At 44.4% G+C, this 115,343-nt stretch carries 106 protein-coding genes and 1 pseudogene (1 of these 107 running past the window's edge); 59 read left to right on the top strand and 48 right to left on the bottom strand.

All coding sequences use genetic code 11. The annotated features are described in order from the left end of the window. The 5 genes in view from dgt to C0J08_RS00515 are tightly spaced (at most 28 nt apart) and all read left to right on the top strand, a layout consistent with a single transcriptional unit that may run on beyond the window. Positions 1-902, top strand: partial view of a dGTPase gene (gene dgt, locus C0J08_RS00535; RefSeq protein WP_212654199.1) — the 3' portion only. 598 nt of this gene lie to the left of the window's left edge; the window shows 902 of its 1,500 coding nt (coding positions 599-1,500); its start codon lies beyond the left edge, outside the window; its stop codon occupies positions 900-902. 13 nt (positions 903-915) lie between these two features. Further along, positions 916-1,554, top strand: a complete 639-nt coding sequence (locus C0J08_RS00530) for a Vat family streptogramin A O-acetyltransferase (RefSeq protein WP_212654198.1) — start codon at positions 916-918, stop codon at positions 1,552-1,554. 28 nt (positions 1,555-1,582) lie between these two features. After that, positions 1,583-2,038 (top strand): GNAT family N-acetyltransferase, encoded by a 456-nt coding sequence (locus C0J08_RS00525; RefSeq protein ID WP_212654197.1) that lies wholly within the window; start codon positions 1,583-1,585, stop codon positions 2,036-2,038. Between the two features lie 4 nt (positions 2,039-2,042). After that, positions 2,043-2,441, top strand: a complete 399-nt coding sequence (locus C0J08_RS00520) for a GFA family protein (protein ID WP_249344453.1) — start codon at positions 2,043-2,045, stop codon at positions 2,439-2,441. A gap of 3 nt (positions 2,442-2,444) precedes the next feature. After that, positions 2,445-3,047, top strand: coding sequence for a DNA-3-methyladenine glycosylase I (locus C0J08_RS00515; RefSeq protein WP_212654195.1), 603 nt, complete (start codon positions 2,445-2,447; stop codon positions 3,045-3,047). Between the two features lie 20 nt (positions 3,048-3,067). On the opposite strand, the gene C0J08_RS00510 is transcribed toward C0J08_RS00515, so the two are convergent. Both C0J08_RS00510 and C0J08_RS00505 read right to left on the bottom strand, forming a co-directional pair. Continuing rightward, on the bottom strand, positions 3,068-3,367 hold the full coding sequence (locus tag C0J08_RS00510; RefSeq protein WP_212654194.1) for an addiction module antidote protein: 300 nt from the start codon (positions 3,365-3,367) through the stop codon (positions 3,068-3,070). Continuing rightward, complete coding sequence (locus C0J08_RS00505; RefSeq protein ID WP_212654193.1) at positions 3,364-3,666, bottom strand: type II toxin-antitoxin system RelE/ParE family toxin; 303 nt, start codon at positions 3,664-3,666, stop codon at positions 3,364-3,366. Before C0J08_RS00505 ends, C0J08_RS00510 begins: the two co-directional genes overlap by 4 nt. A gap of 335 nt (positions 3,667-4,001) precedes the next feature. Here C0J08_RS00505 and C0J08_RS22700 point away from each other — a divergent pair, with 335 nt between their 5' ends. The 6 genes from C0J08_RS22700 to C0J08_RS00475 all read left to right on the top strand — a co-directional run bounded on the left by C0J08_RS22700 (position 4,002) and on the right by C0J08_RS00475 (position 11,231). Next, positions 4,002-5,300: a methyl-accepting chemotaxis protein gene (locus C0J08_RS22700; protein WP_212654192.1), complete on the top strand. Its 1,299-nt coding sequence runs from the start codon at positions 4,002-4,004 to the stop codon at positions 5,298-5,300. A 241-nt stretch (positions 5,301-5,541) separates the two neighbouring features. Continuing rightward, complete coding sequence (locus tag C0J08_RS00495) at positions 5,542-6,564, top strand: LacI family DNA-binding transcriptional regulator (protein WP_249344452.1); 1,023 nt, start codon at positions 5,542-5,544, stop codon at positions 6,562-6,564. Between the two features lie 48 nt (positions 6,565-6,612). After that, positions 6,613-7,968: an ABC transporter substrate-binding protein gene (locus tag C0J08_RS00490; RefSeq protein WP_212654191.1), complete on the top strand. Its 1,356-nt coding sequence runs from the start codon at positions 6,613-6,615 to the stop codon at positions 7,966-7,968. A gap of 122 nt (positions 7,969-8,090) precedes the next feature. Next, positions 8,091-8,957 (top strand): carbohydrate ABC transporter permease, encoded by an 867-nt coding sequence (locus C0J08_RS00485; protein ID WP_212654190.1) that lies wholly within the window; start codon positions 8,091-8,093, stop codon positions 8,955-8,957. A 12-nt stretch (positions 8,958-8,969) separates the two neighbouring features. Then, positions 8,970-9,929 carry a carbohydrate ABC transporter permease gene (locus tag C0J08_RS00480; RefSeq protein ID WP_212654189.1) on the top strand — a complete coding sequence of 320 codons (960 nt, stop codon included), beginning with the start codon at positions 8,970-8,972 and terminating at the stop codon, positions 9,927-9,929. A gap of 183 nt (positions 9,930-10,112) precedes the next feature. Continuing rightward, entirely contained in the window at positions 10,113-11,231 is a 1,119-nt protein-coding gene (locus tag C0J08_RS00475) for an ABC transporter ATP-binding protein (RefSeq protein WP_212654188.1), read from the top strand. 13 nt (positions 11,232-11,244) lie between these two features. On the opposite strand, the gene C0J08_RS00470 is transcribed toward C0J08_RS00475, so the two are convergent. After that, the gene (locus C0J08_RS00470) at positions 11,245-12,150 is read right to left on the bottom strand and encodes a LysR family transcriptional regulator (RefSeq protein ID WP_212654187.1); all 906 of its coding nucleotides are present in this window, start codon (positions 12,148-12,150) and stop codon (positions 11,245-11,247) included. 100 nt (positions 12,151-12,250) lie between these two features. Between C0J08_RS00470 and C0J08_RS00465 the strand changes: the two genes are divergently transcribed. Continuing rightward, positions 12,251-13,426, top strand: coding sequence for an MFS transporter (locus C0J08_RS00465; RefSeq protein ID WP_212654186.1), 1,176 nt, complete (start codon positions 12,251-12,253; stop codon positions 13,424-13,426). Positions 13,427-13,456: 30 nt separating this feature from the next. Here C0J08_RS00465 and C0J08_RS00460 read toward each other — a convergent pair whose 3' ends face one another. Together C0J08_RS00460 and C0J08_RS00455 are read right to left on the bottom strand one after the other, a co-directional pair. Then, a complete protein-coding gene (locus C0J08_RS00460; protein ID WP_212654185.1) occupies positions 13,457-13,810 on the bottom strand; it encodes a GFA family protein in 354 nt (117 codons plus the stop codon). 63 nt (positions 13,811-13,873) lie between these two features. Then, positions 13,874-14,494, bottom strand: a complete 621-nt coding sequence (locus C0J08_RS00455) for an FMN-binding negative transcriptional regulator (RefSeq protein ID WP_212654184.1) — start codon at positions 14,492-14,494, stop codon at positions 13,874-13,876. A gap of 204 nt (positions 14,495-14,698) precedes the next feature. On the opposite strand from C0J08_RS00455, the gene C0J08_RS00450 reads away from it, so the two are divergent. Genes C0J08_RS00450 through C0J08_RS00430 form a run of 5 tightly spaced genes read left to right on the top strand, consistent with a single transcriptional unit; the run spans position 14,699 to position 18,889 of the window. Next, complete coding sequence (locus C0J08_RS00450) at positions 14,699-15,472, top strand: transporter substrate-binding domain-containing protein (RefSeq protein WP_212654183.1); 774 nt, start codon at positions 14,699-14,701, stop codon at positions 15,470-15,472. 33 nt (positions 15,473-15,505) lie between these two features. Next, positions 15,506-16,225, top strand: coding sequence for an ABC transporter permease (locus tag C0J08_RS00445; protein ID WP_249344450.1), 720 nt, complete (start codon positions 15,506-15,508; stop codon positions 16,223-16,225). After that, the gene (gene hisM / locus C0J08_RS00440; protein ID WP_212654182.1) at positions 16,225-16,995 is read left to right on the top strand and encodes a histidine ABC transporter permease HisM; all 771 of its coding nucleotides are present in this window, start codon (positions 16,225-16,227) and stop codon (positions 16,993-16,995) included. Before C0J08_RS00445 ends, hisM begins: the two co-directional genes overlap by 1 nt. Next, the gene (locus tag C0J08_RS00435) at positions 16,992-18,107 is read left to right on the top strand and encodes a succinylglutamate desuccinylase/aspartoacylase family protein (protein WP_212654181.1); all 1,116 of its coding nucleotides are present in this window, start codon (positions 16,992-16,994) and stop codon (positions 18,105-18,107) included. The genes hisM and C0J08_RS00435 overlap by 4 nt, the downstream gene beginning before the upstream one ends. Positions 18,108-18,121: 14 nt before the next feature. After that, positions 18,122-18,889 carry an ABC transporter ATP-binding protein gene (locus C0J08_RS00430; RefSeq protein ID WP_212654180.1) on the top strand — a complete coding sequence of 256 codons (768 nt, stop codon included), beginning with the start codon at positions 18,122-18,124 and terminating at the stop codon, positions 18,887-18,889. A 35-nt stretch (positions 18,890-18,924) separates the two neighbouring features. Here the strand turns inward: C0J08_RS00430 and C0J08_RS00425 are convergent, their stop codons facing one another. The 4 genes and pseudogenes from C0J08_RS00425 to C0J08_RS00410 all read right to left on the bottom strand — a co-directional run bounded on the left by C0J08_RS00425 (position 18,925) and on the right by C0J08_RS00410 (position 21,745). Then, positions 18,925-19,773 carry a helix-turn-helix domain-containing protein gene (locus C0J08_RS00425; RefSeq protein WP_212654179.1) on the bottom strand — a complete coding sequence of 283 codons (849 nt, stop codon included), beginning with the start codon at positions 19,771-19,773 and terminating at the stop codon, positions 18,925-18,927. A gap of 89 nt (positions 19,774-19,862) precedes the next feature. Continuing rightward, positions 19,863-20,036, bottom strand: a pseudogene (locus tag C0J08_RS00420) (diguanylate cyclase domain-containing protein); the annotation flags it as partial. A gap of 17 nt (positions 20,037-20,053) precedes the next feature. Further along, a complete protein-coding gene (locus C0J08_RS00415) occupies positions 20,054-20,815 on the bottom strand; it encodes a sulfite exporter TauE/SafE family protein (protein ID WP_212654177.1) in 762 nt (253 codons plus the stop codon). 162 nt (positions 20,816-20,977) lie between these two features. Next, positions 20,978-21,745: a transporter substrate-binding domain-containing protein gene (locus tag C0J08_RS00410; RefSeq protein WP_212654176.1), complete on the bottom strand. Its 768-nt coding sequence runs from the start codon at positions 21,743-21,745 to the stop codon at positions 20,978-20,980. Positions 21,746-22,011: 266 nt separating this feature from the next. On the opposite strand from C0J08_RS00410, the gene C0J08_RS00405 reads away from it, so the two are divergent. Next, positions 22,012-23,967, top strand: a complete 1,956-nt coding sequence (locus tag C0J08_RS00405) for a methyl-accepting chemotaxis protein (RefSeq protein WP_212654175.1) — start codon at positions 22,012-22,014, stop codon at positions 23,965-23,967. A 68-nt stretch (positions 23,968-24,035) separates the two neighbouring features. On the opposite strand, the gene ypfH is transcribed toward C0J08_RS00405, so the two are convergent. Beyond that, on the bottom strand, positions 24,036-24,650 hold the full coding sequence (gene ypfH / locus C0J08_RS00400) for an esterase (protein ID WP_212654174.1): 615 nt from the start codon (positions 24,648-24,650) through the stop codon (positions 24,036-24,038). Between the two features lie 206 nt (positions 24,651-24,856). Between ypfH and C0J08_RS00395 the strand changes: the two genes are divergently transcribed. Together C0J08_RS00395 and C0J08_RS00390 are read left to right on the top strand one after the other, a co-directional pair. Next, positions 24,857-25,927 carry a bifunctional transcriptional activator/DNA repair enzyme AdaA gene (locus C0J08_RS00395; protein ID WP_212654173.1) on the top strand — a complete coding sequence of 357 codons (1,071 nt, stop codon included), beginning with the start codon at positions 24,857-24,859 and terminating at the stop codon, positions 25,925-25,927. A gap of 139 nt (positions 25,928-26,066) precedes the next feature. Continuing rightward, on the top strand, positions 26,067-26,477 hold the full coding sequence (locus C0J08_RS00390; RefSeq protein ID WP_249344448.1) for a gamma-glutamylcyclotransferase family protein: 411 nt from the start codon (positions 26,067-26,069) through the stop codon (positions 26,475-26,477). On the opposite strand, the gene C0J08_RS00385 is transcribed toward C0J08_RS00390, so the two are convergent. From C0J08_RS00385 to C0J08_RS00355, 7 genes are all read right to left on the bottom strand, one after another. Beyond that, on the bottom strand, positions 26,446-27,606 hold the full coding sequence (locus C0J08_RS00385) for an aldose 1-epimerase family protein (RefSeq protein ID WP_212654171.1): 1,161 nt from the start codon (positions 27,604-27,606) through the stop codon (positions 26,446-26,448). The genes C0J08_RS00390 and C0J08_RS00385 overlap by 32 nt on opposite strands. Positions 27,607-27,952: 346 nt before the next feature. Beyond that, positions 27,953-28,405, bottom strand: coding sequence for a phosphatase domain-containing protein (locus C0J08_RS00380; RefSeq protein ID WP_212654170.1), 453 nt, complete (start codon positions 28,403-28,405; stop codon positions 27,953-27,955). Further along, the gene (locus tag C0J08_RS00375; protein WP_212654169.1) at positions 28,402-28,956 is read right to left on the bottom strand and encodes a histidine phosphatase family protein; all 555 of its coding nucleotides are present in this window, start codon (positions 28,954-28,956) and stop codon (positions 28,402-28,404) included. The genes C0J08_RS00380 and C0J08_RS00375 overlap by 4 nt, the downstream gene beginning before the upstream one ends. Beyond that, the gene (locus C0J08_RS00370) at positions 28,940-30,040 is read right to left on the bottom strand and encodes an MBL fold metallo-hydrolase (RefSeq protein ID WP_212654168.1); all 1,101 of its coding nucleotides are present in this window, start codon (positions 30,038-30,040) and stop codon (positions 28,940-28,942) included. Before C0J08_RS00370 ends, C0J08_RS00375 begins: the two co-directional genes overlap by 17 nt. Beyond that, complete coding sequence (locus tag C0J08_RS00365; protein ID WP_212654167.1) at positions 30,037-31,080, bottom strand: ABC transporter ATP-binding protein; 1,044 nt, start codon at positions 31,078-31,080, stop codon at positions 30,037-30,039. The genes C0J08_RS00370 and C0J08_RS00365 overlap by 4 nt, the downstream gene beginning before the upstream one ends. Next, positions 31,068-32,795, bottom strand: coding sequence for an ABC transporter permease (locus tag C0J08_RS00360; protein WP_249344447.1), 1,728 nt, complete (start codon positions 32,793-32,795; stop codon positions 31,068-31,070). Before C0J08_RS00360 ends, C0J08_RS00365 begins: the two co-directional genes overlap by 13 nt. A 5-nt stretch (positions 32,796-32,800) precedes the next feature. Next, positions 32,801-33,778, bottom strand: a complete 978-nt coding sequence (locus C0J08_RS00355) for an ABC transporter substrate-binding protein (protein WP_212654166.1) — start codon at positions 33,776-33,778, stop codon at positions 32,801-32,803. 144 nt (positions 33,779-33,922) lie between these two features. Between C0J08_RS00355 and C0J08_RS00350 the strand changes: the two genes are divergently transcribed. The 10 genes from C0J08_RS00350 (at position 33,923) to C0J08_RS00305 (ending at position 46,422) form a co-directional block, all read left to right on the top strand. Then, positions 33,923-34,672: a DeoR/GlpR family DNA-binding transcription regulator gene (locus tag C0J08_RS00350; protein WP_212654165.1), complete on the top strand. Its 750-nt coding sequence runs from the start codon at positions 33,923-33,925 to the stop codon at positions 34,670-34,672. Positions 34,673-34,831: 159 nt separating this feature from the next. Continuing rightward, positions 34,832-36,817, top strand: coding sequence for a methyl-accepting chemotaxis protein (locus C0J08_RS00345; RefSeq protein ID WP_212654164.1), 1,986 nt, complete (start codon positions 34,832-34,834; stop codon positions 36,815-36,817). Positions 36,818-36,980: 163 nt separating this feature from the next. Continuing rightward, on the top strand, positions 36,981-37,601 hold the full coding sequence (locus C0J08_RS00340) for an SGNH/GDSL hydrolase family protein (RefSeq protein WP_212654163.1): 621 nt from the start codon (positions 36,981-36,983) through the stop codon (positions 37,599-37,601). 445 nt (positions 37,602-38,046) lie between these two features. Next, positions 38,047-38,916, top strand: coding sequence for an NAD(P)-dependent oxidoreductase (locus tag C0J08_RS00335; protein WP_212654162.1), 870 nt, complete (start codon positions 38,047-38,049; stop codon positions 38,914-38,916). A gap of 522 nt (positions 38,917-39,438) precedes the next feature. Continuing rightward, on the top strand, positions 39,439-41,031 hold the full coding sequence (locus tag C0J08_RS00330) for an ABC transporter substrate-binding protein (protein ID WP_212654161.1): 1,593 nt from the start codon (positions 39,439-39,441) through the stop codon (positions 41,029-41,031). Positions 41,032-41,295: 264 nt separating this feature from the next. Next, entirely contained in the window at positions 41,296-42,306 is a 1,011-nt protein-coding gene (locus tag C0J08_RS00325; protein ID WP_212654160.1) for an ABC transporter permease subunit, read from the top strand. An 11-nt stretch (positions 42,307-42,317) separates the two neighbouring features. Then, complete coding sequence (gene dppC, locus C0J08_RS00320) at positions 42,318-43,232, top strand: dipeptide ABC transporter permease DppC (protein ID WP_212654159.1); 915 nt, start codon at positions 42,318-42,320, stop codon at positions 43,230-43,232. 11 nt (positions 43,233-43,243) lie between these two features. After that, complete coding sequence (gene dppD, locus C0J08_RS00315; protein ID WP_212654158.1) at positions 43,244-44,212, top strand: dipeptide ABC transporter ATP-binding protein; 969 nt, start codon at positions 43,244-43,246, stop codon at positions 44,210-44,212. Continuing rightward, on the top strand, positions 44,209-45,237 hold the full coding sequence (locus C0J08_RS00310; RefSeq protein WP_212654157.1) for a peptide ABC transporter ATP-binding protein: 1,029 nt from the start codon (positions 44,209-44,211) through the stop codon (positions 45,235-45,237). The genes dppD and C0J08_RS00310 overlap by 4 nt, the downstream gene beginning before the upstream one ends. Before the next feature lie 399 nt (positions 45,238-45,636). Beyond that, the gene (locus C0J08_RS00305) at positions 45,637-46,422 is read left to right on the top strand and encodes an IclR family transcriptional regulator (RefSeq protein ID WP_212654156.1); all 786 of its coding nucleotides are present in this window, start codon (positions 45,637-45,639) and stop codon (positions 46,420-46,422) included. Positions 46,423-46,477: 55 nt separating this feature from the next. Here the strand turns inward: C0J08_RS00305 and C0J08_RS00300 are convergent, their stop codons facing one another. From C0J08_RS00300 to C0J08_RS00290, 3 genes are read right to left on the bottom strand one after another with little or no spacing between them, the layout of a single operon-like run. After that, positions 46,478-47,788, bottom strand: coding sequence for a TRAP transporter large permease (locus C0J08_RS00300; RefSeq protein ID WP_212654155.1), 1,311 nt, complete (start codon positions 47,786-47,788; stop codon positions 46,478-46,480). Next, complete coding sequence (locus C0J08_RS00295; RefSeq protein WP_212654154.1) at positions 47,781-48,272, bottom strand: TRAP transporter small permease; 492 nt, start codon at positions 48,270-48,272, stop codon at positions 47,781-47,783. The genes C0J08_RS00300 and C0J08_RS00295 overlap by 8 nt, the downstream gene beginning before the upstream one ends. A gap of 54 nt (positions 48,273-48,326) precedes the next feature. Beyond that, positions 48,327-49,337: a TRAP transporter substrate-binding protein gene (locus C0J08_RS00290; RefSeq protein WP_212654153.1), complete on the bottom strand. Its 1,011-nt coding sequence runs from the start codon at positions 49,335-49,337 to the stop codon at positions 48,327-48,329. 402 nt (positions 49,338-49,739) lie between these two features. On the opposite strand from C0J08_RS00290, the gene hmgA reads away from it, so the two are divergent. From hmgA to pbpC, 5 genes are all read left to right on the top strand, one after another. After that, entirely contained in the window at positions 49,740-51,041 is a 1,302-nt protein-coding gene (hmgA, locus tag C0J08_RS00285) for a homogentisate 1,2-dioxygenase (RefSeq protein ID WP_249344445.1), read from the top strand. Positions 51,042-51,082: 41 nt separating this feature from the next. Then, entirely contained in the window at positions 51,083-52,096 is a 1,014-nt protein-coding gene (locus tag C0J08_RS00280) for a fumarylacetoacetate hydrolase family protein (protein WP_212654151.1), read from the top strand. Next, a complete protein-coding gene (gene maiA, locus C0J08_RS00275; protein ID WP_212654150.1) occupies positions 52,089-52,727 on the top strand; it encodes a maleylacetoacetate isomerase in 639 nt (212 codons plus the stop codon). The genes C0J08_RS00280 and maiA overlap by 8 nt, the downstream gene beginning before the upstream one ends. 173 nt (positions 52,728-52,900) lie before the next feature. Further along, positions 52,901-57,811 carry an alpha-2-macroglobulin family protein gene (locus C0J08_RS00270; RefSeq protein WP_212654149.1) on the top strand — a complete coding sequence of 1,637 codons (4,911 nt, stop codon included), beginning with the start codon at positions 52,901-52,903 and terminating at the stop codon, positions 57,809-57,811. Continuing rightward, a complete protein-coding gene (gene pbpC / locus C0J08_RS00265) occupies positions 57,811-60,099 on the top strand; it encodes a penicillin-binding protein 1C (protein WP_212654148.1) in 2,289 nt (762 codons plus the stop codon). Before C0J08_RS00270 ends, pbpC begins: the two co-directional genes overlap by 1 nt. A 35-nt stretch (positions 60,100-60,134) precedes the next feature. Here the strand turns inward: pbpC and C0J08_RS00260 are convergent, their stop codons facing one another. Then, positions 60,135-60,449 (bottom strand): antibiotic biosynthesis monooxygenase, encoded by a 315-nt coding sequence (locus C0J08_RS00260; RefSeq protein WP_212654147.1) that lies wholly within the window; start codon positions 60,447-60,449, stop codon positions 60,135-60,137. 226 nt (positions 60,450-60,675) lie between these two features. Between C0J08_RS00260 and C0J08_RS00255 the strand changes: the two genes are divergently transcribed. Continuing rightward, positions 60,676-61,635 (top strand): AraC family transcriptional regulator, encoded by a 960-nt coding sequence (locus tag C0J08_RS00255; RefSeq protein ID WP_212654146.1) that lies wholly within the window; start codon positions 60,676-60,678, stop codon positions 61,633-61,635. A 71-nt stretch (positions 61,636-61,706) separates the two neighbouring features. Here C0J08_RS00255 and C0J08_RS00250 read toward each other — a convergent pair whose 3' ends face one another. Further along, positions 61,707-62,795: a hypothetical protein gene (locus C0J08_RS00250; RefSeq protein WP_212654145.1), complete on the bottom strand. Its 1,089-nt coding sequence runs from the start codon at positions 62,793-62,795 to the stop codon at positions 61,707-61,709. Between the two features lie 182 nt (positions 62,796-62,977). Next, positions 62,978-63,436, bottom strand: coding sequence for a YehS family protein (locus C0J08_RS00245; RefSeq protein WP_212654144.1), 459 nt, complete (start codon positions 63,434-63,436; stop codon positions 62,978-62,980). A 219-nt stretch (positions 63,437-63,655) separates the two neighbouring features. On the opposite strand from C0J08_RS00245, the gene C0J08_RS00240 reads away from it, so the two are divergent. Further along, positions 63,656-64,783 (top strand): acyltransferase family protein, encoded by a 1,128-nt coding sequence (locus C0J08_RS00240; protein ID WP_212654143.1) that lies wholly within the window; start codon positions 63,656-63,658, stop codon positions 64,781-64,783. 95 nt (positions 64,784-64,878) lie between these two features. After that, on the top strand, positions 64,879-65,496 hold the full coding sequence (locus tag C0J08_RS00235) for a LysE family translocator (protein ID WP_212654142.1): 618 nt from the start codon (positions 64,879-64,881) through the stop codon (positions 65,494-65,496). A 138-nt stretch (positions 65,497-65,634) separates the two neighbouring features. Here the strand turns inward: C0J08_RS00235 and C0J08_RS00230 are convergent, their stop codons facing one another. From C0J08_RS00230 to C0J08_RS00210, 5 genes are all read right to left on the bottom strand, one after another. After that, positions 65,635-66,696 carry a class I SAM-dependent methyltransferase gene (locus C0J08_RS00230; protein WP_212654141.1) on the bottom strand — a complete coding sequence of 354 codons (1,062 nt, stop codon included), beginning with the start codon at positions 66,694-66,696 and terminating at the stop codon, positions 65,635-65,637. After that, positions 66,686-67,294, bottom strand: a complete 609-nt coding sequence (locus C0J08_RS00225; RefSeq protein WP_212654140.1) for a gamma-glutamylcyclotransferase family protein — start codon at positions 67,292-67,294, stop codon at positions 66,686-66,688. The genes C0J08_RS00230 and C0J08_RS00225 overlap by 11 nt, the downstream gene beginning before the upstream one ends. Positions 67,295-67,484: 190 nt before the next feature. After that, complete coding sequence (locus tag C0J08_RS00220) at positions 67,485-69,011, bottom strand: DHA2 family efflux MFS transporter permease subunit (protein ID WP_212654139.1); 1,527 nt, start codon at positions 69,009-69,011, stop codon at positions 67,485-67,487. A 10-nt stretch (positions 69,012-69,021) separates the two neighbouring features. Then, entirely contained in the window at positions 69,022-70,086 is a 1,065-nt protein-coding gene (locus tag C0J08_RS00215) for an HlyD family secretion protein (protein ID WP_212654138.1), read from the bottom strand. Positions 70,087-70,119: 33 nt separating this feature from the next. Beyond that, positions 70,120-70,536, bottom strand: coding sequence for a MarR family winged helix-turn-helix transcriptional regulator (locus tag C0J08_RS00210; protein WP_212654137.1), 417 nt, complete (start codon positions 70,534-70,536; stop codon positions 70,120-70,122). A 202-nt stretch (positions 70,537-70,738) separates the two neighbouring features. Here C0J08_RS00210 and C0J08_RS00205 point away from each other — a divergent pair, with 202 nt between their 5' ends. Continuing rightward, complete coding sequence (locus C0J08_RS00205) at positions 70,739-71,488, top strand: SDR family oxidoreductase (RefSeq protein ID WP_212654136.1); 750 nt, start codon at positions 70,739-70,741, stop codon at positions 71,486-71,488. Between the two features lie 3 nt (positions 71,489-71,491). Here C0J08_RS00205 and C0J08_RS00200 read toward each other — a convergent pair whose 3' ends face one another. The 7 genes from C0J08_RS00200 to pdxR all read right to left on the bottom strand — a co-directional run bounded on the left by C0J08_RS00200 (position 71,492) and on the right by pdxR (position 80,501). After that, the gene (locus C0J08_RS00200; protein WP_212654135.1) at positions 71,492-73,156 is read right to left on the bottom strand and encodes a tannase/feruloyl esterase family alpha/beta hydrolase; all 1,665 of its coding nucleotides are present in this window, start codon (positions 73,154-73,156) and stop codon (positions 71,492-71,494) included. Between the two features lie 156 nt (positions 73,157-73,312). After that, entirely contained in the window at positions 73,313-74,203 is an 891-nt protein-coding gene (gene cyoE, locus C0J08_RS00195; RefSeq protein WP_212654134.1) for a heme o synthase, read from the bottom strand. Between the two features lie 71 nt (positions 74,204-74,274). Beyond that, entirely contained in the window at positions 74,275-74,595 is a 321-nt protein-coding gene (cyoD, locus tag C0J08_RS00190) for a cytochrome o ubiquinol oxidase subunit IV (protein ID WP_212654133.1), read from the bottom strand. Beyond that, the gene (cyoC, locus tag C0J08_RS00185) at positions 74,595-75,206 is read right to left on the bottom strand and encodes a cytochrome o ubiquinol oxidase subunit III (RefSeq protein WP_212654132.1); all 612 of its coding nucleotides are present in this window, start codon (positions 75,204-75,206) and stop codon (positions 74,595-74,597) included. Before cyoC ends, cyoD begins: the two co-directional genes overlap by 1 nt. 2 nt (positions 75,207-75,208) lie before the next feature. Then, on the bottom strand, positions 75,209-77,188 hold the full coding sequence (gene cyoB / locus C0J08_RS00180) for a cytochrome o ubiquinol oxidase subunit I (RefSeq protein WP_212654131.1): 1,980 nt from the start codon (positions 77,186-77,188) through the stop codon (positions 75,209-75,211). Then, a complete protein-coding gene (cyoA, locus tag C0J08_RS00175) occupies positions 77,188-78,252 on the bottom strand; it encodes a ubiquinol oxidase subunit II (RefSeq protein WP_212654130.1) in 1,065 nt (354 codons plus the stop codon). Before cyoA ends, cyoB begins: the two co-directional genes overlap by 1 nt. A 782-nt stretch (positions 78,253-79,034) precedes the next feature. Beyond that, on the bottom strand, positions 79,035-80,501 hold the full coding sequence (gene pdxR, locus C0J08_RS00170; protein ID WP_249344443.1) for a MocR-like pyridoxine biosynthesis transcription factor PdxR: 1,467 nt from the start codon (positions 80,499-80,501) through the stop codon (positions 79,035-79,037). A 106-nt stretch (positions 80,502-80,607) separates the two neighbouring features. On the opposite strand from pdxR, the gene C0J08_RS00165 reads away from it, so the two are divergent. The 3 genes from C0J08_RS00165 to C0J08_RS00155 all read left to right on the top strand — a co-directional run bounded on the left by C0J08_RS00165 (position 80,608) and on the right by C0J08_RS00155 (position 84,274). Next, the gene (locus tag C0J08_RS00165) at positions 80,608-81,258 is read left to right on the top strand and encodes a pyridoxamine 5'-phosphate oxidase family protein (RefSeq protein ID WP_212654128.1); all 651 of its coding nucleotides are present in this window, start codon (positions 80,608-80,610) and stop codon (positions 81,256-81,258) included. Positions 81,259-81,519: 261 nt separating this feature from the next. Beyond that, positions 81,520-82,644: a PheS-related mystery ligase SrmL gene (gene srmL / locus C0J08_RS00160; protein ID WP_212654127.1), complete on the top strand. Its 1,125-nt coding sequence runs from the start codon at positions 81,520-81,522 to the stop codon at positions 82,642-82,644. A 223-nt stretch (positions 82,645-82,867) separates the two neighbouring features. Then, positions 82,868-84,274 (top strand): alanine/glycine:cation symporter family protein, encoded by a 1,407-nt coding sequence (locus C0J08_RS00155; protein WP_212654126.1) that lies wholly within the window; start codon positions 82,868-82,870, stop codon positions 84,272-84,274. A gap of 124 nt (positions 84,275-84,398) precedes the next feature. Here C0J08_RS00155 and C0J08_RS00150 read toward each other — a convergent pair whose 3' ends face one another. Continuing rightward, a complete protein-coding gene (locus tag C0J08_RS00150) occupies positions 84,399-84,614 on the bottom strand; it encodes a DUF2798 domain-containing protein (protein WP_212654125.1) in 216 nt (71 codons plus the stop codon). Between the two features lie 150 nt (positions 84,615-84,764). On the opposite strand from C0J08_RS00150, the gene C0J08_RS00145 reads away from it, so the two are divergent. After that, positions 84,765-85,655 carry a LysR family transcriptional regulator gene (locus C0J08_RS00145; protein ID WP_212654124.1) on the top strand — a complete coding sequence of 297 codons (891 nt, stop codon included), beginning with the start codon at positions 84,765-84,767 and terminating at the stop codon, positions 85,653-85,655. 72 nt (positions 85,656-85,727) lie between these two features. Continuing rightward, positions 85,728-86,534 (top strand): TSUP family transporter, encoded by an 807-nt coding sequence (locus tag C0J08_RS00140; protein ID WP_212654123.1) that lies wholly within the window; start codon positions 85,728-85,730, stop codon positions 86,532-86,534. A 206-nt stretch (positions 86,535-86,740) separates the two neighbouring features. On the opposite strand, the gene C0J08_RS00135 is transcribed toward C0J08_RS00140, so the two are convergent. Beyond that, the gene (locus tag C0J08_RS00135) at positions 86,741-89,629 is read right to left on the bottom strand and encodes an FAD-binding and (Fe-S)-binding domain-containing protein (RefSeq protein WP_212654122.1); all 2,889 of its coding nucleotides are present in this window, start codon (positions 89,627-89,629) and stop codon (positions 86,741-86,743) included. A gap of 240 nt (positions 89,630-89,869) precedes the next feature. Between C0J08_RS00135 and C0J08_RS00130 the strand changes: the two genes are divergently transcribed. Beyond that, positions 89,870-90,646, top strand: a complete 777-nt coding sequence (locus tag C0J08_RS00130) for an FCD domain-containing protein (protein WP_212654121.1) — start codon at positions 89,870-89,872, stop codon at positions 90,644-90,646. Between the two features lie 7 nt (positions 90,647-90,653). Here the strand turns inward: C0J08_RS00130 and C0J08_RS00125 are convergent, their stop codons facing one another. After that, positions 90,654-91,943, bottom strand: a complete 1,290-nt coding sequence (locus C0J08_RS00125) for an MATE family efflux transporter (protein ID WP_212656205.1) — start codon at positions 91,941-91,943, stop codon at positions 90,654-90,656. Between the two features lie 406 nt (positions 91,944-92,349). Between C0J08_RS00125 and C0J08_RS00120 the strand changes: the two genes are divergently transcribed. Beyond that, positions 92,350-92,553, top strand: coding sequence for a hypothetical protein (locus C0J08_RS00120; RefSeq protein WP_212654120.1), 204 nt, complete (start codon positions 92,350-92,352; stop codon positions 92,551-92,553). After that, entirely contained in the window at positions 92,554-92,979 is a 426-nt protein-coding gene (locus tag C0J08_RS00115) for a group II truncated hemoglobin (protein ID WP_212654119.1), read from the top strand. A 101-nt stretch (positions 92,980-93,080) separates the two neighbouring features. Here the strand turns inward: C0J08_RS00115 and norR are convergent, their stop codons facing one another. Continuing rightward, the gene (norR, locus tag C0J08_RS00110) at positions 93,081-94,694 is read right to left on the bottom strand and encodes a nitric oxide reductase transcriptional regulator NorR (protein WP_349304779.1); all 1,614 of its coding nucleotides are present in this window, start codon (positions 94,692-94,694) and stop codon (positions 93,081-93,083) included. A gap of 204 nt (positions 94,695-94,898) precedes the next feature. Here norR and hmpA point away from each other — a divergent pair, with 204 nt between their 5' ends. Then, entirely contained in the window at positions 94,899-96,089 is a 1,191-nt protein-coding gene (gene hmpA, locus C0J08_RS00105; RefSeq protein ID WP_212654117.1) for an NO-inducible flavohemoprotein, read from the top strand. 83 nt (positions 96,090-96,172) lie between these two features. Here hmpA and C0J08_RS00100 read toward each other — a convergent pair whose 3' ends face one another. After that, positions 96,173-96,814: a glutathione S-transferase family protein gene (locus tag C0J08_RS00100; protein WP_212654116.1), complete on the bottom strand. Its 642-nt coding sequence runs from the start codon at positions 96,812-96,814 to the stop codon at positions 96,173-96,175. A 179-nt stretch (positions 96,815-96,993) separates the two neighbouring features. Between C0J08_RS00100 and C0J08_RS00095 the strand changes: the two genes are divergently transcribed. Beyond that, positions 96,994-97,953 carry a helix-turn-helix transcriptional regulator gene (locus C0J08_RS00095; RefSeq protein ID WP_212654115.1) on the top strand — a complete coding sequence of 320 codons (960 nt, stop codon included), beginning with the start codon at positions 96,994-96,996 and terminating at the stop codon, positions 97,951-97,953. Between the two features lie 256 nt (positions 97,954-98,209). Beyond that, the gene (locus tag C0J08_RS00090) at positions 98,210-99,808 is read left to right on the top strand and encodes a carboxylesterase/lipase family protein (RefSeq protein ID WP_212654114.1); all 1,599 of its coding nucleotides are present in this window, start codon (positions 98,210-98,212) and stop codon (positions 99,806-99,808) included. Positions 99,809-99,860: 52 nt separating this feature from the next. Here the strand turns inward: C0J08_RS00090 and C0J08_RS00085 are convergent, their stop codons facing one another. The 5 genes from C0J08_RS00085 to C0J08_RS00065 form a co-directional block, all read right to left on the bottom strand. Next, positions 99,861-101,048, bottom strand: coding sequence for a GNAT family N-acetyltransferase (locus C0J08_RS00085; protein ID WP_212654113.1), 1,188 nt, complete (start codon positions 101,046-101,048; stop codon positions 99,861-99,863). A 39-nt stretch (positions 101,049-101,087) separates the two neighbouring features. Next, a complete protein-coding gene (gene aroE / locus C0J08_RS00080; protein WP_212654112.1) occupies positions 101,088-101,888 on the bottom strand; it encodes a shikimate dehydrogenase in 801 nt (266 codons plus the stop codon). Between the two features lie 26 nt (positions 101,889-101,914). Beyond that, positions 101,915-102,859, bottom strand: a complete 945-nt coding sequence (gene hemF, locus C0J08_RS00075; RefSeq protein ID WP_212654111.1) for an oxygen-dependent coproporphyrinogen oxidase — start codon at positions 102,857-102,859, stop codon at positions 101,915-101,917. 107 nt (positions 102,860-102,966) lie between these two features. Continuing rightward, a complete protein-coding gene (gene lpxM, locus C0J08_RS00070) occupies positions 102,967-103,905 on the bottom strand; it encodes a lauroyl-Kdo(2)-lipid IV(A) myristoyltransferase (protein ID WP_212654110.1) in 939 nt (312 codons plus the stop codon). An 85-nt stretch (positions 103,906-103,990) separates the two neighbouring features. Continuing rightward, a complete protein-coding gene (locus C0J08_RS00065) occupies positions 103,991-104,554 on the bottom strand; it encodes a TetR/AcrR family transcriptional regulator (protein WP_249344441.1) in 564 nt (187 codons plus the stop codon). 140 nt (positions 104,555-104,694) lie between these two features. Between C0J08_RS00065 and lpdA the strand changes: the two genes are divergently transcribed. After that, positions 104,695-106,098 carry a dihydrolipoyl dehydrogenase gene (gene lpdA / locus C0J08_RS00060; RefSeq protein ID WP_212654109.1) on the top strand — a complete coding sequence of 468 codons (1,404 nt, stop codon included), beginning with the start codon at positions 104,695-104,697 and terminating at the stop codon, positions 106,096-106,098. 95 nt (positions 106,099-106,193) lie between these two features. Here lpdA and C0J08_RS00055 read toward each other — a convergent pair whose 3' ends face one another. Continuing rightward, positions 106,194-106,553, bottom strand: a complete 360-nt coding sequence (locus C0J08_RS00055; RefSeq protein ID WP_249344439.1) for a hypothetical protein — start codon at positions 106,551-106,553, stop codon at positions 106,194-106,196. Between the two features lie 211 nt (positions 106,554-106,764). On the opposite strand from C0J08_RS00055, the gene C0J08_RS00050 reads away from it, so the two are divergent. Genes C0J08_RS00050 through C0J08_RS00040 form a run of 3 tightly spaced genes read left to right on the top strand, consistent with a single transcriptional unit; the run spans position 106,765 to position 109,926 of the window. Further along, positions 106,765-107,742 (top strand): dihydrodipicolinate synthase family protein, encoded by a 978-nt coding sequence (locus tag C0J08_RS00050; RefSeq protein ID WP_212654107.1) that lies wholly within the window; start codon positions 106,765-106,767, stop codon positions 107,740-107,742. Continuing rightward, on the top strand, positions 107,730-108,668 hold the full coding sequence (locus tag C0J08_RS00045) for a 4-hydroxyproline epimerase (protein WP_212654106.1): 939 nt from the start codon (positions 107,730-107,732) through the stop codon (positions 108,666-108,668). Before C0J08_RS00050 ends, C0J08_RS00045 begins: the two co-directional genes overlap by 13 nt. A gap of 7 nt (positions 108,669-108,675) precedes the next feature. Continuing rightward, positions 108,676-109,926 carry an NAD(P)/FAD-dependent oxidoreductase gene (locus C0J08_RS00040; protein ID WP_212654105.1) on the top strand — a complete coding sequence of 417 codons (1,251 nt, stop codon included), beginning with the start codon at positions 108,676-108,678 and terminating at the stop codon, positions 109,924-109,926. Between the two features lie 48 nt (positions 109,927-109,974). Here C0J08_RS00040 and C0J08_RS00035 read toward each other — a convergent pair whose 3' ends face one another. Further along, positions 109,975-110,568, bottom strand: a complete 594-nt coding sequence (locus tag C0J08_RS00035; protein ID WP_212654104.1) for a cupin domain-containing protein — start codon at positions 110,566-110,568, stop codon at positions 109,975-109,977. A gap of 180 nt (positions 110,569-110,748) precedes the next feature. On the opposite strand from C0J08_RS00035, the gene C0J08_RS00030 reads away from it, so the two are divergent. Genes C0J08_RS00030 through C0J08_RS00015 form a run of 4 tightly spaced genes read left to right on the top strand, consistent with a single transcriptional unit; the run spans position 110,749 to position 114,195 of the window. Continuing rightward, the gene (locus tag C0J08_RS00030; RefSeq protein WP_212654103.1) at positions 110,749-111,489 is read left to right on the top strand and encodes a substrate-binding periplasmic protein; all 741 of its coding nucleotides are present in this window, start codon (positions 110,749-110,751) and stop codon (positions 111,487-111,489) included. A 49-nt stretch (positions 111,490-111,538) separates the two neighbouring features. Then, entirely contained in the window at positions 111,539-112,195 is a 657-nt protein-coding gene (locus tag C0J08_RS00025; RefSeq protein WP_212654102.1) for an amino acid ABC transporter permease, read from the top strand. Continuing rightward, positions 112,192-112,923 (top strand): amino acid ABC transporter ATP-binding protein, encoded by a 732-nt coding sequence (locus tag C0J08_RS00020; protein WP_212654101.1) that lies wholly within the window; start codon positions 112,192-112,194, stop codon positions 112,921-112,923. The genes C0J08_RS00025 and C0J08_RS00020 overlap by 4 nt, the downstream gene beginning before the upstream one ends. A gap of 9 nt (positions 112,924-112,932) precedes the next feature. Continuing rightward, on the top strand, positions 112,933-114,195 hold the full coding sequence (locus tag C0J08_RS00015) for an NAD(P)/FAD-dependent oxidoreductase (RefSeq protein WP_212654100.1): 1,263 nt from the start codon (positions 112,933-112,935) through the stop codon (positions 114,193-114,195). A 15-nt stretch (positions 114,196-114,210) separates the two neighbouring features. Here the strand turns inward: C0J08_RS00015 and C0J08_RS00010 are convergent, their stop codons facing one another. Next, entirely contained in the window at positions 114,211-114,882 is a 672-nt protein-coding gene (locus C0J08_RS00010; protein WP_212654099.1) for a GntR family transcriptional regulator, read from the bottom strand. 203 nt (positions 114,883-115,085) lie between these two features. Here C0J08_RS00010 and C0J08_RS22580 point away from each other — a divergent pair. Next, positions 115,086-115,343, top strand: a 258-nt coding sequence (locus C0J08_RS22580) for a helix-turn-helix domain-containing protein (RefSeq protein WP_212652675.1), incomplete at its 3' end; no start/stop codon positions are given.

The raw sequence follows: 115,343 nt of genomic DNA, 5'->3' as shown, positions 1-115,343 counted from the left end.
AGCCCAAAGACAAAAACGACCCACAAAGCTACTTAAAGAAAAAGGTTGGTTTTTATCTCAGTGAAGTGCCGCTCATTCATAAAATAAACACCACCTTGAACATTGCAGAAGGCTGCCGCTCACCTTTTGCTTATGTCATGGAAGCGGCTGACGATATTTCTTACTGTATTGCCGATATAGAAGACGCCGTCGAAAAAGGCATCCTGAAATTTGATGAGCTCCTCGACAAGCTAGAAGAAGAGTTTATTGAGCAAAGCAAACGCTACTCAGTAAAAGATAACGAAAAAAGCTTAATGGAAAAGCTAATTCAAAAATCCAAAGAGCGCTACCTAGTATCCAATATCGTAGGCGATTTTTTCGTTTCTTTTCGTGTTGCGATTAACACTCGTGCAGTTGAGCACGCCAGTAATCAGTTTAAAAACAACATTGATACCATATTCAACGGCACATATAACCAAGCCTTAGTCGAGGACAAAAGCACCTGTCATGCTCTACTAGAAACCCTCAAAGCCGTGGCTTTTAAATACGTTTTCAGCGCCAAAGAAGTTCAAAAACAAGAACTGCAGGGCTATCGCATCATCAGCGGTTTATTAGATATCTATAAGCCGCTATTGGCATTGGATCGCGCCACGTTTAACAAGATTCTCGAAAAGGCAGAGAAAACGCCCATTTATCAAACACGCCTGTTCAATAAACTCTCCAGCAAACACCTTGCGGCTTATAAACAAGCACTAAAAAACCTCACAGACTTTAAAAGCCATTTCGCAGGCAGTGCACTGGAATCCGTTAGTGACGAGGCGTGGGAGTTTTATTTTCGCTGTCGTCTCATTCAAGACTACATCAGCGGCATGACAGATCAATTCGCCTACGACGAATACCGCGCCTTACATGTTATTGATTAGAAAAGGAGGCAATATGCAAGGACCTAACCCAGATAACAAAGAGCCGATGAAGGGCTTCCCACAAGTTGGCTACCTGAAAAATTTCATTAGCCGCGACAACATCATCGTTGGTGATTACACCTATTACGATGATCCAGATGGGCCAGAACGTTTTGAAGACAATGTGCTTTATCACTTTGATTTTATTGGCGATAAACTCATTATTGGCAAGTTTTGCGCCATTGCAAAAGACGTAACCTTCATTATGAATGGTGCCAACCACGCTAACAAAGGCTTCTCCACTTATCCCTTTTACATCTTCGGCAATGGTTGGGAGAAAGCCGCACCAGAGGCAGGAGATTTACCCTACAAAGGCGATACGAATATAGGGAATGATGTCTGGATTGGCTACGACGCCACCATCATGCCCGGGGTAAAAATTGCCAACGGCGCTATCATCGCCAGCAAATCCGTCGTCACCTCTGATGTGCCCGCTTACAGCGTGGTCGGTGGTAATCCGGCTAAGATCATCAAGTACCGATTTGACGAAAAAACCATTCAAGCGCTACAAGATATTGCATGGTGGGACTGGAGCGCCGAGAAAATAACCCAACATTTAGACGCCATTGTCGGTGCCGATTTGGCTCAGTTACGAAACGCCAAAAATGACTAACCAAAACAAAAATTACAAGGTTAACCACATGACGATTAAGATCCGTAACATTCAAGCCGGTGATGCCATCGCTTGGTCAGCATTAAGAGTTGAATTTTTACCTGAGATCAAAGACATCAGCCAAGCGGAAGTTCACAACTTCTTCCAAGGTAACTATCCCGATGTAAAAGAAGTGCTGGTGGCGTTTGATGGCAATAAAACCATGGTAGGTTTTATTGAGCTAAACCTTCGCGAAAATGTCCCAGGCAGCAGTCAGCAAACTACGCCCTATATTGAAGCCTGGTATGTCTCACCAGATTACCAAGGACAAGGTATTGGCACAGCGCTACTTGAAGCTGCCGAGCAATGGGCAAAACAACAAGGCTTTGATGAACTTGGTAGCGATGCCCCGATCACGAATGAAAAAAGCATCAAGCTTCATAAACAGCTTGGTTTTAACGAAATAGAACGCGTGGTATGTCTGCTAAAACCTTTGAAAGGATAAAATGATGATCAAGCAAGTCGGCCCAACAAAAATAAAACTCAAACACAAAGCCAGTTGCCATTGTGGTGCCGTAGAATTGGAATTAACCCTGTCGAACGGCATCGAAAAACCAAGACGCTGCGATTGCTCTATTTGCCGTCGTAAAGGCGCCATCGTAGGTTCAGTCAGCCTTGATAATCTTCGCATCGTCAAAGGCCATGATGCACTAAGGCTTTATCAATTCAACACCAACACAGCAAAACACTTCTTCTGTTCAAACTGTGGCATTTACACCCACCATCAACGCCGTTCAAACCCTAATGAGTACGGCTACAACATTGGCTGCTTGGAAGAGGTTAACCCTTATGATCTTGGTGAGATAGAAACGAGCGATGGCGTCAACCATCCGTCTGATAAGGAATAACTTATGGGCAAGAATACCGAGCCGGACAACAAAACCCGTTGTGCATGGGCCAGTTCCGCTCCCGACTTTCCTAACTACCACGATACAGAATGGGGTTTTCCAGTTGATGATGACCAACGTTTATTTGAAAAGCTATGTTTGGAAACCTTTCAAGCGGGCTTAAGTTGGCGAACAATCCTCAGCAAGCGAGAAAATTTTCGTCTCGCTTTTGATAATTTCGATTTTCATAAAGTAGCGCAGTTTGGCGAGCAAGAAATTACCGAGTTGCTTAACAACGAAGGTATCGTGCGAAATAAACGTAAAATCCTCGCCGTCATCAACAACGCCAAACGCGCTCTAGAAATGATCGAACAAGAAGGATCTTTGGCTACGTTTATCTGGCGTTATGAACCCGATGAAAATACCCTTCCTCCACCCGAAACTCAAACCACCTGCGCAGAATCCATTGCCCTTTCCAAAGAACTCAAAAAACGCGGCTGGCAGTTCGTCGGCCCAACGACCATGTACGCCTTCATGCAATCCATGGGACTCATCAACGACCACACCGAGGACTGTTTTATGCGCGAAGAAGTCGATAAGGCGAGAAAGAGGTTTGTGAGGTCATGAAAAACATCCATGCGATGCGGTCATTTTTGCGTATGTACCACAGCTTTTAAATCAAAATTAAGGGATTTAAGTACTTTTACTATGGTGTCAAATTGCGGACGAGAACCAGATCTCAGGGCTTTATAAAGACTTTCGCGTCCTAACCCGCTGTCTTTAGCTATCTGCGTCATACCTCGCGCTTTGGCAATATGACCAAGAGCGTGAATAAGCTCATCGGTATCACCATCCTCAAGCACCACAGATAAATAAGCGGCAATGTCTTCGTCGGTACGAAGCTGCTCAGCCATATCAAAGTTGGTCAGATCTTTTATTGAAGTCATGTCGCCTCATCCAGTTTTATAGCTCGCTGTTTAGCCAATTCTATGTCTCTGTTTTGCGTCGATTTATCGCCACCAGCCAACATTATGATCAAAGTCGTCCCTCGCTGGACGTAATACATTCTCCAGCCTGGTCCATAATGCTCTCTCATTTCATACAAACCATCACCTACAGGCTTAACGTCGCCAAGTAATCCACGCGACGCCTTTTCTAGGCGGCGGGCTAAACGAATCCTAGTTGAGTGATCTTTTAGCCGACACAGCCAAAGGTTGAACTCATCCGTGAGTTTAATATCATACATAAAATAGTCCGTATCCATTTGAATACAGTATGGTTGTTTTCTAACCTAACCTCAATGTTTTTTTTACACCATCATGCAATCCATGGGACTCATCAACGACCACGCCGAGGACTGTTTTATGCACGAAAAAATCGATAAGGCGAGGAAGAATTTTAAGCAACGATCGGACAGAAAAAACTTCTATAAAAAAATTTACTTTTGAAGAAAAAACACATAATTTTATGAAGCCTAACTTAGGAAATAATGTGGAAGATGTGTGTTTTGCTATGAGTCACAGAAGCATGAATGCGCCATTGTTGCTAGTGGGCTAAAGACCGTAATTAAGGACAGCCTAGATGATTTTTAGCAAAAGAAAAGACAAGCCATCGACTTCAACCCCAGAAAATCAAAAACTACAACAGTGTCACGATGAGTTAAATGCCATAAAGCAAAATACTGCCTGCATTAGCTTTGATGTAGACGGCATTATATTAGACGCCAATCCAATTTTTTTAGATGCGGTCGGCTATAAATTAGAAAATATCATTGGCAAACATCACCGCATGTTTTGTGATCCAGAGTACATTAAGTCAGAGGAATACAAGCAATTCTGGCAAGACTTAAAATCAGGCAAATCCTTCAACGGCACTTTTTTACGCTTCAAGCAAAACAAGCAACCCCTCTATTTAGAAGCCAGTTATTTTCCTGTCTCCGATGAAAGCGGCAAGGTCACAAAGATTCTTAAAATCGCCAACGACATCACCGAGATGCAGGAGTCACTGAAAAATAAAAATGCCATATTAACCGCTCTCGATCGCTCTCTCGCCGTCATTGAATTTGATCCTCAAGGCAATATCCTTAATGCGAACAGTAATTTTTTAAGGGCGATGAAATACGATTTACAAGACATTGTCGGCAAGCACCATAAAATGTTTTGTGATGACAAATTTTATAGGGAAAATCCTAACTTTTGGTCAGAGTTGGCGTATGGAAAACACTCTTCTGGACGTTTTCAGCGTTTTGATGGTGAAGGCAAAACCATTTGGGTAGAAGCCACCTACAACCCAATTTTTGACGAAAAAGGTCATGTTTATAAGGTCATTAAATTCGCCTCAGACATAACAGAGCGAGTGAATAATGCCATGAACGCCATTGAACTTGCGGCCTCCACTTCCGAAGAAACAAACCAAGTCTCGTCAAACGCTGTAGACATTCTTAATGCTTCCGTGCAAACCTCCAATGACATTGTAGACAAAGTGAAAAGTGCCGCAGACATTGGCGATTTACTGAAAACCCAATCAGAAAGCATTTCCGACATTGTCGTTACTATCCGCTCTATTGCTGAGCAAACAAACTTGCTCGCACTTAATGCCGCGATAGAAGCCGCGCGAGCTGGAGAGGCTGGGCGTGGTTTCTCCGTGGTAGCCGATGAAGTTCGTAAGCTGGCCAATAATACCGCCACAGCAACAGCAGAAATTGCCGAAGTAGTAGAAAAGAACCACAACCTCATCAATGAAATGGATGGCATGTTGAGCTCAGTAACCGGTACAGCGTTGCATGGCAAAGAAAGCATTAACGATGTGTCACGTGGCCTGACGGAAATCTCCGCAGGTGTCGCTAGATTCGTTGAAATGGTCGACAAAATGAAGGATTAACTAAGATTTTCTTACTAAGAGAGCAAGTAGTGTATGCATAAACCTTGCTCTCTCTTTTTCATTTCCCTCTTACTTTTACATCATAACACTTACTAAAAGCGCACCCATTTTGTGCAAAAATAAAGTGTTGCATCGAAACATTTTCGGTCTTAACGTCAATTGCTGCTGGTCACAAAATGCACGATTAAGTCTATTAAATACGACTTAAATGATGGACAGTGGTAAGAATAAGAATGGTGCAGTGAATGAACTTATGTCTATTAAAGAGATAGCAACCCAGTTGGAATTGTCGGTATCCACAGTGTCACGAGCACTGAATGATTATCCTGACATTAGCCCAAGTACCAAAAAGCGAGTGCTGAAAGAAGCGGCACGACAGGGCTACCAATTAAAAGGACCAGAAGTGGCCCACTGGGTGCAGGCAAAACGTGTGATTACGGCGATTATTCCATGCCAAGATGCACAATATCTCGACCCCATTCTTTCGAAGGTGTTGGCTGGAACACAACACGCGCTGCAAGCAGAAGGGTATTTGCTGCAAGTGGTTGCGATTGATACTGGCAAACAAGAATTAAGCGAGTTTGAACGCCTTGTGAAAGCAGGTGATCAAGACGGTTTTCTCCTTCTTCGTACCCGGGTTAACGACCCGAAAGTCCATCGTTTACTGAAACTGAACGTGCCTTTTGTGTGTTACGGACGCACCGAACGGGCAAGGCAATTTGCCTGGCTGGACTTGGACAATTACCAAGTCGGTCATTTAAGCCTTAGCCGATTGCACGAACAAGGTCACCACAAAATTGGCGTGATCTCGGTAAGTGAACGATACTTTTTCGCCCAAGAAAGGCAACGCGGCATCCATGATGCGGCTAAGCAAGTTGGGCTTTCTCTTGCGTCTGAACAATGGTTAGAAGTGGGTTTTGATGAAGAAAACACCTACCTCAGTTGCGCCGAATTTCTACTCCAGCACCCTGATATCACCGCGTTGATTTGCCTAACCAGCACCAGCGCGCGAGCCGCTGCATTAGCGGCCATGCGATTACACAACACACAGCTACAGGAAAGAGAAAAACCAGTGTGTGTGATTGGTTGTGATACACCTGCTGATGAGCTGACGACCAGTATGGGAATTACCAGTATTCAGCAAGCGCCACCCGCACAAATCGGTGAGCAACTTGCCAGAATGATGGTGTCGCGCATCAAAGGAACACCGGTGAAGGATCTACAGGTCGTTTTAGCACCGGGCGTTGTAACAAACGGTTTTTAAAAAACCAAAGGTTCAGATCAATACCAATAAAAACAAGAGGAAGCCATTATGCAAGATCGTAAATCTCGGCTCGTTACCAGCGCTGTTTTGGTAAACGGACTCCTAATCAGCTCGCTCGCCAATGCCGCTACGGTAGAATTTTGGACAGCCCAGACCCAAACTGACCGCTTACAGAATATTGAATTACTGGCCAGCACGTTTGAAGCCTTAAACGATGGCGTGACGGTCAAAGTGGTTGCGGTGGATGAAAACGAAATGGCCACGCAAATGGCCGCCGCTGTAGCAGCAGGCACCACGCCTCAACTTATTGAAGTCAACTCCGAAATCATCATGGCACTAGGGGAAGAAGGCATTGTCGATACCAAGACTCACCAAGGAGTGATCAAAGACATTGGCAAGAATCGCTTCCATAAAGGCGCATTGACCACCCTAACCTCGCCTACCGGGGAATATTATGGTTTGCCCTACCATGGATGGATTCAAGGAATCTGGTACCGCAAAGACTGGTTTGATGAAAAAGGACTCGCCGCGCCCAATACGTGGGAAAACATCGAAACTGCCGCCAAAGCACTGACAGATAAAGCCAACAACCAGTACGGCATTTTGGTCGGCACCAAACAAGACAGCTACACAGAACAAGTCTTTACTCAGTTAGCCTTGTCGAATAACGCCGCGGAATTTGATGCCAAGGGTAACTTGGTCTTCAACAGTCCAGCAACTCTCGAAACCATCAAGTATTACAAAGAGCTAGCCAAGTACAACCCACCAGGGCCGCAAAACTGGCGCGCTCGAGATTATTACTTACAAGGCAAAATGGGCATGTTCTTCTATTCGACCTACATCATGGATGATCTTGCCTTGGCCGAAGTCGCCAAAGGCTCTTTGTCTTCCGAGAACTTCAAAGAACTCAGCGGTGGGACGTTCGACCCAGAGTTGGTGAAAAATACCGCGTTCGCTCCGATTATCACCCATAAAAGCGCCGCATCTTACGGCACACTATCAGGTTTGGTTGCCCTTAAAAGTCAAAAAGCTGAAGACACTAAAGCCACCAAAGACTTCATTGAGTTTATGTACGATCCAGCCAGTTACATCACCTTTTTACACATGGCGCCAGGTGGTATGAACCCCATGCTAAAAGGTATCGCGGAAGATCCTGCTTATTTGGAGGACCCAAATGGTGTGTTCAAACTGTACGGTGCAGACAAGATGAAACAGATCGTTTCTGGCTTTGACGACATTCGCTCTTTCTCTGTAGTGAATGGCAAAACCTTCCCTGCTTCTGGCGCCATCTTTGCGAAATCCGTGATCCCTCGAATGATCTATGACGTGACCATTGAAGGAAAAGATCCACAAGCCGCGCTAGACAAAGCAACAGATGAAATGAAAGCCATCATGGGACAATAAGTCTAACCCCCTCCCAGCCTCCCCCTTCTAAAAAGGGGGAGGAGTAAACCTTGGAGCTTTTAGTTTCCTCCTTGTTAAGGGGAAGAAACTCGAGTGGGGTCAAACGTAAAAAGGAAGAAAACATGTCTTCTGTACTCATAAAAAACGAATCTCGTCTGGGTTTAAAACTGGTCGCTCCCGCCGTCGGTATCATTGGCTTGCTGGTGATTTACCCCATTTTGTTCAACATCTATCTGAGCTTCTTTGATGTTCAACTGAATGGTACCAAGACGTTTGTCGGCATGGAAAACTACACGGATTTGCTAGGCAATCCGCGTTATTACCATTCCATCGGGGTATCGGTTATTTACCTAATCGGAACCGTCGTTGGAACCACTGTGTTGGGCTTGGCGGCCGCGATTTTGATGAACCAAGAGTTTCGCTTTCGTAACCTTGCTCGTGGTTTGATTCTGCTGCCCTATTTCGCCCCCGTCATCAGTGTGGTGTTTGGCTGGCAGTTTATTTTCGATCCAGTAAATGGCATTTATAACCATGTCGTGGTGGATGTATTACACCTGACCGACACTCGGGAAAACCTGATTGGAAACCCCGATTCGGCCTTATTTGTGGTGATCCTATTCGATATCTGGAAGCATTTCCCCATCGCTTATTTACTGTTTCTCGCCAAGCTGCAAAGCGTGCCGAAGGATTTGTATGAAGCGGCGGCGATCGATGGACAAAATGCGTGGGGGCGCTTCTGGCACGTGACTTTGCCAGAACTAAGGTTCGTCATTGCTACCGTGGTACTGCTTCGTGTCATCTGGAATTTGAATCGCTTTGAAGATGTCTACTTACTCGCCCCCAATGTCGAAACCTTGCCCATTTTCACCTATTACCAAGCGTTCGCAGGCATTGTCGATCAAGGCGCAGCGGCCGCGATTTCGGTGATTCAATTACTCGTGCTGGTCGGCTTGATCTGGCTGTACGTTCGTAAAGTCCTTAAGTGGTAGGGAGAAATTAAGATGAATAAACGCTCAACCACCCAATCTGTCATCTTGTATACCTTGGTGCTTGCTTTAGTGATTTTCTGCGTGTTTCCGTTTTTGCAGATTCTTTCAACCTCGTTAAAACACCCGATAGATTGGGGCAATCCATCACTCATTCCTCGTGTTTTACACTTGGATGCTTACAAAGAGCTACTGGGCTTAATGCCAGCAAAAGAAGTGGATGTGCCCGCCAGTGTGCAGCGCTTGCTCGACAACCCCGCCTTGTCAGCCGAGAAAAAACAAATGCTATTGGATAAATTTAGCGCCGGTGGTGATGTTTTCCCATTCGGGCGCTACATGCTCAACACCTTTGCGATTTCCTTCGTGACCGGGATTTGCTCGACCTTCTTAGCGTCTCTTGCGGCGTACGCCATTGCTCGCTTACGCTTTCCAGCACAATCCTTGATGGCAAACGGTGTATTGTTCGTCTACATGGTCGGTGGCGTCTTACTCATGGTTCCGCTCTATCAAATGAGCGTTAACGTCGGCTTGGCCTCCAGTGCCGCAGGGACGATTTTCAGTCTGTTTTTAATCTATCTGATTCAGACTCTGCCCGTTGCCATGTACATGCTAGGCAATTATTTCCGCACCATTCCATTCTCGCTAGAAGAAGCGGCGATGATGGACGGTTGCTCAAGGGTAGAAGCCTTCTGGCGCATCATCATGCCTTTGTCGAAGCCCATGCTGTTTACCGTGTTTATCTATTGTTTTGTCATCGCTTGGAACGAGTATTTGTTTGCTTCCGTGTTTCTCAAACAATACCAAGATTTCCAAACCTTGCCGCTGGCATTGCAAACCCTATTTACCTCGAAAAACGCCATTTGGGATCGCATCATGGCCGCATCCATGCTGACGCTACTGCCCGTAGTGATTTGTTTCATGTTGGCAAATAAACATTTGTCAGGTGGCCTCACAGACGGCGGCGTTAAAGGTTAGCTATGAATATTGCGATGGATATTTTTTGAAAGGTTAACGACTAACAAAATGACAAAACGTCACGAGCGAAGATCAGACAAGGAAAAAGTGAGCGAAAAAGCGGAGTTTATAGTTATAAATGAGCATTTTGAGCGATCTTTTGACGCAGTATCATCGAGCGCAGTAGTTTTGTAGGAGTAGAATATGAGTTCAGTGATCTTACGTAACGTCAACAAATCCTACGGCAACTTGCCGATCGTAAAGAACCTTAATTTAGAAGTAAAAGACGGCGAGTTTGTCGTGCTGGTTGGCCCAAGTGGTTGCGGTAAAAGTACCACGCTGCGCATGGTCGCTGGATTAGAAGACATCACCCAAGGAGACATCCAGATTGGCAGCCGCGCCATTAATGATTTACCGCCACACAAGCGCAACATCGCCATGGTGTTCCAAAACTACGCCTTGTATCCGCATATGTCGGTGCGAGAAAACATCGTCTTTGGTTTGAAAAAATCCGGCGCCGATGCAGAGACGATTAAACTGAAACTGGCCGACGTATCGGAAATGCTCAAACTGGACGACTACTTAGACCGCAAACCGGCTGATTTATCTGGCGGCCAGCGCCAACGGGTTGCTATGGGACGAGCATTGGCTCGCGATGCAGATGTGTATTTGTTTGATGAACCGCTATCGAATTTGGACGCTAAATTGCGCCATCACATGCGGACAGAAATCGCCCGCATTCAGCATCAATACAATATGACCGCTATCTACGTCACCCACGATCAAATCGAAGCCATGACCTTAGGCGACCGGGTTGTGGTCATGCGTGACGGCATCGTCGAGCAAGTGGGCACACCAATGGAAATTTACCTGCAACCCACCAACACCTTTGTCGCCACCTTTATTGGCTCCCCTGCGATGAACTTGATTGAAGCCAAGATCGAAGGCGAAGATCTGGTGTTCGACAATTACCGACTGCCCGCGGCGAAAATCGCCAATGTCGATTTACACGACCTCAAATCCCACGACACCGTTTTGGTCGGCATTCGCCCGGACTTCTTTGAAGACAGCGCCTTGTCTTTAAAGAGATCCCCAAGCGACAATCTATTTGAATTCAATGACATACAAGTAGAGCTGGTAGAAAACCTCGGCTTCGACAAAGAGATCATGTTCAAACTCGGCGGCGAAGACGCCAAAGCCCGACTCGACCTACGCTCCCACGTTAAACGCCAAGAGAATATTTCGTTATCGGTGGATCTAAATCGCGTCTTGTTATTCGACACCAGCCCGCAAGGCATGCTGTTAAATGCGGGGGAGGTTTAAAGAGTAAGGCGATCTAAAAATGTCGACTCACTTTTTCAACCAAATAATCAACAAAGACTCTGACTCGCGCAGGCATGTGTTGTCCGCCAATAAATACGGCATGGATTGCCTCCTTGTCCTGCGGGTTAAAGTCTTCTAATAAAGGGACGAGTTGACCCGATGCAAGAGCTTTTTCAACATGAAAGTTCCCAACTCGAGTGATACCAATATCCTCCATCACTAGCTCCACCAGCGTTTCCCCGTTGTTGGAGGTCATATTACCTTGAATCGGTAAAATATAGTCTTCACCGTTTTCACGAAATGGCCAGCCAGGTTCTATCCGCTGAAAACTAAAATCCAGACAGTTAAAATGCTGTAAATCCGCAGGCGTTTTGGGAGATCCGGCTTGTGCTAGATAGTTAGGTGTAGCGACAATCGTTCTGCCTGTTTCACCAAGGCGTCTTGCCGTTAAATTGCTGTTAGGTAGCGGTCCAAACCGGATCGCAACGTCAATATGACCATCCGCTACATTGCTAATCTTATCGCTTACTTCGACTTCAATTCTAATATTGGGATAACGCTGCAAAAACTCTTTATATAGGGGAATCATAGTTAAACGGCTATAAGCTGTTGGAGTACTGACTTTGATTAATCCACTTGGGCTTGCCCTATCTGCGATCGTGCGCTCAGTTTCATCTAGATCTTTCAAAATACGCCGAGCAGCAAGAGCATAAGATTCGCCCTCACTGGTTAAGTACAGTTTACGAGTAGAGCGTACAAGCAAACGAACCCTTAAACGCTTTTCTATTCTTGTCATCATTCGACTTACAGCCGATGGGGTTAGACCGAGTTCTCTCGCAGCAGCACTTAAGCTTCCTGTCGTAGCCACGGCTAAGAAGGTTTCCATCTCGGTGGTTTTATCAACTTTCACTTGCTTCATTTGTGAATCCAATGCAAAACAGAATCGCTTTTATACCCACTATTCGGGCATTTATTATCTCGTTATATTCTTTTACATCATAAATAAACGAGAGATAAACATGAAGATTAACTTTCCATTAATGGCGTTAGCCATGGGAGCTTTTGGAATCGGTGTGACGGAATTTTCTCCCATGGGGATGTTGCCAGTGATTGCCGGTGATTTAGGTGTTTCTATTCCGACAGCTGGTATGCTCATCAGTGCTTACGCCTTCGGCGTACTGATTGGTGCGCCGATCATGACCTTACTGTTTGCCAATATGCCACGACGTCGTTTGCTGGTACTGTCCATGGGGATTTTTACGATAGGGAATTTAATCAGTGCGATGGCTGACAGCTACAGTATGCTGATGATTGGACGCATCATTACTTCGTTTAATCACGGTGTATTTTTTGGCGTTGGTGCTGTGGTGGCAACCAAATTAGTGCAGCCAAATCAACGTGCTGGGGCTGTCGCGGCGATGTTTTCAGGCCTCACCATAGCAACAATTGGTGGCGTGCCATTAGCCAGTTTTGTCGGGACGACATTTGGTTGGCGAAATGCTTTCTTTGGCATTGCTGTTATTGGTCTAGTGGCAATGCTGGCGTTACAAGTCAGTTTACCTCCGTTGCTCAATCAAGAGAAAGCGAACATTCGTAATGAATTGGCCGTGTTAAGCAGAAGCTCGGTTTTGGCTGCCTTACTATTAACTGTGGTGGGGGCCAGTTCGATGTTTACGGTGTTTACTTACATAGTGCCAATCTTGCAACAAGAAACCCATGCTTCAATCACATTCGTGACAGCCATGTTGATACTCTACGGCGTAGGGCTTGCCGTTGGTAATCTTCTCGGTGGACGGTATGCAGACCGATCTCTTTACGGCACTTTGATTGTGTCGTTAATCGCGGTAATTCTGCTGTTGGTCATTTTTTCTGTCACTATGACTTCTTCAATTATCGTTGTGCCTCTGATTTTCCTCTGGGGTATTGCCAGCTTTGCCGTGGTTCCGCCCTTGCAGTCTTTAGTGGTACATGAGGCCAGCGAAGCACCAAACTTAGCATCGGCTATGAATATTGGTGCATTTAATCTTGGCAATGCAGTTGGAGCGGCTTTAGGTGGAGGAGTAATAAGTGCAGGGCTTGGATTGCCTTCGGTAGCCTTAGCAGGTGCGGGAACCGCAGTGCTAGGTTTGCTCATGGTATTGCTATTAAAACGTAGCCCTTCAAAACAAAACAATGAACAAGTGGCCTCTTCCTAATCAACATGCGGGGAATGCTTTACGCTTTAATCAAGGCATCCCCGCGCCAATGGTTGCTCGCACGGGGATTCCCTCAGTACTGAAGCCCTCTAAGCAAAAAATGTTAATACCAAAGAAGTCTGGCGAGACGCGTTTACGATGAAAAGGATATATACCACAAACTTTGCAAAAGAAGTGCCGCGCAGTTTTAGTATGAAATTGATATTCCGTTAGGCTGTCTTTCCCCTTAATAAGCTGGAAGTTACTTTCATGGACTTTCACCATTACAGCATTTTTTTTGACGCAAATGGAGCAGTCACAGGTGGTGAGTTCTGGCGCATCAGTAACAATTTTGAATTGGACATTCCCGCAATGACAACTGCCTAAATATTCCTTTTCTCGCATTTGGTTACTCCTTTTTTGAGGTTCCTGCAGTGCATATCAAATAAAGCCTTTCTTCTCTTTCTATCAATTTTCTGATTTTATCAGGTCAGCCATTGGATGCTGAGCTTCAGATAAGCCCTCATAAATTCCGTTTTTATTATCGGCACTTTGGTTTTGGCTAAGTTTGTATTTGCCCTGAATGTCCGTCACGGTGATTTCAATGCCAACCACCGCTTCTTGTAGACGGTCGATGAATTCCTGTGGCGCATCAGACATCGCCCAAGGAAAAGGCTGTGTTTGCTCGTGAACGTGGGTTAATCCTTCTAACAGAGACAGCTTCCATTGCGCATCATGGATAAACCGTATCGATCCCTTAATGTGAACCGCGCGATAGTTCCATGTTGGTACGGCTTTGCCATCGACTTTTTTGGAAGGGTACCAATTGGGCGTGATATAGGCGTTTTCGCCTTGGAAAATCACTAAGACATGCGTTTGATCCGCGACCTTCTGCCAAAGAGCATTGGCCTTGGCAATATGAGCCTGCAAGAAAACCCTATTATCTGCATCTACCTGAACCAGCATCGGAATATGCTCGGCGTTTAAACCGTCTTCACCATGAGACACTAACGTTGCGAAAGGAAAGGTTTTAACAAAGTCGAGCAGTTCTTCTTGATCCGTTATTGCAAAGTGTTTTGGCAAATACATGGCGTTCCCTTGTCGTTTTTTGAGGATGTGTATTTATTGATAAAAGCATGTGACGCTATTAGACGCCAGTTAACAGCTAGGTGCGCTATTAGATGCTACCCACTTCCGTAGACTTATTTTTCATTTTTACTGTAGAGTAAAAATACCGTCATATTACAACGATAAATCGACAATAAAACACACATATTCAAAGGAATCCAATTGATGAAAAAAGTAGCTTATTCTCTTCTCGCCTTAGCAGGCTTTGCAATGCAAGCCCCTACATTCGCCTCTGGCGACACTATACGTTTTGGCGTTGATCCTACTTATCCTCCTTATGAATACAAGCAAGCCGATGGAAAACTAGCTGGTTTTGAAATTGACTTGGGTAATGCGATTTGTGAAAAGTTACAGAAAAAGTGTGAATGGGTTCCAACCAATTTTGATGGTCTCATTCCTAGTCTTCGTGTAGGCAAAATTGATGCTATTTTTTCTTCTCTTGGGGTTTCCGAAAAGCGTAAGAAAGTGATCGACTTCTCTGATCGTACTTGGACTGGTTTTTCGTCCATGGTAAGCAAAACCAGTAAGCAGCTAGAGCCAACCGTTGAATCGTTAAAAGGAAAGACCCTGGGTGTTCAGCAAGGCACGATACAAGAAAATTTTGCGAAAACAAAGTTAGCACCTCAAGGGGTTCGAGTTCAGTCTTATCAGACTCAAGACCAAGTCTATGCAGACCTATTGAATGGTCGTATTGATGCCTCTATGCAGGACATGATCCAAGCTCAAAACGGTTTTATTCGTGATGGCAAGCATAGCGATTTCTCTAATCAAAAAGTTGTCGATAAGCTTCTGCCTTCAGACACCGCCATTGCTATTCGCAAAGGCAATACTGAAATGACGGATCTTATCAATAAAGGCATCAAAGCCATTCATTCCGATGACACCTATGTGACCATTCAACGTAAATACTTTGGCAAGCTAGATCTATACAACAAATAAACCAAAGACCTAAATGATGAACGTAGGTTAATCATGCAAGATATTATCTCTACCCTTCACTCCTTCATGAATCTAGAAGGGTATGGTGATTTGTTATGGCAAGGCACATGGATGACAGTGAAGCTTTCTTTACTGTCATTCTGCCTCTCGATGGTGATTGGTGTATTCATTGCTTTGGTCAAATCTGCCAAGCACGTCTTACCTCGCCTTTTAGCGACTTTTTATACCACTTTGATCCGAGGTATTCCCGATTTGGTGTTAATGCTGTTGATCTTCTACGGCGTACAAAATTGGGTCGGTGAGTTAACGGTTCTACTGGGTTGGAAATATATTTACATAGACCCCTTTACTGCGGGTGTGATTACCCTTGGGTTCATCTATGGGGCGTATTTTTCGGAAACCTTTCGAGGAGCCTTACAGTCTATTCCAGAAGGGCAAAAAGAAGCTGCCGTGGCTTATGGCTTATCAAAATGGCAAAGTTTTCGTTATATAGTTTTTCCTCAAATGATGCGTCTGTCTCTTCCAGGGTTATCCAATGTATGGCAAGTGATTATTAAGTCGACTGCGCTGATTTCTATTATTGGCTTGAACGATGTGATTAGTGCCGCTGTACAAGCAGGTAAATCTAGCAATAAGGTATTTTTCTTCTTGATGGTGTCTGCGGTGATTTTTCTTGCCTATTCCATTTTGAGTAATGTCTTTTTTGCATTTCTTAAGCGGCATTTTCATGTTGGTATTAAGGAGGCAAACTGATGCTCGACTTACTTAGTATGTATTGGCAGCCTTTTTTGTACTCCGATGGCTACAGCTATTCAGGTGTCGTCGTTACCTTATGGTTGGTGATTTTTTCGGTGGTGGCAGGTTTTTTATTGTCGATCCCTTTTGCCGTGGCAAGAAATTCACAATACAAAGCACTAAGCTGGAGTGTGGCGGCTTTTACGACCGTGTTTCGTGGCACACCTCTGTATTTGCAGTTATTGATTTGCTACACCGGTATTTACAGTTTGTCATTTGTACAAAATGACACTTTTTTAAATGACTTCTTCCGTAACGGACTAAATTGTACTTTGCTGGCTTTTACTATTAATACCTGTGCCTACATGTGTGAAATGTTAGCTGGTGCGTTGAAAAACGTTAATTCAGGTGAAATTGAAGCGGCAAAAGCATTTGGTATGAATCGCTGGAAAATCTATCGGTATATTATTTTTCCAGCGGCGTTCAAACAGTCACTTCCGCAATACAGTAATGAAGTGATCTTGGTACTGCACTCCACAACGATTGCTTTTACTGCGACGGTTCCGGATATTCTTAAGGTCGCCAGAGACGCGAACTCAGCCACCTATATGACATTCCAATCGTTCGGCATTGCCGCTATTTTGTATCTTATATTGTCGTTTATTATTTTCTATTTATTCAGACGATTTGAGCGTTATTACACGGCACACCTACCTCAAACGCAGCGCAGTAAAAGCCTGTTTGCTGAGCTTTTCCCTGCAAAGAAAAAAGAAGCGAATACCAAATGAAACACAATCAACATCCATTAATCTCTCCGGCTATTGGCACCCAGCGAGCTATTGATAGCTTTCATTTCGGCAAGCCTGAGACAGGTAAAAAAATCTATATTCAAGCCTCACTGCATGCGGATGAACTCCCTGGCATGCTGGCCGCATGGAAGCTCAAAAAACAGCTTGTTATGTTAGAAGAGCAAGGTCATGTTAATGGGGAAATTATTTTAGTTCCTGTGGCGAACCCAATAGGTCAAAACCAGCATTTGATGGACATTCCATTAGGGCGTTATCAGCTAGAAACGGGGCAGAACTTTAATCGTGGTTATTACGATACATTTGAGCAAGTGGCGAGCCAAGTTGAAGACCAGTTAACAGAGGATGTGGAAGCTAATAAAAAGCGGATTCGTTTAGCATTACGACAAGCTATTCAATCTTGGCCAGTAAAAACGGAACTTCAATCCCAGCAGAAAGCACTGCAAACATTGTGTTGTGATGCGGATATTATTCTGGACCTGCACTGTGACTTTGAAGCGGTTCAGCATGTATATAGCACGTATTACTCGTGGCAAGGCATCGCACCATTGGCTCAATATTTGGGCTCAAGAGCAAATATGCTCGCGGATGAAACGGGCGGACAGCCGTTTGATTCGGCTTTCGATATGGTATGGCAGCGTTTACAAGCGCGCTTTGGCGAGCTGGTACCTACGGCCTGTCAAGCGGCAACCCTAGAGCTTTGCGGGCAGGCAGACGTATACCATGAAAAGAGTGACCAAGACGCTAATGCTTTGATTAATTACTTGCGTCATTTAGGCGTGATTACGGATCGAACGGCCGACCCTCTACCTGATTATAAAGCACCAGCCACAGACCTAACGGCGGTCGAGCCACTGAAAAGCCCAATAGCAGGGGTGTTAGTTCACTGTGCAAAGCCCGGTGACATGGTCGAAGCGCAGCAACTTATTGCGGAGATTATTAATCCGATTACCGACGACGTTGAACAAATACGAGCCACTCAAGCAGGGGTCTTGTTTTCCCGTTCTCTTAGACGCACAGCAACAGCTGGCATGTTAGTTGCCCATGTTGCTGGCGAACATCCTATCCGTAGCGGCTATTTATTAGCGCCTTAAGCATTGGAATTATTATGAACACAGAATACAAACTTTGCATCGAAGGATTGCGTAAAAGCTACGGGGATAATGAAGTATTAAAAGGCGTCGATCTTAAGGCCAAAACCGGTGATGTAATTACCTTAATTGGCTCGTCTGGTTCTGGTAAAAGTACGTTATTACGTTGCATTAACTTTTTGGAACAGCCTAACGATGGTGTCTTTAGTATTAATGGACAGACAATTAAAACTTCGTCAGACAAAGAGGGCATGACCTTCGCCAATCCTAAAGAACTGCAAATTCTGCGCACTAAGTTGGCGATGGTTTTTCAGCACTTTAATCTATGGAGTCATATGACGGTGTTGGAAAATATCATGCTAGCCCCGACGAAAGTGTTGGGTGTGGACAAACACACGGCAAAAGCTAAGGCGCTTGAGTATTTAGATAAAGTCGGGCTTAGCCAAGCGGTTGCTAGTCGATATCCAGCCTTTCTATCCGGTGGTCAGCAACAGCGTGTTGCTATTGCTCGTGCTTTGGCGATGGAACCTGATATTTTGTTATTCGATGAGCCGACATCCGCTCTTGATCCAGAGTTGGTCAACGAAGTGCTGAAAGTGATCCGCAATCTTGCCGAGGAAGGGCGCACCATGATTATGGTGACCCACGAAATGGCCTTCGCCAAAGAAGTATCAGACCAAGTGGTTTTTTTAGCGAATGGTTTAATCGAAGAGTCAGGATCGCCTGAGGCGATATTCAATCACCCTAAAAGCGAGCGATTACAGCGCTTTTTAAGTCACACTTAAAAAGTCTCTTTTAGTATAGAAGCCGCTTAGACACACTAATAATTTTCCGATGCTGTGAAAATATGGGGGCTGTCTAAGCTGCTTGGTGTTTCTAATCTTGCTTTGATACTGGCAGATATTTCATTGCTATCCATCTTAAATAAGCCAACGCCTTTGATCCTTTGGCGAACTGACAGTTTTTCGCTGATCCGTTCAAAGACGATGCGCGAAGAAAAAGGAATCCTAGCGCTGCTACCTTGTATGCCAAGTGTTATGCCAGATAACATACTAAAGTTGCCTCGTGTTGCACCATATAAAATAGTTTGCGAAATAGCCCGTTGGCAATGCACCCCATAGTCAATGATCTGCAGCCTTTCACCTAGTAAAAAGACAATGCCAACAAACTTTCCTATTTCATAGCCATCTAACATGGCTTGACTAGGTTCTGTTCTTTCGTAAAAGTGGGAATAGCCAATACCCTCTTTCAATGATAAACGAGCAAAGCCTTTGCTGATGTGACCCTTATAAGAGGGTGTCATGTAGTAATAGTAATAATCCCCTAAGTACTGGTTTAGATCTTTCGATGAGGTCAGCATCATATTTTCTAATAGGCGCGTGTGCCGTTCACCTTGAGGACTATTATCTAAAATGCTGTTTGGCTTTTTCGTTCGTTCACGAGCGGAAATCAGGGATTTAAACTGATCAGGAGGCAAGGTAACTTCTTCACTTTCCACCCCAAAAAAATCGCAAATCTTTCTCAAGCTTTGCATTGAAGGCATGCTAGAACCTTTGAGGTATTTGGAGAATTGTTGACGGTTTATCCCCATTTTTCGACAAGTTTCAGCAATGCTACCGTTATAACTGCATAAGAGCTTAAGATTAACAGCCAAATTATTTTCCAACATTTAGTCTCTTGCCTCTACTATTTGACATCCCTCTAACTATATCATTTTACTTAATCACTAATGGCAAATGTCGCTTATAGTTACTCAGTTTATCTCGCCAATCCTATGCTAATGGTAATGTGACGCTCAATTCCAAAACTCGTATTTTCAACACTATGATTTAGTTGCGTTAACGTCTCTTCTAATAACGCAAGGTTTGGTTCGGCAAGAACAATAATAAACTCTTCACTGTCCCAACGACCAACCATATCTTTGAGAGTGGCATTATTTTTAAAAGCAGTTAATCACTCAACAGCGCCGCGGCGCTGCCACAAACGGTCATAACGAAAAGGAACCATTTTAGGTGTTGTGGGTTGGCTTTTATCGCCATTTTCACCGCCAAATAAGAGCCCAACATAGTACCAGAAGCAAGCATCAACCCAGGAATCCAAAGGATCTGGTCATTCCAGATGAACACACCCAAGGCCAAAGCGGTAAAACCCAGCGTACAAACCATTTTCAGTGCGTTGGTTCGCACTAGGTCATAACGTAATGTCCCCGCTAGAGCCGCGATCAGAATAAACCCCACGCCTGCTTGAACAAAGCCCCCATACACACCGGCGATAAACAAGGCAACCCAAGCACTCGGTTTTTCGGACACTTTAAATGGTACTGTGCCTTCTGGAGGAGCAATCATGGTAGGGCGGACAATCATGATTAAGGTCATCCCAATCATGGCGCTTAACAGCAGGGGTTTAAGCCAAGCTTCTGGCGCATAACTGGCGGCAAAAGCACCAACGACACCGCCCAATAAAGAGGGAATCATGACTGGCAAAATATCGGCATTGTCGAGCTTCTTCGCTTTACGAAAACCAAAAGTGGCAGCGACATTCTGCAAGAACACCCCTACGCGGTTGGTTGCATTGGCAATGTCTGCTGGCATTCCCATCACCATCAAGGCTGGCAATGTCAGATTCGAGCCTCCGCCTGCTAAGGTATTAATAATACCGGCAATAAAACCTGTGCCGATCAAAAGCGAAACAGTGAATAGACTGTAATCCATAACATTGTCCTTAAATAGCTCATGGCGAGCAGAAGGGAAAATAAAAAGAGGGACGAATAATAAAGATTATTCGATAGGCTGACAAAAGGTTATGAAAGCACAGAAGGTAAAAGTTAGCTCAACGTCTTCATTTAGGAAAAAGTTGAGCTAATAAAGAGAAATTTATTTGAGAGAGTTATTCGCCATTAAGGTTTCATCAATACCTTTTAACTTCATCTCATCCATCATGAAGTTCACTGTATTCAGTAAACGCTGTTCCCCTTCTGGAATTAAATAGCCGAATTGGCTTTTGGTGAATGGGTTGTCTTCACGAACAGCCTCTAATTTTTTGTTAATAACTTGATAATACAAAGCTTCAGGTGTTTCGGTCACCATCACATCCACACGACCAGCTTCCACTGCTTTGGGTACATCTAGGTTATTGTCAAAACGCACAATCGTTGCTTTAGTGAGGTATTTATCTGCAAATTTTTCATTGGTGCCGCCAATATTTACGCCGACTTTTACGTCCGGACGATTCACTTTCTCAAGGGTATCAAATAAAGACTCACGACCTTGAGCGACGAGGAAACACTTACCAAATGTCATGTAGCCTTGGCTTTGTTCGGCCGCCATTTGACGAGAAATTCGACGCGTAATTCCGCCCATGGCGATGTCATACTTATCCTCTTCTAACCCTTTTAATAAGCCTTTCCATGTCGTTTTTACAAACTTCACATCCACACCCATTTCTGTAGCAAAATACTTCGCCACATCAATATCATAACCAGAAAATGTACTGCCATCATAATGCGAAAAGGGTTTGTAATCCCCAGTCGTACCCACTGTTATATAGCCTTGCTCTTTAATATCCTCTAAACGATCTGCTTGCACCAATGCGCTATAAGTAAGGGTAGAAACTAACAATAAAAACGACGTCATAAACTTCATAAGTATGTACCTTAGTTGGAAATAAAAAAATATATAGGCATTTTTTATGCCATACCTTCAGGGTTTATATTCAGAAAAATCAGCAAAGCGATATGGGTTTTCTGTTATCTACCAAATTTATACAAATCACTACAGACTTATTCAAAAAAATGGCCTAAGTTAAATAACATTGGCAATGAAAAATTATATTAAGAAACTGCAACCCAGCACTTTTCTTTCATTCGTCACAGTCCTTACACTCCATTCTGCTCTCACATGAGGTATTCATGACAGTTAAATCTAAAATAATTGCACTAATGGCGGCAGGCGTAATTCTCCCTGTTTTCATTGTCTCTGCTGTTATTATTAGCGAAGTGCGCTCCGATGCTCTCAAAAACTTCGAGACACAAAGTCATGCAGAAATTGAACACGTCGACACTATTTTCTCTATGTATCTAAATAATCTCGCCGAGAATGTGTCGTTTTTCGCAAGATCTGGAGCACTAAACGAGCTCACTCCTAATAGCATCACCAGTTACGCAAACAAAACCACCCAAGAGATGATGACACCAGACCAAAACTCTCCTCAAGAGCAAAAAGCATTCACGCTCATGGATGATTTTGGTAAAGCTCACCCAGATCTAGCGTATATTTGGTTGGGGACCAACGACTCAGGCTATCTACAATGGCCAAAAGATAAAAATGTTATCAACTACGACCCTAGAAAACGCAGTTGGTACAAACTATCGATTGATAGTACAAAGCCCGTTCGTATTCCATCCTATAAAGACTCTTTCACTGGCGCACCTTTAGTCGATTACGTTCAACGCTTTGAAGGAAAAAATGGCCTTTATGGATCCGTTGGTGTTGATGTAACCTTAAAAAAACTGACTGAATTATTGGCAGAAGTAAAATTTGGCGGTGAAGGTTATGTGGTGATGGTGGAAGACACCAATACCGTTTTAGCCGATCCTGTTGATCCAGAAAACAACTTTAAGCCCATTAGTGAAGCGTCACGCCCTTATTACAAACTCAACGACAGTAACTCCCTTCAAGAGCTAACCATTGAGGGAGAAACATGGTTCGCTATGGTTTATACGTCACCGGCTCTGGGTTGGAAGTTTATCGGTTTGGTTCCAAGCCAAGTGATTTACGCACAAGCAAACGGTCTGATCACCACGACTATCATTATTTCTCTTATAATGATCGCCATCTTTATGACAATTGGCGCCATTTTGTCCAGCATTGTTATTCGCCCTGTTAAAGTGATGGCTGATCGCTTGACCGACATTAGCCAAGGTGAGGGAGATTTAACACAACGTTTGGAAATAAAAGGCAAAGACGAGTCAGCCCAAATGGCCGCGGCATTCAATCAGTTTGTCACATCCATAGACAGTATCGTTGGACACTCTAAATCATCCTGTGGACAAATCAGTCAAGTCGCTCATAAATCAGAAGGGCTATCTTCTGAGTTAAGCAATATTGCGTCTCACCAAGTGAATTCTGTCGATCACGTATCTACCGCGTTTAATGAAATGGTAGCAACCGCTAATGAAGTGGCTTCAAACTGCAGTAGTGCCGCGGCGGCAGCCGAAAACAGTGAGTCACAAGTTCAAGAAGGCAATAAACTTATTCAACAAACAATGAATTCGTTGAACAGCCTAGAAACAGAGCTCAACAGCTCTAATGAAAGTATGATTGAGCTCACCAAAGACTCAGAAAGTATCGTGGGGATTTTGGATACTATTAAAGCCATCGCAGAACAAACCAACTTGTTGGCTTTAAACGCAGCAATCGAAGCCGCTAGAGCAGGCGAACAAGGACGTGGATTCGCGGTTGTGGCTGATGAAGTTCGTACGCTCGCAGGCAGAACCGCAGAGTCAACGACTGAAATCGATAATATGCTAACAAAATTGAAACAACAGACAGAATCCGCTGCAAATAAGATGAGCAACAGTGTGATCGTTGCAAGAGATTCGGTTGAATTGGCCTCTCAAACATATCAAGTCTTTGAAAAAATCCTTCACTCTGTGTTGGAAATTAAGGACATGATGATTCAAATCAGCGCGTCGGCAGAAGAACAACATTTGGTAGCTGAAGAGATCAATACTAATGTCATCGTCATACATGACGGAACAATAAAAACCAACGACCTTTCTCAACAAGTGTCACAAACAGCAACGGCACTCAACCAGCTATCTTCCGAACTGCAAAACATGGTAGCGCGCTTTAAGTCCAGTTAACGATAATAGAAAACAACAAGCCTAACCTCAGCATACTGAGGTTAGGCTTTTTTTATGGCCAAAGTACCTTACAAGCGCTCTAACAAAATGTCTAAAACAGCCTGATTTATACTGTGGGTAAGGTTAGGAATAAGGTCATAAGTTGTCTCTGCACCACAGCCAACTAACGCATCATAAGCCGCTTGGGAAAGTTGATGATCAATCACATTGTCTTGATTGCCATGAATAAAGTGTATTTGTGTATCTCTTGGTGCTCTGGTTGGTAATACCGCAAATCGCCCAGATAAAGACACGATTTTTTCGGCCAGCTTTTCCTCGACCACCTGAGTGGAAGACAAAGACATAATGGCCCCTTGGGAAAAACCAATTAACGTTGTTTGCTCCGCGCTAAGCGCACTTTTTTGCTGCCACTCTTTCACCGTTTTGATAAACGTTGGCATCGCAACATTAATGCGTTCAACTCGATTTTCTTCTGTTACGCCTTGCACGGAAAACCATTGATAGCCTTGGCCAAAATCCGACGCATCAGGCGCTTGTATCGATACAACAACCGCCGTAGGGAAGGATTTAGCGAGTACTTCCCCCACAGGAACTAAACTCTGTGGTGTGGCACCAACACCATGAAATAATAAAAACAAACGCGTTGGCGAGCTCGGCTGTTGAATCACAACGGTAGTAGACATGAGGTATCCTTATAAATCATTACTTAATTGCATGGCGGATACTCTATTCTTCTGCACAAATAAGATATATAGGTTATTTCTTAAGGTTCTGTTTCGTATTTGGAAATAATAAAAAATACTCGTCCAGTTTTCGGTTGTTACTTAATTTAGAATCAAGCTAACCTAGTTTAATAAACACAACATTGACCAAAATAACGGACTACCACATGTTAATAACCGATGAAAAACTCGCCGATGATTATTATCAAGCTTTACTCCATCGAGAACCGAGCTATGTTGGTGTGTTTTTTGTCGGCGTGAAAACCACCTCTATTTTCTGTATTGCCACCTGTCGAGCCCGTAAGCCAAAGCGTGAAAACGTTGAGTTTTATACGCATTTCAAGGACGCGATGGACGCTGGTTTTCGGCCTTGCAAAGTCTGTCGTCCCACTGAAAATGCCAACGAAGCGCCTTATGAAGTGCAAGCCGCAATGAACCTTGTACGCGATTGCACTAAGGCAAAAATCACCGACCAGCAACTGAGAGAATCCGGTATACGGCCCATTTTCGTTCGTCGTTGGTTTAATCAACATTACGGCATGACCTTTCAAACCTTCCAGCGCATGTATCGCATCAATTATGCCTTTCAGGAACTCAAGACCGGCAAAACGGCTACCCATACCGCATTAGATTCCGGCTACGATTCTTTAAGTGGTTTCGGCTACACTTTTAAAAAGTTACTCGGTCACGCACCGACCTTACATTTGGAGAATACTGTGATTTTAATCGATCGACTCACCACTCCCATTGGGCCTATGTTTGTCTGCGCCACTGACGAGGGAATTTGCTTATTGGAGTTTGTCGACCGACGCATGCTTGAAACCGAGTTTGAAGATTTGCAACGCCGTTTAAAAGCCCCCATTGTGGCGGGGGAAAACGCCCACATGAAGCAGCTAAAAATAGAATTAGCAGAATACTTTGCTGGCAAGCGGAGCGAATTCAGCGTACCGCTTCATACGCCTGGAACGGATTTTCAAAATGCCGTGTGGAAAATGCTTGGCTCAATTCCGTACGGCACCACCGCCAGTTACCAAGAGCAAGCCACTCGACTGAACAACCCGAAAGCCGTTCGTGCCGTCGCCCGAGCCAACGGCATGAACCGTATCGCCATCGTTATTCCTTGTCATCGAGTCATTGGCAAAGATGGTAGTTTGACCGGATATGCGGGTGGACTAGAGCGTAAACGTTGGCTACTCGATCATGAAAGAAACACAGTAAAAACAGCGAAAGAATCTTAGATACAACATCAGAACGTCAGTAGTTTCATGAATACATCAAGGTTATGTCATGGCAACGTAATTTCCGTCTTCAAGTATTGAAATGACCGTTAAGCCAGTCCATCTTGTGCACTTTGATTGTAATTAGATGGAATTCTACATGCCTAAAAACATTGTTGCTGTATATGGAACGCTTCGCGAGGGGCTGAATAATCATGAACTTCTTGCCGACTGTAAACGCATCGGTCTTGGTTGGTTGACTGGATTTCGTATGCACAATCTAGGAGAGGTTCCTGCCATCACCTCAACGCACGACGAAAGTGGTCGTATTCGAGTGGAATGGTACGACGTATCAGATGAAATACTGGCGTCTTTGGATCAACTAGAAGGGTATGACCCAAAGACGCCAGAAAGCTCTTTATACATTAGGAAACGTGTTTTTTCGCCTTATGGTCGTGGCTGGATTTACGTGTATAACCAACCTCTAGACCACGCCCCTTACATGGAGGCGGGCGATTGGGAACGTTATTCCCGAACGGCTATTCCTCATCAAGGCACACAATCGGTGTAGTTAACACTTGAGCCGCATGGCTACTTTGTAATTGGTCAATAGTGGCCACACTGGCTTTGACTTGTTCTTCATCCGTGAACAAACCAAAACGCACCACAAAATGTTTTGACTCACCAGCCGCAATCGTCGGTACTAAACCTAACCCTCGCTGGTAAGAACGGTTATAGGCAAAGCTGGTGCCTGGCTCGATTCCCACCACGTAACCTTGCTCAACTGTATCGGTATTTTTCCACACGGTCAGCACGGGCAAGGTTTCGGTCTGGTAACTCACTTCTATTCCACAGCTTGCCTCTGCATTATGCAGCAAAGCATGAGAGAAGCCTTTTTCATCACTGATTGGACGAATATTAAACACCATTTCATCAAAGTCTTTGGTTGGCGCAGGCATTTGACTCCAATCATTCAAACCACCAGCAGCGTAGTTATTAAATGGGGATATTTGTGCAACAGGAACATGCAGCTGAGCGCCCTTCTCAAGAATCGGCTGAGCAAAGTTATTGTGATACATTGCTTGGTATTCGCGCGGGTAACTGCCTTTATTGACCAAGGTATCTTCAATCAATAAATATGGCTCATCAGGAGTGAGTGACAAGACGGTATGCAGTTCGAAATTAGTGGACTTAAAACGCTTTTCATCGACTCGGCCACGTAAGGTCACGCGATAGGGCGGCACTTGCTCGACTTCTAAAACCACTTCATCGGCTGGAGTATTTTGAATACGTCCATGCAATGTCAAAAACTCATCGCCGTCTTGACCTGGGTGACCGGCCCATTGATAACCACATCGAACGACCATTTCGTTGAAACCATCTAACCAGCCCGTGCCACCGGAGGCTTCTTGATTTATAAAACTAGGATGAACCACCTCTTTTACTGGCGAATCCCAACCAAAGCGTACATTTTTTCTGACAACATCTAGCACTGTCATGCCTCGTGTTGGCACCACTCTAACCAAGGTGTCACCGACGATTAACGTGATCAAGCGAGATCCAGCTTGTTTACCACCCATCAAACAGGTTTGCTGCACGCTTATTGGCACGTCTTTCGGTAAGCCCATGAGTTCTGCTGAAAGTGACAAATTAGCGACATCAATATGCTGTTGATTACTAAGAAGAACAAGTTGAAACATGAACCAAGCTCCAAAGAAAATTTTCTCATCCTAACGCGAGCCAGATAGCAAGGCTAGTCATAAGAAAAGAATCTAGTATGAATTCAACTGTCCTTGCCGTTTAGCTGTGTAGTCCTCGTAAGAATCACCGTATTGTTCCACACAATCCGCATATTGATTCGACTTTAACCTTTCACAAGAAGAAACATGGGCCTGTTGAAGGTTACTGTATAGGGCTTTTTGACTGCACCCTACTACCGAAACAAGAAGAAAAACCAAAAGGATAAATCTCATCATAAAACGCTAACCTCTTCAGCTTAAAGCTCAGACTAAAGGTTAGCATCTCATGCGCATCCTACTAACATCATTAAAAGTCTCCCGGTGCACACTGTAAACAGGTCAATCCTAGATTACGCCAGCCTTGTACCACAGCATCTCGATCATCCAAGACTAACCAAGGTAAAAAACCATCGTTGTGGATTTTTTCCAATAATGCTTTTTTCACTGCTTCATCAGGTAATTCATCCGCATTATCAGGACGTAGGTAAATGCCGTCACAGGGAATATTGTTTTTTTTAATCCAGTCGAGGGAGTGCTGTTTATGAGATTCAGGACGTCCACTGCAAATCAAAATCTGTTGTCCTTGTTGCTTAAGAATAGTGACCAAGCGCAACACATTTTCGACCACTGGGGCGTTTTTCATATGCTCAAAAAACGGGTCCCAATGTTTTTCTGCGCCAAGTACCCAATGAGCAACTTCGGTGTGATCAAATTCGGCCAATGTGCCATCTAAATCAACAATTACGGCATTTGATGTCATATAAAAATTCCTTTAAAGGGAGTAATGTTCCAGCCGTTTTCTTCTTGGCTAGGTATGAAAGAAATAGGAGTAACATTGCCAATTCTTGGGCAATAAGGTGTGCCATTGATCACATTGTTTAACACTCGATAAACGCCGGAGTGCGCAATGATGAGAGGCCACGAATGTTCACTTAAAATCCTATTCAGCGCACTAAGTACTCGAGTCTCAAAATCTTGCCACGACTCCCCATTTGGTGGCGTCACATCATACGGCAATTGTTGCTCTATCGGACAACCTTCCAAGTCGCCCCAATTGCGTTCTTTGAGTTGTTCATAAGCTTCCGTTCTTTGATTTGGCACCGCGTATAAAGCGGTTTCTTGAGTACGCTGTAATGTGCTGGTGACCACAACACTCCAATCAAAAACGCTTAGTATTGGCGCGGCATCTTTGGCTTGCTGAACGCCAGTTGCGCTTAACGGACTATCGGTAAAACCACCGATACGAAAGGTGGCATTGAACTCACTCTGCGCATGGCGGGCAAAAACAAACGGTTTAAACAGTAAGGTCATAATCTAGCTCTATACACTCTAACTCAATATAAGAATCTGCAGTGACACTTGGGCCAAGGGCCTTTTGCCACTCTTTGAGGTCTTTAATAGTATGGAAAAGTGGGACGCAAATGCGGCACTCAAGATGATCCACCAGCCGTTTTAGATCTTGCTTACGAGGATGCACATTCCAACGCTCAAAATGAGCTCGATCTTCACTCACAGCTTGGCGGGCATGTTCTGGCAAGTGTCCAGTATAAACCGGTAAGTAGCGCTCTGTTTGCTGTAACAAGTAGGCTGCGTCACCACTCATGCCATCTGGATCTCCACACAAAACGACTTTGGCGTCAGGATTAAACGGCTGGCTTTTCATGCGTTTCAAAACGCTTCGAATCTCTGCACAAACGCTGTTTTCAGGCCCGGCTAAAACCGTTTCTGGCGCAATACAATCTTCCCCTAACGTCCAATCATAAAAGCCTTGCGAGGTTAGCCAGCAGGCCATTTCTAACGCTCGGCCCGTTTGTGGAACCGGCATCAGCAAGGGACGATCGTCCTTGAGATAATGCAGCAAAGCGTTTTTACATTGCTCTAATGAGTTGTCATACAGGCCGTAAGAGGCATCGAGTAAAGCGATATTTGCTTGTGGTGGCATGGTAAAAGGGTACAAGCCAGATTCAAGACTGAAATCGCCGCTATAAAAGACGCCATCTCCTATATCAAGGTGTAACCATACACCACCAAACGAATGTCCTGCTGAGCCGGTTGTCACGGTAATGCCAGACACATTTGTCGTGCCACAAATAGGCAAAGAATGCAGATTCAAGTGTGCCGGCAAGTGCTGTTGAACGGGCGCGGTGGCATACACTGGCACCTTGTTATCAATATCAATCAAACCACCCATGTGATCTTGATGATCATGAGAAATAAAAATCGCATCTAAGTGATCTGGCTGCGTCCAACCTTTGTCTTCGCCCACTTCTAACGCACCACCCGCATCCAGTAAAAAGCGAATGGGTCTTGACCCTTTATTAGTCTGGTAAGTCACTAAAATCGCGGCAGCGGTTTTTCTTCCTGCACCGCTCAGAATATCAATACTGAGGTTCATGATTCACTCTCAAGCGACCAAGCTTGTCCAAGACGAACATGGTGTAGGCTGTTGAGTGACATCGGCACATCGCTGTAGGCCAACAAGCGCTGCCCATCGTTTAAGGTCAGTTCGATATCGTAACGCTCACCGCGAAAAATGCAGCTTTGAACATGAACAGCAAGTGCTGACTCTTCTGTGCTAACAAACACAATATCTTGAGGCCGAACCAGCACTGAACGGGCGGGTTTATCTGATGAACGCAGCCCAATCAATTCATGCAAACTTGCACCGCTAACGTATTGCTGAGGGGGAACTTCAGCCACAGACAACACAGAACCTCGACCAATGAAATTCGCCAACCAAGTATTCCTTGGCCTAGCATACAACTCCTGCGGTGTTCCCCATTGCACCAACTGCCCTTTATTTAACACGGCAATTTTGTCAGCTAATGACATGGCTTCCGATTGATCATGAGTCACATAGACAATGGTTGCACCGGTACGCTTATGAAAGGCACGAAAGGTTTCTTCCATTGTCGCCCGCAAATGCCGATCTAAGTTAGCCAAAGGTTCATCAAACAACACCACATCTGGCTCGGTCACCAAGCTACGCGCCAGTGCCACACGTTGACGCTGACCGCCGCTTAATTGTGCAGGTAAGCGGTCAGCGTAGTCTTCTAGCTGAACAATTTCTAAAGCCTCTGTTATACGCTTTGCACGTTCCACTGTTGGCATTTTTTGTACCTTAAGTGGATAACCAATGTTTTCTTTCACTGTCATGTGTGGCCAAAGCGCATAGGACTGAAACACCATGCCGAAGTTTCTCTCTTCCGTTGGCACATGGTGTTTCAGACTAGAAAGACAAGCGTCACCATGAATAATTTGACCATCCGATATTGGCTCAAAGCCAGCCAACATTCGCAAAATCGTCGATTTGCCACAACCACTTGGCCCAAGTAAAGCCACAAATTCGCCGGGTTCAATGGTTAAACTTAAGTCTTTAACAACAAGCGAATCATGAAAGACTTTTTTCACCTTATCTAATATTAATCGTGCCATGGAATCACTCCTCTGGGCAGACGAGGGGCAAACAGACTCAGTAAGCTCATTAGACCTGCCACGAGCAATACCACCAGCACAGCAATCGCCGAAGCCAACACACTGTCACCACTTTCATCAAGATTAAAAATCAACACGCCAAGGGTTTCATTACCCGCACTCCACAGCAAAGCAGATACCGTCAGTTCATTAATGGCGATCAAAAACACTAATAACCCCCCGGCAAAAAAAGCGGGTGCCGTGAGGGGCAAAATGATGTCAATTAATCGCTGTATCGGCCTTGCTCCAGCGAGTTGGGCCGCTTCTTCTAGCGCCGGGTCCAGCTGCGACATAGCACTGAGTACTGGCTTCAAACACACACTCAAAAAGCATGAAAGGTAAGCTAAGAAAATAATCCCCAAAGTGCCGTACAAACTGACTTCTATAAAAGGCAATGGCTTGGCGAATAACAAAATAAACGCGATGGCTAATACAATGCCGGGGATGGCATAAGGCACTTCGATCAAACTGGCGATCACGGCTCTGCTGCGCATTGGCAGACGCATCAATAAATAGCCCAACGGCAAAGACACCAGCATCAAAACTAAGGCACTGAAAAAGGCCAAAAATGCGCTGTTTTCAAACGCTCTGGCCGTCACGCCCTGACGACCGATCATTTCGTAAAACGCCGCAAAGGTGATGGTGTCAGCATTCAATGGCATACCAAGAGCTGGCACCAATGAACTCACAATTAAGGCACAGAGCGGCGCAACTAAGATAAAACACAACACCAAGGCCAAAAGCATTTCCAAAGGTAAACGCCATTGCTTAAGACGAAAGGACAGGGACTGTGCTGTGTGTCCTAATAGAGCATAACGGCTGCGTTGCTGTAACCATTGCTGCAACAACATGCCCGCCAGAACCAATAGCGCAATGATCATTGATAAGCCAGCCACTTGGCTCAGCATCTCATTGCCAAATCCTGCCATTTGCTGATAAATCAAGGTCGGTAAAACAATATAACCAGCCGGAATCCCTAACATCGCCGGAATACCAAAATTCCCCAAAGACGATACAAAGGCTAACGCCGCCCCCGCAATAATCGCACTGCGACACAGAGGCAAAATGATATCGACCCAAACGCGCAGCTGAGAAGCACGGGATAATTGAGCGGCCTCCAATAAATCTTGTGGCAACGCAATAAGTTGAGTGCGCAACGCTAAAAATACCAAGGGGGCACTTTGTATACCTAACAATAGTGCGATGCCTTCTGCCGAATACATAGGTTGAGGGCTACCTAAAGCGGGTTCGATGCCCAAAGTGTTCAAAATAGGACTAGCAGGACCAAACAACTGCAACCAACTTAATGCCGTCACTTGTGGCGGAATCATCATCGGTAGCATAAAGCAAAACACCCAAATAGCCCGTCCACGAATATTGGTTAAGGTCACCACAAAACCAAAACCGCAACCCAACACCACAGCAATGAGAGTCCCCAGTCCTGAGGTATAAAAACTATTGCGTAATGCGGTCCAAGTTCGCTCACTGCGAAGCACTTCAACCATCGGAGAAGAGGCAGAAAACGTCATATGACTCAAAGCTTCCAGCAATAATCGCAGACTAGGTAATACACTTAATATGGCAATCAGAATGAACAATCCAATGGACAGCCAGCGCAGCTGGCCATCCACGGAAGCGCCATCCATAAAACGTCGCTTTAATAACGAAGGAGTCATCTTGCTTAACCTTCAAAGATCTTACTAAAACGTGCTTTATTGGCTTCACTGTCACGCAGTGTTTTGGCTGCATTGAACGGCATTAAGTGAATATTTTCACGCTTAGGGAAACCTTTTGGCACGCCAATATCGCTACGAGCAGGTAAGTAGCCTTGCTTTAACACTAGGCTCTGACCTTCTTTTGATAGAAGAAAATCGACAAAACGCTTCGCCGCGGCTTTATTGTTTGAGTCCTTCATAATAGCAACGGGCTCAGTGACCATAGAGACGCCAGTTTTAGGAAAAATAAACTCGATAGGAGAGCCTTTTTCGGCTTCACGTATCGCCAAGAAGTCAACGATCATGCCGTAAGGTTTGGTGCCGGATGCCACCGCTTTAAGAACACCACCATTGCCGCCTTGTGCCATCGCTTGATTGTCATGCAGTTGCTGATAATAGTTCCAACCTAACGTTTTATCGTCTGTTAATGTCGCAAGGTGAATCAGCGCCGCCCCTGAATATAGAGGGCTTGGCATAGCCACTTGATTTTTATATTCAGGCTTAATCAAATCTGACCAATCCGTTGGATGTTGAGGCGCTTTTTTATGGCGAACAATCCCTGTGGTAATCAATTTTGTGCCGTAATAATACCCCTCTGCACTGTACAAACTGTCTTCGTATTGATCGCGGTTAGGGCTTAGGTAGGGGTATAGGTATCCATCAGACACCATCGACTCCATCGTCACACTGTCTGCGATAAGCAGTACATCGGGCTTAACCACACCAGAAGACAATTCCGCACGTAGCTTCGTCATCAATTTGGTCGTCCCATCACGAACCCATTCCACTTTAATGTCTGGATTAGCCGCCTCAAACGCATCCACCGTCATTTGTGCATCTTTGTTTGGTTGACTTGTGTACAGAGTCAAAACGTCTTGAGCCTGTACGGAAAGAGGAAAAGCAAGTGCCGCAGCGCAAAGCAATAATGTCTTCTTAAGGTTCATGGTGAAACTCTCTTTTGAATAAGTGAGCTGCAACAATACCGACATAGTTTGACACTATAGTGACGAAAAACTTTCGTTTAATACAAAGTAGCTTTCGTTTCGAAAACCACCAACAAAAAAGAGTGACGACAAAGGTGACAGCAAGTGAATAAGCGCCACTATGAAATTGTGCAATGGGTCAATAAACAAGGACGCCAAACACTACAAGCGGTCGCTGACAAATTTTCGGTTTCAGTACAAACCGTTCGTTCGGATATCAGGCTATTAGCCGAAAAAGGCTTAGTATTGCGCAGCCACGGTGAAGTGATCCCATTTCCTCATCGGGAGAATATCAGCTTTGATCAAAGACGAATCCGCCATGCCGCTGGCAAAAAATATATAGCCGACCTGTGTGCGAGTAAGCTGGCTGACTATCAGTCTATTTTCCTTGGTAGCGGCTCTACTGTCGCGGAAGTTGCTAATCGACTGGCCGATTTTCAGGGCTTGCAAGTCATGACCACTAACCTTCATGCGGCACGTAATTTATGCGAGCACCCTGATTGTGAGCTGACTATTTCAGGTGGCAGGGTCAGAATGCGAGACCAAGACGTCATCGGTGGCGACGCCATGCGCTTTTTTCAGCGTTACCGAGCAGATATAGGCATTTTTTCTGTTGCCGCGGCGAACAAACAAGGGCATTTATTTGATTTTACCGACGACGAAGTCATGGCAAGAGAAGCGTTAGTGGAACATTGTCATTACCGAATTTTAGTGATCGACAGCACAAAATTCGATACCGAGTCCCGCTGCTTATGGGGAAAAATGAACGATTACGATTGCGTCATTACCGACCACAAACCGTCTTCGTCCTTATTAAGTTTTTTAAATTATCAAAACGTTGAAATATTGTATTAGTAATATCTAACCAAGAAATTTATGATCAGAATTCCATTATGGACATTAAAAAGGAGAACACCTTTATATGGATTATATAAAAAATATTCTTGCCCTCTCTATTTATATAAGACTATTGTCTTATATTCCCTTACCCGTGTTGTATAGAATGAGGTTAATATGAAATCACCTATTAGAATTCGGCAACAGATTAATATTGGTTTAGTGGCCATTCTCCTACTTGCTCTCGCCAGTATTTATATAGTGATAGAAACCAAAGTAAAACCCGATCTAACAGCCGAACGGCAAAGACAAATCTCAGTAAACCAAAAAGGCTTAACCGAATTACTCAGCGCTAAATTAGAAAAAATTCAACTCCTCACCAGTACTCTCGCCTTAGCAGGCTCTCAACTTCCCAAAGAAGAAGCCCTCTTCAAAAAACTTTTTCCTAGCATTATTAGTAATCACGATGACAAAAGTATTGCCGGTGGCGGGATTTGGCCAGAGCCAAATGCGTTCACACCAGGAACAGAGCGCCGCAGCTTCTTTTGGGGACGCGATGGTTCTAAGATGAACTACCTTGATGACTATAATGATCCGGCGGGATCAGGCTACCACAATGAGCCGTGGTACACCGTTGGCAAAACCTCTTCATCAAAGCTGTGTGCTTGGTCGGAAGCTTACATTGACCCCGTTACCAAGATTCCTATGGTGACGTGTACCATTCCAATGAAAGACAATAATAAATTCATCGGTGTTACTACAGTCGATATGATGCTCGATGGTGTTACCAAGTCTCTCGAACAATACGGTATTGAAAATCAAGGTTATGTTTTCGCTATTGATCAAACAGGGCAAGTATTAAGCTTCCCAAAAGGAAAAGCCAATTTGGTGAATAGCGATGGCAGCATGCTAACGGCAACAGAACTTGGCAACCAGCTTCCATGGTTAAAACCAGCGCTGAAAAATATCAGCAATGCAGAACAAGTTATCTCTCTTGATCACGATGCGATCCTAGATGGTGCAGCGTATGTGGATTTAATCAAACACCCACAAACAGGTTGGACCATTGGCTTAGTCGTACCAAAAGAAAGAATGACGGAAATAGCTCAAAGCATGGGCTTATTCCTGATGATAGTAATTGGTGCCTTGTTAATCATCGTTAGTATTATTGCCATTTCCTACTTCCGTAGCTTACTTGGCAAAATCACTCAAACCACACAGCAAATTCAAGAGCTGGCCGATGGTGGTAGTACCGAGAAATTGGACGTTGGCACGTTGAACGAATTAGGTGATTTGCGTCAAGCAGTGAATGCGTATGGCGATAAACTGAAAAAATTACTCGAACAGATTCATATTGAATCGGCCAATCTAGTAGAAGATGCAGGCCGTCTAAGCACCTTCAGCAACGACTTCTTGGACAAAGCCAACAGTCTAAGTGATGAAAACACCACATTAGCGGCCGCTACAGAAGAGCTAGGCGCCACCTCTCACGACGTAGCCATGTATGCCAACGAAACCCGAGAAACCGTTGAGCGTATACATCAAGATGTCCGTAGTAGTGGTGATGAAATGAATACCGTCATCGAAACCATGCGTTCTCTCACCAATGCCATGACACAAGCACAAACTAATATTCTCAAGTTAGATGAAGATAGTCGTCGTGCCAATGGCATGCTAGGAGTGATTCGTGATATTGCCGAACAAACGAACTTACTTGCACTAAACGCAGCCATAGAAGCCGCCCGAGCAGGTGAAACGGGTCGGGGCTTTGCCGTGGTAGCGGATGAAGTGCGTAACCTTGCCGCGAAGAGTGAGAGCTCTGCCGTAGAAATAGAACAAGTGCTAGGGCGTCTACAGATTGCGTCAAAAGAATCTGTCAGCTCCATGGAGTTGGGCCACAGCGAAACCATACGAGCGGTAGAAACGGCTGAGTCAACCGCTAGTCACTTGCAACAAGTAGTAAGTGCTTTCTCTCAAATCACTGATCAGGCCACACAGATATCCGTGGCCGCTGGTGAACAGCAAAAAGTATCACAGGATTTGAGCCAGTTTGTCTCTCGATTACAAGAACTCACTGGAAGTAATGCCAGCGACTCGAGTCAACTTAGCCGCATGAGCCAAGAAATCGACGCCATCGCCAATCGACTCAATGCTTTGAAATAAAGCACTCTAGCCTAGAGTAACGCTGAAATCCCACACTAACTATCTAGTGTGGGATTTTTTTATGTTTATAGAAATGTCCAAAATTTTGCGTCAAATCGGTGAATAGATTGCCACTTATTAACTACACTATTGAATGACTCATAACGAATGCAAGGAGCACATCATGGCGACTATTTTATGTTACGGGGATTCCCTTACTTGGGGACGCATACCCAATGGTGGACGTTATCCAAAACATCTACGCTGGCCAACCATACTCAATGAATTATTAGGCCAACAACATCAAGTCATTAACTTTGGATTACCTGGCAGAACGACCATCTGGAATGACCCCTTCTTAGAAGGCAGAAATGGCCTTACCTACCTTCAAGCTGCGTTAGAAACATTTGGTCCAGTTGATATTTTAATCTTGATGCTGGGCACCAATGATTTGAAGCGACACTTTCATGTTGGTGCCTATGAAGCAGCAAAAGGTATAGAGAAACTGATCGAGAAGTCAAGAATACCAAATGATAACGATTTTCCCGCGCCAACCCTTGTGATTGTTGCCCCACCAAATATTTTATCCCCAACGGGGTCTATCGCTGAAAGTTTTCACGGAGCCATTGAAAAGTCTCAACATTTTCACCAGTACTACCAAGATGTCGCCACTCATAACCAATGTATTTTTCTTAATGCTGCAGGGGTTTTACAGCCCAGTGAGATAGACGGTGTACATTTAGGAACCCAAGGAAACGAGCAGTTGGCAAAAGCTATTTACTCTTTGATAAAAACCTACGTTTAGATCTAATCTATTGTTTTAAATGGATTTAATATTAAATACCTCCCTATAAAAAGCGTCTTGTTTAAAAACAAATCAATCTTAACGGACGAGATGGTTTAAGACGCTTTTTAGCCACTATTTACTCTTAGGTATTGACAGAAGGTATAACCCCATCAATAACAAAAGGAAAGAATGAAAATCGTATAAATTATGCACGATTATTCGCGGATAAACGCTTTTCAACGAAATAATCGATCGCTGTACTTTTCTTGCACAAAGTTATCCACAGGGTAGGGTGGAAAAATACAATAAAGCAAAAACCGTAAAAAACACCGCAAGTAGGCCGATATTTGGCGAATTTCTCCTATCTGTATGCTCAATTTCCTTCTTTTTTGTATCTCGTAATTCATAGTTAAACGCGTATGATTTAAACCAATTCGAACAAACGCAGTTAAGGAGAAAAGCAATGAAAGTAAGCTTCATTGGATTAGGAACCATGGGCTACCCAATGGCTGGGCATGTTAGTAAAGCAGGCCATACTGTTGTGGTTTTCAATCGATCAACTCAAAAAGCGCAAAACTGGTGTGAGGAATACACAGGAACTTTCGCAACGACTCCAGCGATTGCCGCACAAGATGCCGACATTGTTTTAACTTGCGTAGGTAATGACGACGATTTACGTGCTGTGTATTTAGGACCAGAAGGCGCCTTCCAGCTTGCCAAAGCCGGCACTTTGTTTATTGATCACACCACAGCCTCCGCAGAAGTCGCCAAAGAACTACATCAAGCGGCACAAGAACGTGGCTGTCACTTTATGGATGCTCCTGTTTCAGGCGGCCAAGCTGGCGCGGTAAACGGCGTATTAACGGTCATGATTGGTGGATCACAAAGCGACTTAGAGAGCGCCCAACCGGTATTAGATTGCTACGCGAAAGCCACCAGCTTAATGGGCCCTGTGGGGAGTGGTCAGGTAGCTAAGATGGTCAACCAAATTCTTATTGCTGGTGTCTTATCTGGTTTATCTGAAGGGATTCGTTTTGCCCAGAAAGCCGGTTTAGACATTGCTTCATTGGTTGAAACACTAAAACATGGCGCCGCTGGCTCTTGGCAATTAGAGAACCGTGGAGAAACCATGGCAAAAGACGAATTCGACTTCGGCTTCGCGATTGAATGGATGCACAAAGATTTAGGGTTGTGTCTTGCTCAAGCTGAAAAGATGGGAGTCAAACTTCCATTAACGAAAGCAGTGGATGAAGACTACCAAGTACTTATGGCAGAAGGACGAGGTCGCCAAGACACCTCTGTTTTAATAAAAGCACTCGATAACAAAGCGTAATTTGTCCTTGATAGGTTGTTTAATGTGTCTATATAGGCGCATTAAACAGCCTTCCTAATAGGCCAAAAAGCAGTTTATCTTCCCCCATGAAATGCCTTTTTTAAACTTCTCAATAAAAAAACATCTCTTTTTTTCCATATTGCTTACTTATATTTTTTCCTGCAAAACCTTTGCTCTCAAGGCTTCCGCTTCTTTATAGAAATTCTGTATTCATTACACGTATAGGCCATATCGTTATTTCGATTGGTTATTTAAATTGGCTTGAGTAATCTTCAAAGACGCTGTTTTTGATGTTTCTGATTATTTAGAGACATGATTTATAGCTAAAGGGGGCTCAGGGACGAGGCAGAGCAACCCCATTCGAACTAGGAGTTTGGATGGGGTTTGTTTTTAGAACTGTAAAAGACTCGAACTAAAAAGAAGGCTCTTAACCTACCCAAGATAATCACAAAAGTAACGAATACCTTGATTCGACTTCCCACGTGTTCAACACGAATATAATTATGCCAATGGAGAGTTACAATGAAAAAAGGGTTAGCAAAACTGACGCTTGCACTTATGGCTGCTGGAGCAATCAGCACCACTGCTCACGCCGCAACAACACTGGTTTATTGTTCAGAAGGTAGTCCAGAGGGCTTTAACCCAGCATTTTATACCTCTGGTACGACATTCGACGCGACCTCTAAAAACATGTTTAACCGTCTAGTTGAATTCAAACTGGGGACCACAGAAACGGAACCAGGTTTGGCAACCAGCTATGACGTATCTAGCGATGGCCTTGAATACACTTTCCATTTGCGCAAAGGGGTGAAATTTCACTCTTCTAAAGATTTCAAACCAACACGTGATTTTAATGCCGATGATGTGATCTTCACATTCGATCGCCAAGGTAATAAAGACAACCCTTACCACAATGTTTCTGGCGGCTCTTATGAGTACTTCACTGGCATGGGCATGGACACACTCATCAAGAAAATCGAGAAGATTGACGATTACACTGTGAAGTTTGTGTTGACCAAACCAGAAGCGCCATTCATTGCTAACCTTGCCATGGACTTCGCCTCTATCTTTTCTAAAGAACAAGCCGATTTCTACATGAAAAAAGGCACACCTGAAAAGCTAGATCTTGACCCTGTCGCAACAGGTCCTTTCCAAAAAGTTCAGTATCAAAAAGACTCTTTGATCCGCTACACAGCGTTTAAAGACTACTGGAAAGGTAAAGCAGAAATCGATCGTCTTGTTTTCTCAATCACGCCAGATGCTTCCGTTCGTTATGCGAAACTAAAAGCGGGCGAGTGTGATGTTATGCCATATCCAAACCCAGCTGACCTTAAGCAAATGGAAGCGGATCCAAACATCAATTTGATGAGCCAAGAAGGCCTAAACGTGGGTTACTTAGCGTTTAACACTCAGAAAAAACCATTCACTGACCCTCGTGTTCGCCAGGCTCTAAGCTTAGCAACGGATAAAAGTGCGATCATTGATGCGGTCTTCCAAGGCGCAGGTAAAGTTGCTAAGAACCCGATTCCACCGACTATGTGGTCTTACAACAAAAACGTTGTGGATTACCCATACGACCCTGTAAAAGCGAAGAAATTACTTGCTGAAGCGGGTTACCCTGATGGTTTCTCAACCAACATCTGGGCCATGCCAGTACAACGTCCATACAACCCAAATGCGCGTCGTATGGCTGAAATCATGCAAGAAGACTGGTCTAAAGTTGGCGTAAAAGCCGACATCGTTTCTTACGAATGGGGCGAATACCTAAACCGCTCTAAAAAAGGTGAGCACGATACCGTATTGCTAGGCTGGACTGGTGATAATGGTGACCCAGATAACTTCCTATACGTATTGCTTGGCTGTGACGGCGTTGGCGGTTCTAACCGTGCACAATGGTGTAACGAAGAGTTCAACGACTTACTACTAAAAGCAAAACAAACCTCTGATAAAGCCGAGCGTACTAAGCTTTACGAAGAATCTCAGGTAGTTTTCAAACGCGAAGCGCCTTGGATCACGATCGCTCACTCAGTGGTATATGAACCAATTCGTAAAGAAGTGAAAGGCTACAAAATTGACCCACTTGGCGGTCACTACTTCTACAACGTTAGTAAATAATTGATGTAGAAGTAAGTCCTTCGGACTAAACAAAATGAGGCCTTTTCACGACGTCACGAGCGAAGCCAAGACGAGAAAAAAGAGACAAGAAAGCAGAGTTTATGGGTTATAAATGAGCATTTCGAGTCTATTTTTAACAAAGTATTGGTAAGCACAGTAGTCGTGCGAAGGACTCAAAGCACTTACTCGCTGGGACGTGAGTAAGTGCTTTGCTGACCGAGCTCAACGCTCGATCATCTAATATCTCAAGAGAGCTCGTCCTTTATGTTCCAATTTATCTTTCGTCGTTTAAGCCTTGTCATTCCGACCTTTATCGGGATTACCTTGCTGACTTTTACCCTTATTCGCTTAATTCCTGGTGACCCAATCGAAGTCATGGCCGGTGAGCGTGGCGTGAGCGCAGAACGCCATGCCGAGTTGAGCGCCCAGCTGGGGTTTGACAAGCCGCTATACGTTCAATATTTCCACTATGTCACTGGCGTATTGCAAGGTGACTTAGGCAACTCCCTCATTACCAGAGAACCGGTAATGAAAGAATTTCTAACTCTGTTTCCAGCCACAATTGAATTGGCCGTTTGTGCCGCCATTTTCGCCATTCTTGTTGGCTTACCAGCTGGAATTTTTGCCGCAGTAAAACGCGGCACCGTGATAGACCATTCGGTGATGACTTTTTCCCTGACTGGGTATTCCATGCCTATATTCTGGTGGGCATTGTTATTGATGTTGGTGTTTTCCGTTAATTTGGGGTGGACGCCCGTGTCCGGCCGGATCGACGTGGTGTATTGGATCGACGACGTCACCGGCTTCATGTTAATTGATTCATTATTATCAGGTGAAGAAGGCGCGTTTTCTTCTGCCGTTTCGCATCTGATCTTGCCCAGTATTGTTCTCGGCACCATTCCTATGGCGGTTATCGCCCGTATGACACGTTCTTCCATGTTGGAAGTCTTAAGCGAAGATTACATTCGTACCGCTCGCGCCAAAGGCATTGCTCCTTGGCGAGTCATCGTGATTCACGCACTGCGTAACGCCTTGATTCCCGTAATTACCGTTATCGGTCTGCAAGTGGGTATTTTGTTATCCGGTGCGATTTTGACGGAAACCGTGTTTGCTTGGCCAGGCATTGGTAAATGGTTGATCGAGTCCATTGGACGCCGAGATTACCCTGTTGTTCAAGGCGGTATTCTGATTGTCGCTTGTATCATCATTGTCGTGAATCTTTTGGTAGATATCACTTACGGCATTGTTAACCCACGAATTCGACACAGCCGATAAGGAGGCGTTTTATGACAACATCTACAGAAACGTCCACGACAGACATTAAATTGACCGCACCAGTACCAATGACGCCACTGCAAGAGTTTTGGTATTATTTCAGCAGCAACAAAGGTGCGGTAGCTGGCTTGGTGGTCATTGCCATTATTTGCTTCATGGCGGTGTTTGCTAATTTTGTGGCACCACATTCACCGTCTGACCAGTACCGTGATGCACTGTTATTGCCACCAGCTTGGTTAGAAGGCGGTAACTGGTCTTTTGTTTTAGGCACTGATGATGTGGGCCGAGATATTTTTTCTCGCTTGATTTATGGCTCGCGCCTTTCGATTGCCGTTGGCATTGTGGCGGTTACCGCCTCTTTGGTGATGGGTATTTTGCTCGGTCTGATTGCCGGTTATTTCAAAGGCATCATCGACACCGCCATCATGCGTATCGTCGATATCATGTTGGCGATGCCAAGCTTGTTATTGGCTATTGCCATCGTTGCCATCTTAGGGCCAAGCATTGTGAATGCGGCGTTGGCGATTTCCATTGTCTCACTTCCGCATTATGTACGTTTAACTCGTGCGGCCACCATGGCAGAAATGTCTCGGGACTATGTCACCTCTTCCCGTGTGATTGGTGCAAGTCCATTACGTTTGATGTTTATCTGCATCTTACCTAACTGTTTAGCGCCTTTGATCGTGCAAGCGACACTTGGTTTCTCGTCCGCCATTCTGGATATGGCCGCGCTTGGCTTCCTTGGTCTTGGTGCACAACCCCCCACCCCTGAATGGGGTTCTATGTTGGCCGATGCCTTGCAGTTTGTTCAGCGTGCTTGGTGGGTCGTTACTTTCCCCGGTTTGATGATTTTGATCACAGTACTGGCGTTTAACCTCATGGGTGATGGCTTACGTGATGCCCTTGATCCCAAGTTGAAACAGTAAGAGAGGTTGTTATGTCACTGTTACAATTGGAAAATTTAAGCGTTACCTTCGGCAATTTTCGCGCCGTAGATAACATCAGTTACAAGGTCGAAGAAGGGGAAGTTCTCGGCATCGTTGGGGAATCTGGCTCAGGTAAGAGTGTAAGTTCATTGTCCATCATGGGCTTGATCGATTTCCCTGGCAAAGTCAGCGCCGAGCAACTGACCTTTGATGGTCAAGATTTGCTGTCCATGCCTGAAAAGCAACGTCGTAAGCTAACAGGCTCTGACATCGCGATGATCTTCCAAGATCCGATGACCAGTCTTAACCCATGCTTCACCGTGGGTTATCAGATCATGGAAGCACTAAAAACACACCAAGGCGGCAGCAAGAAAGAACTAAAAACACGCGCCATCGAGCTATTAACGCAAGTCGGCATTCCTGCCCCCGAATCGCGTTTGGACAATTACCCTCATCAGCTGTCAGGCGGCATGAGCCAGCGTGTGATGATTGCCATGTCCATTGCCTGTGATCCACGCTTATTGATCGCAGATGAGCCGACAACCGCCTTAGATGTGACCATTCAGGCACAGATCATTGATCTATTGATCGAATTACAACGCAAGAAGCAAATGGGCTTGGTGTTGATTACTCACGATTTAGCCCTTGTGGCGGAAGTCGCCCATCGTGTCATCGTGATGTATGCGGGTCAGATTGTCGAATCAGGTCCAGCATCGGAAGTATTCAGCACGCCTAAGCATCCATACACTCAAGCCTTGCTGGCGTCTTTGCCAGAATCGGCTTCTGGCAAAGCGCGTCTTGAAGCCTTGCCTGGCGTCGTTCCGGGTCAATATGATCGCCCAGCGGGCTGTTTGCTTAGCCCACGCTGTCCTTATGCCACCGACCATTGTCGTAAAGTGGAACCGGCAAACCAAGGTGATCTTGATCGCCAAGTAAAATGTCATACGCCATTGGACCGCGAAGGGAGACCAGCCGCATGAACCAATCCGATAGCCAGTTAATTTTGAAAGCTGAAGGTTTAAAACAGCATTATCACGTCAAGCAAGGTTTGTTTAAACCGGACGCCGTCGTAAAAGCCGTTGATGGTATTAGCTTCGATCTTGAAAAAGGTAAGACCCTTGCTGTCGTTGGTGAGTCTGGTTGTGGTAAGTCGACGCTTGGTCGCATGCTGACCATGATTGAAACCCCAACAGGCGGAAGCTTGTCTCATCGCGGTGAAGACTTACTAACCTTAACAGCTGATGCTCAAGCAAAGCTACGTCAGAAGATCCAGATTATCTTCCAAAACCCGTACGGATCTTTAAATCCACGTAAGAAGATTGGTGCGATATTGGAAGAACCATTGGTGATCAACACCAAGATCTCCAAGGCAGAACGCAAAGAAAAAGCCCTCGCTATCATGGCAAAAGTCGGCTTGAAAGCCGAACATTACGACCGTTATCCACACATGTTTTCCGGTGGCCAACGTCAGCGTATCGCCATCGCTCGTGGCTTGATGCTTGATCCAAATGTCATCGTAGCGGATGAACCTGTGTCTGCGTTAGACGTGTCGGTTCAGGCGCAAGTATTGAACTTGATGATGGATTTACAACAAGAATTTGGCTTGAGCTATGTTTTCATCTCTCATGACTTGTCTGTGGTAGAGCACATCGCTGACGACGTCATGGTGATGTACTTAGGTAAAGTAGTGGAACAAGGAACTCGCGAGCAACTGTTCGAGAACCCTAAACACCCTTACACCTTGGCTCTATTGTCGAGTACGCCGCAGCTGTCACCAGACAAGCGCCGTAAGCGCATTAAGCTACAAGGCGAACTGCCTTCACCGCTCAATCCGCCATCTGGTTGTGCTTTCCACGGACGTTGCAGCTATGCCAACGAGCGCTGCAAAACCGAAACACCATTACTGCGATTAGACGATCAAGCGGAGCAAGAAAAAGGCCACATGATCGCTTGTCACGCGGTTGAGGAAAAACGTATTGAAACCATTGAGGTGGGAGCCGCATAAACGGTTTTAAAAAAACGCCTTTAAATCATTAAGTACATTATCGACGGAATGCAATTTAATCCCGTCGATAATGTACTTAATGCTTATCTTTTTAAAAATCCTATTTACACAAAAAAGTAGCACTTTTCCGCTGCGATTCTCCATGACTTGAATCGATAACTCTTGAATAACATATGAATATTACTTTCATTCAAACAATAAATTCATACTTTAAAGAGTAATATCCCAAGATTTAAACCATACCCTAACGTTCTCTTTTTCCATGCAAAATAACGATAATTCTTTTTAAACTTTCATCTCAAATAGTATTATACCGTTTCAAAACGATGTTATTGAGCGAGCTTGCTGGGTATCCAGTAGACGCCTTATGAATTAGCCTAAAGTGAGTAATAATTAACAATGGAAAATACTAAAGTCGTTGAAACTTCGGACTCTGTTACAGATGTTCGAAAAGGAGTTCAGTCAGTCGATAGAGCGTTTGATATTCTCCAAGTATTTCAGCACTCTGAACGCCCATTAAGCGTTAAAGACATTGCTCATGTGACAGGTATGGCTTCGCCTCAGGTACACCACTATTTGGTATCACTCACTCGAAGCGGAGTGATTCAACAAAGGTCTGGAGGCAATTACGAACTGGGCGAATTTGCACTGCATCTAGGCTTATGTGCACTTCGTCGTTTAGAGCCCGTCGAATTGGCCGTAGAAGCAGGTCGAGAGTTTCGAGATAACACTGGCGAGTCCACATTCATTTCACTATGGGGCTCTCATGGAGCAACAATCATCAGATATTTTGACGGCTTCAATCCTGTTTCGGTTGAAGTACGAACCGGTTTCACGATGCCTCTCATCGAATCCGCAACAGGACATGTCTTTTTGACATGGCTCGATGACAAATTAACAAAAGATCTGATCACTCCAAACAGCGACTTTGACCTTGAAGAAGTTAAATTAGCGACGAAGCAAGCGGGACTAGGTCATGTGCATGGGGATTTGTTACCACGTATTTCAGCCTTAAGCGCCCCCGTCTTTGACCGCGATGGACAACTCGCATTTTCAATTACAACCTTAGGCTGGATTGACACCTTCGATGACTCACTAGATGGCTCTTTAGCCAACAAATTACGCGACACGAGCAAGAAACTATCCAACGCTTTAGGTTTCCAAGAACAACGTCCTAGTTCATAAATTGACAGAATGGCACTTAAGATTGGAGACAGCTTTAAGTGCCATTATTCGTCTATTAGTGAACATCCATTGTCAAATACAGCGTTAAAATTGGAAACGCAAACAACACGGCTATGCGCACAATATCAGCCACTATAAAAGGCGTAACCCCCTTCCAAATAACCCTAATATTAATGTCTTTAGTTAGGCCCTTAATAATAAATAGATTCATTCCAACTGGTGGTGTTATTAGTCCAATTTCCGTCGCGCATACTAATAAGATACCAAACCAAACTGGATCAATCCCCAAAGACTGAATTAATGGAAAGACAATCGGAATAGTAACAAAAATGACCGATAAGCCATCCATCACACAGCCAAGAATAAGGTACATCAACATCAATAAGATCAGTACCAGCATGGATGAAAGCCCCATGTCAGCAACAAAGCCAACAATGAGGTTGGGCAGATGCGTTCTCTCAATAAAAGCATTAAAAGCAGCCGTACCAACGATAATAAGAAAAATCATTGCTGTTGTTTTTGCCGCTTCCTCTAGCGCACTAGGGAGAAAAGACAAAGACCGATGGCGTATAATGGCAGCGAATAGACCACCAAATGCCCCAACTGAAGCTGCTTCAATTGTCGAAAACCATCCCGTATAAATCCCGCCAAGCACGGCACCAAACAACAAAATAACTTGCCAAACGGCTCCCAATTGACGCATTCGAACGGCTATTGGAGCTTTTGCTTCAATAGGTGCAGATTTAGGATTACGCCATACGGTATAACGAACAGCGCCAAGATATAACAGCATGCCAATAAACCCAGGAATCAATCCGGCAATAAATAGCTTACCGATCGAAGTGCCAGTTAAAATGCCGTAAATCAATAAGATAATTGAAGGCGGAATGAGAATCCCAAGCGTTCCACCGGCAGCAATTGCTCCCGAGGCCAAACCATCGTCATAACCTCTCGCACGCATTTGTGGCATGGCAACACGTGTCATCGTTGCAGCCGTCGCCAATGATGAACCGCAAATAGCCCCAAACATGGCACAAGCCCCAATAGTCGCCTGGGCCATTCCACCACGCCAATGCCCAACTAAAGCATACATGCCGTCATACAGTTTTTTGGACAAGTCGGCGTAGGTTACAAATACCCCCATTAAGATAAAAAGAGGGATGACCGAAAAACTATACGGAAATACACTGTCAAATGCTGACGCAGCAAAAGTCAAACCAACAGGTTTTAGACCGGTCAGTAAAATACCGCCGATCAAACCAACCGTCGACATTGCTATGGCAATAGGAACACGAAGAAAAACAAGCAAAAGAAGACAGGCAAAGCCAACACCTCCCCATGCTTCAATAGCGACTGTCTCAAACATCAGAAGGCCCACCTTTAATACATCTAAAAAAACTAAGCCCCAGTTGTAAAACGCACACTAACCAACTCAGCGCCATGCCTCCCAACAATAAAGCCCAATAATAGATCATCGGAATGGAGACATTTTGCGAAACATCACCATAACGTTGCACTCGGGAAGCTTGAATCCAGCCATACCATAAAAGGATACTGATAACGAAAATACTCAGCAGCAATGCAAACATCTTCAAAATAAGATCTGCTCGGCGAGATAATCGATCATCATATAGCTCAACCGCAACATGAGCTCCCTGCAAAAAGGCTCTAGGCATAGCAAGATAGGCGAAACCAATGACAGCTAATTGAGTCACATCCACTAGGCCAAAATATCCGGTATTAAAAAATTTTCGAGCAATAACATCTATTACCGTTAATAAAATAACACCTATTATCAAAATCCCACCAAACCAGATAGGAAGCCGGGTCAAAATATTCAATAACTTCATAAACTTACCTCTTAAAAGCTATATGGGCTCTTATCGAGCCCATATAATCGCTTTTTACTCACCAGCACTTAACCGACGAGCCTCTGCAATAAGTTCTTTTCCATTAGGGCACTGCTGGCTTAAATCTGATTCAAGCTGTTTTACTGTAGCCGCCGTGGCATCAATCCAAACTTTACGTAAAGCAGCATCAGGTTTAATCACTTCACCGCCGGCCTGAGTAATCTGAGCAGGTCCGCCCTTGCCCCATTTCGCCCACCAAGCAGGAAACTTCGCTACAAGCTTGTCTCCAGAGATAGAGTCAATGGTTTTTTGCACGCTTTTCGGCAAACTATCAAATTTGTCTTTATTCATAACGAAATAAAAAGGCGTGGTATAAGCACCTATTTCAATCGCATTGGTCGCCACTTCAGTTATCCGAAACTCTCTTAAACCCGCCCAAGGTAAAACCACACCATCCAAGGACCCGGTTTGCATGCTTTCGTACACTTGTCCTGGCGGCATACCAACGGGAATACCACCAAGATCTTTAATCATGGCGGCAACATAAGGAGAAGGTACACGGATACGCAGACCTTTTATGTCTTCCGGTTTTTCAACTCTTTTACCACCCGTTGTGGCTAGCACACCTGGATCATGAGTCATTAAAGCTAATACTTTTACATCTTCATATTCTGACTTCAGTGATTCTTTATAAAGTTTCCAAAAGATCGTATTTGCTTGTTCGCCACTGTCTGTCAGGAATGGTAACTCCATAACTTGTGAACAAGGGAAACGTCCTCGAGGGATGCCCTGCAAGCCAAAAGAGATGTCAACAACACCATCCAATACTTGATCCCATTGCTTATTAATACTACCAAGCGCCGAACCTCCAGACTGAATATCGACTTTTACCTTGCCTTCTGTTTTCGCTTCCAGTTCACGCGCCCAAGGCTCTAAAAAGTCAGTATGTAACCCCTGCACCGGAGGTAAATAGTGGGACATTGTTAAGTTGATATCTGCAGCCTGAACAGGCTGGATCATAGTAAAAGCTAATGTTGTAGCACATAGAAAAGATTGGAATTTCACTGCAAAACCCTCTTTGATTTATTATTGGTAAATGCGTTTATTTTATGTATAGTATTAATTAAAGCTTGCCTCGTTGGCAACAAAAAGATGATTTAGATCAAAAAAAACATCTCTTTTTACACGATTTACCGACTTGGTTTTGACTAAATTTGTTGGCTATGATCTGCCAATTTTTAGCTCAAGATGATGAAAAGAAGTCACTCAAGGCCTATCAAAAGCACAGCCTTGAGAAAGGAAATAGGTATAAAGCGGGTTGACTGGTCTGGATCCATCAACAACAAAAATAAACATTTATTAAGCGTTTAAACGATCTTCCATGAAGGATGAGCCATACGAGTCTTTGATGACTTCTTTAAAGCCATCTCTTTTAGTGAATCGTTCAATATGACAGAGACACATACTATGAAATATATGCCCGGATTTGGTAATGATTTCGAAACGGAAGCACTTCCTAATGCTTTACCGCAAGGAATGAACAGCCCACAGAAATGTGAATATGGACTATATGCAGAGCAGTTATCAGGCACCGCGTTTACAGCACCACGAGGACAAAATGAACGTACATGGTGCTATAGAATACGGCCATCCGTAAAACACACAGCGAAATTCAAGAAGGTTGAAATGGCCTATTGGAAATCGGCTCCTTGCATCGATGAAAATATTATTAGTCTTGGGCAATATCGATGGGACCCTATCCCTTATTCTGAACAGGAAACCAACTTTATTTCCGGCATGAAAACGATCACAACCGCAGGGGATGTTAATACTCAGGTTGGGATGGCGACTCATATATACATCGCCACCAAAAGCATGGAGGACGAATACTTCTATTCAGCCGACAGTGAGCTTCTTGTCATTCCTCAAGAGGGCCGTTTACGTTTTGCCACTGAGCTTGGAATAATAGACATAGAACCTAAAGAGTTTGCCATTTTACCTCGCGGGCTGGTTTACCGAGTAGACGTTCTTGATGGTCCCGCTCGAGGTTTTGTTTGTGAAAACTATGGACAGAAATTTGATTTACCTAATCGTGGTCCAATTGGGGCAAATTGTTTAGCGAACCCACGCGATTTTAAAACCCCAGTAGCGGCTTTTGAAGATAAAGAAGTTGTCTCTAAAGTAACGGTAAAATGGTGTGGTCAGTTTCATGAAACCACGATTAACCACTCTCCTCTAGATGTTGTGGCATGGCATGGTAACTATGCTCCATGTAAATACGACCTAAGAGCGTTCAGTCCAGTTGGCGCTATTCTGTTTGATCATCCTGATCCATCTATATTCACCGTGCTTACTGCACCATCAGGAGTAGAAGGCACTGCCAATATAGATTTCGTACTATTTCGTGAACGCTGGATGGTTGCCGAAAATACATTCCGACCACCTTGGTACCACAAGAATATTATGTCTGAGCTTATGGGCAATATTTACGGCATCTATGACGCGAAGCCAGATGGTTTTGTCCCTGGAGGCATCAGCCTTCACAACATGATGCTTCCTCACGGACCGGACGCACCGGCTTTTGAAAGTGCTTCAAATGACAAATTAACAGCGGAGAAGCTAGATAACACCATGTCCTTTATGTTTGAAACGCGGTTCCCTCAACATTTAACCCCTTTCTCAGCACTAGAAGCTCCCTTGCAGGATAACTATCAAAGCTGCTGGGATGCTATTGAGAAAAAATTCGATGGCACTCCAGGAACAAAATAATAAATAGGCCTTTTACAAAAGCCAAAGAGGATTCTACTAATATGAAATTAGCTACATTAAAAAACGGCACTCGCGATGGCGCTCTCGTTGTTGTCTCTACAGATCTAACAGTTTGCACCAATGTGGCGAACATCGCTCCAACACTACAATACGCATTAGATAATTGGCAAAGCCTTGCTCCCAAGCTCGAAAGTATTGCTCAACAACTGAATGCTGGAACTAGCCAAGACGCTACCGCATTTATTGAGGCCGACGCAATGTCCCCTTTACCACGAGCTTATCAATGGGCTGATGGATCAGCTTATGTCAATCACGTAGAACTTGTGCGCAAAGCACGAAATGCAGAAATGCCAGCGAGCTTTTGGACAGATCCTTTAATGTACCAAGGTGGCTCAGATGCGTTTTTATCTCCTCGTGACCCAATCTACGTGGCTGATGAAGCTTACGGGATAGATATGGAAGGTGAAGTTGCCGTCATTGTTGACGATGTTGCAATGGGAGCCTCACCAGAAGAAGCTTCTAAGGCGATTCGCCTTATTATGCTAGTAAACGACGTCTCATTACGCGGCTTGATTCCTCAGGAGTTGGGTAAAGGCTTCGGCTTTTTCCAATCAAAACCCTCTTCAACTTTCTCTCCCGTCGCCGTGACACCAGACGAGCTTGGCGATGCCTGGAAAGACGGCAAAGTACACCTACCGTTATGCATCGACTATAACAATGAGGCATTCGGGCGCGCTAATGCAGGGATTGATATGACATTTGATTTTGGCACCTTAGTCTCTCATGCTGCGAAAACTCGACCTTTAGGAGCCGGCGCTATCATTGGTTCAGGTACAGTCTCAAACAAGCTCAACGATGGCCCTGGCACCCCCATTAAAGACGGTGGTGTTGGATATTCCTGTATAGCTGAAATCCGTATGATCGAAACCATTCACTCCGGCCAACCACATACAAGCTTTATGAAATTTGGCGATACTGTGCGGATTGAAATGAAAGACCAAAACAATCAGTCTATCTTTGGTGCCATTGAACAAGTTGTAAAGAAATATGAGTGACATCATTCTCTATGATTATTGGCGTTCGTCCTCAAGTTATCGATTAAGAGTCGCACTTAACCTATTGGCATTGGACTATAAAACGGTTCCGGTGAACCTACTGGATCAAGAACAAAAGTCTGTTGAGCATCTAACTCGAAACCCCCAGGGATTCGTCCCTGTACTCGAAATAGATGGTCAGCTATTTACCCAATCGTTAGCCATATTAGATTATTTGCAAGTCACTCGAGGCCTGTTCCTTTATCCAGACGAGCCAATAGAACGGGCTAAAATAACCGCTCTTGCGCATGTTCTTGCTGTGGATGTACATCCTATTTGTAACTTGGGTGTTCTGACTCAGTTAACGAACATTGTTCCAGGTAGAGAAAATGTACGAGAAGACTGGATGAGACATTTTATTTCCAAAGGTCTACAGGCCTTTGAAGCTCTCTTAGTCGGTATAGAGCCCGCTCCCTTCATTGGAGGCAGCAACCCAGGGCTGGCTGAAATCTGTCTTATACCACAACTTTATAATGCAGACAGATGGAATGTCGATTATTCCAACTGCCATAAAATAGTTGCTATTTCAGACGCCTGTAAAGCTCTAGATGCATTTGCCAAAGCCTCGCCAGACAATGTTCATATAGGTTAACGAAAGTACTTAATAAGCAGAATCTACAAGGATGTAGATAGTATGCGCCCATCCCAACCCCACCTAAAGCTGTTTCGGTTTTAGGTGGGGTTGGGATCGGGCTGAATAAATTGAAACAGGTAAGTTCTTCTTATAGTATCCAGCCACATATCAACGCAAAAGGAATGCTTGTCATGCGGTCAGTTCTATCAGGTCTCCACCTTATTTGGATCAGTTTGTTGCTGCTGTCTAGTTCACTTTATGCGGCAGACTTCTATATTTCCGATATCAGTGAGACAACCCAGGACGATGCTCCGGCGTTAGTCATTCGTTTTACCGAAGCCATTGATCCACAAAGCTATTTAAACCAATTCATTGCGGTGACTCCAAACCCTACGACAGGCAATATATGGATACCCCAAAACAATGGCCGCCAGTGGGTATTACCCTTTGTTGAGCCCAGCACAGAATACACCATAAAAGTAGACGACAAACTGACCTCTATTCATGGAAAAACGCTCTCCGAAAAAGACAATGAAGGCAAAATCCATCACTTTAAACGCACCGTTAACACGCGAAAAATCACTCCCGGTGCCAATTTTTCAGGCAAAGGCAGCTTCTTAGTTGGCAACATTCAAAATGGTATTCCCGTCACCGTCATCAATCAAAAATCGGTGGACTTAGATGTTTTTCGAGTTCGCGATAATGCATTAGATCGCTTTCTTGACGAGACCTCTTTTCAAGGAATGAATGATTACTACAGTCTCAAACGCTTAAAGCAATATGCCGACTTAGTTCATTCCGCACGGTATGAAAATGATGCTAAAGCCAATCAACGTCAGACCTACAATCTTAATTTAGATCCTGTTTTAGAAAAAAATGCCCCTGGTATTTATGTCGCGATTATCCGCAAGCCTGGAGACTATGACTACGCCTATGACACGGCCATTTTCAGCATCACAGATATAGGTCTACAGGTCAGAAAGTACAAAGACTCTTTAGTGGTTTACAGTCACTCCATTACGACAGCGAAACCAATGGCCAACATCAATCTACGATTTTTATGGCCAAAGACAGATAAGCAAGCCGCTCACGAACAAATCGTCAACAGTGGACAAGATGGCAGTTATCAATTATCAAGCAATGACTTGCCACAATCCGTGGTGGCTCGCCATGGTGATAGCATTACCTTCCTCAAATTAGATCAAGACGAGCTGGACTTATCCGCCTATCCAAATGTCCCCAGCCTACACCGTGATTTGCAGATGTTTATGTATGGACCGCGCGACTTATATCGTCCGGGGGAAAGCGTATCAGTCAATTTATTGCTGCGTAATTACGACGGACAAAAAGTGGCCAATTTACCTCTACAAGCCAAGCTCTATGATGCCCGTGGCGAACGAAAAAAGCAGTTCACATGGCAGCCAGATGGCACCAGTCTTTATCAAACTCACTTGCCATTAGATGAAAACGCGCCAACAGGAAAATGGCGTCTGGAAGTCAGTATTAACAATGAATATGTCGATACTTATTGGTTTCAAGTTGAAGAATTCTTACCGGAAACGCTAGCGCTTTCCTTTTACAATAATCTTCCCAATCAAACTCACTATGTACCTAAAAGCGCTTTTACTGTGCCTATTAAAGGAGACTACCTTTATGGCGCACCCGCAGCAGGCAATGAAGCAGACGCTGTGGTTATGGTTTCACCATCAACCTCACCGTTTCCAAAACTAAAAAACTATTACTTTGGTAATGCCAAAGAAAAAATCCATGACCGTACCTTTAAAACCGCAGCAATCAAGTTGAATAACGATGGTAAAGGTCAGATTTCTATCCCAGATAAATGGTCTACTCTTTCTATCCCATTGCGCTACCTCATCAGTGCCAGCGTTTACGAAAGTGGTGGACGACCAATAACACGCAACCAAAGTGTCATCCAGCTGCCAAGCACCGAGAAATTAGTCGGTATCCAACCATTATTTAAAGGTCGACCTGCTTCTAATCAGACTCTGCAATTTAAGCTACTGAGTGTCGACCATGAAGGAAAACCGGTCGATGACAAACTCAATGTTCGATTGTCTCGCAACTACCGTGAATACTTCTGGGAATACAATGAATCCCGAGGTTGGTACTGGAATTATCAAAGTCATATTTATGGCGTTGCTAACGAAAGCCTTGATGTAAAAGGCAACGCAGTCAGTGTCGATTTTCCAGTGCAATGGGGAACATATATTCTAGAAGTCACGTCGCAAAGCGGTGCCAAAAGTACCTTTGAGTTTGATACCGAGTGGAGCTGGGATAAACAAACTAGCCACGACTTAAAACCTGACATGCTGCAAATGTCGTTGGATAAGGATCACTATTTACCTAGCGATAGAGCCACACTACGTTTAACCAGCCCTGTTGCCGGTGAAGGCATTATCAATGTGGAATCCACTAACGGAGTGCAATACAGCCTGCGTAAAAACATCAAGAAAGGTTCTAATGAAGTCAGTATCGATATTCAGCAAAATTGGAATCGACATGACCTGTATGTTACGGCCATGGTTTTAACCCCTGCGGACCAAGTTACAGAGGTAGCCCCAAAGCGAGCATTAGGCATCACGCATTTACCTATTATTCGCCCAAATGCCATCGCAGACGTTGAACTCATCACAGCAGAAAAAGTTCAACCAAACAAGCGGGTCAAAGCTCATATTAAAGTCAACAATGTTTCGCAACTCGGCGATCAACCACTGTATGCCACAGTCGCTCTCGTCGATAAAGGCGTGTTGAATATTACCCGCTATACACCGCCACAACCCGAGAAATACTTTTATGCTCCGCGTCGCTTTGAAGCCGCCTATTTCGATATCTATGGCAAGATTATTAATAATCTTGGTTATGAAATGATACGCCAAAAATTTGGTGGCGATGCCTTTAATGAATCCGATGCAGAACTGAGTCGAGGTGGTCAAAAACCAAAATCTGACGTGCAAATCGTTTCCTTCTTGAGCGAGCCTATTGCTCTCGTCAATGGGACGGCAGATGTCAGTTTTGACTTACCTAACTTCAATGGCAAATTGGAATGGATGGTTGTGGTCTATGGCGACCAGAGTTACGGCAGTGCGCACAATGAAATGGTTGTCGCTGACAAGCTGGTCTCACAAATCGCCATGCCTCGCTTTCTTGCCATGGGAGATAAGAGCCAAATCAATATTGACCTTCATAACCTTTCCAATACCAAGCAAACACTTGATGTTACTGTAAAAATCAATGGCGCTGTTATCAGCGAAGGCGTGCAGCAAAGTCTCGAACTGGCCGATAAAGAAAAGATCGTACTAACAATACCGATAACAGGTTCAGATAATGAAGGCCAAGGCGTCATCACATTGAATGCCAATAATGGTGACGACATAAATATTACACGAACATGGCAACTTGGTGTGCGTAGCCCTTATCCATGGACAACCCATCAATTAGGAGCGACGCTTGCGCCAGGCGAACAATGGAAACCTAATTTAAACCTAAGTACCGTTGCTCTTAATGCATTAAGAGAAAACAGTGTTCAAGCCATGCTGACCGTTTCTAATCGCCCAGCGATCGACTTTAGAAGCCAATTTGAAAACTTATTGCAGTATCCTTATGGATGTTTAGAGCAAACCACCAGCTCGACTTATCCTTGGCTTCTACTAAATGAAAACATGGTCGCTCAGCTCGATTTGAAAGACAGTATTGAGCAAACATTCAAGCAACCTTTTTCGGAAGCCTTCCGCCAAAAACAAATTCAGAATGGCATAGAAAAACTGAAAGCGAAACAATTGAGCAATGGCGGTTTTGGTTACTGGAATTCGAGCAGCTGGGAGTCTCGTTGGGGAACGGTTTATGCTACGGAGTTTCTAGTTGATGCTCGTAAACAAGGCATTGTCATTGATGAGGATATGCTAAACCGTGCGATCAAACGATTAACCTTTTTTGTTAATAATACTTCCTCCAGTGATTTGTGGAGCGAAAGCTCAGCTTATACTCAATTATCTTATCGTGCTTATGCCGCTTTTGTATTAGCCAAAGCAAATGCCATTAGCTTAAGCTACGTACGCCGTTTATTTGACCAATCCTCTAATAAGGCGGATGACACAATAGCCCTCAGCAAATTGACCACAACCGAGATAAACGAGTCTGGGCTGGCTTGGATGCATCTGGCCGGCGCTTTTAGTCAACTAAACGATACAAACAGAGCCCAACAAGCACGCCAGCTGGCATTAACATTCCAACGTAAATCCGATGCTTATTACCAAGATTATGGCTCCGTTTTACGTGATCAAGCACTGAGTCTTGCGGTTGCTTTAGAACTCGGGCTGAATGACGGTAAGCTAGCCGACAAAATGATTGAAAGCCTGCATAACAAGCGTTGGTTTAGTACGCAAGAACGCATTGCACTGTTAAAAGTTGCGTACCAATACGCCAATAAAAGCAGTGAATGGCATGCAAGTATCCAATTACCCTCAGGTGAACAGTCGCTTATTAAACAACAAGCGTTCCACTCGGTCTTTAACGCTAAACAATTGCGCAAGCTAGAAAGCATCACTGCAGCGGACCAAAAGTTGTATGTCAGTTTACAATATCAGGGGGCACCGAAAAGCACGCCACAACCTTATAGCAAAGGGTTACGTATTAGTCGCCAGTACTACGATCTAGCAGGCCAACCAACAACACCCGCACAATTAACCAGTGGCGATTTGATTATTGTGGAATTGAGTGTGGCTACGATAAACGATCTACGAATCCCCGAGGCTTTAGTAGTTGATCTTTTACCTGCTGGTTTGGAATTAGAAAACCAAAATCTCAGCAACAGCCGCGTCGATCTAGACAAGATTGTGATTGACGATAAGCCACTTAGTAGTTACTTCCGTAATATTAATCTCCCTTTCCAAGAATATCGCGATGATCGTTTTGTGGCGTCCGTGCAGCTTCCGGCTCGGTCCGTGAAGAAACTTTACTATCTAGCTCGTGCGGTTACTCCTGGTACATATCAAGTGGCACCACCGTTTGTAGAAGATATGTATCGCCCCAATTATCGAGCAATTGGTACGTCGCTCAATACGATAGAAGTATTACCTCGTTAATGACAAGGCGACTTGTTCGATGCCGATTATGGGCCAGTTTACCCATCATCGGCATACTGCTGTTTTTCTCTTTCTTACTATATGACTGGGCCGTACCTGTCGACTTAACATCCCGTTCGCTAAGCCAAACAGTCCTCGCGGAAGATGGTTCCATTTTGCGTAACTTTGCCGATGAGAATGGTATTTGGCGCTTTCCTGTGACATTGGATGATGTCTCCCCCAATTATCTAGACGCCTTGATTACTTACGAAGACCAATATTTCTACCAGCACCCTGGTGTTAATGTATTTGCTCTCCTTCGTGCCACTTGGCAATGGATTAGCACAGGCCAAGTTGTCTCTGGCGGCTCAACGCTAACGATGCAAGTCGCTCGCATCCGTTACCCAGAACCCAGAACCGTATGGGGAAAACTCAAGGAAATCGTTCGCGCTTTGCAGTTAGAATGGCATTTTAGTAAAGCGGATATCCTCACTTATTACCTAAACCACGCACCTTTTGGAGGGACTTATGAAGGCATTCAAGCGGCTTCCTTAGGCTACTTTGGTCATACAGTAAAACAACTGACAGATGCACAAGCAGCACTCTTAGCCGTCTTACCGCAAGCCCCCAGCTATTATCGGCCTGACAGACATCGCGAGCGCGCCCAGCAAGCCCGAGATAAACTCATGCGCCGCTTGGTAACACATCAACACTGGTCTGATGAACGCCTAAATGATGCCTTAATTGAAGACATCCCCCTGACAACAAAGTCAGACTTCCAATCAGCACCTCTACTCGCGCGCAGATTAGTAACGCTTAACCAAGCCCCGCGAATCAAAACCTTTATTCATTCCCAATGGCAAAGTCAGGTCAGTGATCTACTCAAAAATTATGTCCATGGTATTGGCCAAAAAGTCTCAGCCGCCGCTTTGGTTGTTGAAAATAAGACAGGAAAAGTAAAAGTTTACGCCGGATCAGCGGATTTTAACGACAACAGCCGTTTCGCTTATGTAGACATGGTTCAAGCCATTCGCTCACCGGGCTCTACGCTCAAACCCTTTATCTATGGAATGGCATTAGATGAGGGTTTAATTCATAGCGAAAGTTTATTGATGGATGTACCACTAACATTTGGAGACTATCAGCCAGACAACTTCAATGGCAGTGTCAGTGGCCCTGTATCGGTCACCTACGCCCTACAGAAAAGCCTGAATATTCCAGCGGTGCAAGTACTGGAACAATTAAAGCCGATTTACTTTTTCTTAAAAATGAAAAAAGCAGGTATAGAATTAAAGCTCCCGACCGGGGCCAAACCTAATTTGGCAGTAGCGCTTGGTGGTGTCGGCTCAAGTTTAGAAGATCTTGTCTATGCTTACACCAGTCTTGGAAACAAAGGCCAAGCACAACCTCTGCGTTTTAGTACTGAAGACAAACAATCACAGCAACCGCTTTTAAGCGATGGCGCGGCTTGGATCATTCGCAAAATCTTATTAGATAATCCAGATTCAGTTTCTGGCTTAGCGGTGAAAACAGGTACTAGTTATGGATTCCGCGACGCATGGGCAATAGGAGTAAGCCAGCACTACACATTAGGAGTCTGGATTGGCAGACCTGACGGGATTCCCATACCAGGCCATTACGGGCAAGTCACTGCCGTGCCCTTGTTAAACAATATTTACCAACGGCTAAACGATCAACGACCTGAACCTTTGATGCCTGACAGCGTGTCTAACATGGAGATATGTTGGCCACAAGGAGACCGAGTTAAAACAAACTGTGAAGAAAGCCGCAACGCTTATATTGTCGATGGAACCGTTCCTAAAACTTGGTATAACACAGCGGCACGGCAAACCGCATTTAATCCATCAGAGTTCCAATTTTGGCAGGCAAATGACTCAAAACTCCGCGTCAATATAGCCTGTCAGGTTGAGGCAAAACGCCGTCAAGTAATTGTCTGGCCAGCGCCATTAGAGCACTGGCTATCAACTGAACAACGGCGAGCTTATCGGATTCCGAATTGGGACCCTAGATGCAAAACAACAGGCAATATAGTTCGCCAATCTACTGTGCGTATCCATGGACTAGCCAATCAGGATGCGTTCCAGCTACCGAAGCAACAAAACCGAGACATCACCATCTCTGCGGAAGGAGGCGAAGCGCCTTTTTATTGGTTTTTAAACAGCGTTTTATTATCGGATCAGCAAAAGAAAATTACGTTAAAAAATTTAAAATCTGGACACTACCAACTCACATTAATCGACCAAGCTGGCTCAAGTGACCAAGTCGAATTCTCGGTCAGGCTCTATTAGTCTTCATCGATAAGGAATGATTGATCTCTTCCAGTTCAAACCCAATGGTTCTCTATCACCTCATAATGACGGACAAAAGTATCTGGATCTAACTCATATTCAGCGTCTTCAGGATACAATTTGGCAACTTCAATATCTTGACCCGCAAAAGCAATAATAGACTCACGAGTTGGCCAATACGTAATTAACGTTACCTCAAAAGTGAGCTCATCCACTTCTCGGCCAAAAATTTGTGCTCCTTTAAAACCTTCAGTAGCCGAAGTATCTTTAACACCCGTCTCATATAAATAGGCAATAAAGCCTTCTTTTTTCAATATGGGACAACGAGCTTTCCATTCTCTTGCAATCATATTAGTTACCTCTCCTCTATTAAAAATGTCTTTCTGATTCTACCAAAGCAAACAATATCGTTTATATACATATTGTTTTCTATATCAATAATTGATGCATATACCTAAAAAATGGATGACTAAGTGAAAGCGTCAAGCATTACACTCAATAGACGCAGTAAAACAGACTCAAAGTTCTAGCTAGATTGCTGACTTATAAAAATAATTAATGCATTGGTGTGTAAATATGAAGTTTGACTTTTCTATCTTCGATCTGCAGATCGAGGACGCTTCAGCACAAACTCTTGCTGGTCTTTTGTTGAACAAGGGGTTTGGCAAGCATCATTTAGTACAGAGTGCGCATCATAAAAAAACAGCTGCTTTGCGGTATAAAGAATTTGGACCACTCTCGATTATAGAATATGCGGCGGGAGTTCCAACACATATTAGCTCGTCTAAATTACCCGATGCTTATTTTCTACATGTAATCTTAGCTGGTCGCAGTACAGTGCAGAATCATGATAGTAAGCATACACTTAAAAGCAATGATTCTATTGTCATTATGCCCAAGGCGCATTTTATATCCAATGATTCTGCTGACTGTAAAAAGCTTATTGTAAAAATTCCTGCGGATTTCTTTCATCAAACGGCGCGAGAGTTTGGCTATGTATCCACATTGAATCCGATTCAATTTGATACCAAAGTTAATCAATTTCCAACATTCGGACCTTTATTTAATCTGCTCAATGACATGCTTCAACAGGATAAGACAGAGCTTTATGAACGAGCACTGATTTATTATTGCAGACTATTAAGCAGTGCGATTCTTCACATGTTTAATAGCCATATTTACCAAAATAGTACTTCTAACGAATCATTACACCGCCATATAGGGCGTATACGTAATTATGTATTAGATAACATCACCACAGACATAACGATCGATGAGTTAGCGTCTCTTTGCGAAATCAGCCGTAAGTCTCTTTATAATCTTTTTGAACGAGAGACAGGTCTCACTCCTTCTGCTTACGTGCGTTCCCTCAAACTTGAAAGCGCCTATGCTGAGCTGAAAAGTAATGAACACATTAAGAATGTGACACAAGTCGCACTTAAGTATGGTTTTACGAATTTGGGAAGATTTTCGGCTCAATACCGAGAACAGATAGGGGAGCTACCGTCACAAACATTGCGGGAATTTTCAAATTAACAAAGGTTAAAAAGAACAAACAAGGCAAAAGGGTAAAGCCCTGCTTGTTCTTGGCATTGCTCTTTTCTTAACTAAAATTTATACATAGCCATGACTTCAACTTGCTTACCAGCGGGACGAGAAGAGACACCTACAGCGGAAGGCGGACGGTTAGCCACATTCTGATCACGTAATTCCACACCAAATTCCAATCCTGGTAGATACGTATAAATAACGTTAGCAAGAGAGAGTTTCAGTGTGTCTTCAGAGAGCGTTGACGAAACTTCATTAGAGGTAACTTGACCATAACGTACATTCACACGCACTTTATCGTTAAACTTATGGCTAACACCAGTAGAGAAGCCAGTGACAGTAACCAAGTCACCCTTGCTATCAACTTCTGCGACACCTGAGGCTCCAGTAGCTCCTAAGTAGCCCCAACCAGCGTAAACTGCTGCCCCCTTACCTGAAAAACCATTAAGCGACAAACTCGTATCACCAAACTTAAGTTTTGTGGCTAAAGATAATGCCGCACCAAATTTTGACTCACTATCTGTTGTGATTGAAGGCGTCATATCTACATCACGACCCGTAACGGCAACATTAAAAGCATGTCCACTTGCAGTACGATGAGTAAAAGCAGCCACCATGTCTGGATAGCTTGCATCACTATAAACAGGGTCTTGGAAAGTAAGACGGAAACCTTTAGTCGCATAGTGCACAACAAGATCAGGCCTGATAACAGCACCATTACCAGCGATGGAACCTATACCAAGCCCCCAGAAATTAAGCATTTCCGTATCAAATGGTGCGTTCGCAAAAAACTGCCCATTCCACGTTTGACCGACCGTTAAATTATCCACAGAGATTGTGGCATGACGTAACCGATAAGCATAAGTGCTGTCAGCGCTTGTATTGTTGTCCCAAAAATCCCCTTCAATAAAACCTCTTATTTTATGGCCATTTTCTGTGCGGCTGGCCGCAAAATTGATACGAGACTGACGAGCGCTTCCTTCAAAAGTATTCTTACCTTTATCTGGACTATTAAACACGCCCTCGGCTTTTAGATAGCCACCTACGCTAAATTGAGTACCGTTAAAATCACCCAACTCCACAGCAAACCCCTGTGAAGACAACCCTGCAATAATAACAGCCTGCGCGACTTTATTTTTGATAAGCATATTGATATCACCCTGTTTTTATCATTTATATTTATTATGAGGTTTCAATATCGCAAAGCGCAGAGCAACGAAATAGCCATATAGTGCAATCTTTGTACACTGGGTGAAAAGATCATAAAAAGCCGCCACCAGCCAGCAGCAACTTTTTTATGGAATAAGAAAGGTTTGAAATAACTTAGAAATTACGCTCGGAATTGCTTTTGCAATCCCATCAAGAAGTTACGCAAGATTTGGTCTTTACATTCGCAATAGTGACGGTTACCAGGTTTGCGAAAGAAAGAACTGAGCTCATGCTTGCTAAGATTAAATTCAGCAAGTGACATGATGTCGAGAATCTCTTCGGCTTGCAGGTTCAAAGCAATGCGTAACTTCATAAAAATAGCATTATTGGTGAGTCGCTTTTCAGGCACAGGTTGCGGGCCTTCACGTTTACCACGCTTGGTATTAATAAAGCCGTTCAAAAACGTTGCCATTTCCACATCAATCATTTCAACATAGCCCGCATCGTCTTCTTTCTTCAGCCAGCTGGTTACTTGCTGCTGAGTGGCAATGCCATCAGCAGCGGCAAAGATATTCACTATCTCCAGCTCTTTTAGGTCAAAGGTATAGCGAAGACGGCGTAAAATATCGTTGTTGTTCAAAATGACTTCCTAGTGTTAGGGAATAAATAATAGTAGGCGGCGACTCTAGCAGATCGGCAAGTATTTACCTAGATCTGTCGATAAATTCGTAAGAATCTCGTCGAAAATGCATGATTATCGTAAAATATTCGATACTGTCTGCTAACGACCTTGATTACCAGTGAAACTGGCGACTTAATAGCTTAAATCTCTCACTTTCATGGATGTAAGCCAGTGAACATGACAAAAAAACCTTCTCTGATAGACATCGAGGTTTCTCAAACGTCTTCTGCTGAGTCTCCCAGCTTAGTAAAAAAACAAAAATCCACCCGAGTCGTCGAGTTCGACTATTTGCGTGGGTTGGCGATTGTGCTCATTGTACTTGGTCATTCTGTCACCAATACAAATAACGGTTTTCCTCTGTTGCTAGAAAATATTTTACGTGGCGGCACAGGCGTATTTGTTTTCATATCCGGCTTCTTTTTTCATCATGTATTCGCTTCGGGTTTTGATTACCGTCGCTTCATCTCAAAGAAAATCCAAAATGTACTCATGCCTTTCTTGGCTGTTTCCCTCTTTGCAGTTGTTGTGAAGTGGTTTGTCTTTATGTTTGTTGGTGAAGCCAGCCCTTGGGAAGCCTTAGTCGAATGTGGCAAACTTTTACAACAGGGATTTGTGCTTTTCCCACATTGGTATATTCCTTTCATTATGGCCACTTTTTTGTGCGCTGGCCTGCACTTGCGTTATTTGCATTTGTCTCTGTTTGCCAAGCTCTCTCTGTTGGCTATGTTTTCCTTGGTATCGGTGGTCATTCACCGTCCAGAAGGTAACGCTAATGTGCTGCAATCATTGGTCTATTTCACGCCATTTTATTTATTCGGTATGCTCTACTCGCAATATTTAAACTGGATGAAGCAGCACTACCGCGGATTTTTAATCGCTGCGATTATGGCTGTCCTAACCTCACTGTATTTACAAACCTACGCTTTAGAACACATTGGCGGCTACCATAAGGCGGCATTTGAATGGGGCGGGTTGGACTTACAATTCATTCAAAAATTGGGCTGGTGTATCTTATTTATCGGCTTTTGCACCAACTGTGTGGGTGAAAAGCTAGGCAAACATCTGGTGATGATCGCCTCTGTCAGTTTTGCGGTTTTCTTTTTGCACCCTTTGTTTGGGATGATGTGGGGGAATACAAAATACATCTTACTGAATGCAGGTTACATCGAACCTAATACTACAGTGGTCTACAGCCTTGTTTCTTCTGTGTGTTTGTTTGTCTTTCAATTCTATGGCTCGGTGTGGCTAATCGGTAAATTAAAACCCATCTTGGGTTCTAAAAGCCGATTACTGATCGGGGCGTAATGATAAAAGCGACTAAATAAAAACCTTAAACTCTTTATTTTTACTCTCGTTATTCATAATCTAAAAAATATTAACAACAGCGAAAGGCATTCGTTATGATTAGCATGGAGTTTTTGATCACATCATTAATCCTAGTACTCATTCCTGGTACGGGGGTTATTTACACAATTGCAACTGGGCTGTTTCAAGGAGTTCGAGCTTCATTAGCCGCAGCAATAGGCTGTACTCTAGGCATAGTGCCTTCTATGCTAGCCAGTATCTTTGGCCTAGCCGTTATTTTGAATACCAGCGCTATGGCTTTTCAAGTTGTGAAGTTTGTCGGTGTGGCTTATTTACTTTATCTGGCTTGGGGAATGTGGCGTGAAACAGGTGGACTAGCATTCGAAAAAACAGAAGATAAGATGATTAACGTCTTCCAAGTTGCGTTGAAAGGCTGTTTAATTAATGTGCTAAATCCAAAACTAACAATCTTTTTCTTAGCATTCTTACCACAATTCATTACCTCAAATGGCAATTCCGCGACCAACCAAATGTTACTACTTGGTGGTATTTTTATGACGATGACGCTAATCGTCTTCATCTTATATGGCATGCTTGCAAGCAAAGCTCGCAAATATTTAAGCGGTTCATCCCATATCGCAAGATACTTACAAAAAACCTTTGCAGCGAGCTTTGCTTTGTTGGGTATAAAACTTGCGTTTACAGATCGCTGACGTAACCAGAAACAACAATTAATAGCAGCAAATCATCCTGCTAATACAATAAAAAGCCCCCCATAAATCAAAATATCCAACTATTGGGGGTCAGTTCAAAAATAGATGCTTTTGTATTATTTCAAACAGCCGATCACTTTATTTTTTCTTCGGTTGGCGGCCATGATAAACCGCAAAGCCTTTGTCTCGATACAAACGAGTATGAGAGCCCAAGGCCGCATCTAGAATTGGCGGGTAGCGTAAAAAATCGTTGGCCACGACAAACAATTCGCCATTCAAAGTAAGATGCTGTTTCACGGTCATAAAAAAGCTTTCCGCAATACTGTAATCCGTGCTCACACCACTGTGGAATGGAGGATTGGTAACCACATAGTTAAAGCGGCCTTTCACTTCATTTAAACCATTGGATGCCACGACAGTCACTGCATCATCCACTTGGTTCAGCGCAAACGTTAGCTGCGTTGCCTTTAATGCCATGGCACTATCATCCAGCGCCGTAATACGCGCACCCGTTTTGTTGTGTAACCACAAAGCGATAATGCCATCGCCACAACCAAAATCCAGAATACGAGCACCAGCAACGTCACTCATAAAGCGATGCTGATTTAGCTGGTTTAATAAAATTTCAGTGCCTTTATCAAGTTTGCCGTGTCCAAAAACGCCCGGCAAGCTGCACAAGGTGAATGTTTGCCCAGCCACCTCTTGTTGCCAAGTCATTACCCAATCTTCAAAAACAAATGGCGCGGCAGGACGGCGCTTATAACCGGTATAAAGCAAACAGTGTTTGGCGCCATCATGCTTACCAACCTCGTCTAATCCCGCTTCTAAACGCTTCATAGAGGATTTAACGCCGCTTTTATTGTCACCCACCAGCCAGATTTGACCGCCTTCTTTTAGCAGTGGCAAAACGACGGCTAGTAGATAATCCAATAATTCTTTTGCTTTTGGCTGATAAATCACCACGTGATCAAAATCAGTTCCATTCTCTGGCGTCCAGAGTTCGGAAAATAAAAGTTTTTCTTCTTCAAAGCCAACACGCAACAATGCATCGTGAAACGTTTTAGATTGGCACCAAGCATAAACGTCCGCTTTTTTACTTAAATCAAGCGGATACGTGTCTTCCGGGTTAGCAAATAAGACTTTGCCGACCAATTCTTCTTCACTGCGCTCCAATAATTGGCTTGTTGAATTAAGATTCATAAGATACAGATAGCTCTTCTATTGATAAGGTGGTTACAGGCGCCAATAAAGTATTCAAACGCTCAGTAGAAAGTTCTGGTTGTGCTCGCGGATAACGCGGTGCTTTTCGGTCATTAAGCAAAGGCGATGCCCAGCCTTTGGTGAATGTTAGAAAGTCCTGAGCAAAATCATCGCCATGTTCTAAGCAACCCGACAAAATGACATCTAGATAGCTTAAAGCAATCGGACACTCATCATCAGGCATAATGACGTCATCAGTATGATAAACCCAATAGGTGCCTTCAGGTAGAGGGTGGTCTTGATATGTAGCCAATTGCTTAGGGTCAATTACGGCTCTTTGATAGCCTTTCTCTCGCTCATCAAACAAGGGAAATTGATCAAAAGGCACTTCCACCAATACACCGTTACACGCTTTTTCAGCAGCGTGAACAACGGCAACGGAACTCATACCGTATTCAGACGACATGACAGACCAATGGCGCTCAAACCCATGCAACTTAACAGGCCAAACCTTGCCTGTTTCACCGGTTTTCGCGCGACTTTGACCATTAATGAGACTGCCATAGCCTAAAATAAAATGTCGATCTGATGCGCTCATAACGGCCTCCAAACAAAACTAACCAAATCCAATTGCAAGATAACGCGCATGATAACGTGTGGCTTTAGACAGTACTAGCGTATGTCAGCATTATTCGTCGATAGTCGTAAATCGATCTCATTCTTATAGATAAAAAAACGCTCTGAAAAGTCAGAGCGTTTGCGCTTTTAATACTTAGTTTTTAGAAATGTTATTCCTTGGCCTCTTTCGGTTTGCCTTTTAACAACAACACCAAAGGCAACGCAGCGAGTGTTACCCACATCATCAAACGAAAGTCTTGCAGGTAGGCTAAGGTGGCCGCCTGTCCAGTCACGACTTGGTTTAACGCCGTCAGTCCTGCCGCTGTGGTTGTGTTATAAGCGCCTTGCTGTTCCGCCATCTGTAAGCCAAGACTAAAAGGATTAATATAATCGGCAAAGGCGGCATGGTTGATTTGGGTCCTTTGTGCCAAATACGTTGTTACGACGGAAATACCGATACTGCTGCCGATGTTTCTTAGCAAACTAAACATGGACGTGCCTTCGTTACGATATTTAGGGTTCAAAGTCGCAAAACTGATAGTAGATAAAGGAACGAAAATAAAGCCCAGCCCCGTTCCTTGTACCAATCCCGTACGAATAATGTCCCATGCCGTTACTTCTGCGGTAAACAAAGTCATTTCCCACATAGAGACAATAATCAGCACCAAACCCAGTGTAATAAATAAACGAGCATCCACTTTGTTCGACAAACGACCAACAATCATCATAGCAGCCATGGTTCCAAAGCCTCTCGGAGCCAATATGGCACCAATATCAACGACAGGGTATCCCATTAACGAACTCATAAAAGGCGGCAATAACGCCATTGATGACAACAAAATGATGCCAACAATAAAAATAAACACCATCCCCACACTGAAGTTCCTATCACGAAACATGTCAGGGTCGATAAAAGGATGGCTATGAGTAAAAATATGCACTAAAAACATGGAGCCACAAACGATGGTTAACAAACCTTCTATTGTCACTTCCAAGCTCGCAAACCAGTTTTGTGATTCGCCTCGGTCCAGCATCATCTGCAAACTACCAATGGCAATACCAAGCAGTACAAAACCATACATATCAAAGCGACGCTTTTTATCAAGTGTTGACTCTTCTAAGAAGCCAGCAAGGCCAAGCCATGCAACAATGCCAAAAGGGACATTGATATAAAACACCCAACGCCAGCTGTAGTATTCGGTTAATAGACCGCCAAGGTAGGGCCCTAAGATTGGGCCAACCATGACACCAACACCCCACATGGCCATCGCAGAACCGTGCTTTTCTTTAGGAAAAGTATCAAGCAACACCGATTGTGACAGAGGCACTAGACTTGCGCCAAACACACCTTGTAACAAACGAAATAACACTATCTGATCCAAAGACTGAGCCGCACCACATAGAATGGAAGAGACGGTAAATCCCACAATTGACCACATAAACAAGCGCTTACGACCAATTCGCGCGGACAAAATCCCCGTTAGAGGCATACAAATCGCTGCGGCAACAATGTAAGAGGTCAACACCCAAGAAATCTGATCTTGAGTGGTCCCCATGGCGCCTTTCATGTGTGGCAATGCCACATTAGCAATGGTGGTATCTAACGCCTGCATAATGGTCGCTAACATCACAGATATCGTGATCATGATGCGATTTGTGCTCGCGTTCTCCGTTTTTAGGCTTTGTGTAAGCGCCATCTCTATCGCCTCACAACGCTATACCGAATAAACGGCGATGGTGCTCTGTATCTATTGTGACAGTAGAACTAAAACCTGTACGCAAATCCGGTGTGTTCTGATCGCTATCTACCACAATTTTAACCGCTAGACGCTGAGCCACTTTCACCCAATTACCTGTCGCGTTCTCAGCAGGAATTACTGAAAACTCAGACCCTGTCGCAGGGCTAATACTTTCCACTTTTCCTTTCAAAGTGACATCTGGATAAGCATCCACTTCAATTTCTACATCCTGACCAGGCTTAACATATGTAAGGTCTTTTTCAGTAAAGTTTGCCGCAATCCACTTTTTCTCATCTGATACTAGAACCATAGAGGTTGAGCCAGCCATTACGTATTCACCATTATTAGGGACTTTTGCGACGATACCTGATGCAGGCGCTCGCACTTCAACGTGACCAAGATTAATACGCGCTTGATCTAAAGTTGCTTGAGCAGCTTGATAATTAGGGTGATCCTCAAGTGGCGCGCTCGGATCCCCGCCCAAAGCCTCTTTCAAACGGAATAAATCTTTCTTCAAGGTTGCGACATTCAATTCGCTAACTTCAGCGGCTTGCTTAGCTTGATCAAACTGAGTATCTGAAATGAACTTTTGTTTTAACAGGTTAGCTTGGCGTTTCTCTTCACGTCGATTAAATGCATATTTATTTTCAGCAAGTTTAATTTCAGCCTTTTTTTCTTCATAAGCCGCTTTTTGCTCCAGTATGTTTAACCGGACCTGCTGTAGTTGAGCTTGAGCTTTAGCTTCCGCTACTTTAAAAGGAGTAGCATCGATACGAAATAACAACTGACCTTTTGCAACTTTCTCGTTTTCTTTGACCGCTATCGATTGAATGGCCCCAGACACTTCCGCATTAATGGTCGTGATATCAGATTGAACATAAGCATTGTCGGTTTCAACATAGCGACCACCATGCAAATAAACAAAAACAGAGACTAAAATAACCACTAGTGGTAATGCCACTAATAGAAAACGACGAGTCTTACGCTTTTCCACTTGCTTTGGCACAGATGGATTCTTTTCTTGTTCGCTCATTTTCGATATTTCCCCAAGTAAATTCTATGATGTCTAGTTCGCAGATAGATTTGTATGCATAACAGAGAGCGCATTCTGAAGAACATTGACCTGTTCTTCTGTTAAACCTTGCAGGGCTTTCTTACGTACTCGCTTAACTTCTACGTCAATTTTTTCTAACAAAGGCGCCGAACCATCCATTAAATACAATCCGTAGGCACGACGATCTTTTGGATCGGGACGACGTTCTACTAACTCATCCTCCGCTAGCTGATCGATTAAACGAGCAAGCGTGATAGGTTGAATATCCATCATTTCAGCTAATTGCACCTGTCTAATACCTTCACAATGAGAGACATAAACCAACGCCCTCGCTTGCATTGGGGTCATACATAAATCACTGTTTAAATATTCCCTGCGCATAAGACGAATAATGTCTGTTAAAAGAAAGCCAATATTATTTGTTTGCATTCAAATCACCATATTTAGTATCTAATGATTATTATATACTTTGCTTATTATATTCAACTCGACCTTATAAACATGACTAATACTTCCTCAATCCATGGAAAGTAGCACGCCAAATATCCTTAATTTTTTAAGATTCATAAACTGGTTTTATTCAAATGATCGCGTTACTTTAAACTTCAATAAATACAACAAGGAGAGCACAGTGAAACTACCAATACTTTTGATTACAGGTGGTGGAAGAGGGATTGGCGCTGCGACAGCGAAATTGGCCGCGCAACATGGCTACGAGGTTATTATCAACTATCGAAATGATGCTACATCTGCTGAAAACGTTGTCGCGGACATTGTTGCCTCTGGTGGTGTAGCCCATTGTGTACAGGCTGATGTCAGTAATACAGATCAGGTCGCCAAGATGTTTGCAACAATCAGAGACACATGGGGACCAATTAGTGCTCTAGTCAACAGTGCAGGCGTCTTAGATCATCAAACACGCTTTGTAGATACTCAACCAGATCGTTGGCAACGCATTTTTCAAACCAATGTGTTTGGGACGATGCAATGCTGCCAAGAAGCTTTCCAAGACATGGCCATAAGCCGAGGAGGACAAGGTGGAACAATCGTTAACGTCTCTTCTCTCGCCTCTGTTTATGGTTCACCAAATGAATATGTAGACTATGCAGCCAGCAAAGGCGCAGTCGACTCTTTCTCTAAGGGGTTTGCTTTAGAGGTCGCAGGAGATGGCATTCGCGTGAATGTGGTTAGACCAGGGTTAATTTACACCGACATGCATGCCGATGGTGGTGAAGCTGGCCGTGTCGATCGTATAGGGCCTAATTTACCCCTACAGCGTGGTGGCCAACCAGAAGAAGTCGCCGAAGCGATTCTCTGGCTTATCAGCGATAAATCCAGCTACTCAACTGGCGGCTTTATCGATGTTGGGGGTGGTCGCTAATCGCTATTTAGTGACCACACATTGAAAAGAACTCGCCTTTAGAAAATTACCTTCGTGGTACTTGGCGTATGCTGGATAAGGGCACAAAGGACGTGTCATTCCTGCCATACGAGCTGTAATTTCAGGATTATCAGCTCGTGTGGCAGCAATAATTTCTTGGGGAGATTGTTTTCTTTCGACCCATGCAACCAATGGTCGAAGCATATTAAATTGGTCAGCCGAGGGACCACCTTGTCCATGAGGCATACCGGGCACACGATAGAAACGTACAAATTCCGGTGCTTTACCCACTAAAGTGAAGTTTAAAAAGTCATACCAACGCGCGGTATCTTTCACAGAGAAAGCTGGATCACTGTTACCATGGAAAATAATCATCTTCCCACCGTACTTTTTAAACTGGGTTAATTTAGGCTTGGCTGCGTCAGGCGTAGTCATCGTCGTCATTGCAGATTCTTTAAATTGACGATTAATCGCATAAATCTTGGGGGCATCTTTATCAAAATCAAAATGCAGAAGGTAATTTTCTAGTGAATAAACATCTCCAGAGACATTTGTATATGGCGTCGTAAAAATATGTGCTAAAGCCCCCGCTCCCATAACCACACTAATTGGTTTATTACCCCATGCTGGTACCTCACTTTCCACCTTCCACATGCGCCAGTTTTTAGAACGAATCCCTGTATCATAAGGCCAGCTGGTATACAAAGCTTGATCGTGGGAATTATGAGGTCCTAAATGCATACGTATCAAAGCGCCTAGCTTATGTAATGGCAGGCAATTTTTATCAAACTTACCTTTGCAGACTAATGCTTTCGGCTCAAAGACTTGTTGGCATGCATCCGCCGCAAAAATCATATCATCGTTAATACCGTCTAGTGCATCACATTGGTCTAATATACGCTTAGCGAACATATCTAAGTCCCGTTGAGTTAGTGCCTGACTAATATCATCATTAACTCGATATAACGCTTGAATATCCCAAGCGTGCTGTAAAGCCGCTCTTGGTAAATTAAAACCTGGATACCCAACTAACAAACCATCAAACATCTTAGGAAAACGAGAAGCTGCCACCATCGCCATGCGGCCGCCATTAGATTGACCTAGACCATAAGAATATTTAATCGGAGATTGGTAATATATTTCTACTAAAGAACGAGCCACGGGGTTTAACTTCTGAACCGCTCCATAACCGTAATCACGACGAGCTTCTGGATCATGACCAAATACCACCCCACCCGTAAGACCTAGTTCAGAGTTAGCTTTACCATCATGTCCACCATTACTTGAAACAACAGCAAAACCTTGATTGATTGCATATTCAGAATTAACAAGCCCTGTAATTTTTCCTAATGCAGGTTTAACGTCACCATCAACACCTCCATTAAATTGATAAGCAAACCTTCCTTGCCAATTATTAGGAAGTCGCAACTCAAACTGAATAGAATAAAATTTACCATCACTTCCAATCCGCTGCGCCATGACTCCGGTTACTTTGCAGTAAGAACTGTTCACTTCCCTATCTGGCGACATCATCAAAGTTGTAATATTGACCCCTTCCGGAGCATTTTCTAGTAAAGCATGACAGCGGCTGGGGTCTGCATAAACACTGCTGCTTCCTAAAACAAAAAGTACAATAACTTGAGCTAGGTAGATTAAACGCGCTTTCATTTTCATCATCCTTTTTGATTTCGATGTTAAGCATATTCGTCGACATAAAACTCAACAGTCAGGCTTTCAAAATAGCGAATAATGGACGAAATAGGAAGTTATCAAAAAAAGAAGAGGAGAAATAAAAAAACGGGCCGGAGCCCGTTTTTATAAATATCAATGCGCAGCAAACACCAAAAGATTTGGTGATACTTCATTAAAATCCACAGCCATAGTCACACTAAGAGCGGTTACTGTAATGATAGAGAAGAAGAACACTTGTCGTGCCCAACCATTCAAATCAATACCAGGGCGGTAACCCCGTAGTGCCATCGCCAACCACCAAAGGCTGGTTGCTAGAGCTACGACCATAAAGCCAATCCCAACATAGCCAGTCAATGGTAAAAGAGCAGCTACGACTGCAAAAGCAGCAATATGTAGGATTATATGACGCTTAGCTTTTGCGATACCTTGTGACACAGGAAGAACAGGAATGCCTGCTGCTTCGTAGTCTTTGTAACGAAAAATAGCGATTGCGTAAGAGTGCGGCATTTGCCAAATACAAAACATAGTAAGCAGGATAGCGGCACCAGCGTCGAACTGACCCGCTGCGGCACAATAGCCAACAACTGGAGGAACGGCACCAGACAAACTACCAACAAACGTCCCGTAAACGGACTTTCGCTTGAAATACATAGTGTATAAGCCAACGTAAACCACATAACCGAAGGCGGCAAAAGCAACCGCAACCCAATTAGTGAAATACGACAGTAAAGTAAAACCAATAAGGCCTAATACAATACCGTGAAAAAATGCCGCTTTGCCTGACATTTCACCATTTACAGTCACCCTGTTACGCGTGCGCTGCATTTTTGCATCAATATCTCTGTCAATATAGTTGTTAATGGCACAGCCAGAAGCAACCACCAACGACAAACCAACAACAGTCGCTAGCATAAGAATCCAGTCAATCTCGCCACGAGAGGCTAAAAAGAAGCCCCCCGCAACAGAGATGAGGTTGCCCATAATGATGCCAGGCTTTGTTACCTGAAGATAACGCTTAAACATCGTTATAGGCTCCCATCGGACACGTATCACTTATAATGAAAGAAGTCCGCATAATCATCAGATTAATCTGCTTACATCATCATTGCGTTGGAAGCGTAGATAATCCATACGGATAACGCGACAACCATCACAATAACCACAGCAGCAAAAATGAATGAATAAGTATCCAACTTACCTTGCTCAGAGAAGTTCAAATGAAGGAAGTACTTCAAGTGAACAAAAATCTGAACAATCGCTAACAAGACGATTGTTATATAAGTTGGTCCCTTATCGAACGCTTCTGTCATTACCATCCAGAAAGGAATACCAGTCAAAATAACTGACCAAATAAACCCTGTTAGGTATGACTTTACGCTACCGTGTGAATGCGCTTCAGAAGAATGATCACTCATTAGATCGCTCCCATCAGATAAACAACGGTGAATACACAAATCCAGACAACGTCTAGGAAGTGCCAGAACAAGCTTAAGCAACTTAAGCGAGTTACAGTACGGCTACCAAAACCAGATACTATCAACTCAATCATCAGGATAGCCATCCAGATCAAACCAGCAGTTACGTGTAAGCCGTGCGTACCCACAAGGGCAAAGAAGGCTGACAAGAATGCGCTTGCTTGAGGACCGTTACCATGAACGATTAGGTGATGGAATTCGTAGACTTCCATACCAATGAACACAGCACCCAAGATAAAAGTAACTGACAACCAAGAAAGGGTGCCTTTTTTATCTTTTTTATGCGCGCAGATCATTGCAAAACCGTAAGTGATACTTGAAAGAAGTAGCGCTGCGGTTTCAACTAGAACGAAATCTAATTCGAAAATATCTTTACCTGATACACCACCTGCTGTGTTCATAAAGAGCACAGCATAAGTAGCGAAGACGGATGCAAAAAGCAAACAGTCCGTCATTAGGTATAACCAAAAACCAAACACGTTATGCGGTGCTGGATCGTGATCGTGATGCTCGTCGTGAGCGTCATGCGTATGCATATGTGTAGTACTCATGATTACCCCTTAGCCACGTTATCAAGATGAGCATTTTCTATGCGAGCAACTTCATCAGGCTGTACATAGTAATCAACATCTTTGGTGTAAGCACGAAGCACAAGGAATACAAACCCACCGATCAAACCAAGCGCAGCTAACCACCAAATGTGCCAGATTAAAGCAAAGCCCATTAGAGTAATACAGCCAGAGATCTGCATACCTGCTGCAGTATTCTTAGGCATATGAATCGCTTCATATTTCTCATGACGAACGTAAGCTTCACCTTTCTCTTTCATATCGGTGAACGCATCGATATCAGAAACAGTTGGGATATTAGCAAAGTTGTAATACTGTGGCGGTGATGCTGTAGACCACTCAAGCGTATGACCATTCCATGGATCACCTGTAGTATCCAAGTTTTGTTTACGGTCACGGAAGCTGACATACAATTGTAGCAATTGACAAACAATACCTGCCAAAATAACAAAAGCACCAACTAAAGCGATGTACAACCAGATATTCCAATCTGGGTTATCTGTATGGTTTAGACGGCGCGTCATACCCAAGAAACCTAGTACATACAAAGGCATAAAGGCTAAGAAGAAACCAACTAACCAACACCAGAAAGCCGCTTTACCTAATTTCACATTTAGGTGGAAGCCCATTACTTTCGGGAACCAGAAAACAAAACCAGCTAGATAACCAAATACCGCACCACCAATGATGGTGTTGTGGAAGTGGGCAATCAAGAACAAACTGTTGTGCAATACGTAGTCAGCACCAGGTACCGCAAGTAGAACACCTGTCATACCACCGATAGAGAAAGTCACCATGAAACCAAGTGTCCAAAGTACTGGCACAGTCACACGTAAGCGACCGCGGTACATAGTGAACAACCAGTTAAATAGTTTCACACCCGTTGGTACCGCGATGATCATAGTCATCACACCAAAGAAGGCGTTAACGTTCGCACTAGACCCCATGGTAAAGAAGTGATGCAGCCATACGATGAAACCAAGAATGGAAATCGAAGCTGTCGCCCAGACCATTGATTTATAGCCGAATAAGCGCTTACCAGTGAACGTAGACACAACTTCAGAGAAGATACCAAATGCTGGAAGTACAAGAATGTACACTTCAGGGTGACCCCATGCCCAGAATAGGTTGATATACATCATTGAGTTACCGCCGCCATCATTCGTAAAGAAGTGGAAGTCTAAGTAACGGTCAAGTGTCAACATTGCTAGTACAGCAGTCAAAATTGGGAATGATGCCGCGATCAAGATATTGGCCCAAGTACAGGTCCAAGTGAAAATCGGCATATCCATCAATTTCATGCCAGGAGCACGCATCTTAAATACGGTTGCCAAGAAGTTAACAGCCGTTAAAGTCGTACCTATCCCGGATATCTGCAGCGCCCATATATAGTAATCAACCCCTACGTCCGGACTGAACTGCAAACCTGCTAGTGGCGGATAAGCCACCCAACCAGTTTTAGCAAATTCACCAACGAATAGAGAAATGTTGATTAGGATAGCCCCACCAGCCGTTAGCCAAAAGCTAAGGTTGTTTAGGAATGGGAATGCAACATCACGAGCACCAATCTGTAGAGGAACAACAATGTTCATCAGACCAATCATAAATGGCATTGCCATAAAGATGATCATGATAACACCATGCGCCGTAAAGATTTGGTCATAGTGATGTGGTGGCAAGTAGCCTTCGCCACCATTAGTAGACAAAGCCAATTGCAAACGCATCATTATTGCGTCAGCAAAACCACGGAGTAACATGATAAGCGCGAGCACTATATACATTACACCAAGGCGTTTATGGTCAATAGATGTTAACCAATCTCTCCAAAGAACACCAAGCAAGTTAAACTTGATAAGTAGGAAAGCAAGTACCAATACACCGATAGCAACAACAGAGAATGTGGCTATCAGAATCGGTTCATGAAATGGAATCGCATCTAAAGATAATTTACCTAGAATAGACATTATTTATCTGCCTCCATGTGCATCTCGTGAGATGAGTGCTCAGATGCTTCATGGTTCATTTCGCCATGATTCATTTCGCCATGATTCATCTCGCCATGATTCATTTCACCATGGTTTGAACTGCCGTGGATCATTTGGGAATCAAACGTTGTGCCTTTCAGCAACTCAACTTTGCCGTGATCTTTCATGAACTTCATAACATTATCCATGAAAACACTCGACTTAATTGAGCCGTAATACTGTACGGGAGTCGCCTCATGTTTGTGATGAGGATCCGCATCATATTGGGCAAGCTTTTCATAAGAGGCTTGATCCAGTATGCCGTTATTAATAGCACCATCAATTGACTCAGCTTTCACACCTTCAACCCAAGCATCAAAATCAGCTTCAGTTTCTGTCGCAATAGCTTTGAACTTCATAGTACTAAAACCAGGACCACTGTAGTTCGAAGAGAATCCATCAAAAGTACCAGGCTCATTTGCAATCAAGTGAAGCTTGGTCACCATGCCTGCCATTGAGTAAATTTGGCTACCCAACTGAGGAATGAAGAACGAGTTCATTGTGCCTTCTGATGAAATATGGAAAGCAACAGGAACATTCGCTGGGAATCTCAGCTCGTTCACAGAGGCAATACCAAGATCCGGATAAATAAATAACCACTTCCAGTTCATCGAAACGACCTGAACATCGATGTGATCTTTTTCCGATTTCAAAGGCTTGTAAGGATCCAATGAATGAGTTGATTTCCATGTAATCACACCAAGAATGATGATGATGACAATTGGAATAGTCCAAACAATGGTTTCAATTTTTGTGGAGTGTGACCATTTTGGTTCGTAGATCTCGTCACGTCCTTCACGGTATTTCCAAGCGAAATACAGTGTCATGAAAATGACAGGAATCACAACAAGCAGCATCAACAAAGTCGCAACAATAATAAGTTGCTTCTCTTCAATACCTACTTGCCCTTTAGGATCGAGCACACCACCCTGACAACCGGCGAGCAAGCCCACCATTAGCGCCAAAGCGACTTTACTTAGGATACGAGTTAACAAGAGAATCATCCTCTAACCCTTATGTTCACAAAACTGCTACCAAACGATCCAGTAACAGAACGAAAATCCGGCAAAACGCCGGGTATTTCAGTAAAGATCACCACACTGAGAACAGCACAAAGACCATTACCTAGTTAATAAAATTAACGCAGCAATGGCTTTTTTGGATCACCTAAATCTGAAAAGGGGAGCTCCACATCTCATCACGCATCGAGCCTCAGCACGACTAAGTCGCTCATTAAGAGCAAACACATGAAACAAAGAGAAGGCCAATTTCTGGCGAGCAGGGTTGATATTGGTCATAACGGACCAATAACTAACCAATAATAGAGCTATAAATACGAGACTAAAACATAGCCCCGCATTAGGAATAGGGTCGATATTAATAACACTTGGGTTAAAAATAGAGAAAGGAGCGGCAATCATTACGGAGAAACTTAAAATCAAGCAAGACACGGCAAAATCTAGGCGTAAAGAATCCGCCAAGACGCTGGACACCGAGTGCACACTATGGCGCAAAATGTCTTGAAATTTGTTCAATTTATCCATCCGATTCATAAAAACAAAAGTGAAAATGCCGTTTTTACACGCTTCATACGAATTTAAGTGTGCGAAATATAGCAAAAATTATACAGCCACACAAAGTGTAGTTTAGCCTTTGTTCATCTTTGCTTCACTGTCTTTTTATAAACTTCCACATTTTTAGCCTAAAAAAATGCCTTAAACATAAGCTGTAAAGCTAAGATTAGCGCGCTTATAAGACGATTTCCTTACACGTTGTAAATAATACTTTATCTCAAATTTTCTATACACCAATGTTCCAATGCGACAACAATATGCACCATAGTTTCTTCATTGGGTCCACTAAACCCCAATAAAAAACCACATTGGTCTCGCTCGTGAGCGTAATGTCTGGACAAAGGTGATAGTTTCACACCACTACAAGCAAGCTCTTGTGCTATTAACTGATCTAAAGCCATCTCAGATTGCACGATGGAAAGAAAGTCGTTTTTGATTTCTATTAATATATGCATCCCTCCACGAGGTTTCTTCCACTCAAACCAAGGTTTTAAATGGCACTCTAGAAGTCGCAAGAGTTGGTCTCGCTTGAGTCTATAGTGACGACGCATCCGATTGACATGCCGATCAAAATGACCTTCAAGCATAAAGTTCGCTACTGCAGGTTGTATAGGTAAAGAAGCCGATGCACCCAACACACGCTGACTTCTATGTAATGCCGCAATATGTTTCGTTGGAGCGACAATAAAGCCCAACCGTAAGCCTCGAAACAGCACTTTAGAAAAGCTTCCAACAAAGAAGACACGATCTCGAGCTTGATCATGCACGCTTGCTGTTTGCATAAAAGGCACATTACTTCGCCCCTGATAGACAAACTCATTGTCATAATCGTCTTCCACTAACCACCAATTTAGCGAATCATTTTGTAATGCTTGCAGCCATTGCTGACGTCGAGCCGCACTTATACTCAAGCCAAGAGGATATTGCCGATTTGGGGTTAAAATTGCGGCATTCAAAACAGATTCGCTATCTGGTAAACAAGGCCCATCTTCGTCTATCAAAAGCACACCCGATTTGGCAGACGATGATATAGTCTCGCGAATTGGCGGGTAGGTGGGCTCTTCAAACCACCACTTCATTGACGACCCATGAAAACCTCCCAACGATGTAATCGCATGTTGTAATAAAAGCAACGAGTCACGGCTTCCAGCCGTGACAATAATTTGCTCAGCGGAACACTCAAGACCTCGAACACGGTACAAATAATCCACTATCGCTACTTTTAAATTTGGGTAACCTGTTTCGTACCCACCTTCCAGCACAGTTAAATCTGGATTGAGCCAACTCCGTCGCATACTTGACGCCCATTCCTTAGCGGGAAAGACAGACACATCAGCCCCCGCATCGAACGCTAGTGTTACTGGCACTGTATTAATGGGTAAGTGGGAAGAATGAGATTGCCTCGTTGAACGCTGGCTAACCATGGGCAAAGCCGCCACAAACACACCACGCTTTTCTTCGCTGGTTAAAATACCTTCAGCGATTAATTGATCGTAGGCCCGAGAGGTCGTACTTCGTGAAACACCCAACGAACTGGCTAAAAAACGCGAGGAGGGTAACTTATCACCAACCGATAGCTCCCCAGACACAATGCCTTGCTGGATCTGCTCGATCAATTGTTTGTAATAGGGTTCATCGTCGTCTAAAGAAAAGCGCAAACTGGCGATCGCGTGCTTCATAATCTGGCCTGCTTTTTTATCTTGATTCTGGCTATTTTTATAACATCCAGATTTATCTAAAGTCTTGTTATAGCGAATCAACGATTAGGACACAAGGAGAGAATTCATGAGCCAGTCACTAGAAGAAACCACATTAAGTAAAGTAAAACGCGGGCCAAACCGTGCCTCTTATGACAAAGATCTAGCATTTAACATTATTGATGCGGCGCTTATGTGTCATGTCGGACAAACCAAAGACGGGCAAGTGTTTGTCACCCCCACCAGCCATTGGCGTGAAGGCGACTACTTCTATTGGCACGCTCATTCGAAAGCCCGCAATGTTAAAGGGCCAATCGACGAACCGGAAAAAGTCTGCATCAACATCAGTTTATTGGATGGCTTAGTCTTGGCGCGTTCGGCCATGCACCATTCAGTAAATTATCGTTCCGTGACCTTATTTGGCGTACCAGAACTGATCGAAGAAAAAGAAGAAAAAGTACGTCAATTCAAACTTTTCCTCGATAAAGTCAGCCCAGGTCGCTGGGAAACATTACGTCCCGTCAACGAGCAAGAGATCAAAGCGACGGGAGTCGTGCGTATCAAAATAGACGAAGCCTCGGTCAAATTCCGAGCAGAACCACCTATCGATGATCCAGCCGATAACGACTGGCCAGTGTGGGCGGGCGTTATGCCGTTAGAAAGACAGTGGGGGGAATTGCAAAAAGACCCTATTCAGAGTCAGGATTTCCCAGAACCAACTGCGCCGAACGCTGTGTAGTAACTTTGGAACAAGGTCAAGTAAATCAGATCTTGCTCCAAAGGCTTCTTGTTCTGCAACAGATAGCCTGCTAGGATCAAAAGCATGACGCATCTTATTGTACTATCACAACGATTTACCAGCCTCCGAGTCCCTAAACTGGACCCGGCGGCTTTGTTCTTTCTGAAATAACCTTTCAAAGACAAGCTCTCTCCGAGTCCCGACTCGGAGGAATCCAAAAGCATTGCACTAATTTTTATCTTGGATTTATGGAGCTTTATAATGTCTACCAACACATACCTTACCCACGAACAATTACTTAGCGCGCTTTCTTTGCGTGATTTAACCAACCCAAAATACGGCATTCATGCCATGCAACAACTCATCACTGAAGCGGAAGCAGCGCTTTCTGCCTTATGGTGCTGTTACCTGCAACGTATCAATGCCAACCCTATTGTGCCCGTTTACGAAAACTACGATGCGCTCGGTTATCCTGCCGATGGAGCGTCGCGAGACGTTCGCTACAGCCGCTATATTTCTGATAGTTTGATGCTTCGTACTCAAACGTCCAGCGCAGTGCCAACCTGGTTGAGCAGTTGGCAAAGTCTACGACCGAACTCGATAGGAATGATAAGTCACGGTTTGGTTTACCGTCGTGACTGTATTGATCGCTGGCATTGCGCAGAACCTCATCAATTAGACATCTGGATTGTCATGCCCAAAACACAAGCTGACGAGGATATAGAGATTTTAAATGAGTCAGTTTCGGCACTGATGAAAACCCTATTGCCCAATCATGTGGTGCAACAATCCAAATCACCGCACCCTTACACCATAAATGGTGTTCAACTTGATGCTATTGAAGGACAAAACCTAATTGAAGTGGGTGAGTGCGGCAACATAGATCCAGATCTGTTAAACAGAAATGGTTGGCCAAGCAAAGATTACACGGGTGTCGCCATTGGTTTAGGCTTAGACAGAGTATTGATGTTACGTAAAGGCCTTCCTGATATTCGTTTGCTGAGAGATCCAGATTCACGCATTCAGCAACAAATGCTCGATTTATCACCTTGGCGCCCAGTGTCACGACAGCCCAAAGCGGATCGTGATATTTCGATAGTGGTGAACCAAGACACAGATATGGACATTATTGGCGATCAAGTTCGTACCACTTTGGGAGAACAAGCCCATTGGCTCGAAGAGCTGAAGTTATTGTCGCGAACCGAGTATCATCAACTGCCAAAGTCCGCGGTTGAACGACTAGGCATGACGCCATCCCAAGTTAATTTGCTATTAAGAATCAGTTTACGCCATCCAACTAAGAGTGTCCCAACCAGCCTAGCCAATGAGTTGCGAAACAAGATTTATTTGTCCTTGAATCAAGGACATAACTACTTAGCCAGTTAATCAAATAAACAAAAACAACTGAAATCCAAACCACATTCATGCACATAAAAAGTGCGTGTTTGTGGTTTTTTTCTTGCGGTTTTTCACAAAATCGCTACTCTTGCACACTTTTTTAAGCATCTGCGCGTTTCTTAGAACACTTTTTTTACCCAAAAAAGCCGTTCTAACATTCAACCCACGAACAATAAAACGATAATTCTATCGAATAAGGGGAGTGCCCTACATGGCAGCCATCATAGACTTTTTAAATACGATTTTCTGGGGTTATATCCTCATCTACGGACTACTAGCAGTAGGCGTCTATTTCACATTACGCTTAGGTTTTATCCAAGTTCGACGCTTTCCAGAGTTTATCCGCACCGTTCTAAAGGCCCCACAATCGGATCGTGGTGGCATCTCACCTTTCCAAGCACTTTGTACTAGTCTCGCTTCTCGAGTAGGCACAGGTAATATGACGGGGGTCGCTGTAGCCTTGTATCTTGGTGGCCCAGGTGCCATTTTTTGGATGTGGGTGGTGGCTATTATCGGCATGGCAACTGCCTACGCCGAAAGTACCTTGGCGCAATTGTACAAAATGCGCGATCAGAACGGTCAGTTGCGTGGTGGCCCAGCGTTTTACATCAGCAAAGGTTTAAAAGCCCCTTGGGCAGGCGCGGTGTTCTCCCTTGCGTTGATCTTGGCTTTTGGTTTGGTGTTCAATGCCGTGCAAGCTAACTCTATTGCCGGAGCGATGGAAGGCGCATTTGGCATCGACACCAGTGTGACAGGTATTGTAATCATGCTGTTGGCTGCGATTGTCATCTTTGGTGGCATCAAAAAGATCGCACGTTTTGCCGAAATCGTCGTGCCCTTCATGGCTGTGTTGTATCTGCTACTCGCTTTATATGTGATCTTCGCTAATATCTCTGACGTTCCTGCCGCTTTCGCACTCATCTTCAAAAGCGCATTTGGTATCGAACAAGCTGCTGGCGGTGTATTAGGTGCGATGCTCAACGGTGTGAAACGTGGTTTGTTCTCAAACGAAGCAGGTATGGGTTCAGCGCCAAACATTGCCGCCGTTGCCACACCAAACCCTCATCACCCAGCGTCTCAGGGTATGGTGCAGTCACTGGGTGTGTTCATTGACACCCTGCTAATCTGTACAGCAACCGCCTTAATGATTCTATTATCTGGCGCATTAGGTAACGGTCAAACAGGCATCATGCTGACACAAACGGCGTTAACCACGCATATCGGAAGTGCTGGTCATTACTTTGTGGCGATTGCCATCTTCTTCTTTGCCTTTACCTCCATCATTGGTAACTACAGCTACGCAGAAAACGCCCTAACTTACCTTAAATGGGCAAACAAACCAGGTATTGTCATCTTGCGTCTTCTGGCGCTAGCTATGATTCCATGGGGGGCGTATGAAAGCGTTGCCGTCGTCTTCAATGCCGCGGATGCCGCAATGGGCTTGATGGCGACTATTAACTTAATCGCCATCATGATGTTGTCTGGTTTGGTGGTTAAATTGACCAAAGATTACTTTGCTCAATTAAAAACCCACACCCCGGTCTTTAACTCAGATGACTACCCAGAAATCCGTGATGACATTGACCTAAGCGTTTGGGATGAAAAACCAAGCAAATAAGTCGCTCACACAGATTTAAGATGTCAGACAATAAAAAAACCGCTCTTGAAGTGACCCCATAAAGTTGGACTCATTTCTAAGCGGTTTTTTATGTCTGCGCGTTATGACAACGCATCTCATAATGCTAAATTTTAGCGGCTAATTTATGTGCCAAAGCATGCAAAAATGGCCCAGCGATAAAGGAAATAATACCCGCTGCTGGCCAAGCCAATGCCCAAGCATGCATCCAGAAAGTAACAAAATCAGGATGCAATCCAATATTCACGTAAGTAATCCATGCCGACATAATCAACGACAAAGTAAATGACATTAATATGGCAAAAATAATTCTATGTTTCATATTTCTCTCCTAGTGAACTCATCGTCTTCTCTAAAAAGAGTGCCCCAGACGAAAAGTAATAAATGACTCAAATTAATAAACTCTATACTAGCAAGCATCTGTATTTGTAAATATACTGATTTTTTAAAACCAAATTTACATAAATGCAAAATGCTTGATGATCTAAAGATATTTATCACAGCCGCTAATAAGAATAGTCTGACTGCTGCCGCTCAGCATCTAGACATGACCATCGCCACAGTCTCTCGGCGAATTAGCGCCCTCGAACACAAGCTAGGTTGTGAATTGCTAAATCGCTCAACCAAAGGGCTTACACTTACTCCCGTTGGGGAAAGCTATTACCAAGAATGCGCAGAGTTTATCGATGCACTAGATCAGCGTATTTCCAATCTAGATCAGACACTAAATAGCTTAAAAGGCGATTTGAAAATATTGGCTCCAGTGAATTTAGGTAGCGGGCCTCTGGATGCATTTTGGCAAGAGTTTGTTAAACTGTACCCAGATATTGAGCTCAACATAGAACTAAGCAACACCTTGCAAGACATTAAAGACACGAGAGCAGACATTGCCTTGCGATCAGGTTCATTGCCTAGCTCATCACTTATTCAAAAAAAATTGGGGCATATTGAACCTGTCTTAGTCGCTTCATCCAAGGCGCCTTTTCCTTTACCTCAAACGATTGATGACTTATTACAAACACCAAGTATTGCCTCTAATATGTTCGCAGATTGGTTACTGATAAAGGATCAAAATGAACATCATCCGCTGAATAAAGAACACCGACATATTAGTAACGATATGTCTATTACACTCAACCTCACAAAAGCAGGCGCTGGAATTGCTTTAATTCCCATGAGCATGGTGAGCGCAGACCTAGAAACCGGAGAGTTGATTCGCGTATTACCTGAGTGGCGAGGTCAAAATAGAGAAATTTTCTTAGTCTGGCCTTATCGACGCAGTTTGTCTGCGAGAGCTAAGTTATTAAAAGATGAATTAACAAAATTCCTCCACCAACAGACCTGGTTTCATCCAATCCCTTAGTTTAAAAGAAGATTTTCGTTACACTAGCGAACAACAATTTCACACAAGGCCTCACCTGATCAAAGGACAATCATGGAACATTTACTCTGGTGGCAGTACGCTTTAATCGGCGTCATTTTTATATGGAGCGGCTTTGTCCGCAGTGGTCTAGGCTTTGGTGGCGCAGTATTGGCTTTGCCCTTTCTATTATTAGTAAAAAATGATCCGCTGCTATTTTTACCGATTATTTCCATTCATCTTTTGGTCTTTTCCAGCTGGATTGCATGGCAAGGATCGAGAGCCACAAAAAAACAAGCCATACTCGCAGCAGAACGAGGCGAAGCGCCACAAGAAGCACAAGGCAATATCGCTTGGGGTTATTTAAAAAAAGCCCTCGGCATCATGATAGTGCCGAAACTGATCGGCGTATTTGGTTTATTAACCTTACCGGGCAACATAGTCACTGGCGTGATATTTGTCATTGTTGCTGTCTTTGCTGTGTCTTACATCCTGAATAAACCGTTTTATACCAACAACAAATTCCTCGATACCATCTTTCTTATGCTTGGCGGCTACGTAAGTGGCACTTCCTTAATCGGCGCACCGCTTATCGTCTCCGTCTTCGCCACCAAAGTTCCCCGCCATCAACTGCGCGATACCTTGTTCGTGCTCTGGTTTATTCTGGTGATGATCAAAATGGTGTCCTTCCTCATCGCTGGCATCGATTTACAACTCATCCATCAACTCTGGTTACTGCCTTGCGCCTTGATTGGTCACGTCTTCGGACAAAAACTCCACAACCGCATTCAAAAAGCCGAAACGCCCGTCTTCTTCCAATTCGTCGGCTGGGCGCTACTCATCGTCTGCGGATTTGGCTTGTACTCGACGTTTATGCTTTAGTCCGTGGTTTCGCCTTCAGATTTTTCGGTAACTGTCACTAGATCAACCCTCGCTTCGGCGCTAAAGCGAGAACGTCCGCTCGGCGTTGATCTAGTGACATTCGCTAAATGAACAATAGTGCCGACATAACATATTCAAGCTTATCAAGAGGACGTTTTGCGCTGACGACGTCAGTGACGCAAGCAAAACGTCCTCTTGATAAGCGGTTAGGAGACTGAGGATTGAGTCAGTTGATCTACCAGGTAGACGATGGATTGGTACTCGATGCCGCTGTGTTCCGATAAGCCAATCTCGCAGGTGCGGCTGTTTGAATAACCCACTTCGCAGCCGTCTACCGCTTTGGCTAAAGTTTTCAAGGCGCTGGCGTTGAGTTCGGGGGTCGAGAAGCCTTTGTCGCCAGCAAAGCCACAGCAGGTAATGTCTGGCGGAATCACCACTTCATCGGCCAGTTGGTGGGCAAGCTGTACGAAGCTGTCGGCGAGTCCCATGCGGGTGGTGCTGCAGGTTACGTGCAGGGCGATTTTACCGAGCTTTTCTTTCACCGTCAGGTTTGGCATCACATAAGTCGAAACAAAACCCACTTGTTCATGCAACTCCAAACAAGGATCAAGACTTTCCTGCATGCGTAGCAAGCAAGGGCTGACATCACAAACGATGGGGATGCGGCCATTATCGCTGGCAGCGAGCAGTAAACTATTGAGATCATTGGCTTTTTGGTTAGCGACTTCGAATTGACCTTTGGATTGGAACGCCATGCCACAGCATTGACTGTCGATATTATTAGGTACAGTGACTTTATAGCCTGATTTTTGCAATACAGAGAACATCACCTCCATGACGGAACGTTTATCTTCCGCATTCGGCCCAGCACCCATAACGCGAGTAGCACAGCTAGGGAAGTAAATGACTTCTTTCTGCCTGTTTTCAGATTGCATCTCATTACCTTGTCTCTTATTACCTTGCATTACGGCAATCGACTTCAAAGACGCCGCCGCGTTGGGCATTTGTTTATGCCATTTCGGCACTGCGCCATGAGATACCTTATTCATCATTGAGGTAACAACAGACATACCAGAGTTGCCAATAATTCGACGGGCACCGCCAGCAAGGCCAAGCCCCATTTTTGCGGTTTTGGTTACGCCTTCAAAATGATCGGCAACCCAATAACCGACTTTGCTATCTGGATGGCGATCGTGACGTAATTCGCGGGTTAAATCGCCCGTATTGATGCCAACTGGACATTGCATCGAACACAAACCACAGCCAGCGCAGGTATCAATGCCTTGATAATCATAGTCTTTTTTCAGTTCAGCAAGACGCTGCGGATCTGTACCCATTGCGGTCAATCGCTGAATCTCGCGCCAAATCACTATACGTTGGCGAGGCGTTAACGTAATGGATTTTGATGGACAAGAGGATTCGCAAAAGCCGCATTCGATACAGGTATCGACCTTGTCATTAGCTTTTGGCAAGGGTTTGAGGTTCTGTACATGCAAGTTAGCATTGTGGGATAAGATCACATCTGGATTAAGCAAGCCTTGTGGATCAAAAGCGCGTTTGATTTGCCACATAATGTCGTAGGCTTCTTTGCCCCATTCCAGCTCCACATAAGGCGCCATGTTACGGCCTGTGCCGTGCTCTGCTTTTAACGAACCTTTGTATTTCACCGCCACTAATTGTGCCACTTCATCCATTAGTTGCTCGTAGCGTTTCACTTCCTTCGGATCATCAAAACCTTGGGTAAACACAAAGTGCAAATTACCTTCCAAAGCATGACCAAATAAAATCGCCTCGCTGTAGCCGTGTTTTTGAAACACGCCTTGTAACTCCAGAACACCTTCTGCGAGTTGTTCGACAGGGAAGGCCACGTCTTCAATGATGACAGTGGTGCCAACGGGACGTACCGCACCAACAGCTGGAAACAAACCTTTGCGAATTTTCCAATAGGAATCATAGACAACTTTGTCTTGAGTAAATTCAATCGGGTTCAATGTGGTTTGGCCGCTTAACGCTTGCTTCACCAAGGCTAGATTCGCTTCTAACTCCTCCGCATTGGTAGCGCGCACATCCACCAATAAACCTGCTACTTGTGGGCCGAGGGACGACAAGATTTCCGGCATGCCCGGTTTGCTTTCTACAGCACGTAAGCCAGCCCGATCAATCAACTCCACAGCGGCAACCGGTGACGTTTTAAGTGCCGTCACCGCTCGACAAGTACTTTCCATATCTTCAAAGAAAATCATTGCCGCGGCTTTAATGGGGTGATCGACCACGGTTTGATAAGTCACTTCGCTGATAAAGCCCAAAGTGCCTTCGGAGCCGATCATCAAATGCAGCAAGATATCAAAAGGGTCTTGGTAATCAATTAGGCTGTTTAAACTGTATCCTGTGGTGTTTTTTAAACGATATTTGTGTCTAATTTTGTCCGCTAGTGCCTTATTCGCCTGAACACTTCTTGATAAACGAATCAGCGTGTCTAACAAGTCAGCGTTGCGATTACCAAAGGCTAATCGGCTGGCTCCATCAGCGGTATCCAACAAAGAACCATCGGCAAAAATTAGACGAGCACTTTGAATCGTATGATAGCTGTTTTGTGCTGTACCGCAGCACATGCCGCTGGCGTTATTCGCTGCGATACCACCAATCATACAGGCATTAATGGACGCTGGATCTGGGCCGATTTTTCGCTGAAAGGGCGCCAGCAGTTGATTGGCACGCGCACCGATAATGCCAGGCTGGAGAGAGATAGCATGACCATGGTCATGCATTCGATGACCTTTCCAGTTATCCGACAATTGCATCAAGATGGAATCGGTTACCGCCTGCCCAGATAAGCTCGTACCCGCCGCGCGAAAGGTCACAGGTAAGTTACGCTTTCTCGCTTCTTTTAGCACCCGCTGTACTTCCGCTTCATTATCGACCCGTACTACCAATTGCGGAATCAAGCGATAAAAGCTCGCATCCGTACCGTATGCCAAGGTGCGAAGTGGATCATGTATCAATCTACCTTCATCAATGCCGTTTTGCGCATCTTTTAAGGCAAGATATAAGTCGCGATATTGAGCCGCTTTAGAAGCAAAAGAGTCGGAGTTCATAGCAGGTTCCACAGCCAATAGCCTATTTTGTAAGTTCTAAGGAATAACGCTAGACAAATTGGTAATACCAATTTACCTTTTAAGTATAAGGCACATTAAAAACCTAATAGTATTTTGTCAACTGATACTTTTGTCGTTATTTCGTGAATTTTATCGGCAATTTTAATTGGTTTTACCACTTTTAAACTTATGCACAACTGGCAAAAATTCTAAATTCGAGAATAAATTTTAGGAAACGCTATGAATACCAATCACTTTGGTCGAGTTAAACAGCCGAAAATTTCCGACATCATCATGAAAGAACTCGAAAGCATGATTTTGGAAGGCAGCTTTACGGCGGGGCAAAAACTACCACCAGAAAGAGAGCTTGCAGCCCGCTTTGAAGTATCTCGCCCTTCGTTGAGGGAAGCCATTCAAAAACTAATCGCCCGTGGCGTGTTATTCAGCCGTCATGGTGGAGGAACGTATGTATCAGAACAGCTTGGCAGTTCTTTTGAAGATCCGTTGCAAGATTTGATCAGCTCTCATGATGAATTCTTATACGACCAATTGGAGTTTCGCGATGCGTTAGAGAGCCTTGCCGCGTATTATGCGGCGTTGCGCAGCACAGACGCGGACAAAACCAAACTCACACAGTGTTTTCATCAATTAATAGATGCGAATCAACATAAAGCCTTCGCTTTGGAAGCCAAGTTAGATGTGGAGTTTCACATGATCATTGCTGAAGCAGCACACAACGTAGTCTTGCTTCACACACTCCGCAGCCTGCACGCTATGTTAGCGAAAAGTATTTCAAGCAACTTAAGAAACTTATTCGAGAAACAAGCCGCACGCCAACGAGTGATGGAGCAACATGCGAATCTATATCAAGCCATTATGGATGGCGACGCCGAAGCGGCTCGGACAGCAGCACATACCCATTTGCTTTTTGTGGAAGACAACTTATTAAAAATGCGCCAAGAGGAAACACGAATCCAGCGCTCGCTTCGCAGAAACGAGCAGCAGAATTTACGTTGATCAAGGCTTAATGGTTCGCGAACCAAACCTCTTTTTTCATATTTTGCAGATAACACCAATATAAAGTGATGGCTCTAGCGATAAACAACATGGCTTGGCTAAGCCATAAACCATGATTGCCAAGGTCTTGAGTCATAAACCAAACCGGAAAGAACACGCCAACCACACAAATAATCATGGTGTTTTGCATTTGTTTTACGCTAGTTGTGCCAATGAAGACACCATCCAACATAAAGGACCAAATACCCAACAGAGGGAAGGAAATGAGCCAAGGTAGGTACAGAGCGGCATCGTCTCGAACGCTTTGCACACTGGTCAATAAGGCTATGATTTGATTACCAAAAAGCCAGAAAATCAGCATCAAAACTACGGCTGCGAGTAGCGCCCAATAAGTCGAAAGCTGAATCACCTTGTTAAAATTCGCTTTGTCTTTACGGCCATAATATTCGCCGCACAAGGCTTCCACCGAAAAAGCAAAACCATCCAAGGCGTTAGAAATAATCATCAAGAAAGTCAGCAACACAGCATTCGCGGCAAGAATAGAATCCCCTTGGCGCGCACCTTGGGCGGTAAAAAATAACATCACTAACAACAAGAGGATGGTGCGTACAAACAGGTAACGATTCACTTTGACTAACGCCATGTATTCGCGCCATTTCGCCAAAACACGTAAGGGTACATGGCCTGAAAAACCTTTCAATTTATGCCAAGCCAACACACCCGCTACCGTCACGCCAATATAATGGGCCGCCACCGTTGCCCACGCCACGCCATCACTGGCCATACCCAATCCATAAACGGCGACATAATCGAGAATCATGTTGGCAATGTTAATCACCAACAGCATCCACAGTGGTCCTTTAGAATATTGCACACCAAAGAACCAGCCCATTAAGGCATAACCGGCTAAGACCGCTGGTGCGCTAAGAATTCGCGCTTCACAATACAAACGCGCCCAAGGCTCTACTTCAGCACTGGGTTCCATTAAGGTTATCGCCAAATCAATCAATGGGGCTCGGAACAAAATCAAGATTAGCCCGATGAATACACCCATTAAAATGGATTGCAGAAGCAACTCACGAACACGCCTTTCGTCTCCTTGTCCAAGGGCTTGCGCTGTCAATCCAGTTGAGCCCATACGCAAAAAGCCAAACGCCCAAAATAGAAAGCTAAAAATGCTCGCACCAATCGCCACAGCAGCAAGATGGGTTGCTGTGGCTAAATGACCAACCACGGCTGTGTCGACTAAGCCAAGTAGCGGCGTGGTGATGTTTGATACCATTGGCGGCCATGCCATGCGCCAAATTTTTTGATTCAGTACAGCATTTGCACGATACGAGCGAAAAATAGAATTAGGGGATAACTTTAGCACTAGCGGCTCTCTTGTGTGTATCTTCAATACTGTGGATAAAAATCAAACAACAGATCAAATCTGCCACAGAAAAATCTGTGGAAAATAATAGCAGTTATTCACATTTACAGGTATTTATTCATCGTTTTGTGTAAATAATGAGCAAGAAATGCCTCTTGTCAGTTATTATCCTCATTTATAACCTAGTTACCCACAAATCCACATAGAAAAAACATTCTTAAATTAACGTCTCCTAATGTTGGATAAGTGATGCTTTTTTCCACAATCCTGCTCACATCTTCGCTGAAATTTGCTAGACTCGCGTATATTTTTTAACGCTCGGAGAACAGTTATGCCCAAGAAACTCAAACCCTTTATCGAAGGTTTAGCCGTCGGGTGTGTTTTTATCAGTATCACTATGCTGTTTCAAATTCCACTTTACATGAGTTTCATTATCGGGGCGTTGGCTGCCTTGGGCGGTTATCGCAATTCGATCAAAATGGATCAAGAAAAAGCCGCTAAAAAAGCACAAAACCAACCAAAAGACGTCGAATAAATGACCACTTCTAACCCGCCAACATATGGTGAAGGTGACGCAACATTACAAGCCGTGGGTGGATTAACAGGCTTACAAAGTTTGGTCGAAACCTTCTATAGAATCATGGAAAATACACCAGAATATCGTCCATTATTCGATATGCATCCAAGCGATATCGAACTGACCATAGATAAACTGGTGTCTTTTCTATCTGGCTGGATGGGTGGCGAGAAACTCTTTTCGAAAAAATACGGCCCAATCAGCTTACCGCAAGCCCATGCTCATCTAATCGTCACAGAGAAAGAAAAAGCCATGTGGCTCAATTGCATGGCCGCCGCTTTAGACGAACTGGGTTATGCTGAAGATTTGAAAGCCTATTTATTGCCCAAACTTGAGTTTCCTGCTGAGCGAATCCGACAGGTGAGTGCAGCGAGACACCAGTAAATTATTACCAGCGCTACTTGTAATCAAAGCCAATGACATTCTTACTCGAAACTAACGCCTACCTCAGCGGAATGTCGTTGCGCTTCCGAAACGCTTTACGATTAAGAACGTACTTCTTTGGCAACGACAATCCCTAAGCGTTTTGCCAAGCGAGCTAGGTTGGCGCGATCCATAGACAACTGCTGAGCCGCTTTGGTCCAGTTGCCGTCATTGCTTTCTAATGCTTTGCGGATTAAATTTCGTTGATAAGTCTCTGTTTCTAAACGTAAATCAATGGTTTTTTGTTTATCTGACGATGGCTCAGATATTACATTAGCCTGTACCTTTTCTTGATATCCATGATCAATTTGTAACCCAGTTAAGTGCATTGGCGTAATGGTTGTAATTTTTTTTGTTCGACCAAATTTCACGTTTTCAGTCTTAGCACTTTCTACCTTTGAACTCTCGGCCTTAGAAAATAGTGCCGCACGGGAAATGACGTGTTCTAGCTCTCTGACGTTACCAGGCCAATGATACGCTTCGAGCATGTCGATAGCCGACGCTGACAAAGCGAGTTGTTGAAGGCCTAATTTGCGTCGAAAACGCTCGGCGAAGAATCCGGCCAACAAAGCAATATCGCCTTTTCTATCACGTAGTGCAGGAACTTGAATCGGGAACACACTAAGACGATGGAATAAATCTGCACGAAAGCGATGCTCTGCCACTTCGGTTTCTAGATGCCGATTAGTGGCTGCTATGATTCGAACGTTTACCTTGCGTACTTGATCTTTGCCCACGGCTTGGATTTCTTGATTTTGAATAGCGCGCAACAAAGTCCCTTGTACTTCCAGCGGCAACTCACCAATTTCATCAAGTAATAAAGTACCGCCATCGGCCAATAGAAATTTACCGTCTCTGTCTCTATCGGCTCCGGTAAACGCGCCTTTTACATGCCCGAAAAGCTCACTTTCGATAAGATGATGAGGAATCGCAGCACAGTTTACGTATACCATTGGCGCTTCAGAGCGCGCAGAATGCTCATGTAATGCTCTCGCAACCAACTCTTTACCGACACCGGTTTCCCCTTCAATCAAAATGGCAAAGTCCGAAGGAGCGACCAGATTAATCGACTGTTTAAGGTCTTGCATGGCTTTGCTCTGGCCTATCATTTCATGGCTTTGTTCGCCCATTACTTTTAATACGTTTTGAGCATGTTGCGACTGGTTTTCTAATTTTTCCATTAAGATAGCGGTATTTAGCGTCATGGCCGCCATGGTGCCGATAATCTCCAACGCACGTGCATCAATATCATCAAAAACACCCGGCATGATGCTGTCTAGGGTCACCACACCAATTAATTTACCCTCCAAATAAAGCGGAACGCCCATACAAGAGTGCACTGGTAAATTGTCATCGTGGCCTAACACCATGCCATCGTAGGGATCGGGAAGCTGTGAATCTGCAGGAAAGCGAACAGGATAATGACCGCTACAGATCGCTTTCAAACGAGGGTGATCATTAATGGTAAAACGACGTCCCATCAGATCATCCGATAAACCTCGTTGGGCAAGTGGCGTGAGTACGCCATTGTTATGCGCTAATAGCACCACCGCATCGCAATTAATCGTTGCACGTACGGCATAAACCAATTGCTCGAAGCGATTTGCTTGTGTCACCGCGCTGGCAAGATCAAGAGCAAAACTCAACAAAGCGTTGTTAGAAACCTGATTCATCATTATCGGCTCAAAAGGTGAATTAGCAGCTATGTCATTTTGACTCAAAGGTATCATAAAGACTTTTCATTTTACGAGTCAAATTGACTCTCTGTTAATGTTAAAAAATTATAAAGTATTGATTTTATTTCCTATTTTTATTTGGCACGTCCTTCGCTATAGAAGAGTTATCAACGCATTTTTTTGCTCACTTAAAAAGGAAATACCATGTTAGCTCAACAGCATATCGACACAGTAAAAGCCACTATCCCTTTATTGGCCTCTGCAGGAACGGCCATTACTGAACACTTCTATCAGCGTATGTTTTCACATAATCCGGAGCTAAAAGATGTGTTCAACATGACCCATCAAAGAACCGGAGGCCAGCCTGCCGCTCTGTTCAATGCCATCGCGGCGTACGCAACACACATTGATAATTTAGAAGTGCTAACCAGTGCAGTGATGCGTATTGCGCATAAACACACCAGCTTTAATATTCAACCAAATCAATACGATATAGTTGGTCATCACCTCATTGAAACCTTACGAGAATTGGCGCCAGATGCGTTCACCAAAGACGTAGAAGAAGCTTGGGTAGCGGCATACACTCAGTTGGCCGAAATATTTATCAAAGTCGAAGGCGATCTTTATAAAGAACGCGCTGCGCAACTGGGTGGCTGGAAAGATTTCCGCCGTTTCCGTGTCGCTTCGAAAACACCTGAATCGGATTTGGTCACCAGCTTTGTCTTTGAACCTATCGATGGCGGCGCGGTAATTGATTACCAACCAGGCCAATACTTGGGCGTTAAGTTACATCCAAAAGGCAATGAGTTCGATGAGATACGTCAATACTCTTTATCAACCACAGCCAATGGCAAAAATTATCGCATTAGCGTCAAACGCGAAGGCGCAGGGGATATCAAAGGGGTTATGTCGAATTATCTGCATGATCACTTAAACGTGGGCGATGAAATTGACGTTATGCCACCCGCCGGAGACTTCGTGTTCCAAGACAAGCAAACACCTGTGGTACTGATTTCAGGTGGCGTTGGTTTAACCCCAATGCAAGCCATGCTGGATACACTCGCCAAACAGCAGTACAGCCACCCAGTGAGCTATTTACACGCTTGTGCTCACCAAGGTCAACACTCCTTTAAAGAGCACGTGAACAGCCTGAAGAAGCAACTGAATTTGTCCGTTCACACTTGGTACGAACAAGCCGACAGCGAAGAAGAGGGCGTAACAAAAGGCATGATGCAACTGGATGTCATCAAAGACAGCTTACCGCTGACGAATGGCGAGTTTTATCTTTGCGGCCCAGTTGGCTTCATGATGTTTGTTAAACAACAGTTACTCACACTTGGCGTAGAAGCCGACCGTATTCATTATGAATTGTTCGGACCACATCAAGAGGTTTAATAAACAAGTCACACACTAAGCTGAAAAACAAAAAAGCATGAGTAACCGATAATACTCATGCTTTGTTTTAATTAGAGATTTGATTAGGACTGGGCAAGCAACAAGGCTTGCTCTTTTTCCTCCACTCTTGTGAAGGTAGGGCGTGATATAACACGGTCAATGTAGGCGTCGACCACAGGATTCGTCGTAATGAGTCCAAACATGCGGCACCACTTCAAACTCAAGCCCCAAAGAATATCCACTGCGTACAGCTCTTCTCCCAATAAATAAGGGCCTTTGGCGATTTGATCGAATAGCGTTTGCAGCATTTTATCAAAGCTGCCATAGGATGATTGAGACGCCGCGACTTCAGGGCGATTAAACGCTTTGTCGATCACAGCGGGTTCAAAACTGCTGCCTTGATAGGCCATCCAACGTAAATACGCACCACGTTTTGGATCATTGAAAGCAGGCGCTAAGCCTTTTTCAGGAAACAGATCGGCCAAGTAGGTGTAACAAGCAACTTGCTCTGTAACCACAGTGCCGTTATGAACAAGGGTTGGAAATTTCCCCAAAGGATTGATAGCGAGAAACTCTGGTTGTTGATTTTCACCGGCTTTGAAATTCAGCACTTTCATGTCATAGGGAATCCCCAACTCTTCCAGCAATACCCAAATGCCAGTGCCTCGGGTTTGTGGAGCATGGTACAGGGTGATGGTGTCTTGGTTGCTTTGAATCTCGCTCATATCCGTTACCTCAGTAGGTTGTTAGATCATTTTTGGTGGTTACATGAGCTATATTAGTGACCAAACCTGACATCTAGTGTCAGGTTTATACTTTATACTGGTGAAATAACATTCGCTTAATGCTGTTAGTTGGCAAGATGACTTAGCTCGACGATAAAGAACAGCGACAGGAGAATCTCATGCGAGCCAGCCGAATACTCAAAATGCTGATGATGTTGCAAACCCACGAGAAGGTCACGGCCGCCGAATTGGCTGACGCCTGTGAAACCTCTATTCGTACGGTTTATCGGGATATCGAAGCACTTAGCGCCATTGGCGTCCCCGTCTACAGCGAACAAGGAGTTCAAGGTGGCTATCGGTTGTTACAAGGTTATCGCACCCGTTTGAATGGGCTTTCCGCCAAAGAAGCAGAAACACTGTTTTTAGCCGGGTTGTCTGGTCCTGCGCAAAAAATGGGGATAGACACCCTCCTTGCCGATGCTCAATTAAAGTTAAAGGCCGCCTTACCAGAAAACATACGACCTGAAATCGACCGCTTACAAAGTCGATTTTTGCTGGATGCGCCCAATTGGTTTTCTGACGATGAAAAAGTCACTTACTTGCCAGACCTAATGACAGCGGTATTAGAACAACGCGGTGTTGTCATGCAATATCAAAGCTGGAAAGGAGAAATTAATCGCCAGCTACAACCTCTGGGCATCGTTTTAAAAGGCGGCCAGTGGTATTTGCTTGCACAAGTAGAAACAGACGTGCGGACATACAGAGTCTCTCGTATTGAATCATTAATCTTACTAGATGAAACATTCGAACGCCCCAAAGACTTTAATTTAACGGCATTTTGGCAAGACAGTTTACGCCGAATGGAAGTGGTGCAGTTTCCTATTATTGCCGAGGTGCGTTTAACGTCTCTCGGTAGAAAGATCATGCAACACGTTTGCTCTTCCTATGCGGTAAATCAAGCTCAGATAGAACCAATGGACGAATCAGGTTGGCACCGAGCCAGATTTCCAGTAGGCGAATCGGTATACGGTTGTGCAGAACTCTTACGCTTTGGGGCTGAACTAGAAGTGATAGGCCCGCCAGAACTGCGGGCAGAAATGGAGAAAATGGTGTCATCCTTGGCAAGGCTTTATCATTAACTCTATTTAATGTGGTGATTACTTCGATGCGGAGCAAGGGGTTGGTTTTACCATCTTGAAGTCCAAAATATCAAACTAGGTTTACGCCTGTTTGATATTAAAAATAAACTCTCATTCCTATTGATCCGCTGCATTTACATGGTTATTTTTACAATAAGGCGATGTGAGAAAGTATAAAATCGCCGTTCTACTATAGTGTCCGCAGCCCTTCTCATTTAAGTGCATGATGCCAAAAATAAAAATAAGGAATATTGCTATGAAAAACTATTTATTTGCTCTTTCAGCCGCTACAGCCGTCATGTTGTCTGCATGTGGGAGCAATACAGCAAAGGTCAGTGAAACAATGAGAGAACCTTACATCACAGTTAAAAATGGCTCCCTTCAAGGTGTGAAAGACGACAGCATTTTAGTCTTCAAAGGCATACCTTATGCCCAGCCACCAGTAGGTGAAAACCGCTGGCGCGCTCCTCAACCAGTCTCCAATTGGCAAGGCATTAAAGATGCCACTGATTACGGTAACGACTGTGCCCAGAAGCCATTCCCAAGCGACGCCGCCCCATTAGGAAAAGAACCCGCAGAAGACTGTTTATATGCCAACGTATGGGCGCCGCAGAAAGAAGAAGGCAAACACCCTGTCGTGGTATGGATTCACGGCGGTGGTTATATCAATGGAGGCGCATCGCCAGCCACTTACGATGGTAGCGAATTTGCCCGCGCAGGAGTGGTATTTGTCAGCTTTAACTATCGTCTTGGTCGTTTCGGCTTCTTTGCTCATCCCGCCTTATCCGCCGCCAATGAAGGGCCACTTGGTAACTATGGCTATCAAGATCAAATCGCCGCAATGAAATGGGTACAGGAAAATATCGAAGCCTTCGGTGGTGACAAAAATCAGGTCACCGTCATGGGCGAATCAGCAGGGGGCGGTTCAGTTCATAACTTGTTGCAGACCCCAAGCGCTCAAGGAACCTTCCATCGAGCGATTATTATGTCAGGCGGCGGCCGTACATTAGCCGGAAAACGCTACCTGGATAAAGGCACAAACACACATCCATCACTTGAACAAATCGGCATTAACTTCGCAGAAAAACATGGCATTAAAGGAACCGACGAAAAGGCACTAACAGCCCTTCGTTCTTTGCCAGCTGACGATATCGTTGATGGATTTAACCTAATGGACTTATTTTCGCCCAAAAAGGATGGAGAGCTACCGACCTTTGGTGGCCCGGTAAATGATGGTGAGATTGTGCTTGGTGATCCTCAAACTATGATGAAACAAGGCCAGGTGGCAAAGGTACCAGTCATGGTCGGGGCGACCAGTCAGGATATCGGCTTTGCTAGCTATCCAGATAAAGAGGCTTTATTTGCCTCATTTGGCAAGTTTGCCGAAGATGCCAAACAAGCTTATGACCCAACAGGTAAGGCGGATTTAAAAACCTTGATTACCAATGTCGCACAAGACAGGTACATGCAGGAACCTTCACGTTTCGTCGCACAACAAATGACTCGAATGGGCCAAAATGCCTATTTGTATCGTTATGACTATGTCGCTGAAAATATTCGAGACGGTCAGGGTGCGCTCCACGCCAGTGAAATTCCCTTCTTCTTTAAAACAGAAAATGTGAAATATCCTGATGCCACTCAACAAGATAGAGCGGCGGCAGATTTAGTGTTTCACTACGTAGTGAACTTTATCAAGAATGGCGATCCAAACAGGCCAGACCAACCAGAATGGAAACCTTATGATGATAAGCAAGATAACATCATGATGTTTACGATGAATGCCACAGCCTTGCACGAACAAGATCCATGGGTAAAACGCCTGAATGCAGTACAAAAGGCGACGGAAGCTAATTAGCACTCGTCAGAAAGACAATAAGCCATAAAAAACGCATCAAAGTATGCGTTTTTTATGCTTTACGCTCTGGCTGGGATGACTGACTGTCCTGCTTAAACGGCAACAATTCGTGGGTATCTTGATGGTACTCACGCACGGCTTGGGCCTCTTCCTCACAGAAGTTCCCAATGGCGTCGCGGAAGCCTTCGTGGGCGATGTAGTGGATGCTGTGACTAAATACAGGTTCAAAACCACGGGCGATTTTGTGTTCCCCTTGGGTACCTGGATCAAAATGCTGTAACCCTTTTTCCAAGCAAAACTCAATGCCTTGGTAGTAGCAAGCTTCAAAATGCAGGCAATCCACTTCTTCCATGCAACCCCAGTAACGACCGTACAAAGAGTGATCGTCGAAGAAACACCAAGATGCCGCGATGGCTTCATCGCCTCTGAACGCTTGTACCAAGAGAATTTGCTCGCCCATGTTTGCGGCTAGTTGACCGAAAAACTCTCGGGTTAAATAACCTTGTTGGCCGCGCTTTGCGTAAGTGGATTGGTAGCACAGGTAAAAGAAATCGATGTCTGCCGAAGTTAAATCGTTTCCTATGGTTCGCGTCATTGTAATGCCGGCTTTGGCGACTTTTTCTCGTTCTTTGCGGGCGGTTTTGCGTTTACGACTAGAGAAGTGAGAGAAGTAATCTTCCATGTCTTGGTAGCCACGGTTAAACCAATGAAACTGACAGGAAGTTCGATGCAGCAGATCTTTATTATGCCGAAACAAATCCACGTGCTCTGGTTTTGGGAATAACAGATGCCAGCTTGAAAATGCTCGCTCTTGGTTGGCTTGGGTCATCAATTCGGCAAGGGCAGGGTACAGATGAGAAAACTCGGCGTCATCTCCTTTTGGGTCAAGATGAGAGAAGATTCGTAGCCCTGTCACTGGAGAAAAAGGGATCGCCCAAATACGTTTGGGGTAGTAACGCATGCCGTAGCGTTGGTAGGCATCCGCCCATGACCAATCAAAAACAAATTCCCCCTGCGAGTGGGTCTTCAAATAGGTGGGGACGATGGCAAGCGGACTGTCATCGTCATCCATCACCAGCAAATATTCAGGATACCAGCCCGTTCCATCGCCGATGCTTTTGCTTTGCTCTAACGCATGATGGAATGCAAATTGCGCAAAGGGATATCGCGTTTCTCCAATAGCCTCTTGCCATTTGGCTTCACCTATTTGATCAACTGAACTGAACCATTGCGCTTTCATACTGCTTTCCTTTTTCTCTGGTGGTCAATACCGCTCGCTTTACATCTGTTCGCGCATAGTTTCGACTAAGCTGGCGGTTTCAGGTCTGACTTGTCGCCACAAATAAAACGCTTCTGCGGCTTGCCCCACCAGCATACCTAGACCATCCGCCCCTTCGGCACCACGCTCGTATGCCCACTGCAAAAACACAGTCCGCTCCTTGCCATACATCATGTCATAACACCATGTTTGCCCGTTCACTAGCTCGTCTTTTAATGGCGGTAAACTGCCAGACAAGCTGGCTGATGTGCCATTAATGATGATATCGAAAGGTCCTTCTAGTGCTTCAAAGGACGAGGCTAAGCAATCGAATTGATCCGCTAAAGCTTGGGCTTTTTCAAGAGTGCGATTCGCGATGGTGACAGATTCTGGATTTTCCGCCAAAACAGGTTCAAGCACACCACGAACTGCGCCACCTGCACCCAAAATCAGAATGCGTTTGTCAGTTAAGTCTTGTCCGTGGTTGTTAACAATGTCACGCACCATGCCAATTCCGTCGGTATTGTCGCCGAACAGGTCGCCATTTTTGCCCATGAGCAAGGTATTCACCGCTCCAGCTTGTTTGGCACGTTGACTTAAAATATCGCACATAGCATAAGCGCGCTCTTTAAATGGAACCGTGATATTTAAACCTTTACCGTCTTTTTCGAAAAACTCTCGCACTTGGTTTTCAAATTCCACCTCGTCACCCAGCAGAGTCGAATACACCAACTCTTGATTGGTTAGTGTGGCGAAGTGTGTATGAATGCTCGGTGATTTACTGTGAGCAATCGGATTCCCAACAACAGCGTACTGGTCCAAAATGTGTCCCCTTATTTAAACATCAATTAGCGAGCAGCCAGCCAATCTTTTGAGATTAAGTAATAGTCAGTTAATTTTGCTTCTTCACTGTTCGCTTCGACTTGATACTCGTAAGTCCAGCGAACTTCTGGCGGCAAGGACATCAGAATGGATTCGGTGCGCCCCAGGCCGCTTTGCAATCCAAAGTGTGTACCGCGGTCAAACACCAAATTAAACTCCACATAACGTCCACGACGGTGCAATTGGAAATCTCGTTGTTGCTCTGTGAATGGCAAATCTTTTCGACGCTTTAGAATCGGCAAGTAAGCTTCTGTATAGGCGTTGCCTACGGATTTCATCATGCCAAAGCAATGCTCGAAACTGCCTTCGTTAAAGTCATCATAGAACAAACCACCAATACCACGGGGTTCGCCTCGATGCTTCAAATAGAAGTATTCATCACACCATTTTTTGAAGCGAGAGTAATAGCCTTCCCCGAAAGGCTCCACCGCATCATAGGATGTTTGATGCCAGTGGATACAGTCTTCATCAAAGCCATAATAAGGTGTCAGATCAAAACCGCCTCCAAACCACCATACTGGCGCCATACCATCTTTATAGACGATAAATAAACGCACGTTGGCATGGGAAGTAGGTGCCATAGGATTGTTCGGATGAATCACCAAAGACACGCCCATAGCTTCAAAACGGCCACCCGCTAATTCAGGGCGATCCGCTGTCGCCGAGGGCGGTAAGTTGTCGCCCATCACATGGGAGAAGTTTACTCCGCCTTTTTCAATCACATCGCCACCGGCTATGACACGAGTACGTCCACCGCCGCCGTTCGGTCTGTCCCAAGCGTCTTCTTTAAAACGAGCGCTGGGTTCAACACTCTCAAGCGTCGAGCAAATATGGTCTTGTAGAGATAGGAGGTAGTCTTTTACGGCTTGAACATCGAGCTGGGTAACCGTAGCGGGTGAGCTTGCTGACATGAAATACTCCATCTGGTCATGGCTTGGAAAACGAATACAAATAAAAACGGCCTAATCAATTAGGCCGTAGTTTATCATCGAATCACATATTGTCGCGCAGGATCTGACTAATAAAGATGTGAACCGTCAGGACGGGTACGCAGCAAATTAAGCACCCACATGTATTGTTCTGGGTGTTTAGATATCATCGCCTCAAGCGCCTGATTCATAATTAAGGCATCCGTTGCTTCATCACCACTTGGGAAGTTTTCCAAAGGTGGCGAGATAAACAGCTCATATTTACCCGACTTTGCATTGTATGCAGGTAACATAGGAACCACCGTCGCATTAGACAGCTTAGCTAGCTTACCTAAGCCTTTCATCGTCGCTTTGTTTGCAGCAAAAAACGGCGTAAAAACAGAATGCTGAGCGCCCAAATCTTCATCAGGAAGGTAGTAGCCCAAATAACCTTCTTTAATCGATTTCAAAAAAGGCTTAATACCCGCACTACGAAGATACACACGGGCCCCATAACGCACACGCTGTAAATGTATGAGCCAATTAAAGATAGGGTTCTTCTGGGACCGAATGATGGCCACTGTGTCATGACCTTTTGCGGTCAACATTACACCCGCATAATCAATCGCCCAACAATGCGGAACCAAAGCAATGACATTTTGGTCACTTTTGAGCAATGGAAATAAATGCTCTTCACCAAAAATTACCGTGCGATTCTCACAATGACGCTTGCTACGAGCAATCAATTCACCATAAGCCAAAAAATATTGTGCCGCGATTTGAAAGCTGCTTTTCAGAATGGCTTCCCGCTCATCTAAGACTTTCTCAGGAAAACATTGTGCTAAATTGATGCGTGCTCTTTTTAATGCCGCACTTTTGGTATGTATAAGTCGACCAGCAATCCAACTCGCCACTTTATCCCGTAATCGGAAGGGTAGAAAAGCAATCAGCAAAGTAACGAGAACGCCAAACCAAGTCAGCCAAAAGCGGGGATGAAGAAAACGCCACTCAAAGGTGGGGTTATAAAGATGCTTATCGCCAGTGCTCATTCAAAAACATTCGCATAAATAGTGGAATGGTAATGATACATCAATCCCCTTATACCTTGAATTGTTATGTCGTCTCAGCGGAAAGCTAGACTGTTCGCTGCCTCCAAGCAGATAAAGCTCGATCAAAAAAATCAGGCTGGTCTGTCCCTTGTACAAGGATCGAAGCACCGTGTAGACAAGCCAATAACTGACTCGCCTGAATCAGTCCAGCCTCTTCATCAATCTGTTCCAAACGTACAAAAACCTGAGACAACCAATCCAATATAAGCTGATAAAAGGCGGCTAATTCACTGCTAACCGATTCAGGCAAAATCGACTTATTCGATGTCAGCATAGTACATAAACTCATGTCTCGCTGATCAACAATCTTGGCTTTAAATCCATCGATAAAGCCATTCAACAAGGCTTTCGGGTCAAACTTTTCATCCGTGGGATCGGGCAGTTGTGCGGCAAAGGCTTGGGTGTAACGCTCCATCACAGCGGAGACGAGATCGGCTTTCGTAGGGTAGTGATAGTGAACACTTGCACTCTTGATTCCTATCGCCTCTGCAATGTCACGAAAACTAAACGTGTTATAGCCACCTTGCACAATGAAGCCTTCGGCGGTGTCCATGATTTTCGTTTTCGTCGCGTTTTTATCAGCCATCATTTACCTGTCTTATCAATTTATCTATCAAGTGATAGGTATTTTATTGACCAAGGCTAAATACTCAAGCTATATTCTATCTACCTAGTGATAGGTAGATAGAATATCTAGGCTTCATAACAGTGTTTTAGGAGACGAATGACATGTACGATTTAGTGGTTTTAGGCAGTGGTCCTGGCGGCTATGCAGCGGCCTTTCGAGCGGCCGATTTAGGATTAAACGTTGCCATGATAGAGCGCCACAGGACCTTGGGCGGCGTTTGTTTAAACGTTGGCTGCATTCCCTCTAAAGCGCTTTTGCATGTGGCAGGTATAATTCTCATGGCTGATGAACCCGCTCACGGTGTGCAGTTTACCAAGCCAACCCTAGATCTTGATGCGATCCGCCATCATAGACAATCCACGGTCGACACACTCACCAGCAACCTTGCATTGATGGCGAAAGGAAGAAAAGTCACCGTCTTTCATGGCGAAGGCCAGTTCGATTCGACCAGCTCAATCACCGTCTCCAAAGACGGACAGTCACAACAAGTCGATTTTAAAAACGCCATCATCGCTGTCGGTTCTCGTGCGATAAAGCTGCCGTTTGTGCCTTATGACGACCCTCGGATTTTAGATTCCACCAGCGCGCTACAGCTCGAACGCATTCCAGAGCACCTATTGATACTTGGCGGCGGCATTATTGGTTTAGAAATGGCAACGGTTTATCAATCACTCGGCGCGAAAATTACGGTTGCCGAGCTTGGCGAGCAGATCATGACAGGCGCAGACAAAGATCTAGTGCATGTGTTCGAGCAAGCCAACAAAAATCGCATGAGCTTTTTAACCCAAACCCAAGTGACCAATATAGAAGCCACACCAGACGCGTTAATCGTTACCTTGAAAGATAAAGAGGGTGAACGCCAGCTCGCTGTTGACGCCGTATTGGTGGCCGTTGGTCGCTCGCCCAATGGTAAAACCGCCGGTATTGCTGACATAGGGGTAAAATTAGATGAACGCGGCTTTGTATTGACCAATGATAAGTGCCAAACATCTGTACCCAGTATTTACGCCATTGGCGACGTGACTCATGGTCCCATGCTGGCACACAAAGCCTCGCACCAAGGCCACACGGCCGCGGAAGTGGTCGCTGGTCATAAAGTCGACTTCCAACCGCTCGCTATACCCTCTATTGCTTACACTTTTCCAGAAGTCGCTTGGGTTGGCTTAACCGAAACCGAAGCGAAAAAGCAGAACATGGCCGTGAAATCGGCGGTATTTCCTTGGACAGCTAGCGGACGTGCCATCGCTTCTGGCGCTACCCAAGGCAAAACCAAACTCATATATGACGAAGCCACAGAACGCGTCTTGGGGGCTGGTGTTGTGGGTGCTCACGCAGGGGAATTGCTCGGCGAACTGACCCTTGCCATAGAATTAGGCGCCACACTGGAAGACATCGCTTTAACCATCCATGCTCACCCAAGCTTACACGAAACCGTTGGCTTGGCGGCGGAACTCGGCGCAGGGACGATTACCGACTTGCCAAACAAGAAAGCGAAAAGAGCGTAATAGTCTTATTTTGATTGATATTCACCTTAAACAAACCAACACCTCTTGGTTTGTTTAAGGTGATAGAAGGCAAGAGACACAATAAACGACTAAGATCAGCTAACGTACACGATATGTTGCTCGTCATCATAATTAAAATTAAGAACAATCTGGATTTGGCTTTCTTCAAGGTGCAGTTTAGAAACCAGATCGAACGTACCTTTTTCGGCTTTTTCCGCAAAGGCTTTTAGCTGCTTTTCCAACATAACCCACGCCACGTTATCCCTTGTTTCATCAATCCCAACAAGCTCGATGGAGTGCGTCCTCAACCAAGCAAAATACGCCAGTGAATTCGTCTTAATATCCTTAGCATCACCAGCGTCTGAGACAAGGTAACTCAAACCCGATAAGGAAAGTTGCTGCGTTAAATAGGCTTTCCACTGCTGCATAAACTGATCGAAATAGGGCAAACACACCTCTTCTAGCGGTAATAACCATTAAACAACGACATATAAAACAAGCCCGACAAAAGGGCAGCCAGCATAACATCTAAAAGCTAATGTAAAACACCGCCTAAGAAAAGAGTATTTATTGACTAATTTTTATGCTAAGTATATTTTGGATACAAAATCCATTTTTAATTTCTGTCGTTAAAATCCTTCAATTTCTTTGAAAAGGTAGCGAATTATGAGCAATGACGTGTTTGATGTAAGTGTGTTCAATGGCATCATGCCAGCGTTGATGACGCCATGTAAGGCCGATCGTACGCCAGATTTCGATAACTTGGTGAAGAAGGGCAAGGAGATGATGGCGGCGGGAATGTCCGCGGTGGTCTATTGCGGTTCCATGGGGGATTGGCCTTTGCTGACCGATGCAGAACGCATGGAAGGCGTGGAGCGTTTGGTCGCAGCGGGTATTCCTGTGGTGGTGGGCACAGGGGCGATTAATACCAAGTCGGCGGTGGCGTTGGCAGCGCACGCCGAGAAAGTCGGTGCAGCTGGCCTGATGGTGATTCCTCGTGTGTTGTCTCGCGGTTCCGTCATTGCCGCACAGAAGAATCATTTCAAGGCGATTCTCTCTGCTGCACCTTCCATCCCCGCCATTATCTACAATAGCCCAGTCTATGGTTTTGCCACCCGTGCGGATTTGTTTTTTGCGCTGCGAGCGGAACACAAAAATTTAGTGGGCTTCAAAGAGTTTGGTAGTAAAGAAGCCCTGCGCTATGCAGCAGAAAACATCACCTCCCAAGACGAGAATGTCTTGCTGATGGTGGGCGTCGATACCGCGGTTTATCATGGCTTCGTCAAGTGTGGTGCTGTCGGTGCGATTACAGGAATTGGTACGGCGCTACCAAAAGAGGTTTTATTGCTTGCCAATTTATGCAAGTTAGCGGCAAAAGGTAACGCTGAAGCCCGTGTTCGCGCCCAAGAATTAGAAGAAGCCTTTGCCGTTTTAGCCAGTTTTGACGAAGGTCCGGAACTGGTTCTATTCTTTAAATATTTGCTTGTGTTAAATGGCGAAGACGCGTATCGATTACACTTCAATGAAACGGACGAATTAAACGCTGCGCAACGTCGTTACTGTGAAGAGCAATATCGTCTTTTCAAGAACTGGTTCGCGGATTGGTCAAAACAAGGTGGAGTCATAGAGACATGCAAGTCATAGACAGTCATACGGAAGGTGAACCTACTCGCGTTATTGTGTCTGGTGGGCCAGATTTAGGCTCTGGCTCCCTCGCCGAGCGGGCAAAGATTTTAGCCACCGAACATCGGGATTTTTATCGCTCTGTGGTATCTGAGCCATACGGCCAAGAAGCCATGGTCGGCGTGATGTTAGTTGAACCGGTTGATTCAACCTGCGTGGCTGGCGTGATTTATTTTGATGCGGCGGCGGTGATTGGTATGTGCGGTCATGGCACCATTGGTGTTGCCGCAACGTTGGCTCACATGGGGACAATTGGCATTGGTACGCACAAGATAGAAACGCCCGTTGGCGTGGTTGAAGTCACCTTGTCTGATGCCAATACGGTGACCGTAAAAAACGTGGCCAGTCATCGTTTGCAGAAAGATGTGACGTTAGATGTTGATGGAATAGGTACAGTTTCTGGCGATATTGCTTATGGCGGAAATTGGTTCTTTATCGTCGATCAAAGCCCTGTTCCTGTGGTTCCTAGTAATATCCGCAATCTGACCGACGTCGCCATCAAGATACGCAACGTCATTGAGGCCAACAACTTAACAGGTACAGAGGGTGGCATCATTGATCATGTTATTTTGTATGGACCGCCATTGATGCAAGATGGTCACAGCCGTAACTTTGTTTTGTGCCCTGACAACGCTTACGATCGCTCGCCTTGCGGAACAGGAAGCTCAGCACGCCTAGCTTGCCTTGCAGCGGACAAGCGTCTGGCACCGGGCGAAGAAATCATTCAGGAAAGTACCATTGGCAGCCGCTATCGTTTGAGCTATCAGGCCGCCACCCCAGATAGCATTATCCCAAGCATTACCGGACAAGCCTTTATCACCAAAGAAGCCAGATTAATCCTGAACCCCAACGATCCATTGAAGCATGGCATAAACTTACATGGATGAAGCTAGAATGGACAGCCCAAACACTCAGGATGTAATTATCATTGGTGCCGGGATCATCGGCATTAGCATTGCGTTGAAGCTCCAATCAGAAGGTCGGCAAGTCCTCGTTTTAGACAAAAAAGGTGTGGCCGCCGAAACCTCGTCAGGCAATGCCGGAGCCTTTGCCTTTGCCGATGTGATTCCGCTGGCAACACCGGGCATTATGCGCAAAGCGCCAAATTGGTTGATTGACCCACTTGGCCCATTGTCATTACGCCCTAAGTACGCGCTGAAAATCCTCCCTTGGCTGTTGCGTTTCTGGCGTGCCAGTTGGGAAGACAAATACCAAGCCGCATTGGCGGCACAAGCCAGTTTGATGACATTGTCGAAAGCCGCACTGGAACGTCAAATAGATGCGGTTGATGGTGAAGCTATGATCCGTCGAGAAGGGCAGTTACAACTTTACGAAGGAAGAGATGAATTTAATGCCAGTCTGGCCAGTTGGCAAACACGCCAACAACATGGTGTGCTCTATGAGTTTCTACTCACCCCAGAAGCCATTGCCAAGATTCAGCCAGGTATCGACCCTCGATTTACCCATGCCGCCTACACGCCTGAGTGGAAAAACGTTTGTGACCCTGCCGAATGGACACAACACCTCGCCAATGAATTCGAAAAGCGCGGTGGTAAAATCGCCATCGCATCGATTCATGCTTTAGAGCTCAAAAACGACTCGGTACATTTAAAAAGCGATGCCGTTGATTATGAAGCGAATCAAGTGGTGCTTGCGGCGGGGGCTTGGTCAAAAAAATTAGCCAAATCGGTTGGTGACAGTTTACCTTTGGATACAGAGCGAGGATACAACACCACTTTACCAGCGGGTCCATTCCACTTAAAAACCCATATAACCTTTAGTAATCATGGCTTTGTGGTCACAAAAGTAGGTAACGGGGTGCGTATAGGAGGAGCCGTTGAGTTGGGTGGATTGAATTTACCGCCCAACTATCAACGTGCTGAAGTCTTGCTTAACAAAGCCGCTAGTTTCTTACCTGGTCTTAACACGGCTGGTGGAAAACAATGGATGGGGTTCCGTCCATCTATGCCAGACAGCCTTCCGGTAATCAGTTATTCCAGCCGCTCTAAGCGAGTCATTTATGCTTTCGGACATGGTCATTTAGGCTTAACTCAATCCGCAGGAACCGCCGAATTGGTGGCGTCACTTGCGAATGATCAAACACCAGGCATTGACCTTACGCCATTTTCAGCGACTCGGTTTTAAGATAAATACCTAACTGGTTGGTGTTTCAAAAGAATGAGCATCTTGTCATTACCATACCGCAGGTGTTGTGACCCAAATGATTTTCGCCTTCCCATATCCTACATTTCGAAACATATGCGGTAATGTACTTTTAAAATAGAAAGAATCTCCTTCTCCTAACAAGTGCTGCTCACCATCAACGACAATCTCTATACGACCTTGAATAACAACACCGCACTCCTCACCTTGGTGAGTATAAGGCTCAGCGCCAGTCCCGCCGTCCGGTTGTAAAATAACTTCCATCATTTGTAGATTGCTTGATTGCTCTGAGGTCATAAACTGTTTCACCATACCTCGATCACCGAAGTTTAAGCTCTTACGCTCATTCACTCGGATGATTCGACCAGGTTCCACAGGTGAATCAGAAAATAGCTCATGCATCTCTTTCTCAAGAATTTTGCAGAGTTCTCGTAATGCTCTCACAGAAGGTGAAGATAAGCCTCGCTCAATTTGACTCAACTGCCCAAGCGAGATACCAGCCATCTCTGATGCGTCCTTGAGAGATAACCCCTTACCGATACGAGCACTTCTAAGCTGTTGTCCTAGAAACGAGTCTTCACATACAACTTCAGACCGATGGGGAATTGATGGCGGATTTTTCATATTGGATGTTTCCAGTTCACCTACAAAGGGATATTTATCATTCTTATTCATTTTAATGAAAAAAAAAAAGATATCTAGATTGAGAAATGCTCATTTTTTCATTATATTGAAAAACAAGATAAAAAATTAATAAATTTTTCATAAAATCAAATAAAAACGCCACATAAAAGGAAACGTTTCATGAGCATGAAAAAATTAATATTATCAGCAATTCTTGGACTATCGATGTCATCACTTGTTATAGCAGACACAATTGATGTCGGTATTACAACAACAGGCATACCTTTTACTTATCTAGATATGAAAACACAAAAGCCTGCAGGAGCCATGGTAGACCTTGCTAACGCAATCATTACCTCTATGGGAGATGAAGCACAATTCAAAATCACCTCATTCTCCGCATTAATACCTTCTCTTGAAACGGGAAAGATTGATTTAATTTCCGCAGGTATGTTCGCCACTGCAGAACGCCAAAAAGTCGTGAACTTCACTGATATTGTTTATTCCTATGGCGATGGCCTTTTTGTGGCTGCTGACGATGATGAGACAAAATCATTAGACGATTTGAAAGGACAAAAAGTCGGCGCTCAAATCGGAACTGTTTTCCCTACTCTTCTAGAAAAACACGGAGGCTTTAGTGAAATTAAGCTGTATGACTCTCTATCCGATATTATGCGTGACATTAAGTTAGGCCGTATTAAAGCGGGCTTAGGCGATGCGCCAGTTATTGGATTTCAGGTATCAAAAAATCCACGTCTAGGAGTAAAACTTGTAAAAGACTATAAGGCAATTAAAGTCAATAACGTTGCCTTGGCGGTCTCAAAGGGCAACCCCAAACTACTGGAAAAAGTAAACATTGCCATCGAAAAATTGAAGAAAAACGGTAAGTTAGATGCGATTTTTACTAAATACGGGCTTTAAAGTTTGTTCACAGGGGCCGTGCGCCCCTTTTGTTTAGGTGTATTCGTTTATGTATGATTTCATTTTACGGTCTCAGGAATACTTACCGATTCTGACAAACGGCCTTTGGCTAACAGTATCTGTTACTTTGCTTTCCTTAGTTTTAGCTACCTTTCTGGGATTACTATGGGCCTTGCTGAGAACCTCTGGGATCTCTATTCTGGCCACGCCAACAAAGGTATTTGTCGAGTTTATCCGAGGCATCCCCATTCTGGTTGTCTTGTTTTATCTTTATTTTGTAATGCCAGAAATAGGCATTGATCTTTCTGCCTTTCAGGCAGGCGTAATTGGACTAGCAATTACTTACTCTTGTTATATTGGTGAAACGTTCCGAGCGGGAATCAACGGTGTTGATAAAGGCCAGATTGAAGCGGGTAAATCACTGGGTATGAAGCGACCTTTATTGATGAGACGCGTTGTATTACCTCAAGCCTTTAAAATCGTCGTTCCGCCTTATGCAAATAATCTAGTGATGTTGCTTAAAGACTCTTCTCAAGTTTCAGTTATTTCTGTTGCTGAACTAACGATGCAAGGCAAGATGCTATCTTCTACAACTTTTGACAACTTAACCGTATTTACTCTAGTGGCGTTACTTTATTTGTGTCTAACAATTCCGCTCAATTTAGTAATGGGCCGAGTCGAAAAACGAGTGGGAGCGTCTCAATGATCCAATTTATTAATATGCATAAATCTTATGGCCGAAATGAAGTACTAAAAGGGATTAATGCAGAAATTAAAAAAGGTGAAGTGGTTTGCTTAATTGGTCCCTCGGGATCGGGAAAATCTACGATGCTACGCTGTGTAAATGGTCTAGAGGAATATCAGAAGGGCGATATTCTTGTTGATAACAGCGTCGTTGATGCAAATTCGAAACAAATTCATTCTATTCGAACAAAAGTCTCCATGGTGTTCCAACGCTTTAACTTGTTTCCTAATCGCACCGCATTAGAAAATGTCATGGAGGGACCCGTCCATGTACTACGCGAAGACTCAAAAGAAGTTCGAGAACGAGCTAAAGCCTTACTTACAAGAGTTGGGCTAAAAGAAAAAATGGATTTCTATCCGTCATCATTATCTGGCGGGCAACAGCAACGCGTTGCGATTGCACGTGCTCTAGCAATGCGTCCTGACGCTATTTTATTTGATGAACCGACCTCGGCCCTAGACCCTGAAATGGTCGGCGAAGTCTTACAGGTTATGAGAAGTTTAGCGGAAGAACACATGACCATGATTATAGTGACACACGAAATCGACTTTGCTCGCGAAGTCGCTGATAGAGTGTTGTTTTTAGATGCTGGATCGATTTTGGAAGAGGGCCCATCAAACGAAATTCTTACCTCGCCAACTCATCCTAGAACGCAAGATTTTCTCCGTCGCGTAACGCATCCAATATAAGGCCATATTATGAGTAATAAGTTGTATCACTCACTCTGGGATGACACGAACAAAGTAGTATTCGAACCCGATTCGTTAGAACCTTCTTCCTCTTCCTCAGTTGTCGTAATTGGGGGGGGGATTCTTGGTGTTTCTACGGCTTACCATCTTTCCCGTATGGGGATAAGCACAACACTATTGGAAAAACATGAGATTGGTTTTGGTGGTAGTGGCCGTAACGGTGGGCAAGTAATTCCTGGATTAAAGTACGATCCAAATGTTTTAGATACCATGTACGGTGAAGAAACAACTAAATTAGTTGGTGAAGCGGCTGATTTTACTTTTCAGCTTATTCAATCATTAAAATTAGATTGTCAGGCAGAGCAAAAAGGGTGGGTGCAATCCACCTGTAAAACGAAGCATTTAGATATGCTCGCTAAACGTACTGAGCAATGGTCAAAGAGAGGCGTAAAAGCTGAACTTTTAGATGCAAGTGAAATGTCAAAACGACTTGGTACTGAGTATTTTTGTGGTGGATGGCAAGATCCTCGTGGCGGCACCCTTCATCCTTTGAACTATGTGAAATCGCTAGCATGTGCAGCACAACAATCGGGCGCAAAAATTATCACTCAAGCAGAAGTGGTAAAATGGCATAAAACTTCACCAAACCGATTAGAATTAGCAGACGGTACACGGCTAAACGCAGATTATGTTGTGTTGTGTTGTAACGCTTACACAGATGAGCTTCAGCCTGACTTAAAGCGAAGCATTATACCAGCACACAGCTTTCAAGTTGCCACCAGCCAACTGACACAAGAGCAACTAACTAACGTCCTCCCCACTAAAGTGGCTTCCTCTGATACCCGAAGAATAGGAAATTACTTCCGCCTTAGTCCAGATAATCGTTTGATGATAGGAGGACGTGGAAGCTTCCGAGAACCAAATACTACCGCCGACTTCTCAGAGCTTCATAACGAAATAAGTAAAATATTCCCACAACTGGATGGAATAACTTGCACTCACCATTGGTATGGACGTGTTGCCATGACAGCAGATCACTTACCCCACATCCATAAGCTTACTGATACCAGCCTTAGTGCTATTGGCTTTAATGGTCGAGGAGTGGCTTTAACAACACGTTTAGGTGAAGCGCTGGCGCAATATATTAGCAAAAATACCACCTTACCTATGTCGATCGTACCAATAAAGCCATTTATACTTCATAAGCTTCATCCCGCTTATGCATCCATCGCTATAAAGTACTATCGTATTATGGATTCTTTAGAGTCTTAAAAAAGATACTCTCAATTACTCACCACGAAACACGGCGATGTGTTCAAGAACTTGCAGCTTGGTATTTTCAATATGGGCTCGGAGTTGCTCAGCGGCGGCTTCGACCTGTCGCTGCCGCGCGAGTTGTAATAATTGACTGTGATCTTGATGAGCCGATTCCGACTTCTTCAATTGATCGATATGCATGCTCACATAGCGGTTGGATTGTAAGCTGGCGCGCTCAAGGAGTTGGCTGGTTAGTTTCCTATCTGATGCCGCATACAGTGCACCATGAAACCGAGCGTTTAATGGCCCCCAAGCCGCGACATCGCCACTTTGGTAAGAGAATTCCATCTCCTTAAGAAGGGCTTCACACTGCTCAAAATGTTCGTCTTGCATCAAGGGAATGGCACGAGTAAACAAATCCACTTCCAGCATCATGCGCACATCAAAGATTTCGGCGATCTCTTCTAAGCTATGTTTGGTTACCGTCGCCCCACGGTTGTTGGTAAACACCACCAGCCCTTCTGCATCCAGACGTTTGAGTGCCTCGCGTATCGGCATACGGGACACATCGTATTCTTCTGCTAATAGCTCCTGACGAATGAGTTCGCCTTCGGCAAGATCACCAGACAAAATACGTTGACGTAAGTCTGCAACGATCACATCTGGCAAGCTTTGACGTACCACAGATCTTTTCTTTATCACCCAGAGTCCCCTAGTCTGAAAGCTCAGCTGCTAAGTATTTACTGATAAAACTCGTAGCAACCAATACGGATAGCAATTTTCCCATTGTAACGAAAATCGATGAGAAAAAGTCTACACAAATAAAAGCCCACTTGCTTAAGGGGAAAATAAGCGGGCTTTCCAGTGTCCCGTCCTGAAATAGGTTTACACCTAGGAGACCTATTATGGGGACATCAAGTAATACCAAGCGCAAGCGTACTCAACGTGACTACACAATGGGCTTTAAATTACAGATAGTGATGGCCGTCGAAAAAGGCGACATGACTTATAAGCAAGCTCAAAAAATCTATGGAATCCAAGGGCGATCAACGGTGCTGACTTGGCTTCGAAAACACGGCAAAATGGATTGGTCTACCAAAGTGAGGCTACCCATGTCTAAATCCCCGAAAGCCAAAGAGACACCTGCTCAAACAATCAAAAGA

Origin of the sequence: Marinomonas sp. CT5, assembly GCF_018336975.1 — a bacterium.
GTDB lineage: Bacteria > Pseudomonadota > Gammaproteobacteria > Pseudomonadales > Marinomonadaceae > Marinomonas.
Note: the sequence above shows the minus strand (reverse complement) of the source record. Positions and strands in the feature narration are given on the sequence as shown.

What these genes read in the sequence shown, in the direction of transcription:
- C0J08_RS00530 (WP_212654198.1), top strand. Translation starts at nt 916, where the DNA reads ATGCAAGGACCTAACCCAGATAACAAAGAGCCGATGAAGGGCTTCCCA.
- C0J08_RS00525 (WP_212654197.1), top strand. Translation starts at nt 1,583, where the DNA reads ATGACGATTAAGATCCGTAACATTCAAGCCGGTGATGCCATCGCTTGG.
- C0J08_RS00520 (WP_249344453.1), top strand. Translation starts at nt 2,043, where the DNA reads ATGATCAAGCAAGTCGGCCCAACAAAAATAAAACTCAAACACAAAGCC.
- C0J08_RS00515 (WP_212654195.1), top strand. Translation starts at nt 2,445, where the DNA reads ATGGGCAAGAATACCGAGCCGGACAACAAAACCCGTTGTGCATGGGCC.
- C0J08_RS00510 (WP_212654194.1), bottom strand. Translation starts at nt 3,367, where the DNA reads ATGACTTCAATAAAAGATCTGACCAACTTTGATATGGCTGAGCAGCTT.
- C0J08_RS00505 (WP_212654193.1), bottom strand. Translation starts at nt 3,666, where the DNA reads ATGTATGATATTAAACTCACGGATGAGTTCAACCTTTGGCTGTGTCGG.
- C0J08_RS22700 (WP_212654192.1), top strand. Translation starts at nt 4,002, where the DNA reads ATGATTTTTAGCAAAAGAAAAGACAAGCCATCGACTTCAACCCCAGAA.
- C0J08_RS00490 (WP_212654191.1), top strand. Translation starts at nt 6,613, where the DNA reads ATGCAAGATCGTAAATCTCGGCTCGTTACCAGCGCTGTTTTGGTAAAC.
- C0J08_RS00485 (WP_212654190.1), top strand. Translation starts at nt 8,091, where the DNA reads ATGTCTTCTGTACTCATAAAAAACGAATCTCGTCTGGGTTTAAAACTG.
- C0J08_RS00480 (WP_212654189.1), top strand. Translation starts at nt 8,970, where the DNA reads ATGAATAAACGCTCAACCACCCAATCTGTCATCTTGTATACCTTGGTG.
- C0J08_RS00475 (WP_212654188.1), top strand. Translation starts at nt 10,113, where the DNA reads ATGAGTTCAGTGATCTTACGTAACGTCAACAAATCCTACGGCAACTTG.
- C0J08_RS00470 (WP_212654187.1), bottom strand. Translation starts at nt 12,150, where the DNA reads ATGAAGCAAGTGAAAGTTGATAAAACCACCGAGATGGAAACCTTCTTA.
- C0J08_RS00465 (WP_212654186.1), top strand. Translation starts at nt 12,251, where the DNA reads ATGAAGATTAACTTTCCATTAATGGCGTTAGCCATGGGAGCTTTTGGA.
- C0J08_RS00460 (WP_212654185.1), bottom strand. Translation starts at nt 13,810, where the DNA reads ATGCGAGAAAAGGAATATTTAGGCAGTTGTCATTGCGGGAATGTCCAA.
- C0J08_RS00455 (WP_212654184.1), bottom strand. Translation starts at nt 14,494, where the DNA reads ATGTATTTGCCAAAACACTTTGCAATAACGGATCAAGAAGAACTGCTC.
- C0J08_RS00450 (WP_212654183.1), top strand. Translation starts at nt 14,699, where the DNA reads ATGAAAAAAGTAGCTTATTCTCTTCTCGCCTTAGCAGGCTTTGCAATG.
- C0J08_RS00445 (WP_249344450.1), top strand. Translation starts at nt 15,506, where the DNA reads ATGCAAGATATTATCTCTACCCTTCACTCCTTCATGAATCTAGAAGGG.
- hisM (WP_212654182.1), top strand. Translation starts at nt 16,225, where the DNA reads ATGCTCGACTTACTTAGTATGTATTGGCAGCCTTTTTTGTACTCCGAT.
- C0J08_RS00435 (WP_212654181.1), top strand. Translation starts at nt 16,992, where the DNA reads ATGAAACACAATCAACATCCATTAATCTCTCCGGCTATTGGCACCCAG.
- C0J08_RS00430 (WP_212654180.1), top strand. Translation starts at nt 18,122, where the DNA reads ATGAACACAGAATACAAACTTTGCATCGAAGGATTGCGTAAAAGCTAC.
- C0J08_RS00425 (WP_212654179.1), bottom strand. Translation starts at nt 19,773, where the DNA reads ATGTTGGAAAATAATTTGGCTGTTAATCTTAAGCTCTTATGCAGTTAT.
- C0J08_RS00415 (WP_212654177.1), bottom strand. Translation starts at nt 20,815, where the DNA reads ATGGATTACAGTCTATTCACTGTTTCGCTTTTGATCGGCACAGGTTTT.
- C0J08_RS00410 (WP_212654176.1), bottom strand. Translation starts at nt 21,745, where the DNA reads ATGAAGTTTATGACGTCGTTTTTATTGTTAGTTTCTACCCTTACTTAT.
- C0J08_RS00405 (WP_212654175.1), top strand. Translation starts at nt 22,012, where the DNA reads ATGACAGTTAAATCTAAAATAATTGCACTAATGGCGGCAGGCGTAATT.
- ypfH (WP_212654174.1), bottom strand. Translation starts at nt 24,650, where the DNA reads ATGTCTACTACCGTTGTGATTCAACAGCCGAGCTCGCCAACGCGTTTG.
- C0J08_RS00395 (WP_212654173.1), top strand. Translation starts at nt 24,857, where the DNA reads ATGTTAATAACCGATGAAAAACTCGCCGATGATTATTATCAAGCTTTA.
- C0J08_RS00390 (WP_249344448.1), top strand. Translation starts at nt 26,067, where the DNA reads ATGCCTAAAAACATTGTTGCTGTATATGGAACGCTTCGCGAGGGGCTG.
- C0J08_RS00385 (WP_212654171.1), bottom strand. Translation starts at nt 27,606, where the DNA reads ATGTTTCAACTTGTTCTTCTTAGTAATCAACAGCATATTGATGTCGCT.
- C0J08_RS00380 (WP_212654170.1), bottom strand. Translation starts at nt 28,405, where the DNA reads ATGACATCAAATGCCGTAATTGTTGATTTAGATGGCACATTGGCCGAA.
- C0J08_RS00375 (WP_212654169.1), bottom strand. Translation starts at nt 28,956, where the DNA reads ATGACCTTACTGTTTAAACCGTTTGTTTTTGCCCGCCATGCGCAGAGT.
- C0J08_RS00370 (WP_212654168.1), bottom strand. Translation starts at nt 30,040, where the DNA reads ATGAACCTCAGTATTGATATTCTGAGCGGTGCAGGAAGAAAAACCGCT.
- C0J08_RS00365 (WP_212654167.1), bottom strand. Translation starts at nt 31,080, where the DNA reads ATGGCACGATTAATATTAGATAAGGTGAAAAAAGTCTTTCATGATTCG.
- C0J08_RS00360 (WP_249344447.1), bottom strand. Translation starts at nt 32,795, where the DNA reads ATGACTCCTTCGTTATTAAAGCGACGTTTTATGGATGGCGCTTCCGTG.
- C0J08_RS00355 (WP_212654166.1), bottom strand. Translation starts at nt 33,778, where the DNA reads ATGAACCTTAAGAAGACATTATTGCTTTGCGCTGCGGCACTTGCTTTT.
- C0J08_RS00345 (WP_212654164.1), top strand. Translation starts at nt 34,832, where the DNA reads ATGAAATCACCTATTAGAATTCGGCAACAGATTAATATTGGTTTAGTG.
- C0J08_RS00340 (WP_212654163.1), top strand. Translation starts at nt 36,981, where the DNA reads ATGGCGACTATTTTATGTTACGGGGATTCCCTTACTTGGGGACGCATA.
- C0J08_RS00335 (WP_212654162.1), top strand. Translation starts at nt 38,047, where the DNA reads ATGAAAGTAAGCTTCATTGGATTAGGAACCATGGGCTACCCAATGGCT.
- C0J08_RS00330 (WP_212654161.1), top strand. Translation starts at nt 39,439, where the DNA reads ATGAAAAAAGGGTTAGCAAAACTGACGCTTGCACTTATGGCTGCTGGA.
- C0J08_RS00325 (WP_212654160.1), top strand. Translation starts at nt 41,296, where the DNA reads ATGTTCCAATTTATCTTTCGTCGTTTAAGCCTTGTCATTCCGACCTTT.
- dppC (WP_212654159.1), top strand. Translation starts at nt 42,318, where the DNA reads ATGACAACATCTACAGAAACGTCCACGACAGACATTAAATTGACCGCA.
- dppD (WP_212654158.1), top strand. Translation starts at nt 43,244, where the DNA reads ATGTCACTGTTACAATTGGAAAATTTAAGCGTTACCTTCGGCAATTTT.
- C0J08_RS00310 (WP_212654157.1), top strand. Translation starts at nt 44,209, where the DNA reads ATGAACCAATCCGATAGCCAGTTAATTTTGAAAGCTGAAGGTTTAAAA.
- C0J08_RS00305 (WP_212654156.1), top strand. Translation starts at nt 45,637, where the DNA reads ATGGAAAATACTAAAGTCGTTGAAACTTCGGACTCTGTTACAGATGTT.
- C0J08_RS00300 (WP_212654155.1), bottom strand. Translation starts at nt 47,788, where the DNA reads ATGTTTGAGACAGTCGCTATTGAAGCATGGGGAGGTGTTGGCTTTGCC.
- C0J08_RS00295 (WP_212654154.1), bottom strand. Translation starts at nt 48,272, where the DNA reads ATGAAGTTATTGAATATTTTGACCCGGCTTCCTATCTGGTTTGGTGGG.
- hmgA (WP_249344445.1), top strand. Translation starts at nt 49,740, where the DNA reads ATGAAATATATGCCCGGATTTGGTAATGATTTCGAAACGGAAGCACTT.
- C0J08_RS00280 (WP_212654151.1), top strand. Translation starts at nt 51,083, where the DNA reads ATGAAATTAGCTACATTAAAAAACGGCACTCGCGATGGCGCTCTCGTT.
- maiA (WP_212654150.1), top strand. Translation starts at nt 52,089, where the DNA reads ATGAGTGACATCATTCTCTATGATTATTGGCGTTCGTCCTCAAGTTAT.
- C0J08_RS00270 (WP_212654149.1), top strand. Translation starts at nt 52,901, where the DNA reads ATGCGGTCAGTTCTATCAGGTCTCCACCTTATTTGGATCAGTTTGTTG.
- pbpC (WP_212654148.1), top strand. Translation starts at nt 57,811, where the DNA reads ATGACAAGGCGACTTGTTCGATGCCGATTATGGGCCAGTTTACCCATC.
- C0J08_RS00260 (WP_212654147.1), bottom strand. Translation starts at nt 60,449, where the DNA reads ATGATTGCAAGAGAATGGAAAGCTCGTTGTCCCATATTGAAAAAAGAA.
- C0J08_RS00255 (WP_212654146.1), top strand. Translation starts at nt 60,676, where the DNA reads ATGAAGTTTGACTTTTCTATCTTCGATCTGCAGATCGAGGACGCTTCA.
- C0J08_RS00250 (WP_212654145.1), bottom strand. Translation starts at nt 62,795, where the DNA reads ATGCTTATCAAAAATAAAGTCGCGCAGGCTGTTATTATTGCAGGGTTG.
- C0J08_RS00240 (WP_212654143.1), top strand. Translation starts at nt 63,656, where the DNA reads ATGACAAAAAAACCTTCTCTGATAGACATCGAGGTTTCTCAAACGTCT.
- C0J08_RS00235 (WP_212654142.1), top strand. Translation starts at nt 64,879, where the DNA reads ATGATTAGCATGGAGTTTTTGATCACATCATTAATCCTAGTACTCATT.
- C0J08_RS00230 (WP_212654141.1), bottom strand. Translation starts at nt 66,696, where the DNA reads ATGAATCTTAATTCAACAAGCCAATTATTGGAGCGCAGTGAAGAAGAA.
- C0J08_RS00225 (WP_212654140.1), bottom strand. Translation starts at nt 67,294, where the DNA reads ATGAGCGCATCAGATCGACATTTTATTTTAGGCTATGGCAGTCTCATT.
- C0J08_RS00220 (WP_212654139.1), bottom strand. Translation starts at nt 69,011, where the DNA reads ATGGCGCTTACACAAAGCCTAAAAACGGAGAACGCGAGCACAAATCGC.
- C0J08_RS00215 (WP_212654138.1), bottom strand. Translation starts at nt 70,086, where the DNA reads ATGAGCGAACAAGAAAAGAATCCATCTGTGCCAAAGCAAGTGGAAAAG.
- C0J08_RS00210 (WP_212654137.1), bottom strand. Translation starts at nt 70,536, where the DNA reads ATGCAAACAAATAATATTGGCTTTCTTTTAACAGACATTATTCGTCTT.
- C0J08_RS00200 (WP_212654135.1), bottom strand. Translation starts at nt 73,156, where the DNA reads ATGAAAGCGCGTTTAATCTACCTAGCTCAAGTTATTGTACTTTTTGTT.
- cyoE (WP_212654134.1), bottom strand. Translation starts at nt 74,203, where the DNA reads ATGTTTAAGCGTTATCTTCAGGTAACAAAGCCTGGCATCATTATGGGC.
- cyoD (WP_212654133.1), bottom strand. Translation starts at nt 74,595, where the DNA reads ATGAGTGATCATTCTTCTGAAGCGCATTCACACGGTAGCGTAAAGTCA.
- cyoC (WP_212654132.1), bottom strand. Translation starts at nt 75,206, where the DNA reads ATGAGTACTACACATATGCATACGCATGACGCTCACGACGAGCATCAC.
- cyoB (WP_212654131.1), bottom strand. Translation starts at nt 77,188, where the DNA reads ATGTCTATTCTAGGTAAATTATCTTTAGATGCGATTCCATTTCATGAA.
- cyoA (WP_212654130.1), bottom strand. Translation starts at nt 78,252, where the DNA reads ATGATTCTCTTGTTAACTCGTATCCTAAGTAAAGTCGCTTTGGCGCTA.
- pdxR (WP_249344443.1), bottom strand. Translation starts at nt 80,501, where the DNA reads ATGAAGCACGCGATCGCCAGTTTGCGCTTTTCTTTAGACGACGATGAA.
- C0J08_RS00165 (WP_212654128.1), top strand. Translation starts at nt 80,608, where the DNA reads ATGAGCCAGTCACTAGAAGAAACCACATTAAGTAAAGTAAAACGCGGG.
- srmL (WP_212654127.1), top strand. Translation starts at nt 81,520, where the DNA reads ATGTCTACCAACACATACCTTACCCACGAACAATTACTTAGCGCGCTT.
- C0J08_RS00155 (WP_212654126.1), top strand. Translation starts at nt 82,868, where the DNA reads ATGGCAGCCATCATAGACTTTTTAAATACGATTTTCTGGGGTTATATC.
- C0J08_RS00150 (WP_212654125.1), bottom strand. Translation starts at nt 84,614, where the DNA reads ATGAAACATAGAATTATTTTTGCCATATTAATGTCATTTACTTTGTCG.
- C0J08_RS00145 (WP_212654124.1), top strand. Translation starts at nt 84,765, where the DNA reads ATGCTTGATGATCTAAAGATATTTATCACAGCCGCTAATAAGAATAGT.
- C0J08_RS00140 (WP_212654123.1), top strand. Translation starts at nt 85,728, where the DNA reads ATGGAACATTTACTCTGGTGGCAGTACGCTTTAATCGGCGTCATTTTT.
- C0J08_RS00135 (WP_212654122.1), bottom strand. Translation starts at nt 89,629, where the DNA reads ATGAACTCCGACTCTTTTGCTTCTAAAGCGGCTCAATATCGCGACTTA.
- C0J08_RS00130 (WP_212654121.1), top strand. Translation starts at nt 89,870, where the DNA reads ATGAATACCAATCACTTTGGTCGAGTTAAACAGCCGAAAATTTCCGAC.
- C0J08_RS00125 (WP_212656205.1), bottom strand. Translation starts at nt 91,943, where the DNA reads ATGGCATGGCCGCCAATGGTATCAAACATCACCACGCCGCTACTTGGC.
- C0J08_RS00120 (WP_212654120.1), top strand. Translation starts at nt 92,350, where the DNA reads ATGCCCAAGAAACTCAAACCCTTTATCGAAGGTTTAGCCGTCGGGTGT.
- C0J08_RS00115 (WP_212654119.1), top strand. Translation starts at nt 92,554, where the DNA reads ATGACCACTTCTAACCCGCCAACATATGGTGAAGGTGACGCAACATTA.
- norR (WP_349304779.1), bottom strand. Translation starts at nt 94,694, where the DNA reads ATGATGAATCAGGTTTCTAACAACGCTTTGTTGAGTTTTGCTCTTGAT.
- hmpA (WP_212654117.1), top strand. Translation starts at nt 94,899, where the DNA reads ATGTTAGCTCAACAGCATATCGACACAGTAAAAGCCACTATCCCTTTA.
- C0J08_RS00100 (WP_212654116.1), bottom strand. Translation starts at nt 96,814, where the DNA reads ATGAGCGAGATTCAAAGCAACCAAGACACCATCACCCTGTACCATGCT.
- C0J08_RS00095 (WP_212654115.1), top strand. Translation starts at nt 96,994, where the DNA reads ATGCGAGCCAGCCGAATACTCAAAATGCTGATGATGTTGCAAACCCAC.
- C0J08_RS00090 (WP_212654114.1), top strand. Translation starts at nt 98,210, where the DNA reads ATGAAAAACTATTTATTTGCTCTTTCAGCCGCTACAGCCGTCATGTTG.
- C0J08_RS00085 (WP_212654113.1), bottom strand. Translation starts at nt 101,048, where the DNA reads ATGAAAGCGCAATGGTTCAGTTCAGTTGATCAAATAGGTGAAGCCAAA.
- hemF (WP_212654111.1), bottom strand. Translation starts at nt 102,859, where the DNA reads ATGTCAGCAAGCTCACCCGCTACGGTTACCCAGCTCGATGTTCAAGCC.
- lpxM (WP_212654110.1), bottom strand. Translation starts at nt 103,905, where the DNA reads ATGAGCACTGGCGATAAGCATCTTTATAACCCCACCTTTGAGTGGCGT.
- C0J08_RS00065 (WP_249344441.1), bottom strand. Translation starts at nt 104,554, where the DNA reads ATGATGGCTGATAAAAACGCGACGAAAACGAAAATCATGGACACCGCC.
- lpdA (WP_212654109.1), top strand. Translation starts at nt 104,695, where the DNA reads ATGTACGATTTAGTGGTTTTAGGCAGTGGTCCTGGCGGCTATGCAGCG.
- C0J08_RS00050 (WP_212654107.1), top strand. Translation starts at nt 106,765, where the DNA reads ATGAGCAATGACGTGTTTGATGTAAGTGTGTTCAATGGCATCATGCCA.
- C0J08_RS00045 (WP_212654106.1), top strand. Translation starts at nt 107,730, where the DNA reads ATGCAAGTCATAGACAGTCATACGGAAGGTGAACCTACTCGCGTTATT.
- C0J08_RS00040 (WP_212654105.1), top strand. Translation starts at nt 108,676, where the DNA reads ATGGACAGCCCAAACACTCAGGATGTAATTATCATTGGTGCCGGGATC.
- C0J08_RS00035 (WP_212654104.1), bottom strand. Translation starts at nt 110,568, where the DNA reads ATGAAAAATCCGCCATCAATTCCCCATCGGTCTGAAGTTGTATGTGAA.
- C0J08_RS00030 (WP_212654103.1), top strand. Translation starts at nt 110,749, where the DNA reads ATGAGCATGAAAAAATTAATATTATCAGCAATTCTTGGACTATCGATG.
- C0J08_RS00025 (WP_212654102.1), top strand. Translation starts at nt 111,539, where the DNA reads ATGTATGATTTCATTTTACGGTCTCAGGAATACTTACCGATTCTGACA.
- C0J08_RS00020 (WP_212654101.1), top strand. Translation starts at nt 112,192, where the DNA reads ATGATCCAATTTATTAATATGCATAAATCTTATGGCCGAAATGAAGTA.
- C0J08_RS00015 (WP_212654100.1), top strand. Translation starts at nt 112,933, where the DNA reads ATGAGTAATAAGTTGTATCACTCACTCTGGGATGACACGAACAAAGTA.